Below are 115343 nucleotides of genomic sequence, written 5' to 3' on the forward strand. Positions count from 1 at the left end.
AACGCGTTGACCCATGGACGTAGCAACGGCGACACCGGCGCTTCGGTACGCATAACAGTGCGCCATCACACGGTCACGATTGAAGATGATGGCGCCGGCTTTCGGATGGATCAGTTGGCGAGTGCGCGGGAGGCTTTTCGCAAGGCACCGGGGAGCCCGGGTTACGGTCTTGGCTTATCCATCGTGCAACACATTGCCGAACTTCATGGTGGCCAGCTAATTCTCGAGAACCTCGCGCCGCACGGCGCCAGAGTGCGCCTGCAGATCAACTGAAGGCTGGGCTGGAAGCCCCCCACAAATATTCATTGTTCGTCTTGCCTGCCCTTCCTGAGAAGGGCGCTGGATGCAGGGCGGGTCAGCTATTGGCGATGCCACATGAGGTGGCCCGCTGTGCCGGAAAGCAAAGCCGAGGTGTCAGCTCGATATCAGGTTGGCCTCGTATGGTGCCAGCCGAACCCTTTATGCGCCCTGCGCGCACCCCGAGGTCACGCCATGTCACATCGCGATACGAAACGCCTTGCCACCCGCCGCCCGGCTTTGCTTCTGGCCGCCATTGCACTTCTCAGCACCGCTTGTGCTGGTGCCCAAACCACGATGCCGCACGAGAATGTGCGCCATGAAGGCACGTGGCTGCAGTGGCCGCATTCCTATACCTATGGGTCCACCTACAGGGACCGCATCGAGTCGACCTGGATCGAAATGACGCGCTCCCTGGTGAGCGGCGAAAAGGTCCACATTGTCGCCTACAGCGCCAGTGAGCAGGAGCGCATTCAAAATCTGCTGGCTGAAGCCGACATCCCGCTCACCAACGTGACCTTCGTGGTTCAGCCAACAGACGACGTGTGGGTTCGCGACAATGGCCCGGTTTTCGTTTATGGCCCTGACCATGCCATGGCTATTCAAAGCTGGGGCTTCAATGGCTGGGGCGGGAAACAGCCGTACCACTTGAGCGCGGAAGTCCCTGCTGTGGTCGCAAGAGAGCTCAATATGTCGAAGGTCGACCTCAGCAACTATGTTGTTGAAGGCGGTGCCGTGGAAACCGATGGGCGCGGCACTTTTCTGGCCACGCGCAGTTCTATTCTCAACCCCAACCGTAATCCGGATGTGACCGAAGATCAGATGGATGCGGTGCTTGCCGCCAACCTGGGTGTTTCAAACTTCATCTGGTTGGACGGTGTTCGGAATGCCGACATCACGGATATGCATATCGACGGCTTTGCGCGATTTGCAACCAGCGACACCATTGCCACGATGAGTCCGGCCGACCTCAATGACTGGGGCCTTTCTTCCACCGACATCCAGCGACTTTACGCCGCTAAAGATGCCAATGGTACGCCGTACAAATTCGTTCAATTTCCGCTCACGGAAAACAACGTGGTGACGAGCTACGGTAAGGACCTCGGATACAAGGGCTCGTATGTCAACTTCTATGTCGGCAATTCGGTCGTGCTGATGCCAACGTATAACGACGCGAACGACGCCGTCGCCAAAGCGGCGCTTCAGCGGGTTTTCCCGGATCGCGTGGTGGTTGGAATCGATGTGCGAAATCTCTACGCCAATGGCGGCATGATCCATTGCGTCACTCAGCAGCAGCCTGAGGGCAGCTTCTGACGAGGCTTTCGTGTTTCGGTCGTACGCCCTATGGGCTGGCCAACCCTTCTTGATGCGTTCGTGCATCGATTACCTTGATCGCGTCAGCGGACTTACGCATAGCCATGTCGACTGCGTAGTCCGCTAACGCTTTACCTAATGCAACGATCATGAAATTGACGAGACGTAAGTTTATTGAGGCATCGATGACAGCCGGTGCTTTTCTCTTGGTCGCTCCCTTGTCAGGGTGCGGCGGGGATGGCGGCGGTGGCGAAGACGCCGCCGCGAGCGGCAACACGCCTGTGAATCCGGGGGTGCCTACTTCCGTGACCCTCAAAGTCCCCAGCGAAGGTGCGGAGCACGCGGCGACATGGATGGCGTTTGGCGCCACGGTGTCCGCCTGGGGTGACGATGCCACCATGGTGGCGGCCAACCGGAACGGGTCGACAGACCTGCCTCTAACCCGAGCCATGGCGCGCGAAGACCTTATTCGTATCGCGGCGCAACTGTCGCGCTTCGAGTGGGTCAACATGCTTGTCGACACGTCCAGGAGCGTGAACCTCAACCGCGGCGATCAGGACCTGGTCGATGCGAACGCGCACGTGGCCCGCATGGTTGCCGGCGTCGGCGAAAAGAACATTATCCAGTTCACTTCAACGCCGATCAGCGCTTTGACAACGCAGTCGCCCTATCAGACAACTGCCAACGGAGTGCCTGGTGGACGAATCCTGGTCGCCTCCCCTACGACCGGCCCGGATGCCGGTAAGCCGTTGCCTGCCATTCGATCTGATCGGGTCAGCTTTGCACGGCAGCCGATCAATGACCTGTGGGTTCGGGATACCGCGCCCGTCTTCGCCAAGGGCTCGGATGGCCGGACCTACGGTATCAACTTCAATTTCAACGGATGGGGCCAGGGCTTTGGCCCGAACAATGACGGGCTGGCACCGTCGGCCAACAATCTCAACGGTCTTCGTCAGGCCACCGGCCTGGCTTCGCTCTTTCGATACGACACCGTCAAGATGGGACCCTTCAATACAACCAACGGCCTGGGTGGCGTTGAGTTCCAGGTCATTGATGGCGACATGGACGTTGCGCGCTCGATCATCGAGCGCACCGGGGCAGCCCCGATGTCCACGTGGCTTACGATGGAGGGAGGCGGCGTAGAGTTGAGCGGCAACGGGCTGGCCATCGTTGCCAAGAGCTGCGTGATAAACAACAACCGCAACCCATCCAAGACGGTTACAGAGATAGAGGGCGAATTCAATCGACTGCTCGGCGTTCGCAAGGTCTATTGGGTTCCCGGTGTCAGGGGGTCCGAAATTACCGATGGCCACGCCGACTTTTACATGCGGTTCCCGGCAGCCGAAGCATCAGCCTTTGCGACGGTGATCCTGGCCACATGGGATGGCGGCAAGGTCAACGACAATGACCGGCAGCCTACATCGGTTGATGCCCTGAACTTGTCCGCCTTGCTGGCCAGCCTGCCGGGCGGCGCGTCCCCGCAGACGACGGCTCAAGAAAATCTGACCTATTTCGGCTCGGCCGGACCGGTGGTGAAGGTATGGCAACCGATGCCTGCGGGGGTACCCACGGCCGTAGTCACATTGGGCTCGCTGACCATCAATCAGATTCCCATCAGCGATCTCCCCGCGCTCTTGCGGCAGCGCGATCAGATCAACATCGTTCTGCTGCCGACGCCGGACCTCAGCAAGGTCAAGTCGACGGTCAATGTGCGATCAACGGGTATCAACAACGCGCTGGTGACATACAGGCAAAGCTTTGAAATCACGTTCGCCGCCGGCTACGTTGGCTACTATGAGGCGAACCGGTGCGTAGTCATGTCGCAGTTCGGCGATCCGACGAATGATCTGCTCGCGTTTCAGATCGTCCAGGCCATCTACCCTGAGCGTTACATCATTCAGATAACCACGGACGGCATTGCTAACGGCGGCGGCACAATACATTGCGCGACACAGCAGCAAATCATCTGATGTAAGGCGTGTTTGGCGGCTCTCCCGGATATCGTCCGGGAGAGCCGCCAACTTACGCGCAGCTCATCCGAAAATACGCAGATTCGATGAATTGAAACGGCCAAGATTCGGGAAGATGCTGGCGATATCGCTCACGCTTACACCGAGCCAACTCGCCAGCGTCGCCCCGTATTGATCGACCGCGGTGGTCGGAATGATCTGACCGTAACCGGTATCGTCCGGGTTGCCTGCCGCCGTAGGCAGCAGGCTGGGCATCGTGCCGTAAAAACGCTGCCCGCGAACCGCACCGCCGACTACGAAGTGATGGCCGCCCCAGCCATGGTCGGTGCCGCCGCTGTTGACCGAAAGTGAGCGGCCGAAGTCGGAGGCGGTGAAGGCCGTTACGCTCTGATCCAGGCCCAGCGCTACCGTCGAGTTATAGAACGCGGACAGCGCTTGCGAGAGTTGCGTGAGATTAGCCTGCTGCTGCGCTAATTGATTGGTGTGGGTATCGTAGCCACTGGCAGAAACGAAGAATATCTGACGGCTCGCGCCCAGCTTCGCCCGCACTTGCAATAGCTGCGCCACCATTTTGAGTTGATTGCCCAGCTCCGTATCAGGGAATGTCGTGGTAAGTGCCGGTGCCTGACCGAGGGCATTGATAAGCACGCTGTAATAGTCGACGGCGCTGCTGCTTGATGCGGCGAATGCGCGCTCAAGCGCGTTGCTCGGCGAGGGGCCTCGAATCAATGCGTTGTAGGCATTCGTGTCGTCCGTCGTGCCGCCGGCGACCCAGGATTCGGGACCATTACCGAGGTAGCTCATGGCCTGAACGCCGCCTGGGTCGACGGCGTATTGGTTCACCATCACTCCGCGCTGAAAGAGATTGGTGCCGGACAAGGTCATGCTCATCGAGAATTGCGGATTGGCATTACCGGACGACAACACATCTGCCATCCTGCCGCCCCAGCCATTGGCATTGGCGTCGTCCGGGCGCGAGGTCTGCCACTGCGCGGTCTGATCGTCGTGCGAAAACAACTGCGGTGGTGGCTGCACCCGACCTTGCTGAAACTGCTGCTGCGTGATCGGGTAGAGCAAGGAGCCGACATTGGCGACGACAGCAGCATGCCCTGCATTGAACAGACCGCGCAATTCCGGCATGGCCGGATGCAGGCCATAGGCGGCACCATCACTCGGCGGTCCACCAGGCAAGCCCCCGGCGAACGCGGCGGGAATCAGGCTATTCGTCTGGATATCGGCTTGCGCCAATGCGAGGCCGGCGCGCGAGCCCGCATAGGTGGCATAGGTTGCGTTGTCGTAAGGCACGATGGTGTTGAAACTATCGTTACCGCCATACAGATACACGCAGACCAGGGCCTTGTAATCGTTAAAGGCATAATTGCTATGCGAGGCAGCAGCCTGAAGCAGGCGAAGGTTGCCGAACCCCGAATACAGGCCGACCCCGCCCAGTGTGGTGTACATGCTACGGCGCAGAAATTCACGACGGCTTATAGGCATATCCGTATCCTCATTTCTGCACTGAATATTCGGGTGAATTGATGATCAGGTAGAGCGCGTGCTGCACACGCTGGCGACCGAGATCGCCTGCGGAGTTGTCGGCCAGTGCATTGAGTCGCGTCAGCAAAGTGTTGTGCATAAAAGATGACATCTGGCCCGACATGAACAGCAAGTTGTAGAGATCGACCAGTCCAGCGGGGTTATTGAGCGCGAGTGCCGCATCACGATCCGCATTGATCGACATGGTGTTCGGACCATTCGACGAATAGCAGCGCGTGCTGGTGGCGTAGTCGCAGAAAATGCGATGAAAGATATCGTTGGGTATGCTTACCGCTGTCGTCGCCGTGTGGATCTGGAATTCCGGACCGAACAGCCCGCGCTGGCGAAGCTCCCCCGGTTGCTGGAAATCCGGCTTGAAGAAATTGAAGACGCTGGGCGAGCGCAGCGGCGCCTGGCCGTAGTCGCTTTCCCATTCTGGATAAGGCGTATCCACCCGGCCGTTTTGCGACACGGCCGCCATCGCTCTCCATAGATGCGTAAGCTTGAGCAAGGGTTCGCGCAACTTGCCGTAAGCATCCGGATTGGGCACATAAGATGCACCTATCACTGCCTCCGGATCGAGCAGGATCGCCTGCACCACCGCTTGCAGATTGCCGCGCACATGCGCACTGCTTCCGTCGTCGGCGAAGACCTGTGCAATGTGGTGGACATAGCCTGGCGTCGGGTTACTCGTCACCAGGCGTTGAATCAGGCGTCGCGCGATAAACGGACCGACATTGGGGTGATTGAAAATATTGTCCAGCGCGGCGGTCATCTCGGCTTGTGCATTACCGCCATGTACAAGTATGCCATTGCTCAATGCCACGCCTGGGTAATTGAGCAACTGCTTGTCCGAGGTGCTGTCGTGAAAGTCGGCAACGGGCTGCAGCGGGCTCCACCATGCGGGATCGTTTGTGTCGCTCGGGCCGCAATTCGTATAGGTGTCCACAGCGCAACATGTCCATGAGCCTGTGGCACAACTTGTGTTGTTCCAGTTCCAGCCCGTGAACACCGCCGCCATGCCGCGCACGGCGGTCTGGTCGTAGGTGGGAATCGGTTGGTTGCTGGCATCCAGCTTGGGGGTGCCATCGGGATTGAGCTGCACCAGCCCGACCGAAAATAGCTGCATGACCTCGCGCGCATAGTTCTCGTCGGGATGAATGTTCTGCGTCGGATCAGCCTTCTGATTGGCGAGCATGCTGAGATACGTGGCCATCGCCGGGTGCTTGGTCACGTCTTCAAGCAGGCTGCGGTAATTACCGAACGCATCGGCGGCGAGCATGTCGTGCCAGCTCGCCAGAGCATAGGGTTCGTTGGCGAGCGTGCCATTTGCATTGGAGACGACGAAGATCTCGGAAAGCGCAAAGGCGACGCGCTGCCGTAATTGATCGGTCGCCACACGCTTGGCGCGACTGGGATCGGGCGTGCCTAATGCATTGATCCACCACGCTTCCATTCTTGTATCGTCGTTGACTGTGTTATTGCCGTCCGGCACGTTCGGCAAGCCTGCTACCCAGTCGAGATAAGGTTTTTGCGTCGACACCGGCGCGGTGAGCTGCTCGTTCAACCACGCCTGATAACCCACTTGCCGCAAGTGGACGATGTCCGTCGCGGTGGGGCCATACGTCGCTTGAGCGAGAAAGCGCGCCGCTTCGGCATCACTGTATGGGCCCGCTATCTGAGCCAGGCAGAGTGTTGGCCACAGAACTAACGCAAGCACCGAGGTGCAGAGCCAGTTCGAGGTAAAAGCCTTCATGCGTATCCCTCCCACTTCACACCAAGGTTCATCGTTCGTCATTGCGATGAGCGGCATTGCTTGAGGGCGCAAGGATTATGGAAGGCCGATATTGTCGTTGTGATGCGCCACTCGTTTATGAAATGTTGAGGCGCATTACGACTCGTATGGATCCGAGGCGCTTCGGGTAAGTGTTGCAGGGGGAGCAGGCTGCACTTGAGCGCACATTACAATCGTGTTGCTTCACGATTAACCGACGCGATACTGACCGCCATCAACGACAAGCGCCTGCCCGGTGATGAAGGCCGCATCGTCGCTCGTCAGAAACAGAACCGCGCCGGTGATGTCTTCGGGTTCGCCCAATCGCTTGATCGCTTGCTGTTCCCAGGTCGAGCGCTTTTGCTCGTCCGATTGCGATGCGGTCGCCAGCGTATTAATCAGGCCGGGCAATAACGCGTTCGCAGTGACGCCATCGCCGGCGACATCGTTAGCCAACCCGCGCATGAATCCAACAATCGCCATTTTCGAAGCGATGTAGTGACTCATGCCGGGTATGGCCAGACCCACCATGTTCGATGAGATACCGATAAAGCGGCCCCACTTCTTCTCTCTCATCGCCGGTAAGAAATACTTCACGCTCAGGAAGTGCGAATCCAGGTTCGTGGCCATCGTCTTTCGCCACGTCGGCAGGTCCAGTTCGTCAATCAGCCGGTGGGGGAAATAACCTGCGTTGTTTACGACGATATCGACGTCGCCGATCTCTCGGCTTTGAAGAAGTACCGAACGCCAATCCTCTTCCCGCGTCACATCAAGCTGCAACGCGAATGCGTTCGAACCAATCTTGCTGACGGTTGCATCTGGGGCCGCGAGATCAGTCGCGATCACCCGCGCCCCGCGTTTTGCCAATGCCATGGCGATCGCTTGACCGATGCCTTGCCCCGCGCCGGTCACCAGCGCGGTCCGTCCTTCGTGGGTTCCTGTTGAAGTGTTCATCATCAATGCCCACTGACGGGATTCGAATGGATCAGGCTGTGCATCGTCAGCGCGCCACCGAACTGTTGCAGCAAACCGCCTTCCCCAAGGCGACCCAAGGTAATGGGACTGAAGCCAAGCAAGGTCGCGAGCGATGTGACCTTCTCGTTGGCATCGGCGTGGTCGCCTGAAACGAAGATCGTGCGATGGCCTTCGCTGCGGCGCGGCTCATCTCCGAGCACCACCGCAGGCAACGTATTGAACGCCTTGACCACCTTGGCGCCCTTGAACTGCGCCGCCACAACCTGACTGGAAGGACGACCGCCAAGGTCAAGCGGCTTGAAGGCGGGAAACTCGATCGCGTTAGTGGCATCGACCACGATCTTGCCGGACCAGTCACTGCGCAACTTGGCGACCTCCTCCACCGCCCCGAACGGGACGGCGAGGATGATGACGTCCGCATCCAGCGCGTCGGTGGTTTTTGCCGCGCTTACGACAGGAGCGAAGGCTTGCAGTGCACCTTCCAGTGAAGCCGGTCCGCGACGGTTGCTAATGGCAGCCTTGATCTTGCTGCGGGCAAACTGTTTGGCGAGGGCGCCGCCAATGGCGCCCGATCCGATGATGGCGTAGCTCATGAGATATCTCCTGATGGACTATCGAAGGGATGGCTGTGAGGGATCAGCGCGACTTGCCGTCGAGGCTGATTCGGCCTGCGCCATTGACCGTCAGCAGCAGGAAGGCGCCGGCGATCGACACATTCTTCATGAACATAATCATCTGGATCTGGTCGGCCAAGTTGGCATGGAACGCGAGCGCAGTCACCAGTGAAAAACCAGCGAGCAAGAATGCCGCTACACGTGTCTTCCAGCCGAAGGCGATGGCCAGGCCGCCGAAAAGTTCGGTGGCAATCACCACCGGAAGCAAAACGCTGGGAACACCCATGGCGGACATATAGGCCATGGTCGCGGCGTACGCGCCGAGCTTGCTCAGGCCAGACAGCACGAATAACGATGAGAGAAGGATGCGGCCGCCGAGTTCAGCGGTATCGCGGAGCGTGATGTTGGAAGACGTGGTGTCCGCGTTGGTTTTCTTGGAAACAAAAGTTGCAGCGTTCATGGCGATCTCCAGTGGTTGGGTGAAACGGTGTGGATATACTAAGAATCCCGAATTGGTGGATAAATAGTCTTTCGTGGCAATATTTATCCCTATAAACAGGACAATCTAATGGACCGATTCCTCTCGATGCAGGCATTCTCGAAAGTGGTCGAGGCCGGCAGCTTCGTGCGCGGCGCCGAGAAACTCGGCCTGTCGACAAGCTCGGTATCACGGCTGATCGCCGAGCTCGAAGAGCATCTCGGCACACGCCTGCTGCAGCGAACGACGCGACGGCTTCATCTGACGGATGCCGGCCACCGCTTTATCGAACGCGCGACGCAACTGCTCAACGACCTGCAAGAAGCGGAGGCCGAGGTCGGTTCGGCCACGACAACACCGCGAGGGCGGCTGCGTATCAGCGTGCCGCTCACGTTTGGGGTTCGCCACCTGGCCGAACTGTTTCCCCGCTACCGCATGAAGTACCCCGAGGTGGAACTCGAAGTACATGCCACGGATCGTCGCGTCGACCTGATCGAGGAAGGGTTCGATCTTGCCCTGCGCCTATCGCTGGACATTCCGCCCACCTATGTAGCGCGTCCTCTGACCGTGGTGCGGCTGGTGGTTTGCGCGGCACCCGACTATCTCAAGCGCCACGGCACCCCACGCACACCGCAGGACCTGTCGGAACACAACTGCCTGACGCTGCCGAGCGGAGGGTTTGAGGGACGCTGGCCGCTCGAGGGCGCGGACGGTGTCGTTACCGTTCGCGTTCGCGGAGACTTTCGTGCCGACAGTGGGGATCTGCTCCGCAGTGCCGCGCTTGCAGCACAAGGGATCATTCTGCTGCCTACCTTTATAGTCGGCGACGATCTTGCGCGCGGCGACCTGGTGCCGCTGCTGCCGAAATGGCGACCACCGCATACCGACGCCATGATCATCTACCCGACTCGCCGATTCGTATCCGCGAAGGTCCACACGTTCACGGAGTTCCTGCAACAGGAGTTCGCCGGTGATCCCCCTTGGGATCGTTGGATGACAGTCCGGCATCACCGGGGTTAGGCGGCTGCAAGTGCGGGCGTAACTGCGTCACATCTGCCTGGATCTATCATGGACGAGCCCGACAACCGAATTGAATTCAAAGGCGCACTCAGAACGAATGGGCGACACTGATCGTCTATTCTCCCTGACAGACATGTGCAAACCAGGTGAGTGCTACAGAACGTAGCATCGCAAATCTAAGGAACGCTCTATGCATATCGGCAAGTCACTTCTTGTCCTGGCATGCCTGATTTCCCTGGCCGGTTGCGTCATTCAAAGCCGTAAGCCACCTCCCCCTACACTCATCTCAAGCGCTTTGCCTGTCGGCTTCGATGCCAACGTACGCATTGTCACGACTGATCGGTATCGCTTCTCCACGAGTTCGCCGCCTCTGATTGAGGGATTGCGTCGAGCCGCACACGGCGGCGCGGTCAACATTCTCGCGTTGTCCGGCGGCGGATCAGGGGGCGCGTATGGTGCTGGCGCCCTTGCCGGCATGACGCGAGGGAACGATCGGCCGGACTTTCAGCTCGTTACCGGGGTGAGTGCCGGAGCCTTGATCGCGCCGTTTGCGTTCCTGGGCTCCTCGTGGGACCCGGCATTACAGGATGCATTCGGAGGTGAGCGGAGTTACTTGATACATTCAGCGACGTCGAGCTTCCTGGCTCGGCTTGTCTTTCCTTCCGGCATGGACAGCCACGGGCGGCTTTACGAACTCGTGGATCACTTCGTCACACCAGAGATGGTCGCTGCCGTGGCGGCCGAAACCTTGAAGGGGCGAAGGTTAATCATCGCCACGACCGACCTCGACAAGCGCGAAACGGTGCTCTGGGATATGGGCGTCATCGCAGCACATGGCGGCTCTACGGCAAGATTGCTATTCCGGGATGTGCTCATCGCATCTGCGAGCGTGCCAGGCATGTTCCCGCCCGTCATTATCCATGTCAGCGATGGGGTTCACCCCTACGACGAACTGCATGTGGATGGAAGCGTGACTACGCCCCTGTTCATCACTCCGCTGGTCGCCGATGTCGTATCGACGAGTCTCGATCAACTGAACGGATCGAACGTTTATGTGATCGTCAACAGCCAACTCGCAAGCCCGCCTCATAAAACGTCGCTGCAGACCCTGGAGCTTCTCGGTCGAAGCTTCTCTGCGCAACTGATGTACAAAACAAAGGAAACCATTGCCTTTATCGATAGCGTGGCCAGAGAGCATCACATGCGTCTGCGCATTGCCGTGATACCCGCAGACTATCCAGATCACAGCTTTGCCGATTTCCGTCCGAAGAGCTTGCAGCGACTCTTCGATTACGGCGCCGACTGCGCCGCTCGCGGACTGTTGTGGGTAACGCCCGTACAAGGCATTCGGAGGGATCAGGTCGACGTCATGGGCGACCGTCATGCTGCCGCGTCTTGCCCAGGTTCGGACGCCACGCCATCGGACTCCGATGACACTACACAGCGACCAAGATAGTTCCTCGTATCAACATTCAGGCTGTCACGGCGAGGAATGACGTGCGCTATCGTGATGTGAAAAAGAAATAACGCTTGATGAAAAATCATTAAATGTATAAGTGCGTTATGAAACTCAATATTACAGCGGTAATACTATATACAATCACTTTATTTTAGCTTTACTTATATCAATATAGCAAAATTTACTTTCATCAGCAGTAAGCACCACGCCAATATGTAATTCTTCAATATTATTCCATAGCAACACTCGATCTCGCGCACCAGTGTCATCTTCAAAACTGGGCCGTCCTAAGATTTCCCTGAGGAAATCCGGGCCTTGCTCAAAATGCACACCAAAAGGCAACTTGCCAACATATGCCTTAAAACCGTTAATGTTCTGCGGGCCATGCAAGCGAATACCACTAAATACCATATCCCCTACCGCATTTGTTTCTCCATACAGCCTTTCGTATCCGTGCTTTGCGCGAAACTTCAAGATATAACCTCCCTCGACTTCGCTTAACCATTCTTCAGGGTCTTCTTTAAACCTTGGCCGCTCGTCTATACCTAGCATAGTCAAATAGGCATCGACTGATGGATCTTGCGGTGATAGGCCAAATAATTTCACTGCATCTTCAACAACTAACATGTGGCTATCCCATCTCAATATTTAGAAACACCTAGGCAACACGGACAACTACGAGTCGGAGCTATCATCTCGTAAATACGATAGTGATAGCCAGGCTTAGCCATTACATTTAATTGGCATGTCTGACCCAGAACAACTCGAAGCAGCGGCGACTACCCTACCTCGGGTGGGAGACCAGCGGCCTCGATATGGGACTTCCGTGCGACGAATCTGTGTGGCAAAAAGGTGATGGCTATCACAGGAATAAAATCCTGATAGCGCGCTAATGCGTAATGCCGGCCTTTCGTAACGCAATCACCACCGGACAGGCGATGGAACGCCCGCTCTCCACAAGTACTCAAGAACGTTTTCGCATGTCCGCCCACCCAGGGCGGATTTTTATATTCTGCCTACGCCCCTAAGCCGAACCACCCTCAGCAATACACGTGCAAGCCACCATAGAGGAGAAATGGTTATGAGTAATCGCGTATCCAAGAGAGGCACTCGTACCTTTTATTTACTTGGAAGAGTCATCGCCGGCATGGCGCTGGTTATGCTCTTGTCAGCAGCCTGCGTTCAACCACCGTGGTTCGCAACCTGGTATGCGGCGCCGCAGAACTACAACATTATTTTCCCTGGCGTCACCGTTCCGCCTCTCGCCATCTCGAACCAGTCCGTTCGCCAGATTGTCCACACATCGCATGGCGGCAGCCTGATCCGCGTCAAGCTGTCCAATCTCTTCGGAACCACCCCCGTCACATTCGCCGAAGCCCGGATTGCACGCAGCACGGGCAACGGCGGCATCGATCCGGCCACTGATCGCACGCTCCGATTTGGCGGCAAAGGCACCGTAACGCTCGCGTCCGGCGAAGAACGATGGAGCGACCCGGTCTACCTGCAGGTACCGACGCACTCGGATCTGGCGATCAGCCTGTACGTGCCGCTCAACACGCCCGTCGTGACAACACACACGATAGGTATGCAAACCAATTACCTCTCGCCGGGCAACCAGGCGGGCGCCACGGTGATGGGCAATGCCACGGCAACGACCGTGTACTTCTGGCTCAGCGAGGTCGATGCATCGACCGCCGATGCATCTGACAGCGTCACCGAGCAGGAGGCACATCCGTACAAGGTGGTCGTGGCGTTCGGCGACTCGATCACCGACGGATACGGCTCGACCAGCAGTGCCAACCGCCGCTGGCCCAACGACCTCGACAATCGCGTGCAGGCCGCTGCTGATGACCTGGGCCGCGCGAGTGTGGTCAATGCCGCCATCGCCGGCAACCGCTGGATCTACGACGGCGTCGGCCCTGCCGGTGTGACGCGATTCGCCCACGACGTTGCCGGTGTTTCGGGCGCGACCCACGTTCTGATTCTGCTGGGCATCAACGACATCGGCATCGGCGAGCTTATTCCGCAGCAAAACGTTTCCGCCGATCAGATCATTGCGGCCATGCAGGCTACCATCGCCCAGGCGAAAGCCAGCGGGATCAAGATTTACCTGGCCACCATAACCCCTTACAACGGCGCCTCGTATTACGACGCCGCAGGTGAAATGAAGCGCGAGGCTGTTAACGCCTTCGTGCGCTCGGCGAACGGCGCCGATGGCGTACTCGATTTCGACCAGGTCGTGCGAGACCCGTCCAATCCCACCGCCTTATTGCCAACTTACGACAGTGGCGATCATTTGCATCCCAATGACGTTGGATACCAGGCGATGGCGAACTCCATCGATCTTGGCGCGCTCGACGACTGATACTCGAAAGCAACAAACGGTTGATGATGGAGGGCGGCGCCTGTTTTGGTGGCGACCGCCCTGCTCGCCTTAGGTGTGGCCGCCAATGATATGGGGCGTACCCTTGGGCGGCATCGATCTGGCGCGACTGGGATCAGGCTATTGTTCGCATCCGATTCACCGCCTGGTTCCGGCACAGGTCAACCGGAGTGCCGTCACTGACGAAGCCATCGCGATCAAGACTTCCATTCCTCGGTGTAGGCATAGCGAGTGGGCCGTAGCGACATGTATTGCACGACTCGTGGTCGCTGTGCACGGTTTGGACTGCTGCCATGCGGCAACAGGTGATGCCAGATGATCATGTCGCCGCGCTTTGCGGCCACCGGCTTCATCGTCAAGGTGCGCCGCGCATGATTAAGCGCATTCACGCCTGCGGGAATGCTTTTTAGCCACTGCGGCAACGTGCGATGAAAGCCCGGCACGCAACTGAATGCCCCCTGGTCCTCATCGACGTCGGCGAGGTACAGGATGCCCTGCAATTCAAAGCAGTGCGGTTCGGCGAGTGTGGCGTCCCAGTGCATATGCGGTCCGGGAAACGGCCAATTTTCGCGCTCCGGCGGATTGAATCCACCTTGGTCGATGGTTACCCAAAGATCCTCGCGTCCCCACAGTTGTGCATGGGCCTTATGAATACGTGGCGCCCGACGATTGGCTACCAGTGCCGGATGCCGCAGTAGCGGCACCCAGATGGAATGGCTCAGCGATTCGCGATACCAGGACTCCGGGTCGTCACGGTCCATCCCTAAAAAATCGTAGATGGCCATCTCTGAGATTTCCGCCGCTTCCGGGCTGATCGCGTTGCGCAGGATGACGTAGCCATGCTCGTGCCAGTGTGCAAGGTCGTCGGCGGTCAGGCCTTCGACATGCTCGAGATTACCGACTTCGGCGCCGACAGCCTCGCCGGCCAGTGCACGCCGCAAGCGATTCAGCGAGACTTCTTTCAGCTCGCCGCCATTGCACTCCCGTACCCAGGCTTCGAATTGCGCGTAACTGGGCTGCTTCTGATACAAATAGCGCAGGGTTTCCAGCACGTTAAGACGCAAGCCAGCCAGCAACGTCTTCACGACATCCTGCGGTAGCGGTGCAGCAGATCCTGGCGCGCAGGCGCGAGCCCAGTAGGCATGCAATTCATCGATACCAAGACTTGTCGCCGTCTCGACCATCGTGCTCCTCACTATCTAAAGAAATCTTCCAGACTCGGGCATCTCGGCGCTGCCCAGTTACATCAATCCGCGTCGCGGGCGCCCTACCCTACCAGGGCTTTTACCGTACTCCGTCATATACATCAGATCACCCGAGGCAGGCACCCTGGGAAGGTAGGTTCCCTTTCTTACGCTTTATTCAGTGCGGCCGGGGTGCAGAGTAAACGGCGTGACGGTGCCGAAACGTCCAGCCTGGTAGTCAGCAATTATCTGTTCGATTTCCTCGTGACTGTTCATCACGAAGGGGCCTTTCTGCACGATGGGTTCGTTGATCGCGGGCCCTGCAATGGCAACGAACCGGATGGCCGGCTTTACTTCGCTTGCCGAGGCGCGCAGTTCCACGCTGCCTTCGATTTCCGCCGAAATGGCCATGGCGGCGCCGGATGGCAGCTCAACGTCGTTTTCCGGTGCGCCGGGTTCATGCACTTTCAGATGGCCGTCTCTTGCGTACAGCCAGAGATTCCATCCCGCCGGTAGCGGAAGGTTGGCGTACGCGTCGGCATCCAGCTCCCCATCCACAATGAGGATGGGTTCGGGCGTGGGCAATGGAGAGATTTTGCCGCCGAGCAAACCTGCCAGCACGCGCAGGCGCACGCCACGGCTTTCGATTACCGGCACGTCATCCGCGCGAATCAGCATGGTGGCCGGATCGATGCGCTTCAGTTGCTTTGGCAGATTGACGAACAACTGCAGGCCATCCAGCCGTGCGTTTGCACCTTCCGGCTGCTGGGTATGGACGATGCCGCGGCCAGCCAGCGTCCAGTGCAAGTCGCCGGGTTCGATCCGGTGATCGTTATGGACACTGTCGTGGCTGCTCATCCAGCCATGAGTGCTTTCGAACAGCACCGTCACCGCTGACATGCCTGCATGCGGATGCACCTCGAACGTCGGCCCCGTCATCACAAAGTGATCGGCCAGCACCAGCGGACTCATCGCATCCCCGAAGTCGGTATGGCGGAACTGGCGAATATGACAATTCGGGCCGACCGCATGCGGCTCGCGCATCACTGGCCGCGAGAAACGCAGAGCGCTGGTCATCGAAATGGAACTAGACATGCGTTTCCTTGCAAGAACAGTGTCCTCGATGGAGGTATGAGCAGGAACGTAGCGAGCCCAAGGGAGCTGACTTTGCCTTACGGCTTCCTGATCCTAGTAGAAGCAGAATCGCCTCCGCCATCGGCGACCCGATGGTCAGTACGGTCCCATGCATTGGCCGATCATAATCGATGAGCGTCGACTATTCATGTGAAGGACTCTATGCGCCTCCGGCCAGAAGACGCGCGTAGGTGACCAAAGGCAAGAAAACAATTTACTCCGCCATATCGCCAGGTTACCGGATCGCGCACGTGCCCCAATCAGGGATATTAGATCAGTACCGCGCGCAGTTTTTCCCGCCTCTGATGTTCGCAGAGCCCGATTGAATTTATGCCGATTTCATCCCGCTCCTTGAAGAATTCCATCAAGATTTGAACTGCGAGCCGGCGGATACTGATCGCGAATGCGCGTCCCCCCGGAGTCTGCTGGCGGATGGATCCATAGACTATTCCGCCCTGGGTGCAAGATCAGTTGTGATGAAAATACACCCACCGCTGAACTGCGTCGTTCCGCCACCCGCAACGATTGGTACGATTTGGGAGCTCGCTCGGAAGATCGAGCCGGATGCATTCGCGGCGATGCACTGGTACCGACACGTACCGATCACTGAACTTGGCAATCTCTCGGCTCGACAGCTCGTTGCTCAAGGCCAGGCAGAGTCAGTCGTCACCTTTCTCGAGTCCATCTATTTCGGCGACCGAGGATAACGTTCACTGAGGCGATGAACTTCTGCAAGACACGCTTCCACCGACCGACCGGGTGTTTGTGGTGGGCCATGGACGCCATCATGGCGGCCGCACACCTTTCTGGTGAAGGGCCCGACTGAGCATCAGCCAACTGACTAATGGCAGAATCCGCACGAGGGCATCCATGCAGGATGCGATCGTCGTGATGCCTTCGCGGCGATCATTGATATCCTGCGTTGAAAACGAGTGCGGTAGGACTGGAAATGCTCGATCTCAACGATCTTTACTATTTCGCTACGCTGGCCGAGCGTGGCAGCTTCACGGCGGCGGCCGATGCCATTGGCATTCCCAAAGGCACGCTGAGCCGACGACTGAAGACATTGGAAAGCCGACTTGACCTGCGATTGATCGATCGCACAACCAGGCGGTTTGCACTCACCGAGGCGGGCGAGAAGCTCCATCACTATGCACGTAGCGCGGTACAGCAGGCGAAATTCGCCGAAGCCGACTTGCTCAGTTGGAAGAGTGAGCCTGTCGGCCGCATTCGGATGACATGCCCTCAGGGCATGCTTCGTTCGCTGATAACGCCGTTGCTCGTCGAATTCATGGATCGCCATCACGGCATCAGCATCGACGTGGTCGCGAGCAGCCGCTATGTGGATCTGATCGCCGAGGGTTTCGATATGGGATTGAGGTCACACGAGAACGAACTCACAGATTCGTCGCTGGTCGCGCGCCGCCTGGCTACGCTGCAGATCGCGCTGGTCGCCAGCCCCGCCTACTTGGCAAGCAAGTCGGCAGCCAGCCTTGGCGACATCAACGGCCTTGACGGTTTGCATATGGATACGAGCAATGGCTTGGCGACTTGGACGCTGCACGGCCCGAATCATCGGCAGTCCACGGTGCACCTTCAGCACCGGCTTGGTTCGGACGATATCTTTCTGCTCAAGGCGGCCGCCATCGCTGGACAAGGCGTGGCCGTCTTACCGCTTCACGCATGCCTCGATGAGCTGGCCCAGGGCAGCCTGATCCGCGTACTTCCCGGCTGGGAAGTTTCCCGACGAACCCTCAGCCTGATCTTGCCCACCACAAAGGGGCTGATGCCGGCCGTCAGGGCATGGGCTGATTTTCTAGCGGAGCGGGTTCCCGTGATGCTCGAAGGCCTGGTCGGGCGATAGCGTGAAGCCTGCCGATTGTTTCAGCAGCGCAACGATCATTTTCACGATCCCCGCTTAATCGACCTGCCCCGGTTGCCTAAGCTGCGCGCAACTTATGGGTAGCGCATCTCGCGCTTCCTAGCCATCGAGAAACTGACCATGGGCCATCGCCCTTCCTTCAAGCAGCGGGCTATCGCGTTCGCGATGCTGTTCGCGCTCAACCAAGCCCTGGGCATCCCGGCCCTCGTCACCGCCACCACGGAAGCATTGTCATGACACAACTTACTCATCGCGTCGCCGTCGTCACGGGCGGCTCGCGCGGCATCGGTGCCGCCGTCGCGCGAAAGCTCGCGAACCTGGGAGCGACCGTGGTCATCGTGTACCGGTCGAGTGAACGGGAGGCGATGGAGGTCGTCCAGTCCATCGTGGATGCGGGCGGCACGGCGGTGGCATTCGCCGCCGATGTCGCCGATACGCAGGCCGTCAGCGCATTGATCGCCACTATCGTCGCCCGCTTCGGACACATCGACATCCTGGTGAACAACGCTGGCATCTTTGAAGCGCGCGGCTTGCTGGACATGGATGCCGATCACGTGCGCCGCTTGTTCGAGTCGAATATGGGCAGCGTCTGGCAGATGACGAAGGCCGCCGTACCCCACTTCCCGCCCACCGGCGGGCGCATCGTCAATGTGTCCAGCAACCTGATCTACTCGCCTCGGCCGGGCACCGGCATGTATGCCGCGAGCAAGGCGGCTATCTCCGTGCTGACGCATGCCTTCGCCAACGAGCTTGGTGCACGTGGCATTACCGTTAACGCAGTCGCACCGTCGATGACCCGCACGGATATGACGGCAGAGACACCCGAAGCTCGCCGCCAGGCCGTCATGGCCGCTACGCCGCTGGGGCGCATCGGCGAGCCGTCCGATATCGCTGACGTGATCGCCTTCCTGGCATCCGATGGATCTCGCTGGGTGACCGGGCGAACCCTGCTTACCGACGGTGGACTGACCGATGGCCTGTAAGCGGGGCTGGCGAAGTCAACCTGACGTTTTTTGAACTATAGAGGCACTGCGCCGCATGACTGAGTTGAATGGCATTCGAGTTTTAATCACCGGCTCGACCAGCGGCCTGCCGGCGTCGAGGCATTGTCGCAAGTCATGGCGACGGATCTGGCAGGCAGCTCGGTGACAGTAAATTGGTTGGAAAGGGTTGTTACTGTGGTGACCTAAGCGAGCTGTATTCGCTAGAGTCCGTATCGATCGGTACAACGACTGCGGCCGACAGCGCCGTCAGAGATGCTTCTCGAAGAAGCTGTCCGCGTAAGGATCATCGTTGAAACGATCGATCTCTTTCCAGCCGGTCTTGAGGTAGAGCTGCTTCGCTTCATGCAATGCACGATTGGTGTCGAGGCGGAGGGTCTTTATGGATAACTCCAGCGCGACATCCTCAACGCTCTCCATGAGACGCCTTGAAAGCCCAACGCCGCGCGCTGACGGCGCGACCCAAAGCCGTTTGATTTCCCCGACGTCATCTCCAACGCCTTTCAGCCCCACGCAACCTATAGGCATGCCGTCAGACATCGCGACAAGGAATGCACCGCGTGGGCGAATCATCTGCTCGGCAGCCGGGTTGCGCGAAAGCGATACCTCAAAACCCTGCTCGAAGCGACGCGAAAGCTCCGCATAGTACGCATCCAGGCAATACCTGGCGATGTCACCCCGAGGATCGGCCTCCTCAATCGCAATACGCTCACGTCCAAGAACTGACGCGACCAGATCCATGGCCGCCAACAAGTCTTCTGGCCGCGTATGGCTGGCGAGAATGGCCTTGGCCTGGGCATTGGAAAGTGCCTCGTAAGCTCGAAATTCTGACTTGCCGGCCTTCGTCAGTCGCACCACTCGGCGTCGCGCATCGTGAACGTTGGAGGCGGTCTCGATCAAGCCTTCGTCCTCAAGGCCGCGCAACAGGCGGCTCATCAGACTTGTTTCGAGGCCGAGGTATTCCCGCAGCATCGCAACATCCGATCGCCCTCGACCAATGGCATTGATGACGCGAGCAGGCCCCAGCGGGCGGCCGCGACCGAGAAAGGATGCATCAAGAGCCCCTACCGCTGAGGTCACAGCACGGTTGAAGCGTCGAATACGTTGAATGGCATCAGTCATAATTACCTAACTTAGGTCAGGTATTTTTTGCTGTCAAGTAGATGCACTCATCCAGTGCTATCTCTGCAAGTTCGACCTCTTCATTTTTGAAGTCGCGCACTGTCCGGGCAATACGTGCAACTGTCCGCGGACAACGTCACGGAGTTTTCTCCGATGTCGATAATGGCCTTGGAATAAGGTTTTTCGGCGGTTAACACGATTGGCACGGGCTTTGCTGAGTAACTCATCATCGCCTCTTCAAATGGAGAACCACCATGAAACTCGAAACCGCCATGCTGAGTAGTCTTTTCGTAGCCTGCCTCGTGATATGCGTATCTACGTTGGGTGCCATGCTTCTGTAGTCGACCGCGATTGTTTTAAGTCGTCACGCCATCGCGTTATCCGCGAGAACGTCTGCGAGAACGTCTGCGAGCTTACAGGCAGCACTTGCCGTCGCATTGCCTGATATAAGTTGAGGAACCCATGCTTTCAAACATACCGAAGCAACCCGAACTCGGCACACATAAGACCTTGTCGATCAGTTGCGCCCTTGCGCTGATGTGCATTGCGATAGCGTCGTCGACACACGCCGCCGATATCGTCACACCCAGCGACAATCCCCGTCGTTCTGCATTAGATAATGCTGTCGACAGAGCAGCGAACGATTTTTTTCGAAATCGCTGCCACGTAGGGCTTTCGATGGTAGTGATGGATAAGGGTCAGTCGTATTTCTACGACTACGGCTCGACCTCTCGCACCAAACTCGAACTGGCGACACCGCAGAGTATTTACGAGTTGGCTTCCGTCACCAAAACCTTTACGGCAACGCTGGCTGCACAAGCCGTGCTCGATGGCCACATGAGCGTGGACGGCGATTTTCGCAGCTCGCTTCCTGATGGCTATAGCAATCTCTCTTTACATGGAAAACCCATCACGTTGCGAACACTCGTCACCCACTATTCGGGAATGCCACGTGACATCCCCGATACGGACGTCATTTATGCGGAAAAGAACTATGCGACGCTGCCTTCCCGATTGATCGCGCTTAACCGAGGTTTCGGTCGTAATCAATTCATGATCGCGCTGCATAACATCACGCTACTTGGCGAGCCGGGTACAAAACAGGCTTATTCGAACGCAGGGTTCCAAACGATCGGAATCGGCCTGGAAAAGGTTTATGGAAAACCTTTCGCTGCGTTGCTACGGCAACGTATTACCCAGCCTTTGCATATGACATCGACCGGACTCGCGTTGGACCGCCCTGAGCAATTTCGCCTCGTCGTGGGCTACGACCGCGATGGCCAAGCCACCCCTTACCACGTGCAGAACGCCGGTGCCGCGTGGGGCCTGTATTCCTCCACCGCGGACATGGCGAAGTATCTGCGTTGGCAACTCGACACCCATGACCCTGTGATCCGTCTGTCTCATCAACGGCTGGTTGGCACTGCCGACAAGGGCGACGGGATGGCCTGGAGTCTGGAAACCGATCACGGGCAATCCGTCGTCTCGCACGGCGGTGGAAGCTTCGGTACATCCAGCGAGGTACTGCTTTACCCAGAACAGCATGAAGGATTTGTACTCTTGGCGAACGACACCTGCCAAGGAACCGAGGGTGAACTTAAGGCCATGGCTATGTCGATCCATGCGGCGGATGCTGAATAAGAGGTCGTCGGCGAACGCATCTGAAAGAACGTCAACGCAGGTCACATATAGCTACCCTCGATAACCGGGCAATGGGACCATTGATCGGCGATCACACCGCGTTGCGCGGACGTGCCGTTCCTTGCCAATTGTGGGATTTCAGTCGCATTGCCGGCACCATGCCTGCGCTAGATTCCGGTCGCGTTCGCATCCGTTCGCTCGTTGATGAGGTGGACCATGCCAACGTGGACCTGAGGCTTATCGCGTGACATGGGCTTGCAGGCATTCGACTATCTTCGGAGGCGCACCATGATTAATACCGATGATCTGAAGCACTTTTTCGGGCTATTCATCAACTGGCTATTGCCGTAAGCCTCGTAAAGAGGCTCTCTTGCGCGCCCCAAGGGGCGCGCATTTTTTATGCGCCGGATGAGTTTTGTTCTATCCGCGCGCAAGGATGCCCACACCGCCAGACCGTGTCGGCATCAGTGATCGGGCATGCCCGCAGGCGCTCCATCGGACCAGTTGGGAGCCGCGACCAAGAACACCAGAATCGGCGGCAGCCCTTTCATTTGAGGCTGTTTTTCCGAAGAGACGAACCAATAGGGGCTGGACATAACCGGCGAGCCCGCGGCATCGGAACCCCAATCTTTACCGTCCTTGACCAGGGTGTCGAACATGAGATGAGCCATGTTGTGATCCCCTTGGTCGGTCAGATACGACGATTTCGACATCATGTAATCCATCGCGCCGCTTTCAAGGTCCGGCAATTGCTTATTCTCGTACGCGGCTTTGAGTGCCGACAGCATCTCCGCCTTGGAACGACCAGCCATCACCATTTTGGCGCGCAGATAAAAGATCGGCACTATCGATCGTGCGGCCTGGGGGTTCAGACAATCGGCAGCCCTCACTTTCGGGTTCCAGAATTCGGGCCAGTCAAACGGTCCGCCCCAACTTCTACCCACCACGCAGACAAACCCGTTCTTACCTTCGGCCGCTGTTTCGTAGCCCTTGCGTCCCAGAACCAGGATCGTCGCATCACGGGAAATGGACTCCGGCGCCGCACTGCGAGCCAGGGCTATCTCCGCCGCCCTATCCGCCATGAGGTATTGGTCGATCGGGGCCATCTTCGGATAGGGGTCCGCGACATCCCGCGCCATCGCCTGGTATGCCGCCCCAAACCCGATAAGCAGGACAGTGCATTTCATTAAGAAAGCGCCCATCTTGTTTTTACGCATCGTCTTTTCCTCACCATCGGTTATCTCACGCAGCAAGATGCCGTGCGCTCAACCTTCTGCGCCGCACCTGTTCGCTGCTACCGTATCGCTCAGTTCTCCGCGGGGGCGGGAACAAAGAAAATCTCCCGCACCTCGACCACGCCTTGAAGCGCCTTGGCACCTTTGCGCAGCCACGCCAACACTTCGTCCAGATTCTCGGTTTCCAGTATCGAAAGACCGCCCACGAACTCTTTCGCCTCCAGATACGGCCCGTCGGTGACGACCACCTCACCGTTGGGCTGCGACCGCATGGTCACTGCCTTCGGGCTCAGGCCACACGCGAACTTCCTGACGCCAGCGGCGATCATTTCCTTGTTGAGCGCGTGGATGGCTTCGACGGTCGCTTCGGTTACCAGGGACGGGTCAAAGTTTTCAGGGATGTAAGTTGAGATTAGATATTGCGGCATTTTCGTCTCCGGTTATGGCCATCAGCCGGGTGGTTGTCCGACCTTCACTGTAATGACGAACGGCAAGACCGGATTTCGACAAGCTGCCCGGAAAAATGTTGGCTCTTTTCGCATTAAGTTATGAATTGACTCAAGCGATCAAAGGGGCACGTCCCCACGACTATTTCGCGGCCGGCTCGAAGAGTACGTCCGCGGTCTTGTAGGTCACGCCCTTGGCGTCGACCTGCGCGGTCATGGGCTTCCCCGTCGCGTCGCGGACACTGACCGTCGTGCCGGGCGCGTTCTTCTCGCCGCCAATGACGCTGGGCTTGAGCCCACGCTCGCTGCAGCGCTGCCCTGTCCACGTAGCGCCAGCGGCTTCCGCCTCGGTCTTGCCAGCCAGAAGCTGGCCGTTGAAGGTCTCGAGGTTGTTGGGGAGCGCGGGCCGCCATTCCGCCTGAAACGGGAGCTTGGCTCCGTTGCTTGCGTTCAGCAGCGCTTCGTGAATCTGCTGTCCGGTAATGGGTATCTTGTGCTCGCCCTGATTACCGGTGTTGATGCTCATGCGTAGCCGCCCATTCGCATCGACGTAGGCCTCGCCGACCACGTTGCCGTTGGCAATATCGACGGCGTGCCATCTCTGAGAGCCGCTCTCCATCACCGGTGGCAATACTTTCAACGCCGGGTTGCCGGTCGGCTTCGGGGCCGTGGCATCGACGACCGGTTGCTTCGTCGTCGGTTTCGCGGGAGCGCCCTCGTTCGTGGCGGTAGCAGTCCCTTCGTTCGTAGCGGTAGCGGCCCCCTCGTTCGTAGTGGTAGCTGCCCCCTCGTTCGTGGTGGTAGTAGCCCCTTCCGTCGTGGTGCCAGTGCGTGGCGCCGGCGGTTTGTTGGTCACGTCGGCATCGGTGTTGCCCTGCTGCTTGATCTGCTTGGCCTGCAGCGTTGACCGATCACCGGCCGTGAGCTGGATGGTCACATTGCCGAGGATGGTTCCGGCGAGCGAGACCGCGTACAGCGTCAGCACCAGGTTCATCTCGTCGGTGATGACCTTCCAGTTATTGTTTATCATCGCGAGAATCTGCGGCGTCGTCGCCCTGGAGAAGGCCGTTGGCACGATGAGCCCCTGGACGGCCTGGTAGTAGGCGATGCGGTCGCCGCCACCCGCCGCCGCGACCGCGGCGAGTGCCGACTCGCGGTCGGGATAGACATGGTCGCTGATGGGTGTCGCGGTGGTGGCGGCTCGATCCACGTAGTCGGTCGGTATGAGGATCGGCTTGTCGAATCCATTGATAAAGATCGTGTAGCCGCCGAACGCGACCTGCAGCGCCGAGAAGCCCAGGATACGAGTGCTGTTGTCAACGTAGTTGTTACGTTTGACCACCGGTGTGTACGTGAGCGTGGTCGCACCGGTAGCGTCGTCGGTTCCGAGGCTGAACTCCATCTCGGTCGCCGCCTTGGGCAGGTCCATCGGCGGAGAGGCATCTTTTGCTGGCGGTGGCGCCGGCTTCGGTGCGGGCGCCGGCCCAAGCCAGCTCACGCTGGCCACGCCAACCTGCCGCTGTCCTTTTCCGTCGAGCTCCTCCTCGGTGTCGCTCTTCATCACGGTGACAGTGAAGGCCAGGCCACCTCCATTCGGCGGCTCGCCCACAACCTTGAGCAGGTCACCCTTCGCGATCTGCTTGATCTTTTTCTGATTCTTCTCGCCGCCCAATTGATCCATCAGCGCAAACGCGGTGGTGGCGATCACCCGTTGATCGGGCGCGAACCGTTTGGCGGCCGCTGGTGCGGGTTGGCGCGCGATCAGCGCGGACGGGCGCGCGTGCGGAATGAATGGACCACCCGCCATCCCCTCGCGGGTGATACGACGCGCTTGCGCGTCCGCCTCAAGCTCTGCCGGTTCATCCGGCGCGCTCACGAGCTGCCGCGGCGCCCCCGCATGGTGGTACTGGACGACATGGGCGAGCTCGTGCGCAAGAAGATGTTGGCCGGACGGCGAGGCCGGCGAGTAGGCACCGGTCGCGAAGCGGATGTGCTGCCCGACGGTGTACGCCTGTGCGCCAACCAGGTTCGCAGCAGCCTCGGCCTCTGCGTCAGCGTGAATGCGCACCTTGCTGAAGTCGAAGTCGAAACGTGGTTCGAAGAACGCGCGCGTCGTGGCCGGCAGCGGTACGCCGCCCTGCTGGGCGACCTGCGGACCCACGGATGCCCGAACGGACGAAGAAGACGTCGGCATGCTTTCGCGACGGAGACCGGTATCTCTAGGCGAGGCGGACTTGAGTGTTCGCACAATGACCTCCGTCGTCGACCCTCGTTACCCCGCGCCCGAGTCTATGGGATCGGCCGCCGCCCGCACAACGTCGCAAGTTCTCGCCGAGTCGGTCAGCCCAGTCACGCCCATCCATACCCCCTGTCCTACCGCAGAGTATTGCGCGACTACCGTGCCACCAGTTGGCTGGAAGGTATATAACAGTACTTATATAGTTTTGCCGTCGAACTTGCCGATCATGATCGTGTAAGCGTGTCCTCGCGTGCCCTTAACCTACCGTCTGCGTAAGGAGTATCGGCGTGAAAGTTATCGCAACTAAGCAAGTAAGTCGGCTTCGTGGTGCACTGCACGTTGTCGCCTTCGCAGCGGCAGTCCTTGGCACCTTCATTGCGGTGAGTACGTTGCTACGAGTTTTCGGCGTGCACTTCCACAGCTCGGGGCCGGAGGAGTACCCGGTAAGCATCGTCGGCACGTTCATTCTGGCCCTCATCGTTCTGGCTGCAACCGCGTTAATGTCCCGACTCGAACATGTGTCGGTGCTCGATTATGGGCTACGCGATAGGAGCGCTTTTCGCCGGGCGGTCATGGGTGCTGCGACAGGTTTTCTTGCGATTGCTGCGCTAGTGCTGGGCCTCTGGGGTACAGGCTCGCTCACCTTGCATGTCGTGGCGCAGCCAGTGTCAAGCGCTGTCCTGTACGCCGTGATCTGGGCTGCGGGTTATGGTCTCGTCGCGCTTGCGGAGGAGATGCTTTTTCGAGGGTACCCATTAGCGACGCTGTCTCGTGTTATCGGTGCACAGGGCGCGGCGATAGTTACGTCGCTCGTGTTTGGCCTGCTGCATCTTGGCAATAGCGGTGAGTCACGCATCGCCGCTATCAACGGAGTACTGCTCGCACTCGTATTCGCAGCGAGCGTGTACCGCACCGGATCGCTCTGGTGGGCCATCGGCTTTCACGCAGCATGGAACTGGGGCGAGTCGTGGCTGTTTGGGGCGGCGGATAGCGGGATTCTCGCCGCAGGTCGTCTCCTTGAAGCGACGCCTCGGGGCAACGATTGGTTAAGCGGCGGAACGGCAGGGCCAGAGGGGAGCGTCGGGATGATCGTCGTCATAGCCATGGCGGCGCTTTCTCTATATGGCATGCGAAGGCGCTTACAAGATACTGCCAAATGATTTTCGGATTCGCGCCGATCCTCAACCCAAAGTCGCGCCATACGTAGGCTGGGGTGAGCGCAGCGAACCCCAGCGCCTTTTGCCGCAAAGCGTGCGGCCGTTGGGCCTGTGACCGTGGTCTTGTTGGGGTTCGCTGTGCTCACCCCAACCTACGCGTTGCAAACCCACCGATGCGGTCGCCGGCTATCGACACTTCCTTCACGCGCTATATACCTACTATTTCTCATTCAACAGTAGGTATGCTCGTGATGATTGACGAGAAGGATGATAAGTCTTCGCTCCACCGCCTACAGATAGGCGTATTCGGCAGCCACAGTGAATATCTTCAAGCCCATGCGATAACGACCGCTACGTTCGCATCAGGGCCGCTGGCGCGAGCAACGAAAGCGGTAGCCGCCCACCAACCATGAAAGCCATCATATTCGCCGCGGGTTCCGACGGCGATATTCACCCGCATCTCGGCATTGGCTGCGAGTTGTTGGCGCGTGGTCACCAAGTGATCTTCATCACGACTGCCGAGCATCTCGATGCCGCCCGTGCATGCGGATTTGAGGCTTTGAGTTTCCTCGGTAGCGAAGAAAAACAGGATTTCATCCGCGCAACGGAAAGTCTCGGCGTCATCGCAAAGATCAAACGCTATTGCAGGGTAGTCGCCGACAAGATCTATGAATGTTGCGAGCTGGCCGGTAGCCGTATCGATGATCGAAGCATCTTGATCGCTCCGCCGGTCTTGTTCGTGGTGGCCCGCCTCCTGCATGAGAAGTACGGCACGCCGTACCTATCGACCTTGCTGGCCCCGGCCAATCTCTATTCGATCAAAGATCCACCATCGTTCAAATCATTGCGCTGGTGTGAAAAGCTGCATTACTCAGTGCGAAAACCACTGTTTCACACGGTAGAGCACGCTGCCATAGATCCCTTTTTCCGCATGCTGCTGAAGGCGTCGGCCGAAAAGCTGGAACTCCCCCTGCCCCGTCACGTCATCAGCCAGTGGTGGCATTCGCCACAGAAAATTCTCGGCTTATTCTACGAGTGGTACTGCCAACCGCCGGCTGATTGGCCGGGTCAGGTTAGCTTGACCGGTTTTCCGCTATTTAGCCCCAAAGACACGGAAATACAGCTAACCGGGCGCCTGGAAGCATTCCTCAATGCAGGGACGCCGCCGATCGTGTTCACCCCAGGCACGGAAACGCATAAGTGCAACAATTTCTTCGACACCGCGTTGAAGGCATTACAGGCCTTGGGGCAGCGCGGCATATTCCTGACACGGGCCGCCGGCCAGCTCCCCGCATTACCAGCGACAGTAGTGCATGAAAACTATCTGCCGCTGAATCTATTGCTGCCCAGGGCAAGCGTACTTGTGCATCACGGCGGCATCGGTACGACAGCGCAAGCGATGCTTGCAGGCATACCGCAATTGATTATTCCCGGCTTCAGCGATCAATTCGACAACGGGCGGCGAGTTGAACGTCTGGGCTGCGGCATCACCCTGGAAAATCCGGTGGATATCAGCGCCATGACGGACAAGCTGCGTCAACTTCTGCAGACGGATCGCAGCCCGGCATGCCATACCGTACAAACCCTCATGCGGCCAGGCCCGATAGCTTGCGGGCGTGCCGCGGATGTCATTGAGCAGATCTTTGACGAGGCTCGCAGGATGCCCGATAAGCGAGTTCTTGCTTAAGCGGCTCGTCGTGGGGAATAACAAGCTCAACGATCCCGGATCGATACCACCACAAGCGCCGAGGGGCAGCCCCTCGGCGCTCACTTTCATCGCACTCGACAGCTAAAGCAACAGGACGCTTAATTCGATTCTGTGAACTGAATCGACGGTGTTGCTCCGCCCGCGGCGGTGCATGCGCCCAGGTTCAAATTATTGTATTCGCCAGTCGTGCCGCCGTTTGCAGGACCAACACAAGTCGGCGCGTTGGTGCTCCCGTCGCTCACTGCAAGCTTCACCGTAAGAGACGAACCGCTGTTGAAGTTTGCCGCGGGCGATTGAGAGCCGTCGCCGACGATATTGAACTCCGATTGCATCCAGGTGGATGCAATCTCAAGCGTGCTATCGCTTTGGCTGATGGCATAGGCAACGGTACCGTAGGTGAAGGTCACCGTATCCAGCCCATTGGCAGAAGCCGTGCCCGAGAGCTTCACCTTGGCAAGGTTGGCAACCGGAACATTAGGCACCGCTACCGCATCGCTATTTGTGTAGCAGCCGTAATAGCCTTGACTGAAACTCCCCCACCCACTTGGACAGCTATCGCCTGGGCCGATAAACAGCCAGTTCTGGATAAATGCCTGGGGGTTACCGCCACCATTATCCGTCGAATATATGAATTGCTGCCATGTCGAGCACGCTGCATATCCGTTATCAGCACAATAGGGTGATGTATTTCCCAGTTGCACAACGTCATCGCTGATATTGGTGTTTAGCTGCAACGTGTATTCGTTGGACCCGTAATTTCCAGACTCGGATTTCACGCCCCTCACCACCGGAAAGCTGCCGACGGCCGAGCTGGTCAGGTTCGAAGTAAGGGCGGAATAGTCGGTGCCGCTACCGGCCTGTTGCGCAGACTTGTTGCCCATCGCCCTGGTCGCGAAATTGCCCAGCACATCACGGCTCGCAATGGTCGGCGGCGTCGACCGATACGCCGAGACCTTGCCGCACACCTCTTTTTTCCACAGATGGTTGGGATACGTGGCGCTCCAACAACCTGCCGCGGGCGGCCCGAGTTTCTTGATATTTTCGTGCCAGGACTGCAACGCCTGAGCTTGCGCTTCGACAGCAATATTGTTGGTGACCTGAGCGGCGAACGTGGACGATAGCGGCACCATACTCAAAAGCCCTGCAACGACCGCGACATGGATCATGCTGCGCACACCGAACTTCAATTTCGATTGCATGTTTCATTCTCCCATGGAAGCAGACTGTTTCGGATTTGATTAAGAGTGCCGACAATCGCTGCACTCATTAATCACCAACGCGAAACAAACATTCTCCCCTACCATTTTTTATCGTCACGTTTTGAACACAAATGTGAAAATGCATTTGACATTTGTTTCAAGCTCTTTGGTTATCGACATATAATTCACGCGCCAATCACTTGACCAACCAAGCGGCCACGTAAGTATGCGACCCAGGCAATAGCCCCCTGGTTAAGGAAACTCCCTTCGGTCGTAAAGGGAAGCCAGTTACGCTACGACCTCGCCGCTCTTGCTCCTCCCCCTGCTCGCAGGGGGAGGTTGGGAGGGGGTAATGCCCTTGCGATAACGCGAGGCAAGAGCCTCACCCCTCCCCAACCCTCCCCTGCACGTAGAGGAGGGAGTAGTGAGCGCTCAGCCGAAATTCGACGCTAACAAGATCACGCAGGTTGTACGCACAACCGATGACGCCAGACGACGTATTTCCGCAACAGATCGGCCGTCATCGATGGATAGGGCATTCCTTCGCGGGACAGCTCGATCACGGCATTGCTCAGGTCGATTCGGGCAGGTGCTGCCTCGGCGGTCGAAGGCACCGAAAGCTCGGCCGGCATGACCGAGGCCAATCGGCGGGTAGCCGGATGCTCGCTGCACAGCCGCCGCCATTGTCGATAATCGATACGTTCAACGGCCGGTTCGACCGCCGCTATCTGCCGAGTCAACTCGCTCAGCATGAACGACTGCGGGTTGGCCAGATTGAGACTTTTACCGTGCATGCCCTCGCGCAGCGACAGTTCTACGATGCAGTCGCCCATATAGTCGACCGGCAGGGAATTGATGCTGGTTTCGAGCATGGGTACCCGTTCGAGAATCAGGCAGGCATCCATAAACAGGCTCCAGGTATCGCTGGCATTGCTCGCGCCGCTGCTGCTTGCGCCCCCGATATGTGTCGGCCGGTAGATGGTGAATGGAATGCCTCGCTCGCCGCCGATGCGCAGCAGGCGCTCAGCCACCCATTTGCTTTGCGCGTAGCCTGAGGCCAGGCCGGGCCAATGTTCGGTCAATTGCGCTTCGGTGGTAATTTCAGCGCCCGCCGATTCGACCGCAGGGATCGTACTCAAGGTGGAAATATGGTGGATGTGCTTGGGAGTACCCTTAGCTGCCAGGCGTAAAACTTCCTGGGTGCCAAGCACGTTGGCAGCTTTCAAGCTTGCGTAGGTATGCAGTGAATTTACCCAGGCACCGTTGTGATAGATCACCTCGATCAGATGGGCGAGATGATTGAACTGGTCTTCGCTCAAGCCAAGCAGCGGCCGGGAAAAGTCGCCCGGAATCACCGCCACGCGGGCGCGGTCATAATCAGTCAGGCCGAGCAAACGCATGTTCGCGTCGAGCTTGAACCGGCCTTCTACCGCATCGGTGCAGCGAATCAGGCAATGAACGGTCGCGCGGGTCCGCTTTAGCAAGGACGACAGTAGGAACGCACCGAGAAATCCGGTAGCGCCGGTCAGCAGGATATGCTGCGGCCGAGCGCGATACTGCACAGGCGCGGAAGCGCGAATGGCTTCGTCGAGTACGATTTCCGCGCTCAGATCGAGCGTGGGCGGCATGACGGGTTCGACCGTAGCAAGCAGCAGATTCGCCATATCTTTCAACACCGGATAGCGGAACATCTCATGTACCGCCACTGCCCTCTCGAAGATTTCGCGCATGCGCGCCGCTAATTGCACGACCAGCAACGAATGGCCGCCAAGCTCGAAGAAATGATCGTGACGACCGATGCGCTCGACACCGAGCAATTCACGCCATAACGCGGCCAGTGCGATCTCGGTTTTGCCGTACGGTGGCTCGTAGGCACGGCGGACTAAAGCTTGTTCGTCCGGCGCGGGCAAGGCTTTGCGATCCACCTTGCCATTGGCGGTCAACGGCAAACACGCCAGCGCAACGAACGCGGCCGGGATCATGTACTCGGGCAGACGCGTGCCGAGGTAATCGCGCAGCGTGGCGGCCAGATCATCATCGGCATGATCGGCGTCGGCACGGTCGGCAACCACATAGGCGACGAGCCTGGCATCGCCCGGACGATCCTCGCGAGCGAGTACGGCGTTTTCGCGCACTGCCGGATGTGTGGCCAGGTGCGCTTCGATCTCTCCCAACTCGATCCGAAATCCGCGCAACTTGACCTGGTGATCGTTGCGGCCAAGAAAAACGAGATTACCGTCGGGCAAATAGCGCGCGAGATCGCCGCTGCGGTACATGCGCGCATCGGCTCGACCGTCGAAGGGATCGGGAAGAAATCGCTCGGCGGTCAACTCGGCACGGTTTAAATAGCCACGGGAGACACCGACGCCGCCGATATATAGCTCGCCAATGCTCCCTCGGGGTACCGGCAGGCCATGCTCATCCAGCAAATACATCCGAGTATTGGCGAGCGGCCGGCCGATGGGCACGCTGAGGAGTTCACTGGGGCTATCAGGCCTGGGGTCATCAGGCCTGGGGGCATCAGGTTTGGAGTCATCGGGACAGACCCAGACACTGGCGCAAACAGTGATCTCGGTTGGGCCATAGGCGTTGGCGAGCGTGGCATGGCGTATCCATGCCTTCAGAAGGCCAGGGCTCGGCGCCTCGCCCGCGAGAATCAGCACAGGCCGATGCGTCCACTGCGGCGTCTCGGCAACGCCTTGCAGAAAAGCGGGAGGAACGGTGGCATGAGTGATCTGGCAGCGGCCGATAAACGCGATAAACGCCGACGGGCTTTGCCGCTCGACCACCGAAGGTAGATACAGCGCGGCACCCGCGGCAAACGCCATCGCACTCTCGAAAACACTGGCGTCGAAACCGAGCGAGGCAAACTGACTGACGCGGCTGCGCGCGGTGACACCGAGTCGGTCGACCAGTGACAGGGCGAGATTGATAACACCATGGTGCTCGACCATCACCCCCTTGGGCGTGCCGGTGGAGCCGGAGGTGTAGATGATATAGGCCAGATGACGAGAGCTGAGGCCGGCGATCTTGGGATCGTCAGCCGGGCTGTCGATCCAGGCACTGGCGTCGGCGAGATCCAGCACATCCACCGATGCAAGCACGGCCGCCCCGAGCGCGGCACGGCCGCTATCGTCGCAAAGCAGCAGGTTTGGCGCAGCGTCGCAAAGGATATGGTCGAGGCGGGCCGAGGCATAGGCCGGATCCAGTGGCACATAGGCAGCACCTGCTTTCAAAATGCCGAGCAGGCCGACGAACATGGCCAAGCCTTTTTCGACGCAGAGCGCGATGCGCTGGTCTGGCCGCACGCCCAGCCCGATCAGATAATGGGCCAAGCGGTTGGCTTGCGCGTTCAATTGGGCATAGGACAGTCGGCCCTCCTCGCCCACTAGCGCAGTCGCCTGCGGCGCTTCACGCGCCCAGCGCTCCACCAGCTCGTGCATGCACAGTTGATCCGAATAAGGCGTTTCGGTTCGGTTCCAATTTTCCAGCAGCATTTGCTGTTCGGCTGTGGACAACATCGGTATCTGGCTTATCGGCCGGGAGTCGTCGGCGACCATGGCTGCAAGCACATTCTGCAGATAGCCGGCGTGGCGGTTGATCGTTTCGCGATCGAACAACTCGCTGGCGTAGTTGAGGCCGCCCTGGATAGTGCCGTCCACTTCGTTGAGGATCAGCTCCAGGTCGAATTTGACCCAGTCAAACTCACCCAAGATCGGCTCGACCAGGATGCCGGGGAGTTCGAGCTTGCCTTCGTCGTGGCTTTGCCAGGCGAACAACACCTGCACCAGCGGCGTCCGATCGATGCGCCGCGGCACGCGTGCGATGTCCACTACCTGCTCGAACGGCAGCTCCTGCTGTGCCTGTGCATCCAGTGCAAGCTGCCGCACAAGCGCCAACAGCGAAGCCGTGTCGTGCCGCGCGGTCAGATCGATGCGCAAGGCGAGTGTATTGACGAAGAATCCGATCAAGGGTTCCAGCTCTTGCCGGCCACGACCTGCCGCCGGGGTGCCTATCAACACATCTTGCTGACCGGCAAGCCGCGACAACACCACCGCCCATGCGGCGAGCACCATCATGAACAGGGTGACGCCGTGCCGCTGGCCGAGTCGCTTAAGATCCCGCGTCAATGTGCGGTCGATAGTCAGCGGCAAGAAAGCCCCCACGAAGGATTGCCGCACGGGACGCGGGCGATCTGTCGGCAATTCCAACAAGGCCGGCGCGCCCGCCAATTGGCCGCGCCAATAAGCCGCCTGCCCCGCCAGATATTCACCGGTCAACCACTTGCGCTCCCAGTCGACGTAGTCGGCGTATTGAATCGGCAACGGTGGCAGCGAGTGCTCATGCGAGCGAATCGAGGCGGCATAGCAGGTACCGAGTTCGCGGGCGAGGATGCCGAGCGACCAACCGTCGGCGACGATATGGTGCAGCGTTAGCAGAAACACATGCCTGCATTCGTCCAGACGCACCAGGCTGGCCCGAATCAATGGCCCGCCGGCAAGGTCGAACGGCCGGTTCCGTTCCTCCGCGAGCAGCCGCCGCTGTGCCGCCTCCACGTCAGGTTGTCGGCTCAGGTCATGCTCGCGCAACATCAGGCCGGCATCGACGGCTAACAGTTCGGCGTGCGGCTGACCATGCTCGGCGATGAAGACAGTGCGCAAACTTTCATGGCGTGCGAACAAGCTATTGAGCGCGCTGCGCATCGCACCGACGTCCAACGCTCCGTCAAGACGCACCGTCAGTGGAATATGGTAGGTCGCACTTTCACCATCGAGCTGGGCCAGAAACCACAAGCGCTGCTGGGCATAGGAAAGCGGCAACCTCTTCTCGCGCGGCACGGGCGGGATCGTGGCATAGGCGCTCTCACTGGCCTGCGCCAATCGCTCGGCCAGCACCTTGGCGAGATCGCGCAATACCGGCTGGGCGAACAACGTGACCAGGGGCAAAACCACGCCGAAAGCGTGAGAAATGCGGCTGAGTAGACGCACGGCGATCAGCGAGTGCCCGCCGAGTTCAAAAAAATGATCGTGCCGACTGACTTGGGTCAGGCCAAGCAGGGTTTGCCATAACCCCGCCAACTCCGTCTCCACCCTGCCCTGCGGCGGTTCGTAGAGGGCGCGAGCAAAGGCCTGCTCAGTCGGGGCAGGCAAGACGTCGCGATCCAGCTTGCCGTGCGCGGTCAAGGGTATCGAGTCCAGCACCACGAACGCCGCCGGGACCATATAAGCCGGCAACACGTTGCCAAGGTGGGCGTGCAAGGTGGCGGCCAAACCATTCGAACAACCGAGCGGAACCACGTAGGCGACCAAGCTCATATCGCCTCGGGCATCGTTGCGCGCGACGACCGCGCATTCGCGCACGCTCGGATGCTCGGCAAGGCGTGCTTCGATCTCCCCAAGCTCGATACGAAAGCCCCGCACTTTGACCTGATGGTCGTTGCGCCCTACGAATACCAACCGACCATCCGGCAGATAACGCGCAAGATCGCCGGTGCGGTACATGCGCGCGCCGGAGTGCGCGGCGAATGGATCACTGAGGAAACGCTGGGCCGTAAGCCCTGGGCGGCCAAGATAGCCACGAGCGATACCGATGCCGCCGATATGCAATTCGCCAATAGCTCCCAGCGGTACATGCAAGCCATACCGATCGAGCAGATAGGCGCGGGAGTTAGCGATCGGACGGCCGATGGGCACGTGACTTGGCGACTCGGCGATCGCCTCGGGGGTGAGTGTCTGCGCGGTGACTACATGGGTTTCGGTAGGCCCATAGTGGTTATGCAGGCGACAAGCCGGCAGCCGCTTGAAGAGACGCTGGATCTGCGCAGTCAGGCGCAACTGTTCTCCGGCGACGATAACGTCGCGCAAATCAGGCAACAGGCCTACATCGTCGCCGGGTGCGTCGTCGACTGTCTCGGCCAACGTCTGCAGTGCGATGTAGGGAAGAAAAACGCGCTGCACGCGTTGCCGATGCAGAACCTCGATCAACTTGTCGAACTGCAATCGCGTTTGCCCGTCGACGAGAACCAGGGACGCCCCGATGCAAAGACTGCTGAAAATCTCCTGGAAAGCCACGTCGAATCCCAGCGCCGCGAACTGCAAGGTGCGCGGCGCAGGCACACCGGAACGTTCGGCCTCCTGTTGCTGCCAATGGACCAGATTGCTCAACGGCCGGTGTGGCATGGCTACGCCCTTGGGCGTACCGGTGGAGCCGGAGGTGTAGATGACATAGGCGAGGTCGTCCGGGCTCGGCTCATGCGGCGAAGCCAGGTCGTCTTGCGCAAGCTCACTACACCGCCGCGCAAGCGCGTCCAGTTCAAGCACACGATGTTGGGCAAGAACCTGCGCGCCGATGGCATCGCGCCCGGCAGCGTCGCCGAGTACCAACTCAGCATCGGCCTCGGCGAGAATCTGCCGCAGCCGTTCGCTGGGATAGGAAGGGTCCAGCGGTACATAACATGCACCTGCCTTGAGAATAGCGAGCAGGCCGGCCACCATGTCAAAGCCTCGCTCAGCGCATAGCGCAACGCGCTGGTCGGCACACCGATCCGCGCCGATGCCGAGCGCACGCAGATGGCGTGCCCATTGATTGGCCTGGGCATTCAATTGGGCATAGGAAAGCCGCTGCTCACCATAGATCAGGGCGATAGCCTGCGGCGAGCGCGCGACCTGCCGCTCGAACAAACGATGGACGCAGCTTTCCTGTGGATAAGCCGCACCGGTGTCTTTCCAGCGATCCAGCAAAGCCTGTTCGCCAGGCCCCGGCAAGGACACCTGTTTCAACGACAGCCGTGGATTGGCAACCATCGCGTTGAGCATAGTCATCAGATAGCCGCCATGCCGCTCGATCGACGCCTGGTCGAACAAGGCAGTGGAGTAGCCCAGCCCCCCGACCACGACGTCGTCTTTCTCGTACAGATGCAACTCCAGGTCGTAGCGGATCCAATCCAGCGACATATCGGCCTGCCTCACCTCGATGCCCGGCAGATCGAAACTGCTCTTGTCGTTGCTCTGCCAGGCAAACAGCACCTGAAACAGCGGCGAATGATCCAGCCGCCGCGAAGGACGCGCGATCTCTACCACCTGCTCGAAAGGCAGATCCTGATTTTCCTGTGCGGCCAATATCGTTTGACGAACCCGAATCAACAGCTCGCCGGTATCTGGCTCGCCAGACACATCGAGGCGCAAAGCCAGGGTACTGACGAAGAATCCGATCAGCGGTTCGATTTCGCGTTGTCCGCGGTTGGCCGAAAGCGTGCCGATCAGCACATCGTCCTGGCCCGACAAACGTGCCAGCACGCTCGCCCAGGCCGCGGTCAACAACATGAACAAGCTCACGCCAAGCTGCCTGCACAGATGCTTGAGGTTGCCGGTCAACAAGGGATCGATCCGCAGTGGAAGCACCGCCCCGGCGAACGACTGGCGTGGAGGACGTGGCCGGTCGGTCGGCAGGCCCAGCAAATCGGGTACGCCTCGAAGTGCGTCCCGCCAATAATCAACCTGGCCCTGCAACCGCTCGCTAGTCAGCGCCGAGCGCTGCCAGCCGGCATAGTCGGGATACTGCACCGGCAATGGCGGCAAGGGGTCGGCGCGCAACTGCGAATACGCCACGTACAGTGCACTGACCTCCCGCGCCAACAGGTTGATCGACCAGCCGTCGGCGACGATATGGTGCATGCTCAGCAACAGCGTATGCCGTCGATCGGACAAGCGGACCAGGCCTGCGCGAATCAACGGACCGCGTTCGAGATCGAACGGCCCATGGGCGTATTCGTCGGTATAGCGAGCCAGCAGCGCATCCGCATCGAGTACTCCGCGCAGATCGTATTCCGCGAGCGGAAACGGCGTGTTTGCCGGCAGCAAGGCCGCGCGAGGATCTCCATCGATCGAGAGAAAGACAGTGCGCAAGGCCTCGTGACGCGCCAGCAGGCGATCGAGGCTGCGGCGAAGCACGTGACTATCCAGCGCACCGTCGAGGTGCAGCACCAGCGAGATATGGTACGTCGCACTGGCGTTATCGAGCTGAGCCATGAACCATAAGCGCTGCTGCGCATACGACAGCGGCACCGTCTCGACCCGAGCGACCGGCAGAATCGGCGGTAGCTCTGGATACCGCCTGCCGTCCTTGCGTCGAGCGACGATGGCGCCAGCCAGCCCGGCGAGCGTTGGGTAATTGAACAACCTGACCAGCGGCAACGTCGTATCGAATATCTGCCCTACTCGGCCGAGCAGGCGGATGGCGATCAACGAATGCCCGCCAAGCTCGAAGAAATGATCGTGGCGACCGATCCGCTCGACGCCGAGCAATTCCCGCCATAACGCAGCCAGTGCGATTTCGATCTCGCCATGAGGGGGTTCGTAGGCGCGGTGAGCGAAAGCCTGATCGTCGGGATCCGGGAGAGCCTTGCGGTCGAGCTTGCCGTTGAGGGTGAGCGGAAAGGCGTCGAGGCGAACGAAGGCGGCGGGCACCATATACTCGGGCAGTTCGGCGGCCAGATGCGCACGCCAGGTGCCGACCAGCGACGATGGGTCGACAGCCTGCGGCTGAGCAACCACGTAGGCGACGAGTCGCTTGTCGTGGCCCTCGCCGACAGCCAGCACGACGGCCTCGCTTACAGCGGGATGATCGGCGAGGCGCGCCTCGATCTCGCCAAGTTCGATACGAAAACCGCGGATCTTGACTTGATTGTCGTTACGGCCGAGGAACTCGATGTTGCCATCGGGAAGATAGCGAGCGAGGTCGCCCGTACGGTACATGCGCGCGCCGGGGATGGACGAGAATGGATCGACCGGAAAACGCTCGGCAGTAAGCTGGGGACGGTTGAAATAACCACGAGCCACGCCGGCACCGCCGACATACAACTCGCCGACAGCCCCAAGCGGCACCGGTTGGCCGCCGCCGTCGAGCAGGTACGCTTGCGTGTTCGAGAGCGGACGGCCAATCGACGACACATGAAGCGCCTGCTCCACATGCAACAAGGTAGCGTTGACGGTCGCTTCGGTGGGGCCATACGCATTGAAAAGCTGGGGGCGATGACCTGATCGGCCTAGCCAGGCGGATATCGCCGACAAACTCATCGCATCGCCGCCGGAAATGACCTGGCGCAAGGAGAGAGGGAGTTCGAGCTCGGGTTGCGCCAGCGCCAATTGCGCCCAGAACGTGCTGGGAAGATTGAGCGACGTCAATTGGTGTTCAACGCAGAACGCGGCAAAAGCGGCGGGAGAGCTCAAGCACTGATCCGTCCGCAGCACCAGCGTGGCGCCGGTGAGCAAGGCTGAAAAGATGTCTTCCACCGACATGTCAAACGCCAGTGACGCAAACTGCAGTAAGCGATCTTCGGCATGCAGTCGGTACGCACGCTGCAACGCTGCTACTTGATGGCATATGTTGCGGTGTTCGACCATCACCCCCTTGGGCTGTCCAGTCGAACCCGAGGTGTAGATGACATAAGCGAGATGGCGCGAGGTCAGGCCGACGACTTCGGGATTATGGCTAGATGGATTGTGAATAGACGGATTGTGAATAGATCGGGCAGCCCATGGCGGGGACGCGTCATCGAGATCTAGCGTGACTAGCTCCGCAGGCCGTGCGCCCAGCACGCGTCGGCCGGACGCATCGGTCAGCACAAGCAGCGGCTGCGCGTCCTTGAGTACATAAGTCAGACGTTCGGCGGGATAGCTCGGGTCAAGCGGCACATAGGCGCCACCGGCTTTGAGGATAGCCAGCAAACCCACGATCATGGCCAGACTGCGTTCGACGCACAGTGCAACACGATCGTCGGGACGCACGCCAAAGGCAATAAGGTGATGGGCAAGGCAATTGGCCTGCGCGTTGAGCCCGGCATAAGTGAGCGATTCGCCGCCGTATACAACAGCAACGGCATGCGGCCTATGCGCTACTTGTTGCTGAAATAATTCGTGGGTGCAGATGTTGTTGGGGAAGGCAACGCTACTGGCGTTCCATGACGCAAATTGCCGCATCTCGGCGACGGTGACGATCGGCAATGAGTCAAGAGGGCTGCGCGGGTTCGACAATAGCTCATCCATGAATTGGGTGAACCGATCCTCAAGCCCGCCAACCTCTTCATCGTTGAAATACGATCGACTAAAGATCAAATGCATCGTCGTCTCTTGTCGATGCAAATTATCTCTGATGCACAGTCTTAAAGGCGTGCTCTCATGGTCATTCGTGCACTTCACGGCGAAAGCGGGGGTACTCCCGAAGAGCAATGCGTCTCCACCGTGTTCGTAGGACATGGACAAATCATAAATATGAGACCGATGGCTCTTGAATAATTCGAGAGCCTTATTCAACTCCCCGATCGGGAATCTCTGATGTCGGTAATCCTGCCTTAGCGCAGGGGTGATGGCGCCAAGCAGATCGACGAACGATCCGCCTTTGTCAAAGCGCAACCTCATCGGCATCACATTAGTGAACATTCCTGAGGTTTTTCTGGATGCCGCATCCTTTCGATTAAGCACGGACATCCCGATGACCAGCTCGTCGCGTTGTTCAAGCCTCAAGAAAAACGCATAAAACAAGCCAAGCATGACTTGAAATCGTGTCGATTGATGCTCGGCAGCCAGTGCGTTTATTTTTTCATCGAAATCACGAGAAAGATGCCAACTACGTTCGCCACTGGCTGTCTGGCTCGTGAAATGTCCTTGATGTCGCGGCGACAGCAGGGGCTCGGGAACATCGCCATATGTATTGAGCCAGTAAGCCTTGTCTTGATCGAATTGCTTTGATTTTAGATATTTTCGATCCGACTCAAGGAATCCGGCATAGGAAGGTGCATTGGGGTCAGACGCATCTTTTCTTTCCAGCGCGCTATATATATTAGCCAAAGATTGGGAAATCAAATCCACGGACCAGCCATCTGCAACCAGGTGATGCGTGCATAGAAACCAATAAAAACGGTCATCGCCCAGCTTTATAAGCGCACACCGAAAAAGAGGGCGCCCAATGAGCTGAAATGGAATATTAATATGTTCATGCATCCATGCCGTTGCATCGTCGTGCGCCGCAACGCGGCCGGAAAAATCCAGAAATGCCATAGAAACAGGTACTTCCTGCGCCATATACTGCCCAGGAACATCGTCTCCACGCTCTACGAGAATAATTCTGAGCGAGTCATGCATCTTGACGACAAGATTCAATGCTCGCTCGAAATTAACAATGTCCAATGCACCAGAAAAATCAAGATATCCACCCAGGTTATAAGTTGGGGCGTCTCCCTTCATTAATTGGTCATGGTAGATATCTAACTGTGGACTTGAAAGTAGGTGAATATCCACGGTCTGCGACAACGATTTACTCAAGTCTTCGAATAGCATGCTGCCGCTCTTTCTTGATCGTTGAGCGCATGATACAGACCCTGAAAATCGTCATCGTGACCATCTTCTCGATGCGGACTGGTCGACGAGATCCATCGAAACGATCGCTCGCATCCGCCGCAAATCAGGCAAGGAAGTACGACCAGTCGCCTCGACAGCCTCACGTCAGCTTGCTAAACGTAAAGCTCGACTAGGCATCCGGGTGCGGGGCATCCATGATTTGATACGTCGTGCATTCGCCGTCGCCCGCCACCTCCATAAAGCGCCGCGCACCGTCTATGGCCGCTTCGCGTGAGGAATAGTTGAGCATCGCGAATCCACCAATCAGTTCTTTCGACTCCAAATAAGGACCGTCGATGACGCTCGTATTGCCATCCGTGCGGCGTACGACGACCCCGGCATCGGCAAGCGGCAAGAACCCGCCACCGCTGATGTATTCGCCACGCGTGATCGAATCCTCCATGAACTTCTTCATCGTTTCCTGCTGCTCGGCTGACTGAGTCCCGTGGTTTGTCTTCGGATCGGGGATGTAAATGGCGAAATATTTCATATCAATGGCTCCTGATGTCTGCCCGAAGGCTGTTCGCGGCATGCTTCGAGCATGCCGCTCGTCGGTCGCCGAACCTGCATATTTTCGGCTCTCAATCAATGCGACGAACGGCGGAGCCGGAAATCGACATGCGGACAAAGAATATTTCGCCATGGCCGGATCTATCGTGGATCATTGATCCGGTGGAGGTAGGACACTGCTGCTGGATTCAATCAAGACCTTTCCGGGAAGCTGGTAGTGCCTGCTTACGTCAAACCTGTGTTTGTGGCATCGTGCGATCCATTCATAGCAGGATGGGCTCGCTCGTAGGCACGGATATACCATCGAGCAACCTATCTTGCGGCAACGGCGACCGTATGCGGCACAAGGAAATTTCGCCAATGACTGGCACAGCAGCAGACAGCTTCACCCTTTGGCACAGCATCCTTTCCATTGCCAGGCACGCACCGTCTCCGCATAACGTTCAGCCCTGGCGGGTCCAACTCATCTCCAGTCATCGTGCCGAACTCTTCATCGACGGCATACGCACACTGCCCAATGAAGATACGCAGGGCTCGTTTCTTATCTCCGCCATGGGCATGTTCATCGAGGCGATCGACCTGCTCGCCATCCCGCACGGCCTGCGCCTAGAGGCGAAACTCCACCGTACCCCGACCGAGTTCGCCGAACTCGTCTCCCGCCCTACTCCGCCGGGATTGATTTCTTTCGCCAGTATCGAGCTCATTCCCTCCACCGAAGTTCGAGACAGCTACCCGCCCGAACTTTTTCTCGCCCGCCGAACCTCGCGCATTTCCCTTCGTCCCATTCCGGTTCCGGCATCGACGATCGCACCACTTGCCAGGCTGGCCGAAGCTTGGGGCCATCGCTATACCCACGTTACTGATTCGAAAGACCTTGAGCTCATGCTTGCTCACAATATCGATGCGATCTTTCACGACATGAATGTCCCTCATTATCGCGACGAGATAACGGCCTGGTTCCGCTTCACCAAGCGCGCGGCCGCCGGACATAGCGACGGTCTGGACTGGCGCTGCATGAACATTTCCCGCGTCGAGTTCTGGCTTTCCGCCAAATTTTCGAAAATCCTTCTATTTGCGCCTACTCGCGGCTTTCTCAAACGACGTTACCGGCAACAGCTCGGCCACGTTCCCGCTATCGGCATCCTTAGCGGGGACTTCTTCAATCCAGAGAACGCCATTGCCTCTGGCCGTTTCCTGCTCCGCTTCTGGCTGGAGCTGACACGCCTAGGCCTCTACCTGCATCCCTACGGCAACCTTGTCACGAATCCGCAGGCTGCCGCCTGGCTCGAAAACCGCACCCAGGTCCCCAACGCCTGGCTCGTTTTCAAAGTCGGATATTCGGACGAGCCACCGCTCAGCCATCGCCGAGCGCTTTCCGACATCTTGGTCTCATCAACGCATTGAGGACCCCCATGAATACCCTTTACCGCGTTTATCTTGAGATTGTGCTCAGCACGCTTTGGTTTCTCCGCCGCATCATCAGCGTCGATGGCCGAATCTATGCCTTTCTCAACGCCCCGATGTTCCAGCCATACCTTGCAGGCGTCGGCCGCATGCGGGCTCACGCCGCCTTCCTCAAGGCCCAGGCTACTTGCCCTGCCTATGCGCAATTTCTGCAAGCGGAGGGTTACCGCCCCCAGGGCAAGTGGCGCCTTGCCGACCTGCCTGTCATGACCAAGGAAAATTACGTCAAGCGCTACTCCATCGAGCAGCGTTGCTACGGGGGCGCTATCCCGCGCGCAGGCGTCGTTATCGACGAGTCATCCGGCTCCACCGGCCAGCCCAACAATTGGATACGCAGTGCCGCGGAGCGCGACGACGTCAAACGCATCCTCCAGCTCAACTATCAGCTCGTCTTCCGTGACTCGGGCAAAATCCTTCTCAACTGCTTCGCCCTCGGTCCTTGGGCTACGGGCATGAACGTTTCCATGTCTCTCGTCGATGTCGGCATCCTCAAATCCATCGGCCCCGACAAGATCAAGCTCATCAACACCCTCAAGCTCTTTGGACCCGGCTACCAGTACCTCATCTTCGGCTACCCGCCTTTCATCAGATCATTCGTTGACGAGTCCGATCTCGATCTATCCCTTTACCACATCGATTTCATTGTCGGCGGCGAGGGACTTTCCGAGGGACTTCGCACCCATCTGCTACAGAAATCCAGTTCGGTCGTTTCCTCCTATGGTGCGTCCGATCTCGAAATCAACATCGGCGTCGAAACTCCGACCACCGTCAACCTGCGTCGACTGTTGCTCGATCGCCCGGCGCTGTGCCGCGAACTTTTTGGTCGCGATACACCGCCCATGATTTTCCAATACAACGCGCTGGACTATGTGATTGAGACGAATGCAGATGGAGAGCTATTAATCACCATTGGCCGTCAATCCGGCGCAGCCCCGAAAATTCGCTACAACATCCGTGACTCCGGCGGCACCTATACATTTCGGAATCTCGCCGCTCGCCTCGCCGCGCACAAGGTCGACCTTGCCGCGCTCGCCGGCCGCACTAGCCGTTTTCCGATTCTTTTCGTCTATGGCCGCAACGACTCAAGCGTCCCCTTCTACGGCGCCAAAGTCTTTCCTTCGGATATCGAACAGATTCTCTCTTTCACTCCGGCTTTGCAGAGCGCCGTAAGTACATTTCAGCTGGCCGTGTCCGAAGACCAACACCTTACCAGCCACCTTCACCTTCACCTTGAGCGTAGCCTCAACAGCCAGCACACACTCCCCGACGCCATCCAACTCCATAGCGAAATTTTCGAGGGCCTCAAGCGTGTCAATCAAGATTTTCGCGAAGTCTCTCGACTCTTCGAGCCGAATCAGCTGATGATTCAACTCCACGAGCACGACACGGGACCTTTCCACGGCCGCGATATTCGTATCAAGAACAAATATATCGCTTGAATGGTCTGGTTCATCGCACTGAAACCTCTGTGGCGGCTCCAACGAACAAGAAACTACCGGTTACAGTTCGCGCTGAGGTACTGCCGCACCTCAGCCGAGCCCTCATCGATCTGCGCCTCAAGCTCGGCCTGCGACATGCCACTTATCGACGGGTCGGTTCGCATCTGGTTCGGGAGATTTTCTTTTCGCTGCTGGAGCCTGGTTAATAGCACCCGCTTCTGGTCGCACTCTTGTGCTTTTAGAGCCTGTAGGCGCTTCGCGTCGCCGGCAGCCGCCTCACGCTGTTCACGCAGGAGCTTTTGCATCTCGGGCGTGGCGTTTTCGCGCTGCATATTGTCGATGTCGCGCTTGAGGGAGGCGCTGTATCTGGCGCACTGTTCGGCGGTCAGCTTGGGCGAGCAGTTGGATGCGATGTCTTCGCGCGTGGGTAAGCCGATCGGCAGTTGTTTAGCGCCAGGCGGCGGCGGGGTATCCGTGTAGTGGGTGGCTCCGCTGGCATCTTTCCAGCGATAAAAGGTTTGGCCGGCTTCGCTAGTGCATGACAGCGCCAGCAGCATGGTCAAAGCAACAAAGGCGATCGCGCGTGTAGCAGGCATGGTGTCGTTCCCTGGTGGTTGACTTGGGGAGACCGCTGTTTCACCCGATTCTGATCGTTCTGCGTAAACAACTCTGTGCTTTCGGCCAGCTTTTTAAACCGAACTCTGGCAAGTACCCTACCCCGCTTTCACCAACGACGGCACCCGGCGCTGCCGGATAGCGTCTGACCACAGTAAAAAACCACCGCCGGAACCTCTTGCTTATGGCCTAGCTGCCGGCCGATGACTTTCGCGCTAGGCTCGGCCTGCCGGTGCGCTTGGCGCCCTACGGAAACGCAACGATGAGTGCGGGATCGGACTCCTTGGTGGCACGCTTGTGGCGGCGCACATCGCTGAAGCAGCGGCTCGCCTTTATCGCGCTGGTTCCCACCTTGGTTACCGCCCTGCTGCTGGTCATCATGCTGACCCGGCATCAAGTGCTTAGCCTGCGCAGCATGGCGCAGAGTACCGCCGATGCCATCGCCACCCAGGCCGCCTCGATAGCCGCCGATCCGCTGCGCCATACACAGCGCCGGGAACTGCTGCGGATCGTGCAGTCGGTCGCCAAACTGCCGCATGTCGCGCAGGTGCAGATCCGCGCCGTCGATGGCGAGATTCTCGCCGATAGCCAGGCCCGCACCGAGTTATCAGGCGACACTCTCACCGTGGTGCGCGACGTCATCGATGCCGATGAAGCGCCGCATCCGCTGCTGGGTTCGGTGCTGGTGCAGGTAAGCCTGAGCGAAGCTATCGCCGCGCAGCGCTCAAGCCTTCGCAGCGCGCTGATCGCCATGGCCATCAGCCTGCTCATTGCAGCGGTGATTAGCTGGCAGGCCGCCCACTGGATCAGCGCGCCACTGCGCCGCCTGGTTGAAGCGGTGCATCAGCTCGGACGAGGCGACCGCCGGGTCGAAGTCGCGGTTACCGATCAAACCGAGATTGGTGAATTGCAGCGCGGCTTCAACAGTGCCGCAGCGGGCCTGTTCGATACGCAGCGCAGCATGGAGCAGGAGATCGAGCGCGCCACGCTCGAATTGGCGCGCAAGAATGCGGCGCTGGAAACGGCCAGCATAGCCAAGACCCGGTTCCTGGCTGCCGCTTCGCATGATCTGCGCCAACCGTTGTATGCGCTTACCTTGTTTTCCTCCGCGCTGGCGGTGGACGAACGCGATCCGGTGCGCCTGGATCGCATCACGCACATCAAGGAATGCGTAGGGGCGTTGGATCACTTGTTCAGCGAACTGCTCGATCTGTCTCGTCTCGAAACCGGCGCGATGCAGCTTGACGTCAGCGAATTTCCGCTCGACAGCGTGTTCGAGGGGGTCAGCCGCAATTTTCGCCTGATCGCCGAGCAACACGACCTGCGCCTGGTGATGCGCGCGACCCCCGTATGGGTGCGCAGCGACCGCACGATGCTTGCGCGCATTTTGAACAACCTGGTCAGCAATGCATTGCGCTATACCCGCCAAGGCGGGGTCCTGGTCGGTGCACGGCGGCGTAGCGACGGCACCGTGCGGGTGGATGTGTGGGATACCGGTAGCGGCATTGCCGCCGAGCATCAGAGCCGCGTCTTCGATGAGTTCTACCGGGTCGATCATCATGATGTGGGCGAGAACGAATCCGGTCCGCGTCGCGGTCTCGGCCTGGGCCTGGCTACGGTGCAACGGCTGGCCGAGTTGCTGGACACGCGGGTGCAACTGAATTCTCATCCAGGTCGCGGCAGCGTATTCAGCTTTCACGTGCCGGAGGTGCCGCCGCAACAAATCATGCACGCGTCGCCGGAAGAAACACCATTGAACGTCACCGGCATGCGCGTGCTGGTGATTGATGACGAGCCGGCGATCCTGTCGGGCATTCGCTACCTGCTACGGAGCTGGGGCTGCGAAGTAGCCATCGCCGAGGACCGCACGCAGGCACTGGAGGTCGCCAGGGCCTGGCCGATCCCGCCGGATATCGTGATTTCCGATCTTCGCCTGCGCGATGGCGAAAGCGGCCTGGATGCGCTGGCAGCGCTCGACCATCACTATCGCGACCATGGCGCGATGCCCTATGCCCGCCTGCTAATCACCGGTGAAACACGCAGCGACCGGCTGCGCGAAATCATGGCTGCGAAGATTCCCGTGCTGTACAAACCCGTGTCGCCGGAACACCTGCGCGAAGCGATGATGTCGGCATGGACCTCGGCCCATGCCGCTACATGACGAGGTTCGCGGACGCCCATCGTCCACCGGGCCATCGTCCACCAAGCCGTTTCACAAGCCGTTTCAGCCGATTCGATAAGACTGGGTACTGAGCTGCAATACGGCATCGAACTGTACCTTTTCGCGCTCGGGCCCCAGGTTAATCAACGCATCGATGCGAAAGCGCAAGGCACGCTCATAGGTTCCCTGCGACTCCAACTGCACCCGTACCCGCGTCAGACGGGGCTCGTGCAATGCGATGGCCTGCTCCAGCGCACGCCGGATGCGATCGCGGTCGCGCGGGCTGAGCAGACTGAAGGAGGAGAAATCGGGAATGCCGTAAGTCAGCGACGACTTGCGGCACTCCTTGAAGGCTTCGGGGATCAGCCGCGCGCCCTCCGAACGCGTATTGAGCAGATCTTCCAGATCGCGGGATATCTCGACGCGCAGACTATGCAAGCTGCCGCGCGCCGAGGCATGTTCCTGGGACAGCGTCAGGCGATCGATCAGCGAGTAAGCCATGTCGCTTAAAGGGTCATGATGGAGAACAGTGGTCCGCCACCGATGATGATGGTGGCACCGAACTGATCCGATTTTTCCTTGACGCTGTACTGGAAAAAGTCCCTTGCCACCTTGTGTATCCCCGACCAGACCGTGCCGTAAGAACGCATCGCCGTGCCCTTGTAGCCGGCAACCGCCACACCCCCGCCCAACTGCTCGAACATGCAGCTACTCCAGTCCAGATCGTTGGCCGAAAAAGCATTTTGCACGTCGAGATCTTCAAATCCGGCACTCGCTGTTTCGACGGCATCCACCGCGCCCTCGAACAGGCTCTCGGCATCCTCCATCATCGCCTTTGCCGCTTCGCCGGCGGCTTTCAGGATGGAGAAGCTGAGGCCAGCGCCCACACCCAGAATAAGGTGACCGAAAAGGAAGATATCGTTGGTCACGTTATTGCGGAATTTGTACAAATTGATGGCACCACCGGCGATCGCGGCGACCTGCACCGAGGGGCCCAGGCAGATCGACCAATCGTTGGCACGCGTTCTGAACGTCATGCGAGCTCTCCCGATCAGACTTTCTTGTTGGCCTTGAGATCCCATCCAGCCGAGGCATTGCCAGCCGCCTTACCGTCGATGTCGATCTTGGTATAGGTCAACTCGACTTTGCCGAAAGCCAACGTCACCGATTCGACCGGTACATCGTCGCCACCCTTTGCATCGCCGCCCTTGCCCACCGCGGTGATAATCACGTCGGTCAGCACATATTCCATGTATTTGGCCTTGCTGCCGCCGGCGCGATTGAGCTGCAAAGTGACCTTGGGAATAGTCTGGCCGGTGCAGCAGTATTCAAACAATTTGGGGCTGCTGATATCCAGGTGCTTGGTGAATGAAATGCCCTGGATGTTCACTCGCGCCGAACCCAGATTACCGGCAGACGATGACGTGCCGGACTGCGGCTGGGCCGCGCCGAAGCCGTAGTTCAAAATCTCGATCCAGCCCTTGTGCTTGTCGTCGTTGGATTCGCCCTTGATACCGTCGAGCTGGATAAATGCATCAAATGCCATGGTAGTAACTCCTAGGTTGACACTGCGTCAGTAGTTCAGCGCGCTGATTTGGGAAGCTCCGCCACCAGGCGCAGGGAAACGCTTAATTCGTCGAGCTGATAGTGCGGCCGCAGAAAGGCAACGGCCTTGTAGGCGCCTGGCTTGCCGGGCACATCGACCACTTCGATGCTGGCCTCGCGCAGCGGAAACTGCGCTTTGCGCTCCTGCGAAGCGTTGTCGTCCAGCAGCACGTATTGGGCGATCCAGTTGTTGAGATATTGCTCGACACTGATTCGCGAGGCGAAGCTGCCGATCTTGTCGCGCATCATCGACTTCAAGTAGTGCGCGACACGGCTCACCGCAAAGATGTACTGCAGTTGCGAGGCGAGTCTTGCGTTCGCGTTGGCGGCGTCGGTGTTGTACTCCTTGGCCTTCTGCGCCGATTGCGTGGAGAAGAACGCGGCGTAGTCGGTACCCTTGCAGTGCACCAGCGGGATCGTGCCGAGATCGGCCAGCTCCTTCTCGCGGCGATCGGTGATGGCGATTTCGGTCGGGCATTTCAACGCCACTTCACCATCGTCGGTACCAAAGGTATGCGTGGGCAAACCTTCGACCAGGCCGCCGCCCTCGACACCGCGGATCGCGGCGCACCAGCCGAACTTGGCGAACGCATCGGTGAGCTTGGTGCCCAGCGCGTAGGCGGCATTGGTCCACAAATAGCGGTTGTGTTCCGTGCCGGAAACGTCTTCGACAAAGTTGAAGCTTTCCACCGGCGTGGTTTCCGGCCCGTAGGGCAGTCGCCCCAGCACGTGCGGCATCGCCAGCCCGACATAACGCGAATCCTCGGAGCTGCGGAACGACTTCCACTTCGCGTACTCGACCGTGTCGAAGATCTTCGCCAAATCGCGCGGGCCGGCGAGGTCGGTGAAACTGTCGAAGCCGAACAGCTCCGGCGAGGCTGCCGACAACAAGGGCGCATGGGCTGCTGCCGCCACGTGCGACATTTCCTCCAGCAGGTACATGTCTTCAGGGCTGCGGCTGAACTCGAAGTCGCCGACCATCGTGGCGAACGGCGCGCCGCCGAAGGTGCCGTACTCTTCTTCGTAGATTTTCTTGAACAACGTGGACTGATCGAAGTCCGAGGCGTTCTTGAAATCCTTGACCAGCTCTTTCTTGCTGCAATTGAGCACCTTGATCTTCAGCGTGGTGCTGGTTTCGCTGTTATCGACCAGATACTTCAACCCACGCCACGAGCCTTCCAGTTTCTGGAACTCGGGCGCATGCATCACGGCCGACAACTGATCGGAAAGCAGCTTGTCGATATCGGCGATGCGCGCATCCAGCGAAGCGATGGCGTCGGTGGAGAGGGTCAACTGGCCCTGCGTGACCTGGTTCACCAGTTCGGCGATCAGGTCGCGGGCACGGTCGCGCTCGCTGTCGTTCTTGGCGATACGGCTCTGATTGAGAATGCTGTCGAGCAGGCTGCCTGCCTGTGCTTCGGCGGTGTTTTGCGTGACGTCTTGAGTCTGAGTGTTGGCCATGTGTTACCCCTTTGGTACGTATCCCCAATGGAAATCGGCCCAATGGAAACCGGTGTGATGAAGTCGGCCGCGCTTATTCGCGCCCGTCGGACTTGCCGTCCGAAGCCGTTTCCTGGCCCATTTCCTTGGTCAAGCGGGTGATCTGATCGGTGTTCTGCAGAACTTCGTTCAGCAGTTCATCGAACTTGTCGTTACCAGCCATCTTGTTGCGCAGGTCGGCCAATTTTTGGCGCGCTTCGAGCAACTTGCGCAGGGGATCGATCTGTTGCACCACCTGCTCGGGACCGAAATCCTCCAGACTCCTGAAGTTCAGCTCCACGCCGACTTTGGAGCCGTCGCCTTTGAGCCGGTTGTCCACCTGCATCTGCACTCGCGGCTTCATGCCCTTGAGCACATCGTCGAAATTGTCTTTATCCAGATTGACGAACTTGCGCTCTTTCAACTTGGCCAGCGGCTCGGCCGGCTGTCCGCTGAAGTCTCCGATCACACCGGCGACAAAAGGCAGCTCCTTCTTTTCGATCGCGTCGCCCACCTCCACGTCGTAGGTGAGCTGCACGCGCGGTGCGCGGACGCGGTCGAGCTTGTGCTGCGTACTTTCTTTCTTGGCCATGAGGGCTCCCCGACAGGTTGACGGACAGCGCAAAGTCTAGGAACCGTCACCACGAGAAAGAATTAGCCGGACGGCCAGTTGGCGGCCTATGACTTTGGCAGAGGACGTACCCGTGCCGGCCGCCGATGGCGCAGGCATGCACTTCGGGCATAGGGCGAATTGCCTATCGAAAGGTCGCGGCCCTTTCAAACACACTGATACCACTTCGCGCCGGAGATCCTTATGCCTACGTTTTCTTCCTGCTCAGCCGCCCTGCTCCTGTTGCTGGCCGCATCCCAGGTAATCGCCGCGGATCTGCCGGCCAATCTGCCCAAGCACAAGCCCGGCCTGTGGACGATGGCATCGCAGGTCGGCGACCGGAAGTCGCCGGCTAGCCAGATCTGCCTGGACCCGAGCATCGAAGCGACGATGTACAAAATGTCCAGTGCGATGGGCAGCAGCCTTTGCCAGAAAATGGACATCCAGGTACACGGCAACAAAGTCGTCAGCGACTCGGTCTGCACCATGCCGGCCATGTTGGGCGGCAAAGCAACCAACATCAGCGGGCATGCCGAAACCACCTTCGACGGCGACACCGCCTTTCACACCGAATCGGTCGCGCACTATGAACCCGCGTTCATGGGCAAGACCGAAAGAGTCACCGTACAGAACGGTCATTGGGTCAGTGCATGCACGGCCGGAATGAAGCCGGGAGATCTGATCTCGCCTAACGGCAAGATCGTCAACCTCAGCCAGTTGATGCCGCACTGATAAGGGGCGGCACTTCAGTTGCTGGCGGCACGCTTCGCCAACGAGCCAGACAATCCGGTTGAGGCGGGGCAAGCGGTATCGAGCGCAGTCAGCTCCAGCAGTCGTCCATGCGGACCATGGCGATCGAAGTAAAGCGCGGTGCTGGGTGTCGGGCCTTGCACCAGTGCGCCCCTGATCGGCTCGAAGAATGCCCGACGCTCGCTCTCGGTCAGGCTTGGTACTTCGCGCTTGAACGCACAAGGATCGAAGTAGCGAAAGCATTTGGCCTGGCCATCGGGCGTGACCAGGCGCAAAAAGCGGCGCAGATGCTCGCGCAACTCGTGCAATGGCAGATTCTCTTGCGTGTGCAGCAAGATGCCCCAGCGTCGCCGCCAGCCCTCTCGCAACACGCTGGCTGCGAAACGGCCGTGCGGACTCAGGCGCACGATATAGGGAGCGGACGCTTCAAGCACCGGAACCAGCTTGCCGGAAAACAGGCAGGCGTACTCCGCATCGGAAGCGTATAACCGCTCGGAAAGTTTCTCGACCTTGTTACCGTCGAGTACGGCATAAACCGTGCGTTGGCGATCGAATACGGCCAGACGCAGCGCGTCGAGCTGAGGCCTTCTGAGCATCAAATGCGATCCTTGACGAGCTTGATGGATGCCACCGCTGCATCCGCGCGTCCTGAACTGCCCCCCGGCCCGGCATCGAAATTAACCGCAGGCCAAGCCAGGCGCTATCGCATGATCATGTGACGGCCGGCAGGATCAGGCCAGGCCGTGACGCAAGGCGTAACCCACGGCTTCGGCGACACTGTGCACCTGCAAGGCGGAGTAGATCTGCCGGATATGGCTGCGCACGGTATCGAGCGAGATCTCCAGTCGCTCGCCGATTTCCCGATAGGAAAGGCCTTCGACCAGCCCACGCAACACATGGAGCTGACGCGCCGTCAGGCCCAGATCCCGCGGCAACAGCCGGGTACCGAATGGCGCGCTTTGGCTCTCTCGTACGATGCGCATCAGCGTGCCGGCCAGCGCGGCGCTCAACGGCGCGCTGTGATGAAGAATCAGATCGAGCTGATTGAGCAGTTCGTCGTTCGATGCGCTCTTCAACAAGTAACCGTCGGCACCGGCGCAAATCGCGGCAAGCACGGTCGCCGGCTCTTCAAAGGCGGTCAACGCCACCACGCGCAGGGCGGGAAACAAACTCTTCAGTTCGCGCGTCGCAGCCACGCCATCCACACCCGGCAAGCCGATGTCGGTCAGCACCACGTCCCAGGGGGCCGCCGGATCAAGCGAACGCGCCTTGCGCGCGGCCTCAAGCAAGGGCACCGCCGACGAATAACTCGCCGCAAGATGAAAGCCGCCAAGACTGCGAATCAGCAAAGTCAGGCTTTGCCGATAGCGCGGATCGTCTTCGACCGTAACCAGTCGCAGAGGGGGCGTAGCGGGTGCGTTGGCAACATTCATTTCGCCACGCTGCCGTAGATCGCCTGCCATGACAAGCACATCATCATGCGGTTGCCTTCGTGTGACGAACGTAGTCGAGCCGGATGCGCGAACCACGGCCCGGTGCGCTGTCGATATCCAGCCGCGCGCCGATGGCGGCGGCTCGACGCCGCATGCTTTCCAGCCCCGTCCCGGAGACATCCGCAGCCGGATCGAAACCGTGGCCGTCGTCTTCGATCGTCAACTGCAGGCCACCTTCTTCAAGCTCGCGCAGCTCAAGCTCGACATGGGCGGCGTCGGCATGCCGGGCGATATTGTGCAGCGCCTCCAAAGCCAGCAGCAGCACGTGGCGCCGCACCTCTGCCACCAAGGTGACCGCACTGGGTTCGACCGGCAAACGTACCTGCAACGAAGGATGCTCGCCGGGAAACAGTCGCCGGGCATGATCGGCAAGCTGCTGCCCCAGCTCGGCAAGGCCAGCCCGGCCACTGCGCAGCGTCCACACCAGCGAACGTAATCCGCCGCCAAGCAGCTCGGCCACGGTGGCGATCTGCCCGGCAAGGCGCCGTCGCTCTTCGGTTTCCACCCCCGCTCGCGCGGCAATGCTCGCCAGCATGCCGATACTGCCAAGCCCGGAACCCAGCTCGTCGTGCAAATCCATGGCGATGCGCGTGCGCTCCCGCTCCACCCGCAGCAAGGCAGTGACGCGCATCCGATACATCAGGATGGCCAGCGCCACTGCCGCAAGTACGAACAAGGCCCTGGCCCAATAGGTGCGATACCACGGCGGCAATACGCGAAAGCGGATATCGGCGGGCGCCTCGGACCAATGCTGTCCGTCCAGGCTTGCACTCATTTCCGCCTGATAATCACCGGGCTCAAGCGCGGCGAACTGCAGCACCGGCACCCGTGTCGGCACCGACCAGTCGCCCTGCCCCAGCAAGCGCGAACGGAAGCTCAACAACGAGCGATCGCGGAAACTCAACGCGGCAAACTCAAGATCGAGTCGATGCGCGGCAGGGGCCAGCTCGACGGCGCGATCCGCCGGCTGCTCCTGACCATCGATCCGCGCACGCACAGGCACCATGCGCGGCACCGGCAAAGTGCCTGCGCGTACGGCGCGCGGCACGCGCCAGACACCTCGATTGCCGGCAATCCAAAGATCGCCGTTGGCAACCTCCAGCGCCTCGACCGTGCTGTTTCCCGGCAGACCTTGCCAGATGCCGACGGTTTCGCGGACATCCCATTGGGCCGCGCAACTTTCACACGGCACGACCCGCAACAACGCACCCACCCCCGCGGCCCACCAGCCGCCGCTGGGAGCCTGGGTCAAATTCTCCAGCACGCCGCTGATCGCTTCGCTTCCAGGCAAGAGCGCAACACTTTTCCCGTCGTAGGCGTACAAGCCATTGGACGCAGCCAACCAGACACTGTGCGGGGTCACCACGGTTGCCGAGTTGAAGTGATCGCCGCCTGGGTTGGCGATGCAGTTCTCGCGCCGGGCGCTGGTGTCGCTGTCCATCCGCAAACGACATAGTGTGGACGCATCGGCCACCTGCAACGCACCATCGGGTGCCACCCAGACCACGTCCGGCGCACCCGCGGGCGAAAGCGTCACAGGCACCAACTTTTTCGCCGTCTGGTCAAGTCGCAGCAAGCCCTGGTCGGTGGCGAACCAAAGCCTGCCGTCGGCTGCGGTCGTACATTGCCCGAGCATCGCGGCATCCCGGCTTGGAAACGCATAGACCTCACGCAGATTGTTTCCGCGCCAGGTCAGCAGATGGTGCCCGCCCGAAATCCAGATATCGTGCTTGGCATCGACACAAACGCGCCCATAGGCGCCGCGATAGGTTGGAGTCAAATGCTCAGGCACCTGCGGGATATCGAAATGTGCCAGCCCCAACCACGTCGCCACCCAAAACTGCCCATCGGCTTCTGCCAGATCGTAGGCATGCATGGACGGCAAGCCTTCTTCCTCGCCCCATTGCCAGGTGTCCGGCTCGGGGAACTGCAACAGACCGACGAACGTACCCAGCCATAGGCTATGTTCGCGGTCTTCCAGCAAGGGGCCACCACTTGGCAGGCCCTCATGCACACCGATATAGCGGGTGCGGCCATCCGGCTCGATCGCCATCAGCAGGCGGTCCAGCGCCAACCAGACCGTGCGTCCGCGCTCCAACATATCCATCGCCCGGCCTTGCGGGCGACTCACCTTATGAGCCCCGGCACCGTCGACCATCCATAGTCCGTCGTCGAAATGACTGGCCACCCATAGCGGCCGTCCGTCGCCACCGGCACTGAGCCACAGACCGGGAGCGTGCAATAGTTCGCGCGCCGTATCGGGTGTGCGCAAGCACCACAAACCCTGATCCGTAAACAAATCGACGCAATCCCCACGCGCATGCACGCGCAAGGGCGACTGTCCGCCAAATGCCGTCGCGGGATACCGGTGCCAGCTTTGATCGCGATCGCGCCACCACACCTCGTTACGTCGGATCAGCCACAGCCGGCCCCGGCTGTCGAAGTCGAGCGAAATAACCGTGGTCAAGTCGGCGGCATCGGGCCCTTTCAGCGCAACCAGGTCGTTTCCAGAGCGCAGCAGCACACGGCCATTTTCCGCTCGCACCAGTAGCTCGTCATGCGGGCCATGCGCCAAGCCCTTGACCAATTCATCGAGGCGATGCGGCGCCCAGCTCAGAAATTCGCGACCGTCGAACCGCACCAGCCCGCGAGAAGTACCGAGCCAGAGAAACCCCTGATCGTCCTGCGCCAGCGCCTGCACTTCACCCGAATTCAGACCGAAACTCTGGTCGTAGATGCGGAAATTGCTGCGTTGGGCGAATGCGGAAAACGACAGCATCAGCCATACGAAAACGCAGGCGACCCACCGGGCGGCGAACGTTGCGGGTACGCATGTTTTGCACGACGGTTTTAGCACTCTGCGATTCTAGTCGGGGGCGCAATAGCATGAGGTGACGATACCTGCTCCTCTCCCGTAAGCAGTGGAGGGGCCTGGTTGCTCCTCCCCCTACTTGTAGGGGGAGGTTGGGAGGGGGCGAGGCTCTTGCGATAGCGCGAGGCAAGAGCCTCACCCCACCCCAACCCTCCCCTGCACAGGGGAGGGAGCCTGATTGCCCCTCCCCTGCGCGCAGGGGAGGGAGTTGTTCGTCCCTGGCTGCCCATCAACCCGGTATACCCACCCTGTCGCGAATCGACGAAAGCACCGTGTCGTCGCGCACTACTTCGGACAGCCACACGTCGAGCGGGGTATTTGCCCAGATCACCGCCTTGTCCAGCATGAAGGACACTGGATTGTGCGGCTCGGTGCGCCGGAAAAACTCCGCAATCTGACTGAGTGCAAGCAAGGCTTTCCGCTTGCTTGTCGTGGTATTTGCAGACAGATCGAGCATGCCAAGGGCCGTCTCCGTTGAGGTTGTAGAAGACGTTTGCGCAACAGATTCTGTCGCCGCCGCTGCGCCAGCGATGCCTTTGGCCTGCGCCGTCTTGGCGATCACCTGACGCAGTCGCATCAGCGCATCTTCCAACGCAGCCAGCGAGGGCGCTGCGCGTCCCAGTCGCGTATCGACCATCTGCTTTAAAGGTTCGAAGGCAGAAAGCGCAGCGCTCGCCTGGTCCAGCCATGCCGATACCTGGTCGGCGCGGCTTTCCAGCATGGCTTTGTCGAAAGCCTCGCCGGTCATGCGCCCCTCATCAAGGGCGGCCTGGTATGCCTCTCTGCTCTGCCGGCCCAAATTATCGACCTCGCGCGAGTCCTGCCAATCCATCAAGGTGACCGACCTGACACCGCTGGAAATCGGTAGCTTTCGCAACGCATCGCCGGCGTAAATATTGAACCAGGCGAGTTTGGCCGCGCGCTCCTCGGCATCGTCGCCGTCCAGTTCGGGAAACAACCCCTCCCAGCGTTCATCCAGCAGTCGATGCAGCAACTCGAATGCTTGCGCGGCACCAGCCAGGCCATCGGTTGAAATAAGCGCCTCGCCCAACCAGACGGCCATTTGCAGATCCTTGCTCTGGGTTGCCAGCACATCGCCGGCGAGCTTGATGACCTGGCGCCAGTCGGCCGCCTTCAACTCCGTCTGCCACTCGCCCTGGCGCAGACTTGGATCATCGGCGCGGCGCGCTTCGCGCACGCGGTCGTAGACCGGGTTAAAGCTCACGTCCTCGCCGCAAGGACGATCGGGCGAGATCGGAGCGAGTAGTTCGGCAAGATCAAGGCTCATGGCAAACTCCGTACGTACCGCGTGGTTTACTCGATGATGGCGCCGGGCAGACTGACCGGCGTGCTGCGTGCGTTGAGGTATTGCTTCATCGGATCGGACAGCTCGATGGTGAGAAACACCTGCGCCTGACTGAAGCCGGCGTCGCGCAGACGACCCGTGATATCGGCCCATTGCAAGGCGTTGTACGAGTCGTGGAAATCGGCCAGCACGAAGCCGTGCGAGCCGCTGGCGAAATCTTTCAGCAACTGCTGAAAACCATCCGGGCCGCTATACAAGCGGGTCAGTACCAGCGGTTCGGGCGGTGGTACCAGCGGTGGCGCGGCACTGGACGATGTGGCCGGCACCAGACTGGCCTCCACCGGCGCTGGCGGTTCCATGCTGATACGCAAACTCGCTTGGGTGCAGGTGGCCGGCGACCAGAACACCGCGACTTTCGCCTCGGCCAGTGAAGCCGCCTTGCTGCTGGCATTGAAATTGCGATCCTTGCAATCGATCTGCAGCACCGTGCCGTGCGCGCCTTCTACCAAGGTGCCGAGCTGGCTGGGTCCGCTGAACATGAAGCTGCCGGCGAGGAAGGCTTGCTCGGTGTTGATCGATGGCTGCATCTGGCCCTGGGTGGCGAGCATGGACTGAAAGCCGGCGGTGAGCGGCAAGCTCACACCACCGACACGGATCGGTGTGCGCTCGCGCTCGCTGACGAAAGGCGCCAATGAGTCGCTGACGAAGGCATTGAGCTTGCCTTGCGGGCCATAGAGCGCAGCGAGCTGCTGCTCGGGCGGCAGCGGCTTGAGCGGCGCCACCACACCGTCGCTCCAGCGTTGCTGTAAATAACCCGCCGCCCGTTGCACCGTCAGAAACAGCAACAGCCGTGACGGCCCTTGCACGATCGACCAGGCGCCAAGGTCGTCACCTTTGAATTGCGATGCGTAGTTGTCGGCGGGCCGGTCCACCGATTGCAGCAGGGTCGCGTATTCGGAGGCCGGCGGTTGCGCGGCGATGCCCTTGCCACGATAGATGTCCGCAACGATTTGATAGAGGTTCTGATCGCCGCCCTCGGCCTGCAGTCGCAAGTAGCCATTGGCAAATAACGCGCGCTGCGTATCCAGCACCTGACGACGGGTATCGAGCACCGCCAGCAGCCATGTCGGCGCATCGGCCTGGGTCGATCGAAAGCTGCCCGCTACCCATTGCCAAAAGGGTCGCCACGCTCCTGTCCATCCCGCGGCGCGCGCGTGTTGCCAGGCAAGATGCCAACGCACGGAGAACGGCAACCCCAGCGGCAGCCCGAGCAAGTGGTGTTGCTGGCTTTCAAAAAAAAAGCGGTAGGGATTGTCGTCGCCGGCGGCGCGCTTGGCCAGTTCGCTGGTGCGCCCTTTCCACAAGCTCACCCCATCGAAAAAACGCGATTGAAACAATGCCCATGCGCGGAAATAGCCGGCGAAATAGGCACTACGAAATCCATCGGCCAGGCTTTTTTTTTCCGTCAGGGTATCGCCGATGGTGCTGACCAGCGGAGCTACGACGCCCTTCCATATATCCACCGTATAGGCGGCTGAAATGGTCGGCATGCTGCCGGCTTCCACACCGACCACGCGGTCGGACGGCAACCAGAAATCCTGCAGGCGCGGCCCGCTCATGCGCTTGTCGGCCCAGGCTTCGAGATCTTGCGGGCGTGGCGTATAGACCGCCAGCAGGCGCTGCAATTCAGCCTGCAGCCGATGCTGCTCGTCGTCCAGCACGTCGCTCTTTTGCCAGCGCAGATAGCCGAGGTAGGTGGCGAGCAAGGCATCCGCGTTATCGCGGTCGCGGCGGGTATCGGCATTGGCGGTGAAGAACGGCGAAAACAGCCGGGAGCGCGGATCGAACACCACGTTGTACGGCGCCTCGTGTTCCATGCACGAGGCGCCCCGCCCGCGACAGTGCTGCAACATGCGCAAGCGCTGCGCCACCGCCAGCACCTGTTCGATGCCGATGCGGCCGTTGGCCAGGTCCGCATCGATCATCTGGTCATAAGGTGCCAGGATCAGGCTGGAAAAATCGCTCACCACCACCTGTTTGAGCTGCTCGATATCGCGATCGGAACGGCGCAACCCGAAGCCCAACTGACGCTGCTCGGCACTGGCTTCCAACTGTTCGATAGTACGGCCGCAACCGGCCACCCAGGCGATACGGCCACTGGCACCGGCATTCTCACGGCCCTGGCAGGCAGCACGCGTCTGCGCCAGCAATTGGGCATCGTCGAAGCGCGCCTGGCTCAATCCGAAAGTGAGATAACCGGACAGGCCAAGCAGCGCCGCCACGCCCAGGGCCGCGACCCCGATACGCCCTGCACTGCCCTTCAGGCTGGGTGCGGCCAGCGGCTGATCGGCGGGCAAGAAGCGGGTGAACAGATCACCGACAAAAGCGCCGGCAGAAGCTTCCGCCGTCGGTCCACCGGCGAGGTAGAAACCGCGCCAGCGAGGGGTGCGCTGAAACGGGTTGTCCTCCAGCAACAGACCGACGAAGCTGCGCAGGCCACTTTGCAAACGGGTCAGCGCCTGTACGAACTCGAATACGCCACGGCGCCCACGCACCTCGTACTGCGCTGCCAGCGCGGTTAGCCGCAGTGCGTGCAGGCGCTCGGCGAGCGGTGCGAACAAACCGTCGAACGTGCTGCTAGTGCCGGCGCTGACCGCCTCGTTTTCCGGCAGCCGATGGCCCATCGCCTGACTGAACGCTTCCGCCGGCAACGCGGCGCGGAAAACGCCATACCCAGGCAACAGCTCCAGCCCGGTCACCACGAAGTACACCGGCAAGCGGATCTGCAGATGCTCCATGCTCTCGTCGACCAACCGGCGCAAACGCATGCTGGTGGCTTTGAGTTCGTCCGCCTTGCCGAGCAGGCTGCGTGCCGCGATGCACACCACAATGCCGTTCAAGGGCAGCCGGTCGCGCTCGCTGGCAAGCTGCATCAGCGCCTGGTACCACAGGCCACGCTCGGTGCGCGCGTCGGCGTCGCAAACGATGCGCGGGCTGGTCTCGATGGCGAGCATCGACTTGAAGAACCACCAGCGCCACACCGAGCCGGCGTCGTCGCCGCTGGGCGCGGGGAACGGCGACACCGCACTGGCGGCGCGCAGCAGGCCGTGCACGTTGGCCTCGGTGTCGCCGAGGAATAGCATCCACGGCACCCGATACAACGGCTGGCGGCCACCGGCCATCTCGGGCGAACGCTGGATAGTGCGCTTGGCCTCCTGGATCGCCGCCTGCATTTTCGCCAACGGCTCGCGTTCGTCGTCGGGATTGCCCGGCCCCAGATCGCCGATGCGTTGGCGCGTGCGACCTGCGCGCGAATAGCGTTTAGCGCCTGCGGTGAACCACCACAGCACCGCCATCGCGGCGAGGCTCAGACCGAGCAATTGCCAGAAACGCGGTGGAATGGCCGGCACCAGCGACGGCGCCACAAAAACGATCAGGGCCAGCAGCACGATGCCGCTCAGCACCAGCAAAGTGGATTTCAGCCAAGCTTGCGATACGACGTTCATGGTCCAGGCTTCCTCAGCGCGTCGGTTCGGTCTGGATGGTCATGAAGTCGGCCACGAATTTGTCATCGCCACGACTCGCCTCCACAGCCTGCTTGAGCAAGGGCAGGTAGACGTTGGCCGCTTCCGAATCGGGACGCAGCCCCTGGTACAACGGCTTGGCGCTGGAGACCACGGATATCAGCTCCTGCCCGAACGGCGCGTCCACCGTGATCCAGCCGCCGCCCTGCACACCGGACTGGCCTACGTCGAGCTGCCCGCTGGCGGCAATCACCTGTCCGCTATGCGGTTCGCGCTGGTTCGGAAACAGATGGATCACCTGCCCTTCGACGGTGTAGTAATCGACATACAGGTAACCGTCGTGATTGGCCTGGATCAATTTCACGATCACTTGCTCGTCTTTGACGAAGCGGTCGGAATGGCCTGTCGTCGGCGTTACCGCCAGACCGTCGTGGCGGTCGAGATTGCGTTGGCGATAAGGTGTGAGCAACTTCACCACTTCGCAATGCGGCCAGATCAGCACCTTGACCTGATAGCTCGGCGTCTTCACGCCGGGGATGCCGGCCACATCGGTGCGCAAGCGCTCCAGGTCGATCGGCTTGGACACATAGCCGCCTATCGAAGTGACACCGTCTTTGTCCACGTTCGCCGACAAGTCCGCGCAGACGTAGCCGGCGATCTCCTGCGCCACCAACTGCTGCACGCTCGGCCCGGCCAGCTTTGCCGGTGATACGAAAAACCACACCAGGTAGGCGATTGGAATCAGCAGGGCCACAGTCACGCCAAGCTTGAGCACCAACGCGTCCCATGACTTGGGATAGCGTGGCCCCGAGGGGTCTTTCATGAGGTAAGGCTGCGGCGTGACCTGTTCTTCACGCAAGGTATGCAAGGGCGCCGGCGCCACCGGAAGCTGGCGGCTGTTCAACTCCTTGATCTTGCCCAGCTCGCCGTGGTCGCCCGTCTCGTAGTAGTACTGGCCGACGAAACCGAGCAGCAGCGCGTGGTAGTACACCTCGCGTACTTCCTCGTCGCCGCCCTTGAGATTGGACAGGTGCTCGAAGAACTCGTTGCCGGCGTTATTGGTGTTGAACAAGCTCACCTGCATCGGACTGGCGTGGCTCCACCACGTCGGGTTGCGGGTGATGATTTCGTCGAACCAGGCGACCACGGCGAACGCAGCGGCTTCGACCGCCGCAGTTGGCTTGCCTGCCGCCAGCGCACTTCTGCGCGCCTGCTCGACCAAGGCGCGTGCGCGCGCATAGACCTCATCCACACTGTCCTGCGCTGCGCTATCGATAATCTGCTCGTCGATCGCCAGCCCGAAGGAAAACAGCGGCACGAAGAATTCCAGCAGGCGTGCCATCGCCGTCACTCCTGCGCGCTCACGGGGTACAGCTTAATGACGGTCTGCTCCGGTGGCAGGTCGCAATACACCGCCATGTTTCGCGCATTGCGAATGCCCTGCCAGAACGGATGCCTGGTATCGACCAGAAAATACGTGGTGTTAGGCGTTTTCTGCGGCAGCTCTTCCGGCGGCACCGGCAGCAGGTCGATCTTCAGGCCGAACAACGCCGCCTGCAGCAGGCGCGGCATTTCGTCCACCGAACAGATTTTGCCGGTGCGCGACAAGCGGTCGAACAGATCTTGCCCGCGCAGCTCGGATTCAAAGGCCAGATAAAAGCGCGTCTTGTCTGACTCGAACAAGCTGGCCGCAAGCTCTGCCTTGTACAGCCGGCTGTCGAAAGTCAAGGTAATACCTACCTCCGCCCCCACCGTGAGTGCCTTTATCAACGCCTCCGCGCGCTGAAAAGCGATGCGGAAACACGCGCGCAGATTGTCGTGATCGTATGGCGGCAGTTCGGTTTCCGCCGGATTGTCGCGCAGGCCGCCGGCGAACCCGATTTCCTCGGAGAACACCGAAAATTCAGCGACCAGTTCGCGCAACTGCTGATACAGCGGATACGGACCGATGATGCCGCCGCGGACGTGTTCCTGTAGATCGGCGATATAGCGTGCGAAGGTCTGCATCATCACCACCCGCATCACTTCCTGCGCGCTGGTGGAAGCCGCGCGGATGCCGCGCTGACGTTTCGCGCTGGAGAAATCCGCACCGCGCGAGGACAGCAGGTCACGCAAGCCGCGCGTCCATCGGATGAGATTCGCCGAGCCTTGCAGTGCGATCAACGCTGGAATGTAGTCGCTGGAAGGCTTGAAGCGTCCCGGCCCGTTCGGCACGATCTCGGCGAACTTGTAAGCCTCGCATGCCGCCAGCAACGCCTCCGCACCCTCGTCGAGGCTGCTGATGATCTGCACCTGATAGCCGAGAAAGTCGACCTCCGCGGTCGGTGCCTGCGGATCGTAGGGATCGGCGCGCGATTCGCCGTCCAGCCGATGGCGCGCGGGCAATCGACTGCCGCGCTCGTCATGGCGTCCCAGACCATCGAGCGTGCGTTCACGCTTAAGCACCAGATACAGCGCTATCGGATCATTGCCGGGCACGGCCAGTTCGAGCAGGCTGCGCTCGGGCAGGCGTGCGTTGCCGCCGCCTTCGGCGGTGGCCGCTACCCCGCCGCTGATGACCTCGCCATGACGGGTCAGCAGAACGAAGCGTTCCAGCGTGGCCATGCCGGTAGCCAAGGCATCCTCGCGCAACACCAGCGACTCGAAACCCCAGTAATACGGCGAAAACTGCCGATGCAAGCGCAAGGCATACGTCTGCTGCCAGGCATCCTGTGCCTGAAGATGTTGCGGGGTGAGGAAACCACCCTGTGCCCAATGAACTTGTCGTAGCGGCTGCATGACACGGCGTCCTTATCGAATCTCGTTACCGAGTAGGGAGTTGCAGAAGTGCGAGTTCCAGAAGTGCAGCGGGCCACTCATCGACTTATCCATGTCATTCACCATGGCTGCGTCGTCACGCTGAAACCGCGGCGGGCAAGCCCGGCCAGCAAGCCATCCTTGCCAGTGAGATGAATCGCACCGACGGCAACGAAGCAGCCGCCTTGGCGCAGCAGCGGATCGAGTTCTTCCAGCCAGCGCGCATTGCGGTGTTCCAGCAGGCACTCGCGGGCATGTCGTTCGGCCTTTTGCGCGTGTTCGTCCAAGCCGTGCATGGCATCGATATCGGCGAGCCAAGCGGGCAGATTGCCATCGCGATAAAAAGCTAACGAACGTTCGGTTTCCTCGCGCAGCGCCTTGGGATCGGCCAAGCGCTGCCGCAGCACCACGGCGTAGTCGGCGGCTGGCGTGCAATCGAGTGCGGCGAGCTGATCCTCCAAGGTTTCCAGATGCACCAAGCGAAGGCTGTGGAGGCGCGCCATGTCCTCCACGATGCGATCGATGCTGCGCGGCGGTGCCTGCTCGGCGCCTTCCTCCAGCAAGGTCATGGCGACCCAGGGCTTGAAGCGATTGAGTTGGCTGCCGTTGTACTCGGGCAACAAAGTAATCAGTTCGATAAATTCGGTTCCGCCGATCAACGTTGCCAGATGCTGCCCTTCGGCGAGAAAACGATAACGGTCATAACGGGGCTCCCACGAAGTTTGGCCGTCCACTTCGTTGACCAGCACCCGCTGGGTCTCGATCGCGCTGCGTACGCGCTGCAGATCCAGCCCCAGCTCAGCGGAGGTACCTATATGAATAGTGCCGAACAGCAAGCTGTCCTTCCGCCCCGGCAGCGGCGAATGAATGCGAAACAGCACTCCGTGCGCCGCGCCCCAGTCGGCGCCGCCCTCCTGCGCCCGCAACGGCAACCACGCCAGCAGCCCGCAACCTATGGCGAGCAGAAAACGCAAGCTTTGCGATGGCCTTGCCGGCAGCATGGCTCGATTCCCGGTCATGAACGTCTGCGATTCTCACGACGCGCCCGCGCAACAGCCATATCACGTAGAGCCTAGGCCATTCGGAAAACACCTGGCCGATTGTCCCCGGCCGTGCATACGGCTATGTTGCTGATGCGCAGACATGCCGTAAAAGGAAGCATTGCTATGCGCTATGGGGAATTAAATGCACATACTTATTGCGGATGACCATCGACTGATCGTCGAGGGCGTCAAACTCAAGCTCGCCGAGCTGGACCCGGACACTGAGTTCTCGGTCGCCATGGACATGGACGAGTTGCGCCAGGCGATCCATCACGAGAGTCCGCCCGATCTCGCGCTGATCGATATCACCATGCCGGGCGTGCGCGGCAACCAGCACCTGGCTGAATTCATCGGGACCTTGCCCAACGTGCCGGTGATCGTGCTGTCCGGCTCCGAAGATCCTGCCTTGATGAAAGAAGTGCTGGCCATGGGCGTCCAGGGCTTTATTCCCAAGGCTTATTCGCCCGATGTGATGCTGTCCGCGATACGGCTGGTCTTGTCCGGTGGCGTCTACGTGCCGCCGATGATGCTGCAGGAAGCCAGTGGCCTCACCTTCCCGGTGGACGCCCACGAGGCATCCGATAGCTCACTCGAAGCCACACTCGAAGAACGGCTGCGCAAGCTGCTTACCGAACGGCAGGTCGACGTATTGCGCCTGCTTTCACAAGGTAAGCCGAACAAGGTGATCGCGCGCGACCTGGGCATCAGTGAAGGAACCGTGAAAATTCATCTTGCTGCGATCTTTCGCGCGCTCAGTGTGCGCAACCGAGTCGAAGCCGTAGTCGCATCGCGGCGTATCAGCAGCTTATAGGCATCGACCGCTGTCCGAGTGTCACCCATCGATCTTTTGTGCGGCGTATGCTGCTGCGATTGGAGCTTGCGAACGCTCCGTACCCATACCGGAAGAGCATCCGGTCGGTACTACCGGAGATGCCACCTTGCGCCAGGAGGAAGCCCCGCACCTTCGACACCGCCGTGCGCGTCCTGGCACGGTCTGGCCGTTACGTGGCTTGATGGCTTTGCTCGGCATGCTGTTCCCCGCGTTGGCGAGTGTGCAAACGGTTATCGCCGACAAACCGCTTGCGTTCGGCATTCTGCCGCTCGGCGGTCCGTCCGAGTCGGTGAATGCGTGGCGGCCCATGCTCGACGACATGAGCACCGCCCTGCAACGCCCTGTCAGCAGCGTCTCGGTAAGCACCTACGAAGGACTCGCCCAAGCCCTGGCCGAGAAACGCATCGATCTCGCTTTCGTTTCCGGGCTGTTGGCCCTGGATGCCGTCACCAAGGACCGCATGCAGGTCATCGCACAGCTCGCCAACGACAACCATTCGCGCAGCTATTACTCCGTGCTGATCGTCGGCAAAGACTCACCCATCCATAATCTGGACGACCTTTTTCACCATCCTGGCCATTGGCGCTATGCCCATGGCGAGGTGCTGTCGGTTTCCGGCTACCTGGTGCCGGAAACCCAGCTCTTCGCCGAACGCAAACTGGATTCGGACACCTATTTCGCCACCGTGACCGTGGACAACCACCAGAACAACGCATTAGCCGTGGCCAATGGCGAAGCTGACGTAGCCAGCAACAATACGGCAGACCTGGAACGCTTCGCCAAGCGCTTCCCGGAACAATACGCACGGCTGCGCATACTGTGGAAATCCAGCCCGATTCCGCATGCGGTGATTATCATCCGCAGCGACTTACCACCCGCCTTGCGCGATCAGGTCATCGGCTTTGTAACCCACTACGCCAGGCACGGGCGCAATGCCGCGGCAGAATTGGCCAAGCTCAAACTGATCCACGACATCAGCGGCTTCAGCCCGGCTGGTAATGACGCATTGATTCCCTTTGCCAATATCCAGTACACCCTCGACCGTCGGCATGCACTCAGCGCGCAATGGATCAACACGGCGGCTATGCAAGCGCGCCTGCAAAAAATCGAGACCGATCACAACGAACTCTTGCGACGACTGCAGCCGCCAGCAAGACCTTGAGTGAATGCTACGGCCTTGCAGCTCTCGCTCCTCCCCCTGCATGCAGGGAAGGGAGTACGGACATCCCGCAGTCGCCATAGCGCGTCGGAGATATGGCGGCCCTTCCCTTCGACGCCAATCATGATCGGCGTTCTCGCGCAAGGGAGACCATCATGTCGCTGCGACGTCGCATCCATATCGATCACGCGCTCACCGGCTGCGTCCGCATACTGCTGCTCTGCGGCAGTATCGCCGCCTCTGCACAAACAGTTCCGTCGCCGGCATCGTCATCCGCTCCACTGGCCGGCGCTGCGGACCTGGGCCAGCCTTTCGCCACCAAGTACGCACGCTTTCAACCGGTGCCGTTCGAGAGCATTCCGGGATGGCATACGGACACGGTGCGCGAAAGCCTCGACGTATTCAGCCGTAGCTGCGGGGTACTGGCGCGCAAGGATGCCTGGAGCGCCGCGTGTACCGAGCTGACCCAGACCGATGGCAGCAGCGACGATGCGGCACGGCACTTTTTCGAGGCCCATTTTCAGGTCTATCAGGTAATGAACCCGGACACGTCCGTGGACGGCCGCATCACCGGCTACTACGAGCCGCAACTGGATGGCAGTACCGAACGCAGCGATCATTTTCGCTACCCGGTCTACGCCCAGCCTCGCGACCTCTATCAGTTGGATGCGCGCTCACTGAGCGGCGCCCGTCGGCAAGCCTTTCGCATCGACGGCAACCGACTGCTCGCGGCCGCCCCTGGCAGCGGTGATGCTCACGACTATGAACTGGCGCTTGAAGACAACAGCCCAGGCGTCGCCGACAAACGCTATCGCGTACGCATCGACGGCGAGCGCATCGTGCCCTACTACAACCGCCAGCAGATCGAAACGCAGGGAGTCGACGCCGACGTGATCGCCTGGGTGGATGACGCTTACGCGCTGTACTCCATGCAAGTGCAGGGCTCGGGCAAGATTCGCCTGCAGAACGGCAATTTGATCCGCGTAGCCTATGCCGAGCAGAACGGGCAGCCGTTTCTGCCGAATGCCTCGCCCAGTGACACGGCGCTGGCCGGCAGCGCGATCAAGACTCGCGGTCTGCGTCTTGGGGCGGCGGCGGCCGCAGGCACGGCGGCGACCGCGAACGACGATGTGAGCGCGATCATTGCCCAGCTCAAACGCAGTGGCGATCACTCGACAGGCAACGTATCCCAAGCCACGGTGCCGACACCCGCTAACAATGCGCAGATCCCATCAAGGATCGCCCCATCAAAGATCGTCCAATCAAGGACCGTCCAATCCATGATCGACCGGCTGGGACGAAACGGCGACAGTCCACACCCCGCCACTGCACCGGTGCTTGCCGATCCACCGGCGCCCGATGCTCGCGATCCACGCGTGCAAGCCATGATCGCTCAACTGCTGGGCAAGGCACCCGCCAGCTCGACCAGCAAGCCAGTGGTCGCCACCACCGGTAGCGAGGCGGCGCGATTGACTGTCGATCCGGCACACAAGAAAACCAAGCCCAATGGAATCGGTGTCGGCAGTGGCATCGGCGACCCCAGCTATGTGTTCTTCCGCGTGATCGCGGATGGCCCGCAGGGACCATTGGGCGCATTGGGCGTGCCGCTCACCGCCGGTCGCTCATTGGCCGTCGACCCGCGTACCACGCCGCTTGGCGCACCGGTGTTCGTCACTACGGCGGCGCCGCGCGGCGCGGGCACGATCGATCGGCTGATGTTCGCCCAGGATACCGGCGGTGCGATCCGCGGCAGCGTGCGTGGCGACTTCTTCTGGGGTTTCGGCGACGACGCCGGCAACATGGCCGCGGCGATGAACGCCAACGGCCGCATGTGGCTGCTGCTGCCCAAGGGGCTGACGCTGGGCGCGCTCAATCCGCGAGTACGCACGCGCAGCCTGGGTAGCTCGGCCACGGCTCCCGACTGTGTGATTCCAGACAACGAAAGCTGCGTAGAGAACTAAACGGACACGCTGCGGTGCTACCCACCGCCATAGGTTCTAGACCCTCCGGTGAATATCGCCCGGTGCCTCATCGTTCGAGACTTCGATAGAACGCGGCAAGGGCCGCGACCATCGCCGTGGCCATGCTCGACGAACTGCTTCCTTACTACGAAAACGAGTTGACCAGCCTGCGCTCGCTGTCGAAAGAGTTCGCCGCGCGCTACCCGAAAATCGCCGCGCGGCTGGCGCTGGAAGGCGATGTCTGCGAAGACCCGCATGTCGAGCGGCTGATCGAATCCTTCGCCTTCATCGCCTCGCGCATCCACAAGAAACTGGACGATGACTTTCCGCAGATCACCGAAGCCCTGCTGTCGGTGTTGTACCCGCACTATCTGCGGCCGATACCGTCGATGTCGATCGCCCAGCTCGCCGCTACCGCCGACGCGCAACTGAGCGGCGTCCAATCGCTGCCGCGCGGCACGCCTTTGTTGACCCGTGCCGTGCAGGGCATGCCGGTGCGTTATCGCACGGCCTACCCGGTGGACGTGTGGCCGGTGCAGGTGAGCGAAGCAGCCTTCGAACCGGTCGAGCGCTCGGCCTTTGCCTTGCGAGGCGCTCATGTGGCGGCCACGGTGCGCATTCGTCTGGAAGTCGTCGGCAAAACCAACTTTGCCGCGCTGGACATCCGACGCCTGCGCTTTTATCTCGACGGCGAGAGCCCGCTGGTGCATGCGCTGCACGAGCTGCTGCTCAACAACGTCGAGGCGGTGTCGGTGGTGGCGCCGGATGGTGAAGCTCAGGTGGCCGGGCAGACGCTGGGCGCCGAAAGCATCAAGGCCGTCGGCTTCGATACCGACGATGGACTGCTCGACTACGATCCACGCAGTTTTCTCGGCTACCGTCTGCTGCAGGAATATTTCACGCTGCCGGAAAAATTTCTGTTCGTCGATATCGATGGACTCGATCTCAAACGCTTCAACCGCGCGATAGAACTGCGCATCGCCCTGCGCACGTTCGGCCGGCCGGAGCGTGCGGCGCGCATGGAGCAGACCGTCAACCGGGACAGCTTTCGCCTGCACTGCACACCGATCGTCAACCTGTTCACCCAGCAGGCCGAGCCGATCCGCGTGAGCCAGGAGCTGAGCCAGTATCCGGTGATTCCCGACGTGCGCAGACCCTTGGGTTTAGAGGTCTATTCCATCGATCGCGTGCAACGCCTGACCCGCAGTGGCGAGACCGCCGTCGGCACCGAGTTCCTGCCGTTCTTCTCCACCCGCCACGGCCTCGGCAGCGAGGACAAGGGTTGCTACTGGTACGCACAACGCCTGCCATCGGCACGCCCCAACGACGATGGCACCGAGATCGCGATCGCCCTGGTCGATCGCGCCATGGACCCGTGCGTCCCCGCCGTGGAAACACTGTCGCTGTCGATCACCTGCACCAATCGCGACCTGCCGTCACTGCTGCCGTTCGGTGGTGAAGAGAGCGCCCTGCAAGTGGAGGACGGCGGCATCATCGGCCATGCACGCTTGTTGAAGAAGCCCACGCCGACCTGGCGTGCGCCGATGCGCTTGGCCAATCAATGGCGGCTGATCTCGCACCTTTCGCTCAATCATCTGTCGATCGTCGAGGGTGGCCGCGACGCCCTGCTGGAGATCCTGAGCCTCTACAACTTCGCCGACTCGGCCACCTTGCGCAAGCAGATCGCCGGCATCGTCGAGGTCAAGAGCCGGCCTTCGCTGGGACGGATCGGCAAGGCGCCGCGGCAATCGTTCGTACGCGGCACCGAGATCGAACTGAGCTTCGATGAGGAACAATACGTCGGCTCCGGGGCCTATCTGCTGGCGCGCGTACTGGAGCTGTTTTTCGGGCTGTATTGCACCGCCAACTCGTATACGCGCCTGACCGCGCACAGCCTGCAACGCGAAGAGCCGCTGGCGACCTTTGCGCCGCGCACCGGCGCGCAGCCGTTGGTCTGACATGGAAGACCGCCAGGCTCCCGCCGAATCCACGGTCATCATGGCGCCGCTGCCGGTTGGTTCGCCCGGCCTGCCCGGCCTGGCTGCGCGCGCCCCGCTGGACGGCCTGCTGAGCGAACCTCATCGCTACGGTTTCTTTCAGGCGGTGCGCCTGCTTTATCACGTGCACGGCGTGCCGCCTCGTTCGGGCGCTGCCGGTCTTCGTGAACCGTTGCGCTTTACGGTGCCGGCGAGCCTGAGCTTTCCGCCGAGCGAACTGCACTCGCTGGTGCATGATGCCGGCGCGGCGGAACACGCCGCGCGCTACAGCATGAGCGTGAACTTCGTCGGACTCACCGGCCCTTCCGGCGTGCTTCCCAGGCACTACACCGAATGGCTGATCGCGCTGCATAAAGCGCGCGATCCCGCCGCCCGCGACTTTCTGGATATCTTCAACCATCGTCTGATCGGTCTGTTCTGGCGCGCCTGGGCCAAGCATCGCACCGAGCTGAGCGAGGAGTTCGGCGCGCACCGCATCAATGGCGGCCACCACATACTGCGGCATGTCTACGATCTGATCGGCCTGGGCACGCCTGCCCTGCATGCATTGGCGCGACCTCATCGCAGCGATACGCACAAGCACAAGCTGCCGGGTACCGCGCTGGGTTACTACAGCGGCTTGGTGGCACAGCGGCCGCATGGCGTAGGCGCGTTGACTCAGGTCGTCGGCGACGTCGTCGGGGCCGCGGTCGATCTGATCGGCTGTCACGGCACCTGGCAGAGCATCCCCCGCGCCGACCGCACCCGCCTAGGGCGAAGCAACCAGCGCTTCGGCGACGGCTGCGTGCTGGGCCATCGCTATTGGGATCGACAAACCACGGTGCGCCTGCGCATCGGACCGCTGAGCCTGCGCCGTTTCGATGCGTTGCTGCCACATCGCGAGCTGCTTGGCGCGGTGGTCGAACTGCTGCGCTTTCTCACCGGGCTAGCGCTTGATTTGGACATCCAATTGCTATTGCGCGCCGAGGCGGTGCCGGCGGCACGCATCGGCGGCCGCCAACCTGCGCGCATTGGCTGGAACTGCTGGCTTGGCGGGCGTCGCAGCGAGCAACCGGCCGACGAGTGTCGTTTCGTATTCATGGGTTTGTGAGGAGATAGGTCATGGCGGTAAACCTGCGCGCGCTGGTGGCGCGACTGAACACCACTTGCCGAGGCGCGATGGAGGGGGCCGCCGGCCTGTGCCTGTCGCGCACGCACCACGATGTAGACATCGAACATGTGCTGATGAAGTTGCTGGAGGTCGATAACAGCGACATCCGCCGCATTCTGCGCCAGTTCGATATCGCCCCCGAAAAGCTGGAACGAGAACTCAGCCAGATCCTCGACGGCTTCAAGACCGGCAATACCCGCACGCCGGCATTGTCTGCGCATATCCCCGAGTTGCTGGAACAGGCCTGGACTTACGCCTCCATCGAGTTCGGCGAAACGCGAATACGCAGCGGTCACCTGCTGGTAGCACTGATCGCGGTACCCGCACTGCGCCGGCTGGTACCGGCCAAATCGCTGGCGGACATCCATATCGAAACCCTGCGCCAGCATTTTCATGCACTGGTCGAAGCCTCGGTGGAAGCCCGCGAAGCGCGCAGCTTCGGCGATGGCGATAGCGATGGCCGTTCCCAAGCGAGCCCTATCGAGGGAGGCAAGCCCAGCGCCACGCCTCATCTCGACAAATACTGCAGCAACCTCACGCAGCGCGCGCGCGAAGGCAAGCTCGACAGCGTGCTTGGACGCGATGAGGAAATTCGCCAAATGGTCGACGTGCTTACCCGCCGCCGGCAGAACAGCCCGATCCTTACCGGCGAACCCGGCGTAGGCAAAACCGCCGTGGTCGAAGGGCTTGCCGCGCGCATCGCCATCGGTGACGTGCCGCCGATCCTGAAGAACGTCGAGCTGCTTTCGCTGGATCTGGGAATGCTGCAGGCCGGCGCCAGCGTCAAGGGCGAGTTCGAGAACCGCCTGAAGGGCGTGATCGATGAGGTCAAGGCCAGCAGCAAACCGATCATCATGTTCATCGACGAGGCGCACACTCTGATCGGCGCGGGCGGCCAGGCCGGCCAGAACGACGCGGCCAACCTGCTCAAGCCGGCCTTGGCCCGCGGCGAACTGCGCACCATCGCCGCTACCACCTGGGGCGAGTACAAGAAGTATTTCGAGAAAGATGCCGCTCTGACCCGCCGCTTCCAGGTGGTGAAAGTGGAAGAACCCGACGAGGCCAAGGCCGTGACCATGTTGCGCGGCGTAGCCAAGGCCATGGCGCAGCATCACAAGGTACGGGTACTCGACGAGGCGGTGACCGAGGCGGTGAAGTTGTCCGCGCGCTACATCGTCGGCCGCCAGTTGCCCGACAAGGCGGTAAGCGTGCTCGATACCGCATGCGCCAGGATCGGCATCGGCCTGAATGCCATTCCGGCGCCGGTCGAAGATGCGCGCAAGCGATGGGAGGCCCTGTCCACCGAGCGGGAACAACTGCTCAAAGAGGCCACTGGCGGCAGCGACCACGGCAAGCGCGTCGCCGAGATCGACGCTGAAATAGCCGCACTCAAGAACAACCTCGAAACACTGGAGGCGCGCTGGAAGCAGGAGCTGGATCTGGTCAGCCAGATCCATGCCAGGCTCGATGCCGTCGAGGCGTTGGCAGCCGAGGCACCGGAGCACGCAGCGGCCGTGGACGAACTCAATCAGCTTCGCGCACAGCTCAAAGCCGTGCAGGGCCCGTCGCCCATGGTCCACGCCTTGGTCGATGCCAACAGCGCCGCGCAGATCATCGCCGCCTGGACCGGCATCCCGGTCGGCAAGATGGTGGCGGACGAGATCCAGACCATTCTCAAGCTGCGTGAGCAATTGGAAGAACGCGTCATCGGCCAAAGCCACGCGCTCGAAGCCATCGCCCAGCGCGTACGTACATCACGCGCCAATCTTGAAGATCCGCACAAGCCCAAGGGCGTATTTCTGCTGGTCGGCACGTCGGGCGTCGGCAAGACCGAAACAGCGATTGCGCTGGCCGACATTCTCTACGGCGGCGAACGCAACATGATTACCATCAACATGAGCGAGTACCAGGAGGCGCACACCGTCTCCAGCCTCAAGGGCTCCCCACCCGGCTATGTGGGCTACGGCGAAGGCGGCGTGCTGACCGAAGCGGTGCGTCGGCGCCCCTACTCCGTAGTGTTGCTGGATGAAATCGAGAAAGCCCACCCGGATGTGCTGGAGCTGTTCTTTCAGGTCTTCGACAAGGGCGTGATGGAAGACGGCGAAGGACGCGAAATCGACTTCAAGAACACCATCATCATCCTCACCTCCAATGCCGGCACCGGGCTAATCATGCAGGCGTGTTCGATCCAGGGCGTGGTTCCCACCACCGAACAACTCAACGAACTGCTGCGCCCCGAACTGCAGGAGTACTTCAAGCCCGCCTTTATCGGCCGCACCACGGTGATACCGTTCTATCCGTTGCGCGACGAAAACATGAAAAAGATCGTGCGCCTGAAACTGAGCAAGATCGCCCGCCGTATCGCCAGCAATCACGGCGCCCACTTCGCCTATGACGATGCCCTGGTCGACACCATCGCCGCCCGCTGCACCGAGGTAGATTCCGGCGCCCGCAACATCGACAACATTCTCAGCGGCAGCTTGCTCCCCGAGATCGCCGGCGAAGTGCTGGAGCGAATGGGACGCGGCGAGGCGGTGCGGCATATCCAGGCGAGCGTGGTGGAGGACGGCAGCTTCACCTACACCTTGTCAGGAGCCTGAGCTGAGGAGCGCTGGCGAACGATCGGTATAACCATAGCCACTCGGCCTAGGCCTTCCCGCGAATAGGCGCGGCGCGGGCGAATCCGCACGATAGGCACAATCTCGCCAAGTACCCGCCGCCATGCCGTTCACCACTCGCGAACGCACCTTCACCCTGGGTACGCCGCTGGGTGAGGATGAATTGCTGATCCAGACATTCGAAGGCAGCGAGCAGCTATCGCGCCCCTTCCATTTCAAGCTGACCCTGCTGTCCGAGCGCGACGACATCACCCCGGACAAGCTGATCGGCAAACGCGTGACCTTACGCATCGAGACCGCCGACGCGGAACGTCATTGGACCGGCCTGGTGTCCAGTTTCACCCGGCTGGGTACGCGCCAGGCTCCCGGCGCCACGGACGAAACGCTTACTACCTACCACTGCGAAGTCGTGCCCTGGCTGTGGTTGATGACGCTGCACGAAGACTGCCGCATCTTCCAGAATCAGAGCGTTCCCGACATCGTCGAAGCGATCTTCGCCGAGTTCCGGTTCAGCGACTACGAGCTGCAGCTCACCGGGACTCATGAGCCGCTGGTGTATTGCACCCAGTACCGCGAGAGCAACTTCAACTTCATCGCCCGCCTGTTGGAGCGCGCGGGTATTTACTACTACTTCCGGCACGAAGAAAAAACCGAAACACTGGTGCTGACCGATAACAACGATCGCAATCCGCCGCTCGATCCGGCGCAGGTGCGTTTCGGCCTGCATGGAAGCTTTCAGGAAGGCGATACGATTTCCAGCCTGAACCGGCAAGAGCGCATCCGCAGCGGCCGCTTCGTCACCCACGACTACAACTTCGAGAAGCCAGCCGCCGACTTGATCGGCAGTGCCGATTCGTTGGTGCGGATAGGCGATAACGGCGACTTCGAGCGTTTCGTCACGCCCGCAGGCCATACCCAGCACAACGAAGGGGAAGCGATCGCGCGCCTGCTGATGGAGGCCGAAGAAGCCGAGCACGAAACCTTGTCCGGGGAAAGCGACGTCCGCCTGCTTACCGCCGGCTATATGTTCGATGTGGAAGAACATCCCGACGAGGATTTCAACCGGCGCTACCTGGTCGTCAAGGTGGAACACCATGGCAGCAATAACCTCGATGGCGATGGTGGCAGCAGTTATCGAAACGACTTCTCGGCCATTCCCAACGATGTGCCCTATCGCTCGCCGCTACTGACCCCCAGGACACGCATGCCGGGGCCGCAGACCGCCGTGGTCACCGGCCCGCCCAAAGAGGAGATTTATACCGACCAGTACGGCCGGATCAAACTGCACTTTCATTGGGATCGCCACAGCAAGAACGACGATAAAAGCTCGTGTTTCGTCCGCGTGGCACAGGGCTGGGCCGGGCGCGGTTGGGGCGCATTCTTTCTGCCCCGCGTGGGCATGGAAGTGGTGGTGGATTTTATTGAAGGCGACCCGGACCGGCCGCTGGTCACCGGATGCGTCTACAACGGCGACAACCACACCCCTTACGGGCTGCCTGCGCACGCCACGATATCGACCCTCAAGAGCAACTCCAGCAAAGGCCCCCACGGCTTCAATGAGTTTCGCTTTGAAGATAAAAAGGGCCACGAGCAGCTAATGATGCACGCCCAGAACCGCATGGACGTGTGTGTGAACGACGTCTTCTGCGAGAGAAACGGCGGCGAACGCGATCTGCGTGTCGGTAAAGACTTCGACCTTTCCATCGGCAAGGATCTGAACTTCATCACCAAAGAGCGCTGGTACCAAAGTATCGGCAGCGATATGGATCTGGCCGTCGGCGGAGACGTCCGCCAGGACTTCAAAGGCTCGCTGACCCAACGGGTCGCGCAACTGATCGACATCAACGCCAAAAACTACTCACTGGTCGTCGAATCGGGCATCAACATCAAGAGCGATACATTGGTGATGGAGGTCGCCTCCGATCTGAAAGTACGCGGCGGCAGCATCGTGCTGGAAGCTTCGGACGGAGGCATCACCCTCAAGTGCGGCGGCAGCTTCATCACCATCAAGCCCGACGGCATCGATATCGAAGGGCCGATGGTCAAAATCAACTGCGGTGGCAGCGCCCAGGGCGCGGAGCCGGCCAAGCCGGCCGGCGCGCTTGTCATGCAAGATCCGGTCGAGCCGAACGCCTGCAGTTGCGGTACGCCGGGCGAGTCGGGACATGGTGGTGGCGCGGCCCACCATGGGCACACCAGCCACACCGTCGATCCGGCCAATCCACCGACATGGACGCCACCCAAACCGCCCAAGCTTCCGGTAATTCCACCCGTGCCCGTGGTTCCACCGGTGCCGGAGAAGAACTGCAGTATCAAGACACTCGATCTGAGCTGCGCGCACGGGGCACGGCACCCGGACCCGGCTAGCCGCATTCTGCAAGTCGTGCCCAACACCGGTGCGCTGGAGACCTCGGTTTCCTACAAGGTCGATTCGATCAAAGTGACCTTTAGCGGCAAAAAGAAAAGCGGTGGCAAGGACACTATCAAGCTCAACGGCACCGCCGTCGATGGATCGACAGGCCCGATCCACACAGCCATCCTCCGTTCTCCCTCCGCGCCGACAGCGGCCGATTTCAGCGGCGGCGCAAGCCAGTCATTCGACGTGCCTGCACCTATCTGCGATAGCTGGTGGCCGTATCCATTCAAGCCCGACATCTACTACGTCTACGGCAAAGGCTGCGACGACAACCAGCTTTCATGGACGGTGGAGGCCTACCCGAGCATCGAGTACTCCGGCACGATCGACGTGCTGATGTTCGAGGATCTAATCAAGAAGCTCTTCGGCAACGACAACCTGTCCACGCAGCAGAAGTACGGATTGAAGGCCAGCATAAGCTTCAAGGGACCCAGCGGAAGTTTCAGCCTGGTCTGGGGCTGGAGTGAAAACAGCGACTGGCGCGCCTATTTTTTCGTACAGGCCAAGGCGGGCATCACCTTTGTCTCGGCCGATGGCGTGGGAACGGCCAACCTGCGCGATCTGCTGCTGGCGGCGGGCCTTACGTTCGCCGGCATTCCGTTCAACGCCAGCATGGAAGTCTTCGATTTTCTGGACGATCTGAAGATCGGCAAAGACTCGATACTCGATATTCTCGCGGCGCTGACGCTTTCGCTGGGGCTAAAGCTCAGCATCGGTCTGGACTGCGACATCAAGAAGAAATTCTTTCCCAGTGGCGGCGAAGAGATCGCGCCGTCGGCCAAGCTCAAGGGCACCGCGACCATACACGCCGATCTGATCTATCGCGTCGGCCCTCCCGATGTCGTCAATGTCGTCCTCAGCGGCAAGGGCGAAGCACCGTTCGAAATCTCGGGCGATTTCTCCATCAAAGCCGACGGGCTGCACATGGCCCCGGCCATCGATTTCAAGGGACTGACTATCAAGATCGATATTGAATTCAATCTCATGCGCTTGAAGGTCAAGAAAGGGCTGCTCAACTGGCAGGTACTTGACCCATACCGCATCTGGCCCGATCCATCCGACCCGTCGCCGCCCGACTGGCGCCTGCTACCCCCATGACTCGCCAACGCGCATCCCGACCAGGAGTACCCGCATGAGCAACCCCCGCTACGTACTTCATGCGCGCAGCTACGGCATCGCAGTGTCCTGTGGCATCAATGGATCGACCACGTTGCATGACGATACCGGCGAAGGCCGCAGCTTCTACCGGCCGATCAACGAATGGATCATGCCGGAAGGCAATCTGATTACCGGCCTGATCTTTCAACCGCCCGGCGGCGTGCTTCCCGACGGCAGCCCCGCCGGCGGTGCGGATGCCTTTGTCCATCTGGAACTTATCACCGCCGATGAAAGCGGCTCGATCGTGCTCGACCAGCCACCGCTCGCTACGTACCGCTGGCCCAATCCGTCAAGGCCGGCGGTGCTTCCGTTGCCGGTGATGGCCCCCATCCCTGCCCTGCAGCCGGTGGCAACCAAGCTATGGCTCGAAGCCGAGCGCGTCGAACGGATTCAAGCGCAAGACCGGATTCACATCGCCGCCCTGGTCAATGCGCTGATCGACGCGCTTGCCAGCCAAGACCGCGCCAAAGTGCTGCAGCTACTCGACTACCGGCTCGAAGACGAGGCGAGAGCACGAATGCAGGCCCCCGAGGCCGTGAAAACTTCCGCCGGCAATCTCGTCGCGAGTTTCACCAAGTCACCAAAAGCTCCACCGCACCTGCAACCCGAACAAGCCATGTTCGTCCCCGTAGCCGCCGGCAAGGCCTGGCATGTGCAGCGTGGATGGATGCAGCCAGCCGTTCTTTTCGATGGTGACGATGTCGAGTTGTCCATCGAAGTCTATGCATCCAAGGTCAAAGGCGCATGGATTATTTCGCGCGGCTGATCGAAATCTTGCGATTATTTCAGCGTCGATAAACTCGGCGTCGATAAACCACGCATCAATCAGCGCTGAATGCTTCTTGCTGCGGTGCGTCCGCCGGTCAACTATGCCGACACGCTGACGTTCTCCGACTTGTACCGTCGAGACCATAGGGACATTGAGTTTGCATGCGTCCTGGTCCGAAGCCCCGGCAAGGCACTTCAATCGAGGAACAAAGTCGATGCTAGCGCGCATGAACAAACTCACTCCTGCCCTACTGACTGTGTGCGTTTGCACCGCCTTGCTCAGTGGCTGTCCCAACTCGGGCGACAACGCACAAGCACCCTCACCCGCCTCGACTACTCCTACACCGCCGCCTGCCACCGCCCCGCAAAGCACTTATGTACCGCCGACGGCTGAGCAACTACGGCAGCTAGTAGCGCCGATCGCGATCTTTCCCGACAAGTTGGTAGCGCAGGTACTTGCCGGCGCCACCTATCCCGATCAGATCAGCGCCGCCTATGACTGGCAGTCGCAAAACCCCGGCCTTAAAGGTTCGGCCCTGCAGAACGCGGTCGATCCGCAACCCTGGGACCCCAGCGTCAAGTCGCTCACCACCTTCCCCGAAGTGCTGCACCAGATGGCCGGCAACCTGCCTTGGACCACGGCTCTGGGCGATGCCTACGTCAACGACCCGACCGATGTGATGAACGCGATCCAGGCCTTGCGCGAGCAAGCCGCTGCCGCCGGTCACCTGAAGTCGAATGCGTACTTGAACGTGGTAAGCATGCCCAGTCACGCCGATAATGCGGCGCCCGAGCCGGTAGTGACAGACGATCCACCGGTCTATGCCGGGCCTGCCGTGGTGCCTGCGCCATCACGGGTAATCGAAATCGTTCCGTCGAATCCCGATGTGGTTTATGTACCCACCTACGATCCTGCCGTGATCTACGGTGAACCCATCGCGCTGTATCCCGGCTACGCCTACGCCTGGCCTCGACCCATCTACTACGGTCCGTACTATGGCGGCCTCGGCTTCGGTCTCGGCATTGCCATCGGCTTCAGCTTCGGACACCCCTGGGGCTGGGGCGCGTGGGGTATCCACTGGGGACCGCGTTTTCACGGCTGGGGTTATCGAGGCTGGGGTGATCGGGGCTGGGGTTATCGCGGCCCCGCGGTGGTCTATAACAACCAGACGTACATCTCGCATTCGACTACGGTCATCAATCACTTCGGTAGCGGTAATCACTTCGGCAATACCGTCCAACGCATGCCACCCGGTGTTGGCGGCGGCGCAGCGTTTGCGCATACTCCGCATACGCCGTTCGCACCCGGTGCTTCGATGACGAGTAGCGCCTTCCACCCAGCCACGGCTGCCGCCCATATGCCAACCCCAATGGCGCAGCATATGGCTACGCGGCCCAACTTCAACACGATGAGCATGCCTAGCTTCTCCCATGCCATGACTGCACCGGGATTTCGCCAGCGCGCCATGACGGCGAATCTCCATGCTCCAGCCGTGAACACCGCGAACGCCGCTTCACCACCTGCCTCCCTGCACAATGCAGCCTCATTGGGACAGATGCACCCGGCATCGCCCGCGCATACAACAGCAGGCGCGACCCGCTTCAACCCGCAGTCGTTTGCCGCGCAACAACATGCCAGCGTCAATCATCCCCTCGCTGCAGCACCGGGTTCGGCAGTGCATGCACCAGTATCAGCGCCTACCCAGTCTTTCAATCAGAGCGCGCGGGCGCCGTCTTATCGTCCGGCTGAAAACAACCGGCCATACCAGGCACCGCATGCGTATATGCCGCCTCGCCCGAACTATGCCAACGTCAACCATGCCAGTGCACCGGCCTACCGTCCGATGGCGAGTGCGGCACACTCGTCTTCGCCGCATAACCGTCCATCCGGTGGCGGTGGGCATACCGCACCCCCTCGCGCGACCAACAACCATCACGCTCGTTGAACGACTGATGCGTTGAGCGAGTGGCAAGAGGTGCTGCGCTCAGGGGATCTGCTCAGTCATCTGACCGGGGCTGGTCACGTTGATAACACCTGCCCACTGGCACTGACAGGTGCAGGTGTTGTCCAGGCAAGGCTGGTTTCCCAGCAAGACGGTCGGCGCGCCGGGCACCCACGGCGAAGGCGTGTTCGGAATGCACGGTTGCGGTGTCAGCACACCCAGCGCTGCCGCTGTTGCCGCCGCCACCAGCGGATTGGCCAGGGACATGCACATGCCGAACGGCATGATATTGGTCATCGGCACGTGGTCTTGAATCGTCGCTGCCGGTTGATGGCCCGACAGCATCCTGTTGAGCGGCAATACCACCAGCGACGAGGGCGCCACGCCGAAGCTGCACATCAGGCTAGCTCCGTTGACGACATGGAATGGCATGGCCGCTCAACCGCCGCTGGCGACAATCTCGACGCGGCGATTCTCGGCCGCTGCGGGATCGGCCTTGTTGAGCAGTTCGCCTGCACCTTTGCCTTCGGACTTGAGGCGATCGGCCGCCACACCATGACCGACCAGGTAATTTTTCACGGCGACGGCGCGCATCTGCGATAGCCGCAAGTTGTATAGCGCCGAACCGACGCCGTCGGTGTAGCCGACTACTTGAAAACGGCGTCCCTTCAGCTCGTCCGAAGATAAGGCCGCGGCGAGATTGCTCATCGTGGTCGCCGACACGCCCTCGATGCGATCCGAATTGAAGGCGAACTGGATCTGCATCGAAATCGACGCGGACGGTGGCTGCTCCGCTGCGGTCGTCGCTGCAGCCGCCGAGCCCAGCCGCAGGGAACGGGTCGCCCCCGTGTTGATCGAATCGTCCTTGTTCACCTTGAGTTGGTCGACGATCGATTTCACCGATGGCGCAAGGGAAGATGGCACCGGGGAAGACGGCACCGGGGAAGATGGGATGGCCTGCCCGGCATCCTGCGCCGCCGCGGCCGTAGCGAACGCGAGCACCAGGACAGCAGCAAAACGGGACAGTGCGCGAATGGCTTTCATGAAATCCTCCTGGGCACCGCGCGACATGCGCCGTGCCGAAACAAACGTGCCTGAACATCAAAAGGGACGTAGCGGAGTCTGTCGTTCAGCCCCATGGTTTTCGATATGCAATTCGCTCTATGTCTCATGTCGTTAGACCGAACTTCGTATCGAACCGCGGCCGATTCACCTTTAGATTGATGGCAGCGCTGCACGAAAATCTTGTCGCACCGTGTCCACCTGTGAGCCGATGACATGCTGCCCACGCCAGCCGCCTTGCCCCGCCCGGCGGACCACGCCGATGACACCGCCGCCGCGCGGCCCGTCAAACACCTGCACGACCTCGGGCTGCTGCCGCGACTCTTCATCGATGTCGCGCTTCCCTGCACGATTGCCGTGGGCGCCGTCGTGGCCATCCTCAGCTTGCAAGAGCACAGCGAATGGTTCGCAGCCATCTGCGGCAGCAGCATCGTGTTGCTGGCGTTGTTATCCCGTTGGAGCTTGCAGCACCGCGTGCTGGCCCCGCTGAAGCAACTGCAGACGGCGCTTACCGGCCTGCTTGAGGGGCGCGAGGCGCTGCCCTCGAAGAGCCATGGAAGCGCCGAATTCGACCAGCTCGATGCATTGGCGCAGCGCCTGTCCGCGCGGTTGACCGAGCATCGCCGCGACTGGGCCTCGATTCAGCGCAGCAGCGCGATCGACGCACTGGATCAGCTACGGCAAAGCCAGGCCGCGATGCGTGGCAAGGCACAGTTCATGGCCCAGGTCGGACACCATTTCCGCCAGCCGCTGCAAGCCTTGCAACTGTTCGCCGCAAGCATGCATCCGGGCATCGACGAGCAGCAGGCGGTACTGAAGCAGATGCGCGCCAGCATCTCCACCATGACCCGGCTGCTTGATGCCTTACTGGAAATATCCAGGCTCGATGCGGGCATCGTCGCGACCCATCCGGCACGTTTTTTCGCTGCCGACCTTTTCCTGCGCGATCGATCCTGGTTATCCAGGGAAGCCGCGCGACGCGGCGTGACCCTGGTTTGGCGAGGCGGCCATCATGGCCTGCACGGCGACCTGGCACTGACCACGCATTTGTTGCTTCTGCTCGCCACTAACGCGATTACCTACACGCAAGGCCGGGTGATGATTGCGGCGCGGCGACGTGCTTCATCCGTACGCATCGAGGTACGCGACAACGGTCCGGGTATCGCGGCCATCCACCAGCAGCGCATCTTCGAAGAGTTCGTGCAATTGCATGGCAGCGACGCTGATCGCGGTGAGGGCTACGGCCTGGGCCTGGCCATCGCCGAACGTGTGGCTCGGGTGCTTGGCACACGCATCGGACTGCGCTCCGAACCGGGTCGCGGCAGTCTGTTCTGGTTTGAACTGCCCGGCGTGGCGAGCACACAACGCACCGGTATCGGCCGTCGTCGTCGCGTGCCGCACGCACAGCGATAGCCGGCGTGTCCGCCGAACGGGCTATGTCCTACTGCAAATAGGCCGCGGTCTTCGTGCTGGCTAGCCTGCAACTCTCGAATGGCCCGGCAACCATGCCGGCCGCCGAGCGCCCCCTGGAGGGAGACCACGTGCGATCTCATATCTTGTTGACCCGGTTCGCCGCCGTCGCCATCGCTTATGCGAGCGCAAGCGCGGCGCAGGATTTACCGGCCCTGCGCTCGCACGATCCGATGGCGGTCGACACCTCGGCGGCGCGCAACGCACAGGCGCGCATGGAAGACGCCGATACGGCGCTTGCACTGAGTGCCGACGGCGCACTGCTGTACGGCGCGCAACCCTTGAAGATGGATGGCTACCAATATTGCAGCCAGGCTGTCGCCCTGGCCGAGACGGGCGACTTTCGCCGCAGCGCGCGTGCCGCCAGCCAGGCGCTTTATCTGGCGCAGCAAGGCAAGGACGGTGAGCTGCAGGCTCGCGCTTATCGCGACCTGGCGATCGTCTATGGCTACGCCGGCGACGACGAGCGGGCTTCGGCATTCGCGAACGAGGCGCTGAAAATTCCGTTGAAGGACCCGGCCAAGGTCGCCGGTCCCTCGCGCAAGGTGCTGGGCGATATCGCCGCGCGCCAGGGCCGATATGCCGATGCGGTCGCCGCTTACCGGCAAGCCATGGAAGCCAGCTCGGACCAATACCGATCGCTGGTGCAGCTATCGCTTGCCAACGTGCTGATCGATCAGGGCGATACCGCCGCTGCGCGCGAGCAACTGCAAGCGCTTAAGACCGCGCAGACCGACGATACCCTGGTCAGCCAGGCGCAGCGCATCGAAGCTCGGTTGCTGCTGGCCGAAAAGAAACCCGCCGATGCGCTGGCGCTGTATCAGCGCATCGAACGCCATGCCGACGGCAGCGACGCCGGCTATCAGCGCTTCTGGGCGCAAGACGGTATCGCCCGCAGCCAGCTTGCGCTCGGCGACAAGGCTCAGGCCGCTGCCACCTGGGCGAACGCCTTGCAGCATCTGGACGATGTGCGCGCTCAGTTTCGTAGCGAAGAATTCAAGATCGGGCTGTTCTCCAACGTGCAGAACGCGTTCGAACAGGCGATCGATCTGTACTCGCAGAATGGCGAGGCGGCGAAGGCTTTCGATCTCTCCGAGCGCAGCCGTGCACGCGCCCTGCTGGACGAGGTGCGCGATCGCGCCAAACTTCACAGTGATCTCGCCGGGACGATCGAGGTCGCCGAGTTGCAAAAGCGCCTGCGTCCCGATGAACGGGTGGTGGAATTCCATGCGCTGCCCGGCCGCCTGCTGGTGTGGGTGGTTGCCAGCGACGGCATTCGCGAACAGAGCTATCCGATTTCACGCGCGGACCTGGTCCGCCTGGTCGATGCCTTCCGCAACGCGGTCATCGCCGGCAAGCGCAGCGCGGTCGGCGCCGCCGACCAACTCGGCGAACTGCTGATAAAACCATTGAACCTGCCGGCGGGAGTCCGCCTGACTATCGTCCCTCACGGCCCCCTGCACTATCTGCCGTTTCAGGCATTGCGCGTGGACGGCCATTATCTGATCGAGACCCATCCGATCGCGTTCACGCCATCGATCAGCATCGCCTTGCAGTTGATCCAGCACGGCACTGTCGCACACGGCACGCTGGCTGCCTTCGGCAATCCAGATGTAGCACCGCAGTATGCCTTGCCCGGCTCGGAGGCCGAGGTGAAGGCGCTGGCCGCAGTCTATCCGGGCAGCGAACTGTATCTGCACGGCGACGCCACCAAGCGTCGGTTCGAGCAGATCGCCGGCTCGACTTCGTTGATCCATGTCGCGGCGCACGCGCAGGCGGACACCCTCGATCCGCTTTACTCGCGCATTCTGCTCGCCAGCGAAAACGGCCAGGTGCATTTTCTCGAAGCACGCGAGGTATTGGAGCTGGACCTGTCCAAGGTGTCGCTGGTGACCTTGTCGGCCTGTGAATCCGGTTTGGGTCGGGTCGCCGATGGCGACGAAGTACTCGGTTTCACTCGCTCGTTCCTGTCCGCCGGCAGCTCCGGCTTGATCGTCTCGCTGTGGCCGGTGTCGGACGACGCCACCACGTTGTTGATGTCCACCCTCTACGGCGAGCTGGCCCGTGGCACTGATGTGCAGCTAGCCATGCAGCGCGCGCAGATCGCCGTACTGAAGGCGCCGGGCATGGACCACCCGTTCTTCTGGGCGCCGTTCGATGTGATCGGCGATTGGCGCCTCACCGTGGGAGCCAAATCATGATGCTTGTAAGGAACGCGTCGCTGCGTCGCCGCCTGCCGCTGTCGATCGCGCTGAGTGCGATGGCCCTGCCCGTCTTCGGGCAATCGACCACGCAGAGCCCGCAAGCCCTGGCCGCACCTTCCCTGCCGCAGGACAACCAGGTGCCGGCCATGCAGCAACCGCAAAACCTGCCCGCATCGCCCTCTGTCACCGACGCTCAGGCGAGCTTCGTATTGCGTGATGTGGTGTTCAACGGTGCAAGCGTCTTCTCGGCACAACAGCTACGCGCCGCAGCCGCCGATAACCTGGGCAAGCCGGTCACCCTGGCCGATCTGGACCGCGTCGCCGACCGCATCACCCTGATGTATCGCCAACACGGCTATGTCTTTGCCACCGCCGTGGTTCCCGTGCAGCAAGTGAAGGACGGCGTGGTGCAACTGAGCATCATCGAAGGACGGCTCGGGCAGATCCACCTGCAAGTATTGGCCGGCGCTCCGATCGGCGAGCAGCGCGTTCGCGCCATGCTGGCGCCGCTGGTGCCGGGACAGCCGCTCAATGGCAAAACCTATGAGCGGACCATGCTGTTGCTCTCTGACATTCCCGGCATCAAGGCGGAATCCGCGCTGTCGTCCGGTGCGGAGCCGGGCACCACCGATCTCACCGTCAAAATCTCGCAAGGTCATCCGTTCAATGTCTCGCTGGGCATCGACGATTACGGCACCCGCGAAGCCGGCACCCTGCGCGGAGGTGGTTCATTGCGCTGGAACAGCCCCTTGGGCTACGGCGACAATCTCGACCTGCGCGCATTGGTATCCGAACACGGCGGCACGGCATTCGGACGTCTCTCTTATGAAGCACCGATAGGTCACGAGGGCATCCGTGCCGGTGTCGGCGCTACCCAGGCGGACTACAGCCTGGGCGGCAAATTCGAGCCGCTGGATGCGATCGGCCGGGCACGCATTTACGATGGCTCGCTGACCTTCCCCCTGGTTCGCCAGCGCAGCCAGAATTTTTTTCTGCGGCTGGCGGTGGACCGTAAAGAGTTGACCGACGAGTTGCGCGCGGTGCATTACCAATCGCACAAGCGAGTACAAGGCATCAGCGCCGGCTGGGCGTGGGAGCGTCGCGACAATTTGCTCGGCGGCGGCTACTTCAGCAGTAACGGCGTGCTTTATCTGGGCAACTTGCGTATTGCCGACCCCAACCTTCGCGCGCTGGACCAGGGGCCCTACGGCAATCACACCAGCGGCGACTTCGCCAAGCTTACTTTTCAGTTCTCGCGACTGCAGGCGCTGAGTCCGAAACAGACCTTGTTCCTGGGCATCGGCGCGCAGCTCAGCAATCACGACCTCGATGCATCCGAAAAACTCTCGCTAGGCGGGCATGACACCGTTCGCGCTTACGCGCAAGGCGAGGTGCTGGCGGACCAGGGCTTTATTGCGAATCTCGAATACCGCTACGCGCTGCGCAAGGATCTGACCACCTATGCCTTCTACGACGTCTCGCGCGGCTGGCTCAACCGCTCGCACCAATCCCCGGATGGACGTCCCATTCGCAGTCTGCGTGGCCCCGGCGTGGGTTTGAACTGGGCCAGGCCGGGCGATTTCGCGGTCGACTTCACCGTGGCCTGGCGCGACTCGCGCGCGGGTGTGACCAGCGGTGGCGACAAGAAACCTCGCGTGTTCTTCCAGATCCAGAAATTTTTCTGACTACGGCACCGGCCATTGCTCACGATGGCGGTACGGAGACCCGTTATGAAGGCGCAATACTCGCATCGCTCCTCGCTTATATGGCGCTCGCTGCGGCGTCCGCTGACGCTGGCTATTGCCTTGGCGCTCGCACCGGCTGGCTGGGCGCAGAACCTGCCGGGCGGTTTTGCCCTGAAGTCCGGCCAGGTCGACCTGCCCAGTACTGTGGGCAACACCATGACGGTCACGCAGCACAGCAAGGGTGGCATCGTCGAATGGAACAATTTCGATATCGCCAACGGTTACCACGTGGATTTCAAGCAACCCGGCACCGACAGCGTGACCTTGAATCGCGTGACCGGCGGTACCGCCTCGCAGATCGACGGCATGCTCAGCGCCAACGGACGTGTGTTCGTGGTCAACACGGCCGGGGTGCTATTCAATAGCAACGCTCAGGTCAATGTCGGTGGCCTGGTGGCCTCGGTATTGGATATCAGCAACGCCGACTTCAATAGCGGCCTGGCCAGCGGCAAGTTTGTCTTCAGCGGCAGCGAAAACCATGTCGACAACTTAGGGAAGATCACGGCCGCACCCAACGGTACGGTGGCTTTGCTTGGCAACATCTATAACAACGGCACCATCACCGCGCCCGGCGGAACGATAGCCATGGGCGGCGGCAACCAGGTCACGCTCGACATCGGCGGAGATGGCCTCACGCAGTTGGTCATCAACGTGCCGTACAACTTCGGCAACGGTGTCAACAACGACGGCAAGCTCTACGCCGATGGCGGCAGGATCGCCCTGATTAGCGAAAGCGCGAACCCAGGCAACGACCTCGGCGTCGTCAATCAGAGTGGTCTCGCCCAGGCGCGCTCGCTGGAAAGCCGCAACGGCCAGATCATTCTCTCCGGCGGCAACAACGGCTCGGTCATTGTGCAGGGGATGGTCGACGTCGGCGGCACGAGCACGGTGTCGGGCGGATCTGTCACCGTCAGCGGTTACAACGTAAGCACCGACGGATCGGCACAAATAGTAACCGACGGCCTCAACGCCGGCCCCATCAGCATGCATGCCACGAATGTGTTGGGCATGGCCTCTAGTACGATTCTGTCGGCCAATGCTCTGGGCAATGGCAACGGCGGCACTATCGCTGTGATCGGTGACCAGACCCTGTATGCCTTCGGCAGTGCCAGCGCTCGCGGCGGTGCAAGCGGCGGCCATGGCGGCAGCATCGAAACCTTTACGTCCAACGGCATGGATACCTCCGGGTTCCACGCCGACGCCGGCGCCGCCAACGGCACGCCCGGTCAATGGCTAATCAACGCAGCAACCAATCTGCAGGTCGTCAACGGCAACGTCACCGGCCAGATCCCGGACTTTCCGTACTTGGTCATCACCGGCGCCACCGTTCAGGACAGCGATGTCAATCGCGCGCTCAACAACGGCACCCATGTAAGCATCGGCACCTCGGCCACCAGCGCCGGCGGCAGCAGTGGCATCGTTTTCAATGGCGGTGTGCAGATTCAGCGGGACAAGGGCACTACCCCGCTGGACCTACGTTTCAATGCGGACACCACGATCAGCGGCAACGCCAACGTCAGCATCGTCTCCAACGCTGGCCCGCTGAACATGTACTTCAACAGCATGTCGCAGACATACAACGGCGGCGATGCCATCAGCTTCTACAACGCCACGCTTAAGAGTAACGGTGGCGACATCCTGATGTATGGGCAAAGCGATCCGAACCAGGGTTATGCGCGCGGCATCAACTTGGGTGGCAATGGTGGCCTGATGATCGATACCCGTAGCGGCGGCAGCGACACGGCCCCCGCTGGCCAGTTAACGCTGCGCGGCTGGGGCTTGAGCAGCGACAGCCAGCCGCGAACTGGCGTATTCATCGAGGGTGGTTTCGGCCAAGGAGCTACCATCAACACGGGCACCGGCAATATCGCCATCACCGGCCATGGCGACCAGGGCGGCTCCGGTATCGCCATGGACATCTCCAATGTGCAGTCGATCCAGTTGCTGACCAGTAGCGGCAATATTCGCATGAGCGGATTCGGCAGCGACCGACCCAACGGCGGCGCGGGCGACGGCATCTCCACCGCGTACCCCGGCTATGGCAGCGGCAGCATTATCCTGAAGACCGGCAGCGGCACCATCGACTTGCATGGCTACGGCGCCGCCGACCAATTCGTTGCGAACAATCAACCCAGCTATAGCAACGGTATCGACCTGACCACCCACACCAGCCTGCAAAGCACTAGCGGCGACATCTTGCTGACCGGATCATCGCTGGGACAAGGTCGCGGCATCATGCTCGAAGGTGCCGGTACCGGCGTCAACGGCTCGCCCAGTTCCATCGATGCGGGCAGCGGCAACATTGTGCTGCGCGCCCATAACCTGCTCGGCGATGCCAGTAATCCGCTTCAGCTCGACGGCACCGTGCATAGCAGTGGCACGGTAAATATCCGTGGGGGTAGCGTGGACACCAACGGCAATGTGGTCGAGGACACCGCCGACCCGATCGAGATCGGCGCCGTCAGCACATATGCCGGCGGCATCAACCTGCTGCAGGGCGATCTCAATCACATCCAAACCGGCACGCTGGTGCTCGGCAGCGCCGCGCAAACGGGCAACGTCACCGTGTCTGCCGAAGCCGGCAATATCGGCTATAGCGGCAACCTTGTACTGCAAGCCGGCAGCGGTGGCGTGGCGCGCAACGACAGCGCGGGTGTGCTGGATGTCGGCAACCACACGCTTGCGCTTATCGGCAGTGCCGGCGTCGGTCAGGTCGGCGCGATCACCGCAGGGGCCTTGCTGGCGATTTCCAATGGCGGCAGCGTGCAATTGGACAACGACGCCAACCATGTCTCGGCCGACACCGTGGCCGGCTCCGCGCTGGGCGACTTCATTTTTCACAATGCGGGCGATGTCGGCATCGGTGCGGTCAACGCGATCGGCATGGGCAGCGCGGCGAATACACCCACGGCGCTGGTCGGCAACGGCATTTCCGCAGGCGGCCATGTGCTTGCACAAAGCGTCAACGGCAACCTGCTGCTCAACGCTCCGGTATCCGGCAACGCGGTTGACCTGATCGCCAATAGCGCTACCGGCACCCTGCAGAATCCAGCCGGCGCCAGCATCAACGCACCAGGCTATTGGCATGTGTGGACGTCCACCTGGACCGGGGAAAACCGTGGCGGCCTCGCAGGCAACGGCGCGCAACCGAATCTGTTCGGTTGCGCGTATGGCGCCACGTGCTCGGTATCGCCGTCGGCCCAGGCCAGCCAGTTCATTTATACGACCCGGCCAACGGCGACCATCAGCATCGACAGCTTCAGTCGGCAGTATGGCCTCGCCAACCCGGTACTGACCTACACCGTCAACGGACTGCTATTCGGCGATCAGCTCAACAGCGCCATTAATGGAGCACCTGTCACTACGGCCACTCAAGCCAGCCATGTCGGCAACTACGCGATCAACAGCAGTTTTGTTTCTCCGACAGGCTATCAATTGACCGTTGTACCGGGAGCGCTGACAGTAACCCCGGCAACCTTGTTCTATGTCGCCGATGGCTACCGCCGCCCATACGGCGACCCTAACGGCATCTTGGGTGGCAGCGTTACGGGCTTCCGCAATAGCGACACGCTGGCTACCGCGACCACCGGCAACCTCAGTTTCACCACCACTGCCAACCAAGGTTCCAACGTGGGCAGCTATGCCGTCGCCGGTGGCGGACTCCAGGCTGGGGACTACTTGCTGATGCAAGCGCCCGGCAACGCTACCGCCTTGCAAGTCACTCCGGCGAACCTGCTATATACCGCCGATGCATCGCAGCGCAGCTTAGGCGCACCTAACGGTTTGTTTAACGGAACCGTCAGCGGTTTCCGCAATGGCGACACGCTGACCAGCGCCACGACCGGCACGCTGTCGTTCCAATCGCCAGCCACGCCAAACTCGCCGACTGGCAACTACGCCATCGACGGTAGCGGCCTCAGCGCAGCAAACTACGTACTTATCCAGGCGGGCAGCAACGCGACAGCATTGACCATCACCGCACCGCGGCAGATCTATACCCTCGACCTGGTCCGCGATACACCATCCACTTACGTATACGACCGCAACTTCGGCATCGTGGGATTGTGCCCGGCTATCGACTTGACGAGCGGTAGCCGTGGCCAGGATGGCGATACCCTGACGCGGGAGTGGGCGCGCGTGCGCTCGCGGCCCAATCTCGCCAATTGCGTATCCACCCGGCAAAAGAATAGCTGCGGCGATTTCTAAGCGACGCAAACCTACTCAACGCCCTCCGGCCAGCGGCACGCCGATGCGTGCCAGCATGGCCGGATCGGCGCGATACACCATCGACCCCATATGCTCCAGCACGATCCACGGGCACAGCCAGATATGTCCGCCGACCGCGCGCAACCGCTGGCAGAACCAGTAGTCCTCGGACAGATAGCGACGGGTTGCGGGGTCGATGCCGCAGTCGAAATACATCACGCGCTCGCGCTGCTCCTCGGCTATCGAAGGATCGTCGCTGCGATAGCGCTGCTCCGGGTAGTGCCGCTCGAATAACGCGAAACTGACGCGCCGGATCAGCATGAAGCCGCAGCCGACCTCGGCCACCTCCAGCGGTTCGCCCAGCGGCACCCGGCCGCGCGCTTCCGGCAACGGGTTGAACACCAATGGCGAGGCCAGTTGGCTTAGCGTATCGGCATCCGTAATGCCCATCGCCACCGCGCGGCTTAATTGATCCCACGCAATCTGCTTGCGCGGATAGGCGCCGGCGATGACGTCGTAGGGACTGTTCTCGTCGGCGAGCCATAAAAGACTCAGTGCATCGTGCGCCTTGAAGCCAATATCGGCGTCGATGAAAAGCAGATGCGTACTGTCCGAATGCAGAAAGTTCGCGGCAATCTCGGCTCGTGCGCGCGGAATCAACGACTCATTCAGCACAAACCGCGTATCCAGCGCCACGCCAAGGCTGGCGCACAACTGGGTGAGCTCGCAGAGCGAGTGCAAGAAAGGCCCGGTGGCCTGCCCGCCATACATGGGCGTACCAACCATCAATCGCCGCCCTTGCAGGGTTTGTGACGATATCGCGATCTCCATTACCCGCCTCCGTCTGTGCGTAGTAAACGGGCTTTGTCATACCCATAAAACCTAGCTTACTGAACCGCCGAATCTGCTTCGTGAAGATCACTCATCCGCGCCTCGCCGAAGCGCGTCGCGTCATTGATCGCATCGTCCAGGCTTTCCCGTTCATTAGGACATTGACCTTGTTCTATGGGATCAGTGGCGCTAATGGTCAGGTCGTAAATGGCCCAATGACCATGCACGTGCACTGCGCCAGGCCCCTGCCCGCCAACGACGGTGACATCGAGTTGAAACTTTCCAAGGAATGCTTTCGACATACGCGAACTCCTCCCCTTTCTCCGCCACCACGGTGGATACCGTCATGGATGGTATCAAAGCAGTCAAACGACGGGCGACTCGCTGCGCCCCCTGGATATTCGCACGCCATCTGTAAAGGTATTTTCTACTACCACCCCAGCCTCCAAGCTTAATCACAAAACAATCATTAACCACGATTTAAATCCAACCATGATATGGAAAAATTAATATTTTATTTCCGCGCAAGTCATTCACGACGATTACACGCACCGCCATACAAGCTAAAAAAGCAGCACAACGGAAAAGGCCAACTCCACACAGGCTAATAACGTATTGCAGCAAATGAAACAACGACTGCCCGAAGGGGCACTTTCATATCACCTTAAATAGCACTTCCATATCATGAGGAGACGGTAATGAAAAAGTTGCTTTCCGCTACTGCCCTGCTTTTTGCTATTGGAATGACGAGTTCGGCCTACGCCGATATCGCCAATACCGGCACGCAACAAAACTGCACTCAGACTGGTAGCGATAGCGCGCCGGTCGGCCCCAATGGCAATGCCACCTGGGCGGCAGGTGGGTTGAACAGGAACTTGGACAGGCAAGTCTATGGAAGGCAAATCGTGGCTTATAAACTGCAGTGGTTCAGCGGTGGCTGGAGCGACTGGTATGTCAAAGGGGTCAATGATTTATATCCCTTTGCGACCAATGATTCTTCCGGCAATGCCATCGCCCGCCTGGCGTGGATATATTTCTACGACCACTCGTACCAGTATATTTCGTGCTCCTGATTAGTCGTTATTGAATCAAATTACGCAGCCGGGATCCGGGTATCGCACCCGGATCCCGGCTTTTGCGCGCGTGTTTCGGGCAACCCCCGACCAGTCAATGCGAATGACGTCTTTTCGGGATTGCTTGATACCGCCGCCTGCGCAATGCTGTCTCCCTTGAATTCAGGGGAAAACATATGTCATCCAGCACATGGGCCGCCGAGGCTTCGCTTCGCCGTTCCTACAATCCGTTCCGTCTACTCGCCCGATGGCTAGGCAATGTCCCGATCGCCGACCCGGTGGATCGGCGCAACGCACCGATGACACAGGTTCTTCTGCTGATTTTCTGTATCGGCACGCCGCTTTTGTCGATACCGCGCTGGGTCATGCTGATGCATGGCGTTATGCCCATCGACTATCTCATCGAAGGGATCACTCTGGTGAGCACGCTGGTGCCGCTGACCAGTCTCGTGCTGTTGCGCCGAGGCCGCTTCAAGCTCGCCATCGGCCTGTTCCTTGCCATGTCGCTGGCCTTGATGGGCTTGTCTTATGGGCTTACCGGCCTCGACGAAGAACTGCATGTGCAAGTCACACATGTATTTCCCATCGTGCTGGGCGGCTTGCTGCTGAATCGCCGCGCCCTCTGGCTCATTCTGCTCGCACTGCTCGGCATCCTCGGCCTCGGGGCCGCTGTCGATATCATGCACGACGCATCGGGCAGTCATGGCCCTCATATAGTCACCTTTCTGCGCAGCGGCATCGGCTTCGCGGTGGTCGCCGTCATTCTGGATCGCGCCGTATCCGCGTTGCGCGAAACGCTTAGCCTGGCTAACCGGCGCGGTGAGGAACTGCAGCACATGCGGCATGCGCTGGAGCAGGAAATCATCGAGAAAGAGCGCTCGCAATCCATGCTGGTACAGTCCCAGAAGATCGAAGCGGTCGGCCGCGTGTCCAGCGGTCTTGCACACGACTTCAATAATATTCTGGGCGTCATCATGGGCTATGCCAGTCGCCCCGACGCCATCGACAAGCACAAGGTCGCGGTTGACTCGCTCGACGGCATCAAGCTGGCCGCCCAGCGTGGCGCACTGGCGGTGCGTCGCATCCTGAGCCTGGGCCGCATCGAGCAAAACGCGTCCGAAGTATTCAACATCCATGCCGCTATTGAAGACATGTTGCCGCTGATTCAACAGATTTTCGGCAAGCGCATTGAACTGCGCGCACAGATCAGCGAGCAGGCACTGCTCGTCCGCCTCAATCGAGTCGAGTTTGAACTGGCGCTATTGAACATCGCCACCAATGCGCGCGACGCCATGCCTGATGGTGGCGTCTTCAGCTTGAAAACGGATGCCAGAGATGGCCAGGTCGTACTCACACTTGCCGACAACGGCACAGGTATGGCGGCGGAAACGCTCGACCGATTGTTCGAGCCGTTCTACACCACCAAGCCCAACTATCTCGGCTCCGGCATCGGCCTGGCCGTGGTCAAACGTTTCGTCGACGAAGCTGCCGGTCACATTGAAGTGACGAGCGAGCCAGGTCACGGCACGACGCTCAATCTCGTGCTGCCACTGGCTAACGAAGCGCAGCAGCTTGTCGCTCCCGCCTCGGTACTCGGCCTCAACCTGCTTTTGGTCGAAGACGACGAGACGTTGCGTACCCTGCTTGCCGATGCGCTGCGCTCCGCAGGCGCGCACGTGTTGGCCGCAGGAAACCGTCAGGACGCTATCCGCCTCGCACAGCGTGCCGAAACATTGGATCTGCTGATAAGCGACTTCCATCTTCCTGACGGCACCGGCGGCGATGTGCTGGAGCAAGTCGGCAAACTGCATCCCAAGATGCGATTCTTGCTGATCTCAACCAATGAGACTCTCAAAACAACCTTCTCCGCTGCTCATCCTGCGATACAGGTACTCGCCAAGCCATTTGCCCCGTTGAAATTGGTCGCGACCGTAGCCAGCATGGCGGGTATCAAACCAACCTGACTAGGGCCTGTTCACGCTATTCGCGTAGCCCGCGCCGATGATGGCGTCAGACCCAACGTGCCAAGTGACAGCTCCGAGATCTCTTAGCAGTTCATTCCGCACATCATGGCTTGATCCCAGTGACCAGACTGTAGTGGCCGGCACTGGGAATCACCTGCGTCTGCCGGAAGCCGACCTGCTCCAGCAGGGATCGCAGTTCCAGCCCCGAATATTGCTCGCCCTCGGTCCAGCCAAGCATGACCACGCTGAAAGCGGCGGCGGCGAAAGGCCCGGTCTTATCGTCGTCGTAAAGTACCTCGTGCAAGACGATGCGCCCGCCCGACGGAAGCGCATCGAAGCTCTTGGCGGCGAGGAACTTGCATTTCTCGGGGGTCCAGTCATGAAAAATATTCGAATAAAAATGCAGGTCCGCCGAAGGAAATGGATCCATCCACATATCGCCGGCATGGCTGGTGATCCGCGCCCCTAAACCGTACGGCACGACAAACTCGCCGCTCATTTCGCAAATGGCCGGCAAGTCGTAGATCACCGCCCGCAATGTCTCCCATGCCGATACCGCACCGATGGCATGAGCCCCCGAGCCGCCGCCCACATCGAGAAAAACACGATGATTGGAAAGATCGATCAATCGCGGCCAGGCGCTGGCATGTCCCATGCTCAGACTATGCATGGCACGGGTGAAGCGACGTCCCTGCTCTAGCTGCTGCTCATGCGAGCGAAAAATATCCTGCTCGCCGTAGGCTTGCGATGAATTATTGCGCACAGCCCTCTCAAGCTGCGGTGCCGCGTAGGTATCCCCGTTATCGAGCATAAGATCCCAGAAGTACCCGAAATACGCCGGACCGGTATCCAACAGATAATCCTCCGCCAGCGTCGTAAGGCTGAATACGCCATTCGCCCGCGCGACAAAACCCAAAGCCGCCGCCGTATTAAGCAAGGCCTCCAGCGGTCGGCGCGCCAATTGCATCGTCTCGATCAATGCCTGCAACGAGCGCGGACCTTGCGCCAACTGCCGGAACAACCCTAAGCGATGAGCCACCAGCATGGCCGGATAGGCGAACAAGTTCAGGGTGACATCGAGTACGGCGGCATCCTCGACCCGCGGACGTGACAGTTTCATACAAACCTCGCCGAATAAGCGATCGGAGCAGTGATTGCCGGGGGAATAAATAACTTATCGGCGGAAGCTCGGCGGATATGATCGGCAGCCTCATACGTCCATGCGGTGAAGGCCTCGAACACTTGATCCACCAGCGTCAGACAACGCAGCCTGAGATCTTCGCTCAACGAAATACGTGCCAATTCGGCGTGATCGCCGTTCTGCGCATGACCCGATTCCAATGCAAGATGAAAGTCACCGCAATAGCGCAGATCCGTGCCGGTACGGCCGTGTATCGCATGGGCCAGACGAGCGGTCAGGCTGAACAACACGTGGCCGGTCTCTTCGATGGCCTCGATGATGGCCAGCCGCTCGGTGCCGTTGGCGCCATCGACCATGGCGCACATTCGATACATCAGCAGGCGCGCCTGCCGATGCTCGTCACTCCATAAGTCACGCAATGACTCCACCATCGTGGTGGGGCGGTCGTAGCCGAGCTTTTGTAGATCCTCCAGATACCATGGCCAATGGTGATCGTCCTCCAGCGTATGCATATTCACTTGTTCCTGACATGCATCCAGCGGGTTATCTGTACGAAGCACGTATTTATTTAGATCACCGAACGCCATGATGAAAAATGCAAAACCGGGCATAAAGCCCAGTCGCTGCTCGGGCGAAATCGAATCGTCCCGCAAGATGTCGAATAATGGCAGCAATGCATATTCACGCTTTTTCCGCATGATATGAGCGAGCACACTTTTCATTGGCGCCCCCCCGGCCCCGGCCACGACAAGATGAGGGTTACTGAAATCCCGCCACCGAAGACCATACGGCGGCAGGCATAAGACATGTGAAATACGCTTATTTTTTAAAACGTTAATCAGTAGAAAAATCTACCTGTCCAGTACCACACAATTACTACGACAGAATCCTTCGCAACGTGAAGCAATTAGCACTTCCATACGCAAATAATTAAGGAGCGCCCTAACAAGTCGGCCGAACTCCTCGCCCAATCGTTGCGCAGCGCTGCGCGTGCCCTGCCATTGAATACGGCTGGCGAAAGCCTGTACGGCGTTCGTCGAGTATTTAAATGCGGATATCGAACAGAATAATCGGCCAAAACTCGATGCGTCGCCTTACCGGGAGGACGCCAGGCAATGCATATAGCTGAATAAGCCGAGGCGATCTCAAAGCTCGACCATGATCTTGAAGCCCCCAAAGATCAGGCGCTTGCCATCGAAAGGCAGGGTCTTCGAATTAATCATGCCGGCCAAACGCGGGTCGCTCATGACCTTCGCATTGATGCGGTCGCGGGCCGCGCGCGATTTATAGACAATCCATGAAAACACGACCGTCTCACCCTTCTTGAGCTTGACCGCCTGCGGGAACGAAGTGTGTATGCCAATCTTCACGTCGTCACCGACGCATTCATAGAACTCCAATGCACCGTGTTCGCGCCAGACTTTTCCCGCTATGCGCGCGATGCGGCGATAGGCCGCCAGGTTTTTCTTGGGTACGGGCACGACGAAGCCGTCAACGTAGTTCATGGATTGCTCCTGAGTTATTGAATCCCGGCTATGCAGGTCGGTTTACCAAGGCGCCATTCGGCGGCACCGACACTGCATGACTAAGCCTGGTATCGGTCAGTGCGTGGTGCAACCCGTTTGGCAATTGCAAGTCGTGACATTCTTGCCATCCGTGCACATGACGCCACCACCAGGGTTATCGGCTGATGCCGCCGCTCGCTTGCAGGTCGACTTGGGTCCGTGCGCCGAGCAGGCGAAAGCCGGCGGAGAGGTGGTTGCCGGCGGCACCGTGCATGTCGCGGAGCAGTCGGTAATGCTGGCGTCGGCACCCGGCGGCGGAACCGGCGGGTTGCCACCCCGCACGATGGCAAAGCCCTTGTTGCACGCGGCCCCGACAACGCCGGGTCCGTCGCAGGATCGGGCATTCTGCGACCACATATCCGCCTGTGAATCGATCACCGTATAAGTGCCGGCAGGCAATTGCTGGCCCCCAACGGACGCGATCCAATTTTCGAAGCCCGGCGAGGCCGGCTGGGTGGTGACCGGGAAAGGTCCCGCCACCATGCTGCCGCTTGCATCTCGGAGACCGATCGACTTGCCGGCAGGAGCCGCACCTGCCCGATGGTAGGTCTGGATCTCATCAATCGTCGCCGGTGCGCTCAGTAAAAATCTGGGCGAGCAATTGACTACGGGCTGCTGGCAGTTATTCACCTGCGCCCGGTTCGTGTTGTTAAATAGATCGGCAGCCTTGCTTGTATTCGGCATCCCGATAAACATGAGAAGCGCGTAGATCAACGCCACGGCCCAACTTCTATAGTGCTGCATGACAACACCCCTGAAGCTCACAATGTGGGCGGTAATCTATCCCCGATCGCGGCAAGCAGCAAACTTTCATGCCATTTATACAATCGCCAGATAATCCAGCGGTTGTGAGTAATAAAACTTTATCCAGGCCGTATCTACCTGGTAAGGCCCACGGAACCCGACTTATGCTCCGTGAGCCGACGGGTAGCTATCGCGCATCTCGCCGCCACAGCCCATTCCCGCATTAGGCACCACCGCCAACGGTATCCATGGCGACCGATTTCAACCCAGTTGTCGCGGCCCGATGCATCACTTTTGCCAGCACGGCATCAATGGCGCCCGCGATCTTGTACTCATCCTGATGAAGAAAGAAATGGCCGCCAGGGAATAGTTGCACCTCGCAACTGCCCTTGGTATGGCCGGACCATGCATAAAGCGATTCGGACTCCACGGTATTGTCGGCGTCGCCACCGAAAACGCTGAGGTCGCAAGCCACCGGCGCGGTGTTCTTATGCAGATACTTTTCGGCCATCTTGAAGTCCGAACGCAGCATCGGTATCAACAGGTCCAGCAGATCATCGTCGGCGAGAACGGATTCGGGTGTGCTGCCGTAATTGTGCAGCTCACGGATGAGTTCGCTCTTGGGCAGATCGTGCGTCATCGGTTTCAGGCGCGGCAAATGGGGCGCTCGCGAACCGGAAATAATCAGGTGTGCCGGAACCACGGCGCCCGCGCGTTCAAGCCGCTGGGTCACGGCAAAGGCAAGCTTGGCGCCGACACTATGTCCGAAGAAGACCAGACTGTGCGTCGGTACAGCCACTCTTTCGCGCAGGAGGGCTTGCTCTATTTCGTCGGCGGCGTGATCCAGGTCGTCGATCAAGGGCTCATTGAAACGCTTGCCGCGACCCGGCAGATCGATCGCCACGATGCGCACGTCGCTGGCGATGAGTTTGCTCAACTCACGATAGAAGCCGGAGTTTCCGCCGGCGTGATGAAAGAACACGAGCGTGAGCCTGGATGCGCTGGCTTGCTTCAGCGTAGTAAACCAATGTCCGGTGTGCATGAAGATCCTTGAGGCATGTCCTGATGACTGTCAATGAGAGTTTGATCTGGGCGAATACGCAATGGCCTTGATCTCGATCACCAATCCAGGCCTGGCGAGGCCGGCGACCTCCAGCGCGGTCCAGGCCGGAAAAGGCGCACGGAGATAGCGCCCTTTGATCTCCACGAACTTCTGCAGGTGTCGTTGCATATGTACGTGATAGCTGACCAGTTCGACGGCTTCGTCGAGCGACGATCCGGCGGCCTCAAGCACGATCTTCAAACGATCGAAAGCATTGACCATCTGCATATCGTCCTGCTCGGGCTGCGAGCCGTCGGGGTTCAGGCCGATCTGGCCCGCAGCGTAGACGAAATCTCCCGCCCGCACCGCGGCCGAATAACCGAACTTGTCGAAGATGGAGGTGCCGTCGGCCGCCATAAATGCCGAGCCGACGGGATTTATACCTTCTCTTTTCATTTACCGCTTCCTTCAATGTGAAAACCGCGTGAATATAATTATGTGAAAGTCATGTGAATACATGCGTGAAAATCACGTGAAGACTTCTAAAAATAATCTGCAAGTGGGTCATTGTGATGACCCTTTCACAGCTTCAAAATATAGGATCTTTTCCTACTTGTCCCAAGTTTGAGCAGCATGCTAGGCTCTCGAAGAGCTTGTGAGAAAAGGAGTTTTTATATAGATCCGCTTAATACTGGAAACGTGTAAACAGGACACCTGCGACGTTGCCACTAACTATCTTCGCCCTTGAAAGTGAAATCAGCGTAACGGCTGACATCAACCGGAAATGCGCCGATGGTAATTAATGGATAACGACAGCAAAGGCTTTCCAGGTTTATGGCCGGCATGATTAGGCCGAGAAGCAGATCGCAATGGAGCTATTCTGCAGACTGACGATTGAAGGATGATGAGCGGCGCCGTTGACGCCGACCCTCAGAACTCAATTCATGTGCCAGCGGGTGTCAGGGGTGGCATCGGCGAGATGGGGGAAAACAATGCATTGCTCTTGCCTGCTGACTGTTTCAGCAGATGTTTTTTTGTTTAAAACATTGCAATCATCATTTTGAAATAGTCTTTTGATAATCAGAGGATCGAAAGATCCGTCCAGGCCAACACAGCGCATTGCAGCATGCGGTGTTTTACGATCATAAACGGGGATGGGCAACTGTGACTAATCCATTTGAAGATAAAGACGCTTCGTATCTTGTTCTGGTCAATGACGAACTGCAGCATTCATTATGGCCCGCATTTGCCGAAGTGCCTGACGGATGGACTATTGCGCACCCCATAGATAATCGCCAGGCCTGCCTCGATTATATTGAGGCGAATTGGACCGACATGCGCCCCAAAAGCCTCATTGTCGCCATGGGCGGCTAAACCAATCCATTCCGTTCGATGTTCGGCTGATGCCACAGGCATCGGCATGGGTATTTATTGCCCGAAATCACGGATACGGCTGATGATCCTATTTCGCCCGTTCGCGGGTGCAGGGATGCACGCATGAAAGACCGCACATATTCCTTTATAAATAGCGAAGCCATCGCCGCGAGCGAGCAGTCCCGCCTTTTGTTGGCAGTTTCGCTGGTTTTCATGGCGCGCTACTTTCGCGCGCCGGGGGATGCTGACGGGATATCAGTTACGCAATACCTGCCGACCGGGCAAGAGCAAGAACTGGCGCTGTTGCCGCGTTCCTCCTTCGATGGCCCAGAGAGCTTTACCGCGCTGCTGGAAAAACTTCACTCCGGGCCTGACGTCGCCACGCTGCGGCCCTGCCTGCAGGCACTGAGTATCGACCTTGAAGCGTACCGTCATGGTGTCGATGACGGGCTCGATGCCGCCAGCGATGTGTTCTATCGATGCTTCGCCGGTTCGCGGGAGCCCTGGCAGCTCATCTGCAATCAAGTGAATGGCCGGCTGCATGGACGGTTACGCCCTCCTGCCGGAGCGATGCCGCTCTCGCAGCAAGCGCTGGAGCTGGCACGCGGCCAACTCCAGCGCCTGCCTGCCCTGCTCGCTTCGCAGACACAGCGCGCCATGGCCGAGCTCGACCTGCTTGGCGACGACCTGCGAAAAAGCATTCTGTACGATTGGAATGCCACTGCGCAGGCCGTGCCGGAGGCTACGCTGCCGATATGGTTTGAACGACAGGCGGCGCTTACGCCCGATGCCATTGCGCTGGTCTCGGGTGAAAACCAACTGAGCTACGCCGACCTCAACGCGCGCGCCAACTGCCTGGCGCACCGCCTGATAGCCAAGGGCATAGGCGCCGAGCAGATTGTCGCCGTCGCCCTGCCCCGTTCATTGGATGCGCTGGTCGCGATTCTGGCGGTGCTCAAGAGCGGCGCCGCATATCTGCCGCTGGATCTGCATTACCCTGCCGACCGCCTGCGGCTCATGCTGGAGGATGCGCGGCCCTCGCTCGTCATCGTCGACGAAGAGCGGCGTGCCGAGCATGCCGGGCGCTACGAGATACTCCTGTCTGGGCATGATGAGGATGGTCATGCACAGCCCAATCCAGACAACGGCTCGCGCCTGCGACCGCTGTTGCCGCAGCATCCGGCTTATGTGATCTACACCTCCGGCTCTACTGGCAGGCCTAAGGGCGTTGTTGTTTCGCATGGCAACTTGAACCACTTCATAGCCTGGTCCGTCGGACATTTCGGCGAGCGGCTGGCACGCGTGTGGTTGACAACGTCGCTGTGCTTTGATGTATCGGTATTCGAACTGTTCGCACCGCTGTGTTCGGGCGGGCGTGTGCAGCTCGCGCGTGACTTGCTGGCCCTGGCCGAGCAGCCGCGAGAGTACTTCGACGGGAGCCTTATCAGCGGGTCGCCCTCGGCCCTCGCCGGCCTGCTGGAGCAACCGCAGCTACCGTTGCAAGGTGTACACAGCATCGTGCTGGCCGGTGAGTCCATGCCCATGGCACTGGCCGAACGGCTGGCCCGCGAATGGCCGGACTGCCGATTGGCCGACCTCTATGGTCCGACCGAAACCACGGTCTACGCCACCGGCTGGGACATGGGCAGCCGGCAACTCGACGCGGCGCCTGCACCGGCGGGCATAGGCCGCCCCTTGGCGAACACCCAGGCCTATGTACTCGACCATGCCCTGCGACCGTTGCCTCCCGGCGTAGCGGGCGAGCTATATCTCGCCGGCGAAGGACTTAGCCGTGGTTACTGGAGGCGTCCGGCGTTGACCGCCGAACGCTTCGTCGCCCATCCATTTGCACCAGGCCGACGCATGTATCGCACCGGCGATCTGGCGATCTGGCGCGCAGATGGCCAACTGGAGTATCTGGGTCGCACCGATCACCAGGTAAAGCTACGCGGGTTTCGCATTGAACTGGGGGAGATCGAGGCGGCGCTGAGCCGCGAGCCCAACGTGGCGCGAAGCGTGGTGATCGCGCGAGAAGATTCGCATGGCCAACAACAGTTGGTCGGCTATGTGGTCGCCGCCAAAGACGTCCGGCTCGATCCCGTCGCACTGCGCAGAGCGCTGGCCGCGCGGCTGCCGGACCATATGGTGCCGGCGGCGGTCGTGCCACTCGATGCGCTGCCGTTGACGCCCAACGGCAAGCTCGATCGCCATGCGCTGCCCGCGCCGACCTTTCTGCAGGGGGAATACCGCGCGCCACGGACACCGCAGGAAACCGCTCTTGCCACCCTGTTTGCCGGGGTGCTCAGTCTGCCGCGCGTCGGTATCGATGACAGTTTTTTCGATCTGGGCGGCCATTCGCTGCTCGCCATGCGACTGATGAGCCGCATTCGCACCGACCTCGGCGCGGAGCTGGCCTTCCGCTCCTTGTTCGAGCATCCGACCGTTGCCATGTTGGCGCCGCAACTGGCAGAAACCCGGCGCGCGCGCGCGCCGTTGCGCCGAATGCCGCGTCCCAGGCACCCGCCCCTGTCGTTTGCACAACAGGGGCTATGGTTTATTCAACAACTGGAGGATCTCGGCGGCACTTACAACATTCCCGTGGCGCTGCGCTTGTACGGCACGCTGAATCGCGACGCGCTATATCAGGCGCTGCACGACCTGCTGGTGCGGCATGAAATCCTGCGCACGCTGTTCGTCGAAACGGAAGGCATGCCCTATCAGCACATCATGCTGGCCGATCAAGCCATTCCGGTATTCATCGAGCACGTCGTAGATGAAACCGCACTGCCGCAAGCATTGGCGGCAGCCGCCGCGCAGAGTTTCGACCTGAGCGGGCAAAGCCCGTTGCACGTGCACCTGTTCCGACTGGGCAAACAACAGCACGTGCTGCTATTGGTTTTGCATCATATTGCCGGCGACGGTCACTCGCTGACGCCTTTGCTGCACGACCTGAGCCGCGCCTACGGCGCGCGCCTTGCCAATCGCTCGCCGTCGTGGGCGCCGTTACCCGTGCAGTACGCCGACTACGGCCTGTGGCAACGCGAGCTACTGGGCAACGAAACTGATCCCGACAGCGTCATCGTCAACCAGGGCGCGTTCTGGCAACGCGCCCTGGCCGGCTTGCCTGAAAACTTGCCGCTGCCAACCGATCGGCCGCGTCCCTTGCGCGCCAGCCATCGAGGCGACGTGGTGCGTTTTCGCATGAACGCTGAGCTGCATCGCCGATTGCTCGCGCTGGCACGTGAATGCCACGTCACCTTGTTCATGCTGGTACATGCCGCACTGGGTGTGCTGCTCAACCGCTACGGCGCAGGTACCGACCTGCCGATCGGCGCTCCGGTCGCCGGCCGTGGCGATGAAGCCATGCACGATCTGGTCGGCTTTTTCGTCAACCTGGTGGTGCTGCGCACCGACACTTCGGGCAATCCCACTTTTCGCGAACTGATCGAGCGCGCGCGCGTCACCGACCTGGCCGCTTTCAGCCACCAGGATCTGCCGTTCGAACGCGTGGTGGAGATCGTCAAGCCCACGCGCAGTACCGCGCAGCATCCGTTATTCCAGGTCGCGCTGACCCAGATTCAGCATACGGCGAGCTTCGACTTCGCCGGCCAGAAGGTGCAAGCCGAAACGGTCGATGCCGCTCTCGCCAAGTACGACCTGGCCTTTGGCTTTGCCGAAGCGCGCGACGACGATGGTCAGCCGGCTGAATTACTCGGCGAAATCGAATATGCCTGCGACCTGTTCGACCGCAGCACCGCCCAGCGCATGGCCGGGCATTTCCAGCGGCTGCTGCAGATGGCGGTCGCTGCGCCAGATCGGCCGATCGGCGCTTTCGAGTTGCGTGGCGATGACGAGCGCCAACTGCAGCAGGCATGGAACGCTACGGCGCAACCGATGCCGGAAGCCTCGCTGGCCGAGCTGTTTTCGGCACAGGCGGCACGCACCCCCGATGCCATTGCCGCGAGCTGCGGCGAAACGCAGTTGAGTTATGGCGAACTGGAGCGGCGCGCCAATCGTCTCGCGCATCATTTGCAAACGCTGGGCGTGGGTCTGGACATGCTGGTAGGCGTCTGCCTGGAGCGTTCGCTGGATCTGCTGGTGGCGACCCTGGGCATTCTCAAAGCCGGCGCGGCCTACCTGCCACTGGATCCCGAATACCCGGCCGAGCGTCTGACGTACATGCTCAACGACACCATGACGCCGGTGTTGATAACTCATTCGACCCTGCTCGAACGATTGCCGTCGCACAGTAGCTGCCTGATCGCGCTCGACGAGCAGGCAGAGGTCATTGCGCAGCAGCCGGACAGCGCACCCGCGCTCGATATACGGCCTGGTCATCTCGCCTATGTGATGTACACCTCCGGGTCTACCGGCCAGCCCAAGGGCATTGCCGTTACGCAAGGCAATGTGGCCGGCCTGGCCCTGGACCGCCGCTGGCAGGACGCCAGCCAACAACGCGTGCTGCTACATTCGCCGCAGCTATTCGATGCGGCCACCTATGAAACCTGGGCCCCATTACTGAGCGGTCGGCAAATCGTGATTGTCCCGCCGGGCAAGACCGATATTCGCGTATTGGAACAGACCATCGTGCAGCACGGCGTGACAGGCCTATGGCTGACCGCCGGCTTGTTCCACCTGATGGTCGACGAATGCCCGGACGCTTTCGCCAAGGTGCGGCAACTGATCGCCGGTGGCGATGTGCTTTCGTCCGCCCATGTGCAACGGTTGCTGGAACGCCATCCGCAACTGCGCGTAGTCAATGGCTACGGCCCGACCGAAACCACCACCTTCGCCACCAACCACCGCATGGATGCCGGCGCAGTACAGAATGCGAACGTGCCGATTGGCGCGCCGCTGGATAACACCCAGGCCTATGTGCTGGATCACCGACTGCAAGCGGTACCCGTCGGAGTGACGGGCGAGCTGTACATCGGCGGCAACGGTCTGGCGCGCGGTTATCTGCATCGTCCCGCATTGACTGCCGAACGCTTTGTGGCCAGCCCATTCACACCCGGCGAGCGTCTGTATCGCAGCGGCGATCTGGTGCGTTGGCTGCCCGACGGCAGCCTCGCTTTCAACGGTCGCGCCGATTACCAAGTGAAGATCCGCGGCTTCCGCATCGAGCTGGGCGAGATCGAGGTCGCCCTGCGCCAACAGGGCACGGTGCAGTCGGCGGCAGTCATTGTGCGCGAAGACCAACCGGGCCATAAGCAGTTGGTCGGTTATGCCGTGGCAGCTCCAGGCAAGATCATCGATGCCGCCGCATTGCGTCAGGCACTGTCCGCGCGCCTGCCCGACTACATGGTGCCGACAGCCATCGTGACGTTGCAGACCCTGCCGCTCACCATTAACGGCAAGCTCGATACACGGGCCTTGCCGAGGCCCGATTTCGCCACCGTAGCCATGCGTGATCCGCGCACACCGCAGGAGACGGTATTGGCGAACTTGTTCGCCGACGTATTGAAGCTGCCGCACGTCGGCATCGACGACAGCTTTTTCGATCTCGGCGGCGACTCGATCCGGGCGATCCAACTCAAAGCGCGTGCGCAGAAAGCAGGCCTCAGCTTCGAGCTGGGGGCGTTGTTCGATCACCAGTCCGTCGCCGCCCTGGCCGCGATTATCGGCGACAGCGAAACCGAAACCACACGTGCCATCGGTCCGTACACACTGATCGAGGCGGGCGATCGCGAGCGGCTTCCTGCTGATATCGAGGCTGCTTACCCACTGAGCCAGTTGCAGGCCGGCATGCTGTTTCACAGCGACTACAGCGTCGACTCCACCCTGTACCACGACGTGGTAAGCACAGCGGCTCTGCCAACCTTCGATGAGGCCACATTGCGCGCGGCACTCGGCGAACTCAGCGAGCGTCACGAGATCCTGCGCACCAGTTTCGATGTCGACCATTACAGCCAACCGCTACAACTGGTTCATCGCCATGCGGCGACTCCGTTGAGCGTGCTGGAGCTTAATGGAGTGACAGACGACGAACGCCATGCTGAATTGAGCGCGTGGCTCGACCGGGAGTCGCGCCGTCCGTTCGACAAGACGCAGGCTCCCCTGCTGCGTGTATTCGTGCACCGCACCGAGGCGGTGTTCTATCTCACCTTGAGTTTCCACCATGCGATCCTTGATGGGTGGAGCCACGCCAGCCTTGTTACCGAGCTGATACATCGCTACCAGGCAAAGCTGCAAGGCCACGCGCTCGTCTTCGAGCCGCTGTCAGGCCACTACCGCGACTACATCGCGTTGGAACAGAACGCGCTGCATGCCGCAGATAGCCGAGCGTTCTGGCAGACGTTCCTGAAAGGCGCGCAAAGCACCGAACCGCAGGCCCCCGCTATCGTCGACAACGGCAGCGGTACGATGGCCATCCATCTCCCGATAACCATCGCGCCGGCCACCAGCGACGCCTTGCTGGCGCTGGCGCATCGGCTCAAAACGCCGATGAAGAGCGTGCTGCTGGCCGTGCACATGGCCGTACTTGGCATGCTGAGCGGCTGTCGCGATGTCACCACCGCACTGGTAACCCATGGCCGCCCCGAGACCACCGACGGCGACAAGTTGCTCGGCCTGTTTCTCAATTCGGTGCCGTTCCGCCTTGCCTTGCAGTATGAGTCCTGGGAGCGTCTGATCGGCCAAGTACTGGCAGCGGAGCGACAGTTGTTGCCGCACCGGCGCTATCCGCTGTCGCAGATATTGGAAGACCTCGGCCAGCGAAGCCTGTCGAAGGTGCTGTTCAACTACACGCACTTCCATATCTACGAGCAATTGGGTGAGCTTGGTCAGCGACTGGGCACGCATGACGATCGCACCGACAACAGCTTTGCCCTCGATGTGAATTTCCAGCACGACGCCCATGGACTGAAAGGCTGGGTAGCCGGTCATCGCACGGTCTATGACCGCGACACGCTTGAACGTTATGCGCGCTGCTATTACCAGGCACTCCAGGCGCTGGCCGCCGATGCCAAACAGCCGGTGCGTCGTTTTGATTTGCTCGACGATATCGAACGCCAGCGCTTGGTGCATGACATCAACGCCACCGCGCGTACGCTGCCGGCGCAAAGCTTTCCCGTGCTGTTTGAACAACAAGTGTCGCGTGCGCCCGATGCCGTGGCAGCGATGTTTGAACAAGAGTGCCTGACCTACGCCGAACTCAACGCGCGCGCCAATCGCCTCGCGCGTGCGCTGGTGGCCCAGGGCATCGGCCCCGAACAAGCGGTCGCCGTCGCCCTGCCGCGCTCGCTCGATATGCTGGTCGCGCTGCTCGCCGTGCTTAAAAGCGGTGCCGCCTACCTACCGCTGGATCTGGATTATCCGGCCGAACGGCTGGCCTATATGCTCGACGATGCGCAGCCCGCGCTCGTCCTCGCTCGCAGCGATGCCGCGGTGGCGCTACCGGCGCACCAGGCGATCTGGTGGCTCGATCAGCACAACGTCGCGGATCAAGCAGCAAGCGATCTGGACGACCGCGAGCGCACTCGCCCGCTGCATGCCGACCATCCCGCCTATGTGATCTACACCTCCGGCTCCACCGGACGGCCCAAGGGCGTATCCGTCCGCCATGCCGGCTTGAGCAACTTCCTGCACAGCATGCGCGAACAACCCGGCATCGCCGCCGGTGAAACGCTGTTGGCCTGCACGCCGATCTCCTTCGACATCGCCGCGCTGGAGCTGTACCTGCCGCTGCTGCAGGGCGCCTGCGTGCAGATCGTGCCGCGTGCGGTGAGTACCGATGGCCTGCGCCTGCGCGCCCTGCTCGATGCGGTCGCACCGCAGGCGATGCAGGCCACCCCGGCCACCTGGCAGATGCTGCGCGAGGCTGGCTGGCAACCCGCTGCGTCCTTGCGCGTGCTGTGCGGCGGCGAAGCGTTGCCGCCCGAGCTGGCGAGCTTTCTGCGCCAGGGCGCCGCCTTGTGGAATCTCTACGGCCCCACCGAAACCACCGTGTGGTCGCTGGCCGAACACGTCGGCGACGGTCCGGTGCGGATCGGCCGACCCATCGCCAATACCCAGGTCTACCTGCTCGATGCGTCCTTGCAGCCGGTGCCGCCGGGCGTGCCCGGCGAGCTGTATCTGGCTGGCGACGGCCTGGCCCGTGGCTACCTGAAACGTCCCGCGCTTACCGCCGAGCGCTTTGTCGCCCATCCATTCAACGCCGGCCAGCGCATGTATCGCACCGGCGATCTGGCGCGCTGGCTGGCGGATGGCGAGCTGGATTTCCTCGGCCGTATCGATCATCAGGTGAAGATTCGCGGCTTTCGTATCGAGCTGGGCGAGATCGAGGCGGCGCTGGCACGCCTGCCCGGTGTCGCGCAAAGCGTGGTGATCGCGCGCGAAGACCAGCCCGGCCACAAGCAACTGGTCGGCTATGTGGTGGCTGCCGAAGACAACGCACTCGATCCGATGACATTGCGCCAGGCGCTGGCCGAACCACTGCCCGACTATATGGTGCCCGCCGCCATCGTCGTGCTTGAAGCGCTGCCGCTCACACCCAACGGCAAGGTCGATCGCAAGGCCCTGCCCGCGCCGGACTACGCGCGCGCCGAAAGCCGCGCGCCGCGCACCCCGCAGGAAGCACTGCTCGCCGGTTTGTTCGCCGAAGTACTCGGGCTGAAAAAAGTCGGTATCGACGACAGCTTCTTCGACCTGGGCGGCCAATCATTGCTCGTCATGCGCTTGATAAGCCGCATTCGTTCCACCTTGAATGTCGAGCTGTCGATCGGCGATCTGTTTGAAACGCCGACCGTAGTCGGCATGACGCAACAGTTGGCATCCGCCTCGGCGGCGCGGCAGCGACTGCTGCCTTACGAGCGCAGCGAGCAGGACGCGGTACCGCTGTCCTATGCGCAGCAACGCCTATGGTTCATTCAGCAATTGGAGGGGCCGAGCAGCACCTATAACCTCCCCTTGGCGCTGCACCTGGGCGGAGACCTGGATCATCAAGCTTTGCGGCTGGCGCTGTCCGACGTGGTTGCGCGCCATGAAATACTGCGCACCTTGCTGGTCGAATTCGACGGCGTGCCGTACCAGCATGTCGGAGCCACCGCGCCGCTCGCCTTGATCGAACACTCAGTAGACGAGCCGGCCCTGCAGCGCGCGCTGATCGACACCGCGGCGCACGGATTCGACCTGGCGACGCAAAGCCCGCTACGCGCCCACCTGTTCCGTCTCGACGAGCAGCAGCACGTGTTGCTGCTGGTGCTGCACCATATTGCCGGCGACGGCTGGTCGCTGGTGCCGCTGGCGCGCGACCTCGCCTTTGCCTATGCCGCACGACGCGCGCACCAGGCACCCGCCTGGGCGCCGCTGCCGGTGCAGTACGCCGACTATGCGCTGTGGCAGCGCGAGGTGCTGGGCGAGGAGTCCGACCCCACCAGCGCCATGGCCGTGCAAAGCACCTATTGGCGACATGCGCTGGCCGGCCTGCCCGAGCAGATCAACCTGCCCACCGACCGGCCGCGTCCGGCCATCGCCAGCCATCGCGGCGACGTCGTCTCCTTCCACCTCGATGCCGATCTGCATCGCCGCCTGCTGACGATGGTCCGCGAACGGCACGCCACCTTGTTCATGGTCTTGCACGCCGCACTCGCCCTGCTGCTGGGCAAGCTCGGCGCCGGCGACGACATCGTCATCGGCAGCCCCATCGCCGGACGCACCGACGATGCGCTGGACGATCTGGTCGGCTTCTTCGTCAACACCCTGGTGCTGCGCACCGACCTGTCCGGTCAGCCCAGCTTCGACGCCTTGCTCGAACGCGTGCGCCGTACCGATCTGGCCGCCTATGCGCATCAGGACTTGCCGTTCGAGCGGCTGGTGGAAATGCTCAACCCGGCGCGCTCGCTCAATCACCATCCGCTGTTCCAGGCGATACTGGCTGTGCAGAACAACGCCACCGTGCCGTTCGAACTGCCCGGCCTCACCGTCAGCACCGCCGCCGTCGATGTCCTCGCGGCCAAGTTCGATCTGAGCCTGAGCTTCACCGAACACTACGCCACCGACGCCAGCCCCAACGGACTGGACGGCGTACTCGAATACGCCACCGACCTGTTCGACCGCGATAGCGCCGAACGCTTCGTGCGCTATCTGTGCCATCTGCTCGATACGCTGGTGCGCGATCCGGCGCTCACCCTGGCCCAGGTGTCTTTGCTGGCGCCGGACGAGCGGCAGCACATCCTGCAGGATTGGAACAATACCGTGCGGCCGCTGCCGCGGACTTCGCTGGCTGCGCTGTTTGCCGAACAGGCCATGCGCACGCCCGATGCCATCGCGGCGAGCTGCGGCGAATCACAACTGAGCTACCGCGAGCTGGATCTTCGCGCCAATCGCCTGGCCCATCATCTGCAAGTACTTGGCGTGGGCCAGGACATGCTGGTGGGCTTGTGCATCGAGCGTTCGCCGGATCTGTTGATCTCCATCCTGGGCATCCTCAAAGCCGGCGCAGCCTATCTTCCCCTGGACCCCGAATACCCGGCCGAGCGCCTTGCCTACATGCTCGACGACACCCGTGCGGCAGTGGTTATCACCCGCTCCGGGCTGCTCGACCGGCTACCCATACACGATATTCACCGCGTACTGCTGGACAGCGAGGCACCTGCCATCGCGCAATGGCCTGCGCATGCCCCCGCGCAGAACGCCCAGCCAGACGGTCTGGCCTATGTGATGTACACCTCCGGCTCCACCGGCCGACCCAAGGGCATTGCGATCACGCAAAGCAATATCGTCGCGCTGGCCCTTGACCATCGCTGGCAGGACACTAGCCAGCAACGGGTGTTGCTGCATTCGCCACCGGCATTCGATGCGTCTACTTACGAAATCTGGGTACCGCTGCTGAGCGGCCGGCAGATCGTGATCGCGCCATCGGGCAAAACCGACATCCGTGCGCTGGCTGCCGTTATCGAACAGCAGAAAATCACCGCACTGTTTCTCACCACGGCGCTTTTCCGCCTGATCGTCGAAGAATATGTGCAGTGCTTTGCGCATGTACGTACCGTGTGGAGCGGCGGCGAAGCAGCCACGCCGCAAGTTTTTCAGCGGGTGCTCGACCATTGCCCGCATACCGAGGTGGTGCATGTCTATGGCCCTACCGAGACAACCACTTTTGTGACCTGCCATCGGATGCGTGCGCCGCTCCGCCCAGGTGCCGGCGCTCCCATTGGCACGCCCATGGACAATACGCAGGCTTATGTCCTGGATGCCGCCCTGCAGCCGGTCCCCGCCGGAGTCGTCGGCGAGTTGTACATCGGCGGCAGCGGTCTTGCTCGCGGCTATCTCCATCGGCCGGCCCTCACCGCCGAACGCTTCATCGCCGCGCCGTTCGGCTTACCGGGCCAGCGCATGTATCGCACCGGCGATCTGGTGCGCTGGCTGCCCGACGGCAATATCGACTACGTCGGACGTACCGATCATCAGGTCAAAATTCGCGGCTTTCGGATTGAACTGGGCGAGATCGACGCCGCCTTGTCGCTGCAGCCGGGCGTGGCCCAGGCCATCGTTATCGCGCGCGAGGATCATCCCGGACAGAAACAACTGGTCGGCTATGTCGTACCGACGGCGGGACACAGCATAGATCCGCTGGCCTTGCGCCGCAGCCTGGCCGAGCACTTACCCGATTACATGGTGCCCGCCGCCATCGTTGAGCTGGACAGCTTGCCGCTGACCAGCAACGGCAAATTGGATCGCCACGCACTGCCCATACCGAATTTCGCTGGCGCGGACCGGGAAAGACGCGCACCGCGTACGTCACAAGAGCAAATCCTGGAAACCCTGTTCGCCGAAGCCCTAGGGCTGCCGAGCATCAGCATCGACGACAATTTCTTTGAACTGGGTGGGCATTCGTTGCTAGCCGCGCAATTAATCAGCCGCATTCGCACTGTGCTGGATGTCGAACTGTCGATACGAGCCCTGTTCGACGCGCCGACCGTGGCTCAGTTTGCCGACCGACTGCTGGCCAATACCGCGCTGGAAACCTCCACCGTGACCCTGCTGCCGTTGCGCGCCACAGGCAACCGGCCAGCCATATTCTGCTTCCATCCGGCTAGCGGCCTGAGTTGGTCGTACACCAGGCTGATCCACTTCATCGACCAGCGGCACGCGGTCTTCGGCTTACAGGCACGTGGTTTCGGCGACGCCGAGCAGCCGTCTGAAAATCTTGACCAGATGGTGGCCGACTATGTCGCACTGATGCGTGAAGTGCAGCCCACTGGTCCCTATCATCTGTTGGGCTGGTCGTTTGGCGGGCTTCTCGCCTTCGAGATCGGCTGCGCACTGCAGCGACAAGGTGAACAGGTCGGCCTGCTATCGATCCTGGATACCCAGTTTCTTACCGCCCCCCTCGATCATCAATCCAATGACGGTTTGCTGGCCGAAATCCTTGCCATGGAAGGCGTCAAGCTAGCGCCGCAGGCACCGCCCCCCGATATGCACGAGTCCTACGAATTGCTACGTACGCGTAACAGCCCGTTCACCAGCCTGGGCGAGGCACTGTTCGAAAAATCGGTGGACGTCTATCGCAACAATATCCGCCTGTTCAAGCAGTCGCCGCCACGCAAGACCTTTCATGGCGAACTGCTGCTGATCTCCACCACTCGGAACGCCGACGGCTCGCCCGTCGCACAGCTACTTACCGAGGGTTGGAGTGACCGGTTCGATGGACCGGTGGAGAGCCTCAACATCGATTGCTGCCACTACGAGCTATTGGATTCCAGGCATGCCCCACGCTTAGGCGCTGCCATTGGCGCAAAGCTCGCCCTCTATGAGCGCGTCGATGCCGCTGACCGCCCCTACTCCGAAGCGGAGGCGAGCTGACAGGCAATCGAACGAATTCGATTCAGCCAATCAAAGATGGATGCATCTGTCATTTTGTTCGTTTTAAAAGCATACCAATCCAAGACGGGAGTAAGTTGTTTGCGAGTTTTATTCATACCGAATGTTGGCGCAGTTATTCCGCACTTATTGCCGCTGATGGCGCTTGACTCTCAACTCGAAGCAGGCCGTCACGAGACGGCTTTTCTCGTTCCTGGTGCTTTTCATAAATCTCTTAAAAATTTGCAACGGAATGTACTCGACATCGACTATCGCCCAGAGCAGCTATTTCGAGATGAGATGGCCGCCTGTGGGCGCTTTCGTCCCGACGTTATCGTGGATGACTTCAGCATGGCTGCGCTTCTGACATCGAAGGTTGCCAAAAAGCCGCGCGTTACGATCCTGCGGACCGGCGCCTTTCCGGGAAGCGTGCCCAGAGACGACTCGCACCGTCATAGCTGCGAGTCTCACAGCTCCGACAAGTTTGATTTCGACGCCTACTTTCAAAACAGCGAGCTGCTGTGCGGCATACCCGCGCCGAAGAATTTCGCCGAGGCATGCGCCGCCGACATCAGCATTGTCCCTGGAATCAGAAGCATCGAAGCCCTGCCGGCCAGCGTGGGCGACGACCCGAACTATGCTTTTGCCGGCGCCCTGACCGTTTCCGATTCGGCCATCCCTACCCCGGTTGCCCGCAGTACGGATACTACGGATGCGATCTTGGCGTTCCTGGAAAGAAACCAGCAGCGAAAGATCGTCTACCTGACGCTGGGATCGGTACTTAAGGCAGGCGAAGCCATTCGCGAAGCCATCAAATACATGCTCGATACCGGCGTTGCAATAATTTCAACCGTAGACTTGCCTGACGTAAAGACGTCTCGCAAAGAATTATTCTTCTACGCGCCATTTGTACCGATGCATGCCGTCTGCTCCAAGGTGCATCTTATGATCCACCACTGCGGCAGCGGCACGTATCAGTACGCCATCACGCACCAGGTTCCATCGATATGCATTGGATCCCGATCCTACGATCGAGACGATGTGGCATATCGTCTTGAACAACTGGGGGTAGCGAAGTACATCCCATTCATTGATAGCGTTGCCGTCTTTATTGAAAGGTTCGTAAAAGAATTCGATCAGTGCATGGATAACCTGGGCCAGTGGTACCAAGCGGCAAAACAACGACTGAATCTACTCTGGAACGAAAATGATCGAACAGCCGCCATTTTCAATTTTGAAGAAGTGTTAAAAAAGGCAATCTTGTTACATGGTGCGAACCTGAAATGACCAT

At 60.4% G+C, this 115343-nt stretch carries 73 protein-coding genes (1 of these 73 only partly in view); 33 read left to right on the forward strand and 40 right to left on the reverse strand.

The annotated features are described in order from the left end of the window. The 3 genes from DVJ77_RS18565 to DVJ77_RS18575 all read left to right on the forward strand — a co-directional run. Positions 1 to 273, forward strand: partial view of a sensor histidine kinase gene (locus DVJ77_RS18565; protein WP_162791569.1) — the 3' portion only. 969 nt of this gene lie to the left of the window's left edge; the window shows 273 of its 1242 coding nt (coding positions 970-1242); its start codon lies beyond the left edge, outside the window; its stop codon occupies positions 271 to 273. A gap of 219 nt (positions 274 to 492) precedes the next feature. After that, positions 493 to 1611 (forward strand): agmatine deiminase family protein, encoded by a 1119-nt coding sequence (locus DVJ77_RS18570; RefSeq protein ID WP_114847026.1) that lies wholly within the window; start codon positions 493 to 495, stop codon positions 1609 to 1611. A 149-nt stretch (positions 1612 to 1760) separates the two neighbouring features. Beyond that, positions 1761 to 3581, forward strand: coding sequence for an agmatine deiminase family protein (locus DVJ77_RS18575; protein WP_114847027.1), 1821 nt, complete (start codon positions 1761 to 1763; stop codon positions 3579 to 3581). A gap of 63 nt (positions 3582 to 3644) precedes the next feature. On the opposite strand, the gene DVJ77_RS18580 is transcribed toward DVJ77_RS18575, so the two are convergent. From DVJ77_RS18580 to DVJ77_RS18600, 5 genes are all read right to left on the reverse strand, one after another. Next, positions 3645 to 5078: a DUF1501 domain-containing protein gene (locus DVJ77_RS18580; RefSeq protein ID WP_114847028.1), complete on the reverse strand. Its 1434-nt coding sequence runs from the start codon at positions 5076 to 5078 to the stop codon at positions 3645 to 3647. A 10-nt stretch (positions 5079 to 5088) separates the two neighbouring features. Next, positions 5089 to 6873: a DUF1800 domain-containing protein gene (locus DVJ77_RS18585; protein WP_162791570.1), complete on the reverse strand. Its 1785-nt coding sequence runs from the start codon at positions 6871 to 6873 to the stop codon at positions 5089 to 5091. 228 nt (positions 6874 to 7101) lie between these two features. Continuing rightward, positions 7102 to 7845 (reverse strand): SDR family NAD(P)-dependent oxidoreductase, encoded by a 744-nt coding sequence (locus DVJ77_RS18590; protein WP_114847030.1) that lies wholly within the window; start codon positions 7843 to 7845, stop codon positions 7102 to 7104. A gap of 2 nt (positions 7846 to 7847) precedes the next feature. Beyond that, positions 7848 to 8459 carry an NADPH-dependent F420 reductase gene (locus DVJ77_RS18595; RefSeq protein WP_114847031.1) on the reverse strand — a complete coding sequence of 204 codons (612 nt, stop codon included), beginning with the start codon at positions 8457 to 8459 and terminating at the stop codon, positions 7848 to 7850. 43 nt (positions 8460 to 8502) lie between these two features. After that, on the reverse strand, positions 8503 to 8940 hold the full coding sequence (locus tag DVJ77_RS18600) for a DoxX family protein (RefSeq protein WP_114847032.1): 438 nt from the start codon (positions 8938 to 8940) through the stop codon (positions 8503 to 8505). A gap of 108 nt (positions 8941 to 9048) precedes the next feature. On the opposite strand from DVJ77_RS18600, the gene DVJ77_RS18605 reads away from it, so the two are divergent. Continuing rightward, positions 9049 to 9978 (forward strand): LysR family transcriptional regulator, encoded by a 930-nt coding sequence (locus DVJ77_RS18605; RefSeq protein WP_114847033.1) that lies wholly within the window; start codon positions 9049 to 9051, stop codon positions 9976 to 9978. 190 nt (positions 9979 to 10168) lie between these two features. After that, positions 10169 to 11434: a patatin-like phospholipase family protein gene (locus DVJ77_RS18610; protein ID WP_114847034.1), complete on the forward strand. Its 1266-nt coding sequence runs from the start codon at positions 10169 to 10171 to the stop codon at positions 11432 to 11434. 144 nt (positions 11435 to 11578) lie between these two features. On the opposite strand, the gene DVJ77_RS18615 is transcribed toward DVJ77_RS18610, so the two are convergent. Further along, the gene (locus DVJ77_RS18615; RefSeq protein WP_114847035.1) at positions 11579 to 12064 is read right to left on the reverse strand and encodes a hypothetical protein; all 486 of its coding nucleotides are present in this window, start codon (positions 12062 to 12064) and stop codon (positions 11579 to 11581) included. A gap of 532 nt (positions 12065 to 12596) precedes the next feature. Here DVJ77_RS18615 and DVJ77_RS18620 point away from each other — a divergent pair. Further along, a complete protein-coding gene (locus tag DVJ77_RS18620) occupies positions 12597 to 13802 on the forward strand; it encodes an SGNH/GDSL hydrolase family protein (protein WP_162791571.1) in 1206 nt (401 codons plus the stop codon). 215 nt (positions 13803 to 14017) lie between these two features. On the opposite strand, the gene DVJ77_RS18625 is transcribed toward DVJ77_RS18620, so the two are convergent. Beyond that, entirely contained in the window at positions 14018 to 15004 is a 987-nt protein-coding gene (locus DVJ77_RS18625) for a phytanoyl-CoA dioxygenase family protein (protein ID WP_114847037.1), read from the reverse strand. Between the two features lie 174 nt (positions 15005 to 15178). Continuing rightward, entirely contained in the window at positions 15179 to 16099 is a 921-nt protein-coding gene (locus tag DVJ77_RS18630; protein ID WP_225428083.1) for a pirin family protein, read from the reverse strand. Positions 16100 to 17087: 988 nt separating this feature from the next. Between DVJ77_RS18630 and DVJ77_RS18640 the strand changes: the two genes are divergently transcribed. Together DVJ77_RS18640 and DVJ77_RS18645 are read left to right on the forward strand one after the other, a co-directional pair. After that, positions 17088 to 18002, forward strand: a complete 915-nt coding sequence (locus tag DVJ77_RS18640; protein ID WP_114847039.1) for a LysR substrate-binding domain-containing protein — start codon at positions 17088 to 17090, stop codon at positions 18000 to 18002. Positions 18003 to 18253: 251 nt separating this feature from the next. Further along, entirely contained in the window at positions 18254 to 19003 is a 750-nt protein-coding gene (locus DVJ77_RS18645) for an SDR family NAD(P)-dependent oxidoreductase (protein WP_114847040.1), read from the forward strand. A 267-nt stretch (positions 19004 to 19270) separates the two neighbouring features. Here the strand turns inward: DVJ77_RS18645 and DVJ77_RS18650 are convergent, their stop codons facing one another. Beyond that, on the reverse strand, positions 19271 to 20143 hold the full coding sequence (locus tag DVJ77_RS18650) for a helix-turn-helix domain-containing GNAT family N-acetyltransferase (protein ID WP_114847041.1): 873 nt from the start codon (positions 20141 to 20143) through the stop codon (positions 19271 to 19273). A gap of 462 nt (positions 20144 to 20605) precedes the next feature. Between DVJ77_RS18650 and DVJ77_RS18655 the strand changes: the two genes are divergently transcribed. Further along, positions 20606 to 21784 carry a serine hydrolase domain-containing protein gene (locus DVJ77_RS18655; protein ID WP_114847042.1) on the forward strand — a complete coding sequence of 393 codons (1179 nt, stop codon included), beginning with the start codon at positions 20606 to 20608 and terminating at the stop codon, positions 21782 to 21784. A gap of 464 nt (positions 21785 to 22248) precedes the next feature. On the opposite strand, the gene DVJ77_RS18660 is transcribed toward DVJ77_RS18655, so the two are convergent. From DVJ77_RS18660 to DVJ77_RS21530, 3 genes are all read right to left on the reverse strand, one after another. After that, positions 22249 to 23001 carry a hypothetical protein gene (locus tag DVJ77_RS18660; RefSeq protein WP_225428084.1) on the reverse strand — a complete coding sequence of 251 codons (753 nt, stop codon included), beginning with the start codon at positions 22999 to 23001 and terminating at the stop codon, positions 22249 to 22251. Positions 23002 to 23090: 89 nt separating this feature from the next. Continuing rightward, the gene (locus DVJ77_RS18665) at positions 23091 to 23447 is read right to left on the reverse strand and encodes a YciI family protein (protein WP_114847043.1); all 357 of its coding nucleotides are present in this window, start codon (positions 23445 to 23447) and stop codon (positions 23091 to 23093) included. 160 nt (positions 23448 to 23607) lie between these two features. Further along, a complete protein-coding gene (locus DVJ77_RS21530; RefSeq protein ID WP_225428085.1) occupies positions 23608 to 25626 on the reverse strand; it encodes an eCIS core domain-containing protein in 2019 nt (672 codons plus the stop codon). Positions 25627 to 25991: 365 nt separating this feature from the next. Here DVJ77_RS21530 and DVJ77_RS18675 point away from each other — a divergent pair, with 365 nt between their 5' ends. Together DVJ77_RS18675 and DVJ77_RS18680 are read left to right on the forward strand one after the other, a co-directional pair. Continuing rightward, entirely contained in the window at positions 25992 to 26864 is an 873-nt protein-coding gene (locus DVJ77_RS18675; protein ID WP_114847045.1) for a CPBP family intramembrane glutamic endopeptidase, read from the forward strand. Between the two features lie 406 nt (positions 26865 to 27270). Beyond that, positions 27271 to 28548 (forward strand): glycosyltransferase, encoded by a 1278-nt coding sequence (locus tag DVJ77_RS18680; protein ID WP_114847046.1) that lies wholly within the window; start codon positions 27271 to 27273, stop codon positions 28546 to 28548. 119 nt (positions 28549 to 28667) lie between these two features. Here DVJ77_RS18680 and DVJ77_RS18685 read toward each other — a convergent pair whose 3' ends face one another. From DVJ77_RS18685 to DVJ77_RS18695, 3 genes are all read right to left on the reverse strand, one after another. Then, entirely contained in the window at positions 28668 to 29768 is a 1101-nt protein-coding gene (locus DVJ77_RS18685) for a hypothetical protein (RefSeq protein ID WP_191983724.1), read from the reverse strand. A gap of 458 nt (positions 29769 to 30226) precedes the next feature. Further along, positions 30227 to 41101, reverse strand: coding sequence for a non-ribosomal peptide synthetase (locus DVJ77_RS18690; protein WP_114847047.1), 10875 nt, complete (start codon positions 41099 to 41101; stop codon positions 30227 to 30229). Between the two features lie 190 nt (positions 41102 to 41291). Next, complete coding sequence (locus tag DVJ77_RS18695; RefSeq protein ID WP_114847048.1) at positions 41292 to 41804, reverse strand: YciI family protein; 513 nt, start codon at positions 41802 to 41804, stop codon at positions 41292 to 41294. A 227-nt stretch (positions 41805 to 42031) separates the two neighbouring features. Here DVJ77_RS18695 and DVJ77_RS18700 point away from each other — a divergent pair, with 227 nt between their 5' ends. Continuing rightward, entirely contained in the window at positions 42032 to 43075 is a 1044-nt protein-coding gene (locus tag DVJ77_RS18700; RefSeq protein WP_114847049.1) for a nitroreductase family protein, read from the forward strand. Between the two features lie 8 nt (positions 43076 to 43083). Continuing rightward, on the forward strand, positions 43084 to 44574 hold the full coding sequence (locus tag DVJ77_RS18705) for a phenylacetate--CoA ligase family protein (protein ID WP_114847050.1): 1491 nt from the start codon (positions 43084 to 43086) through the stop codon (positions 44572 to 44574). Positions 44575 to 44627: 53 nt separating this feature from the next. Here DVJ77_RS18705 and DVJ77_RS21610 read toward each other — a convergent pair whose 3' ends face one another. Next, positions 44628 to 45170, reverse strand: coding sequence for a DUF4124 domain-containing protein (locus DVJ77_RS21610; RefSeq protein ID WP_114847051.1), 543 nt, complete (start codon positions 45168 to 45170; stop codon positions 44628 to 44630). A gap of 281 nt (positions 45171 to 45451) precedes the next feature. Here DVJ77_RS21610 and DVJ77_RS18715 point away from each other — a divergent pair, with 281 nt between their 5' ends. Continuing rightward, complete coding sequence (locus DVJ77_RS18715) at positions 45452 to 47350, forward strand: ATP-binding response regulator (RefSeq protein WP_114847052.1); 1899 nt, start codon at positions 45452 to 45454, stop codon at positions 47348 to 47350. A gap of 63 nt (positions 47351 to 47413) precedes the next feature. Here the strand turns inward: DVJ77_RS18715 and tssE are convergent, their stop codons facing one another. The 5 genes from tssE to tssB all read right to left on the reverse strand — a co-directional run bounded on the left by tssE (position 47414) and on the right by tssB (position 51026). Then, positions 47414 to 47851, reverse strand: coding sequence for a type VI secretion system baseplate subunit TssE (gene tssE, locus DVJ77_RS18720; RefSeq protein ID WP_114847053.1), 438 nt, complete (start codon positions 47849 to 47851; stop codon positions 47414 to 47416). A gap of 5 nt (positions 47852 to 47856) precedes the next feature. Then, positions 47857 to 48387, reverse strand: coding sequence for a hypothetical protein (locus DVJ77_RS18725; RefSeq protein WP_114847054.1), 531 nt, complete (start codon positions 48385 to 48387; stop codon positions 47857 to 47859). A 14-nt stretch (positions 48388 to 48401) separates the two neighbouring features. Next, a complete protein-coding gene (locus DVJ77_RS18730; protein ID WP_114847055.1) occupies positions 48402 to 48896 on the reverse strand; it encodes an Hcp family type VI secretion system effector in 495 nt (164 codons plus the stop codon). 35 nt (positions 48897 to 48931) lie between these two features. Beyond that, complete coding sequence (tssC, locus tag DVJ77_RS18735; RefSeq protein ID WP_114847056.1) at positions 48932 to 50416, reverse strand: type VI secretion system contractile sheath large subunit; 1485 nt, start codon at positions 50414 to 50416, stop codon at positions 48932 to 48934. A 73-nt stretch (positions 50417 to 50489) separates the two neighbouring features. Continuing rightward, positions 50490 to 51026, reverse strand: a complete 537-nt coding sequence (gene tssB, locus DVJ77_RS18740; protein WP_114847057.1) for a type VI secretion system contractile sheath small subunit — start codon at positions 51024 to 51026, stop codon at positions 50490 to 50492. A 222-nt stretch (positions 51027 to 51248) separates the two neighbouring features. Between tssB and DVJ77_RS18745 the strand changes: the two genes are divergently transcribed. Then, positions 51249 to 51776, forward strand: a complete 528-nt coding sequence (locus DVJ77_RS18745; protein ID WP_114847058.1) for a DUF3617 domain-containing protein — start codon at positions 51249 to 51251, stop codon at positions 51774 to 51776. Positions 51777 to 51790: 14 nt separating this feature from the next. Here DVJ77_RS18745 and DVJ77_RS18750 read toward each other — a convergent pair whose 3' ends face one another. The 8 genes from DVJ77_RS18750 to DVJ77_RS18785 form a co-directional block, all read right to left on the reverse strand. After that, the gene (locus tag DVJ77_RS18750; RefSeq protein WP_114847059.1) at positions 51791 to 52390 is read right to left on the reverse strand and encodes a DUF4123 domain-containing protein; all 600 of its coding nucleotides are present in this window, start codon (positions 52388 to 52390) and stop codon (positions 51791 to 51793) included. Positions 52391 to 52525: 135 nt separating this feature from the next. Then, positions 52526 to 53257: a response regulator transcription factor gene (locus DVJ77_RS18755; protein ID WP_162791572.1), complete on the reverse strand. Its 732-nt coding sequence runs from the start codon at positions 53255 to 53257 to the stop codon at positions 52526 to 52528. A 13-nt stretch (positions 53258 to 53270) separates the two neighbouring features. Next, positions 53271 to 56066, reverse strand: a complete 2796-nt coding sequence (locus DVJ77_RS18760; protein WP_114847061.1) for a sensor histidine kinase — start codon at positions 56064 to 56066, stop codon at positions 53271 to 53273. Positions 56067 to 56388: 322 nt separating this feature from the next. Continuing rightward, entirely contained in the window at positions 56389 to 57447 is a 1059-nt protein-coding gene (gene tssA, locus DVJ77_RS18765) for a type VI secretion system protein TssA (protein WP_162791573.1), read from the reverse strand. A 26-nt stretch (positions 57448 to 57473) separates the two neighbouring features. Then, positions 57474 to 60971 (reverse strand): type VI secretion protein IcmF/TssM N-terminal domain-containing protein, encoded by a 3498-nt coding sequence (locus DVJ77_RS18770; protein ID WP_114847063.1) that lies wholly within the window; start codon positions 60969 to 60971, stop codon positions 57474 to 57476. A gap of 13 nt (positions 60972 to 60984) precedes the next feature. Continuing rightward, entirely contained in the window at positions 60985 to 62331 is a 1347-nt protein-coding gene (locus DVJ77_RS18775; protein WP_114847064.1) for a DotU family type IV/VI secretion system protein, read from the reverse strand. A gap of 5 nt (positions 62332 to 62336) precedes the next feature. Continuing rightward, entirely contained in the window at positions 62337 to 63767 is a 1431-nt protein-coding gene (gene tssK, locus DVJ77_RS18780; protein ID WP_114847065.1) for a type VI secretion system baseplate subunit TssK, read from the reverse strand. A 98-nt stretch (positions 63768 to 63865) separates the two neighbouring features. Continuing rightward, positions 63866 to 64804 carry a TraB/GumN family protein gene (locus DVJ77_RS18785; protein WP_114847066.1) on the reverse strand — a complete coding sequence of 313 codons (939 nt, stop codon included), beginning with the start codon at positions 64802 to 64804 and terminating at the stop codon, positions 63866 to 63868. Positions 64805 to 64970: 166 nt separating this feature from the next. Here DVJ77_RS18785 and DVJ77_RS18790 point away from each other — a divergent pair, with 166 nt between their 5' ends. The 9 genes from DVJ77_RS18790 to DVJ77_RS18830 all read left to right on the forward strand — a co-directional run bounded on the left by DVJ77_RS18790 (position 64971) and on the right by DVJ77_RS18830 (position 80833). Next, positions 64971 to 65639 carry a LuxR C-terminal-related transcriptional regulator gene (locus tag DVJ77_RS18790; protein WP_114847067.1) on the forward strand — a complete coding sequence of 223 codons (669 nt, stop codon included), beginning with the start codon at positions 64971 to 64973 and terminating at the stop codon, positions 65637 to 65639. A gap of 127 nt (positions 65640 to 65766) precedes the next feature. Beyond that, positions 65767 to 66822, forward strand: a complete 1056-nt coding sequence (locus tag DVJ77_RS18795) for a phosphate/phosphite/phosphonate ABC transporter substrate-binding protein (protein WP_225428086.1) — start codon at positions 65767 to 65769, stop codon at positions 66820 to 66822. Positions 66823 to 66974: 152 nt separating this feature from the next. Further along, complete coding sequence (locus tag DVJ77_RS21540; RefSeq protein WP_225428087.1) at positions 66975 to 68780, forward strand: MltA domain-containing protein; 1806 nt, start codon at positions 66975 to 66977, stop codon at positions 68778 to 68780. Between the two features lie 122 nt (positions 68781 to 68902). After that, positions 68903 to 70738, forward strand: coding sequence for a type VI secretion system baseplate subunit TssF (gene tssF, locus DVJ77_RS18805; protein WP_114847070.1), 1836 nt, complete (start codon positions 68903 to 68905; stop codon positions 70736 to 70738). Position 70739: 1 nt separating this feature from the next. Then, positions 70740 to 71867 carry a type VI secretion system baseplate subunit TssG gene (gene tssG, locus DVJ77_RS18810; RefSeq protein WP_114847071.1) on the forward strand — a complete coding sequence of 376 codons (1128 nt, stop codon included), beginning with the start codon at positions 70740 to 70742 and terminating at the stop codon, positions 71865 to 71867. 11 nt (positions 71868 to 71878) lie between these two features. Continuing rightward, positions 71879 to 74527 carry a type VI secretion system ATPase TssH gene (gene tssH, locus DVJ77_RS18815; RefSeq protein ID WP_114847072.1) on the forward strand — a complete coding sequence of 883 codons (2649 nt, stop codon included), beginning with the start codon at positions 71879 to 71881 and terminating at the stop codon, positions 74525 to 74527. Between the two features lie 121 nt (positions 74528 to 74648). Further along, the gene (locus DVJ77_RS18820; RefSeq protein ID WP_114847073.1) at positions 74649 to 78059 is read left to right on the forward strand and encodes a type VI secretion system Vgr family protein; all 3411 of its coding nucleotides are present in this window, start codon (positions 74649 to 74651) and stop codon (positions 78057 to 78059) included. Between the two features lie 34 nt (positions 78060 to 78093). Then, a complete protein-coding gene (locus DVJ77_RS18825) occupies positions 78094 to 78885 on the forward strand; it encodes a hypothetical protein (protein WP_114847074.1) in 792 nt (263 codons plus the stop codon). Between the two features lie 229 nt (positions 78886 to 79114). Continuing rightward, entirely contained in the window at positions 79115 to 80833 is a 1719-nt protein-coding gene (locus tag DVJ77_RS18830) for a DUF3300 domain-containing protein (protein ID WP_225428088.1), read from the forward strand. A 39-nt stretch (positions 80834 to 80872) separates the two neighbouring features. Here DVJ77_RS18830 and DVJ77_RS18835 read toward each other — a convergent pair whose 3' ends face one another. Together DVJ77_RS18835 and DVJ77_RS18840 are read right to left on the reverse strand one after the other, a co-directional pair. Further along, a complete protein-coding gene (locus DVJ77_RS18835) occupies positions 80873 to 81262 on the reverse strand; it encodes a DUF4280 domain-containing protein (RefSeq protein ID WP_114847076.1) in 390 nt (129 codons plus the stop codon). Between the two features lie 6 nt (positions 81263 to 81268). Then, a complete protein-coding gene (locus tag DVJ77_RS18840; RefSeq protein WP_162791574.1) occupies positions 81269 to 81874 on the reverse strand; it encodes an OmpA family protein in 606 nt (201 codons plus the stop codon). Between the two features lie 234 nt (positions 81875 to 82108). On the opposite strand from DVJ77_RS18840, the gene DVJ77_RS18845 reads away from it, so the two are divergent. The 4 genes from DVJ77_RS18845 to DVJ77_RS18860 all read left to right on the forward strand — a co-directional run bounded on the left by DVJ77_RS18845 (position 82109) and on the right by DVJ77_RS18860 (position 91517). After that, the gene (locus tag DVJ77_RS18845) at positions 82109 to 83305 is read left to right on the forward strand and encodes a sensor histidine kinase (RefSeq protein ID WP_114847078.1); all 1197 of its coding nucleotides are present in this window, start codon (positions 82109 to 82111) and stop codon (positions 83303 to 83305) included. Positions 83306 to 83433: 128 nt separating this feature from the next. Beyond that, positions 83434 to 85563, forward strand: a complete 2130-nt coding sequence (locus DVJ77_RS18850) for a CHAT domain-containing protein (protein ID WP_225428089.1) — start codon at positions 83434 to 83436, stop codon at positions 85561 to 85563. Continuing rightward, positions 85560 to 87251, forward strand: a complete 1692-nt coding sequence (locus tag DVJ77_RS18855; RefSeq protein WP_114847079.1) for a ShlB/FhaC/HecB family hemolysin secretion/activation protein — start codon at positions 85560 to 85562, stop codon at positions 87249 to 87251. The genes DVJ77_RS18850 and DVJ77_RS18855 overlap by 4 nt, the downstream gene beginning before the upstream one ends. Positions 87252 to 87296: 45 nt before the next feature. Beyond that, the gene (locus DVJ77_RS18860; protein ID WP_162791575.1) at positions 87297 to 91517 is read left to right on the forward strand and encodes a beta strand repeat-containing protein; all 4221 of its coding nucleotides are present in this window, start codon (positions 87297 to 87299) and stop codon (positions 91515 to 91517) included. Between the two features lie 15 nt (positions 91518 to 91532). Here DVJ77_RS18860 and DVJ77_RS18865 read toward each other — a convergent pair whose 3' ends face one another. Together DVJ77_RS18865 and DVJ77_RS18870 are read right to left on the reverse strand one after the other, a co-directional pair. Continuing rightward, the gene (locus DVJ77_RS18865) at positions 91533 to 92348 is read right to left on the reverse strand and encodes a BTB/POZ domain-containing protein (protein WP_114847081.1); all 816 of its coding nucleotides are present in this window, start codon (positions 92346 to 92348) and stop codon (positions 91533 to 91535) included. A gap of 56 nt (positions 92349 to 92404) precedes the next feature. Further along, positions 92405 to 92650, reverse strand: coding sequence for a hypothetical protein (locus DVJ77_RS18870; protein ID WP_114847082.1), 246 nt, complete (start codon positions 92648 to 92650; stop codon positions 92405 to 92407). A gap of 396 nt (positions 92651 to 93046) precedes the next feature. Between DVJ77_RS18870 and DVJ77_RS18875 the strand changes: the two genes are divergently transcribed. Together DVJ77_RS18875 and DVJ77_RS18880 are read left to right on the forward strand one after the other, a co-directional pair. Then, complete coding sequence (locus tag DVJ77_RS18875) at positions 93047 to 93421, forward strand: hypothetical protein (protein WP_114847083.1); 375 nt, start codon at positions 93047 to 93049, stop codon at positions 93419 to 93421. Positions 93422 to 93597: 176 nt separating this feature from the next. Continuing rightward, the gene (locus DVJ77_RS18880; RefSeq protein WP_114847084.1) at positions 93598 to 95385 is read left to right on the forward strand and encodes a hybrid sensor histidine kinase/response regulator; all 1788 of its coding nucleotides are present in this window, start codon (positions 93598 to 93600) and stop codon (positions 95383 to 95385) included. 103 nt (positions 95386 to 95488) lie between these two features. Here DVJ77_RS18880 and DVJ77_RS18885 read toward each other — a convergent pair whose 3' ends face one another. From DVJ77_RS18885 to DVJ77_RS21215, 7 genes are all read right to left on the reverse strand, one after another. Further along, positions 95489 to 96505 carry a methyltransferase gene (locus DVJ77_RS18885; protein WP_114847085.1) on the reverse strand — a complete coding sequence of 339 codons (1017 nt, stop codon included), beginning with the start codon at positions 96503 to 96505 and terminating at the stop codon, positions 95489 to 95491. Continuing rightward, positions 96502 to 97224, reverse strand: coding sequence for a hypothetical protein (locus tag DVJ77_RS18890; protein WP_225428090.1), 723 nt, complete (start codon positions 97222 to 97224; stop codon positions 96502 to 96504). The genes DVJ77_RS18885 and DVJ77_RS18890 overlap by 4 nt, the downstream gene beginning before the upstream one ends. 447 nt (positions 97225 to 97671) lie before the next feature. After that, positions 97672 to 98031 carry a DUF1428 domain-containing protein gene (locus tag DVJ77_RS18895; RefSeq protein ID WP_114847086.1) on the reverse strand — a complete coding sequence of 120 codons (360 nt, stop codon included), beginning with the start codon at positions 98029 to 98031 and terminating at the stop codon, positions 97672 to 97674. Between the two features lie 96 nt (positions 98032 to 98127). After that, on the reverse strand, positions 98128 to 98811 hold the full coding sequence (locus DVJ77_RS18900; protein WP_162791576.1) for a hypothetical protein: 684 nt from the start codon (positions 98809 to 98811) through the stop codon (positions 98128 to 98130). A gap of 247 nt (positions 98812 to 99058) precedes the next feature. Next, positions 99059 to 99877, reverse strand: coding sequence for a thioesterase II family protein (locus DVJ77_RS18905; RefSeq protein WP_114847088.1), 819 nt, complete (start codon positions 99875 to 99877; stop codon positions 99059 to 99061). A 30-nt stretch (positions 99878 to 99907) separates the two neighbouring features. Continuing rightward, positions 99908 to 100333, reverse strand: a complete 426-nt coding sequence (locus DVJ77_RS18910) for a RidA family protein (protein ID WP_114847089.1) — start codon at positions 100331 to 100333, stop codon at positions 99908 to 99910. 481 nt (positions 100334 to 100814) lie between these two features. After that, a complete protein-coding gene (locus DVJ77_RS21215) occupies positions 100815 to 101039 on the reverse strand; it encodes a hypothetical protein (protein ID WP_162791577.1) in 225 nt (74 codons plus the stop codon). A 2-nt stretch (positions 101040 to 101041) separates the two neighbouring features. Here DVJ77_RS21215 and DVJ77_RS18915 point away from each other — a divergent pair, with 2 nt between their 5' ends. The 3 genes from DVJ77_RS18915 (at position 101042) to DVJ77_RS18925 (ending at position 115339) form a co-directional block, all read left to right on the forward strand. Next, positions 101042 to 101251, forward strand: a complete 210-nt coding sequence (locus DVJ77_RS18915) for an MbtH family protein (RefSeq protein ID WP_114847098.1) — start codon at positions 101042 to 101044, stop codon at positions 101249 to 101251. Between the two features lie 123 nt (positions 101252 to 101374). Continuing rightward, positions 101375 to 114055: a non-ribosomal peptide synthetase gene (locus tag DVJ77_RS18920; protein ID WP_114847090.1), complete on the forward strand. Its 12681-nt coding sequence runs from the start codon at positions 101375 to 101377 to the stop codon at positions 114053 to 114055. A gap of 36 nt (positions 114056 to 114091) precedes the next feature. After that, positions 114092 to 115339, forward strand: coding sequence for a glycosyltransferase (locus DVJ77_RS18925; RefSeq protein WP_162791578.1), 1248 nt, complete (start codon positions 114092 to 114094; stop codon positions 115337 to 115339). Positions 115340 to 115343: the final 4 nt, after the last annotated feature.

The organism is Dyella tabacisoli (genome assembly GCF_003350925.1).
GTDB classification, from domain to species: domain Bacteria; phylum Pseudomonadota; class Gammaproteobacteria; order Xanthomonadales; family Rhodanobacteraceae; genus Dyella_C; species Dyella_C tabacisoli.

What these genes read in the sequence shown, in the direction of transcription:
- DVJ77_RS18570 (WP_114847026.1), top strand. Translation starts at nt 493, where the DNA reads ATGTCACATCGCGATACGAAACGCCTTGCCACCCGCCGCCCGGCTTTG.
- DVJ77_RS18575 (WP_114847027.1), top strand. Translation starts at nt 1,761, where the DNA reads ATGAAATTGACGAGACGTAAGTTTATTGAGGCATCGATGACAGCCGGT.
- DVJ77_RS18580 (WP_114847028.1), bottom strand. Translation starts at nt 5,078, where the DNA reads ATGCCTATAAGCCGTCGTGAATTTCTGCGCCGTAGCATGTACACCACA.
- DVJ77_RS18585 (WP_162791570.1), bottom strand. Translation starts at nt 6,873, where the DNA reads ATGAAGGCTTTTACCTCGAACTGGCTCTGCACCTCGGTGCTTGCGTTA.
- DVJ77_RS18590 (WP_114847030.1), bottom strand. Translation starts at nt 7,845, where the DNA reads ATGAACACTTCAACAGGAACCCACGAAGGACGGACCGCGCTGGTGACC.
- DVJ77_RS18595 (WP_114847031.1), bottom strand. Translation starts at nt 8,459, where the DNA reads ATGAGCTACGCCATCATCGGATCGGGCGCCATTGGCGGCGCCCTCGCC.
- DVJ77_RS18600 (WP_114847032.1), bottom strand. Translation starts at nt 8,940, where the DNA reads ATGAACGCTGCAACTTTTGTTTCCAAGAAAACCAACGCGGACACCACG.
- DVJ77_RS18605 (WP_114847033.1), top strand. Translation starts at nt 9,049, where the DNA reads ATGGACCGATTCCTCTCGATGCAGGCATTCTCGAAAGTGGTCGAGGCC.
- DVJ77_RS18610 (WP_114847034.1), top strand. Translation starts at nt 10,169, where the DNA reads ATGCATATCGGCAAGTCACTTCTTGTCCTGGCATGCCTGATTTCCCTG.
- DVJ77_RS18615 (WP_114847035.1), bottom strand. Translation starts at nt 12,064, where the DNA reads ATGTTAGTTGTTGAAGATGCAGTGAAATTATTTGGCCTATCACCGCAA.
- DVJ77_RS18620 (WP_162791571.1), top strand. Translation starts at nt 12,597, where the DNA reads ATGCTCTTGTCAGCAGCCTGCGTTCAACCACCGTGGTTCGCAACCTGG.
- DVJ77_RS18625 (WP_114847037.1), bottom strand. Translation starts at nt 15,004, where the DNA reads ATGGTCGAGACGGCGACAAGTCTTGGTATCGATGAATTGCATGCCTAC.
- DVJ77_RS18630 (WP_225428083.1), bottom strand. Translation starts at nt 16,099, where the DNA reads ATGTCTAGTTCCATTTCGATGACCAGCGCTCTGCGTTTCTCGCGGCCA.
- DVJ77_RS18640 (WP_114847039.1), top strand. Translation starts at nt 17,088, where the DNA reads ATGCTCGATCTCAACGATCTTTACTATTTCGCTACGCTGGCCGAGCGT.
- DVJ77_RS18645 (WP_114847040.1), top strand. Translation starts at nt 18,254, where the DNA reads ATGACACAACTTACTCATCGCGTCGCCGTCGTCACGGGCGGCTCGCGC.
- DVJ77_RS18650 (WP_114847041.1), bottom strand. Translation starts at nt 20,143, where the DNA reads ATGACTGATGCCATTCAACGTATTCGACGCTTCAACCGTGCTGTGACC.
- DVJ77_RS18655 (WP_114847042.1), top strand. Translation starts at nt 20,606, where the DNA reads ATGCTTTCAAACATACCGAAGCAACCCGAACTCGGCACACATAAGACC.
- DVJ77_RS18660 (WP_225428084.1), bottom strand. Translation starts at nt 23,001, where the DNA reads ATGCGTAAAAACAAGATGGGCGCTTTCTTAATGAAATGCACTGTCCTG.
- DVJ77_RS18665 (WP_114847043.1), bottom strand. Translation starts at nt 23,447, where the DNA reads ATGCCGCAATATCTAATCTCAACTTACATCCCTGAAAACTTTGACCCG.
- DVJ77_RS18680 (WP_114847046.1), top strand. Translation starts at nt 27,271, where the DNA reads ATGAAAGCCATCATATTCGCCGCGGGTTCCGACGGCGATATTCACCCG.
- DVJ77_RS18685 (WP_191983724.1), bottom strand. Translation starts at nt 29,768, where the DNA reads ATGCAATCGAAATTGAAGTTCGGTGTGCGCAGCATGATCCATGTCGCG.
- DVJ77_RS18690 (WP_114847047.1), bottom strand. Translation starts at nt 41,101, where the DNA reads ATGCTATTCGAAGACTTGAGTAAATCGTTGTCGCAGACCGTGGATATT.
- DVJ77_RS18695 (WP_114847048.1), bottom strand. Translation starts at nt 41,804, where the DNA reads ATGGCGAAATATTCTTTGTCCGCATGTCGATTTCCGGCTCCGCCGTTC.
- DVJ77_RS18700 (WP_114847049.1), top strand. Translation starts at nt 42,032, where the DNA reads ATGACTGGCACAGCAGCAGACAGCTTCACCCTTTGGCACAGCATCCTT.
- DVJ77_RS18705 (WP_114847050.1), top strand. Translation starts at nt 43,084, where the DNA reads ATGAATACCCTTTACCGCGTTTATCTTGAGATTGTGCTCAGCACGCTT.
- DVJ77_RS21610 (WP_114847051.1), bottom strand. Translation starts at nt 45,170, where the DNA reads ATGCCTGCTACACGCGCGATCGCCTTTGTTGCTTTGACCATGCTGCTG.
- DVJ77_RS18715 (WP_114847052.1), top strand. Translation starts at nt 45,452, where the DNA reads ATGAGTGCGGGATCGGACTCCTTGGTGGCACGCTTGTGGCGGCGCACA.
- tssE (WP_114847053.1), bottom strand. Translation starts at nt 47,851, where the DNA reads ATGGCTTACTCGCTGATCGATCGCCTGACGCTGTCCCAGGAACATGCC.
- DVJ77_RS18725 (WP_114847054.1), bottom strand. Translation starts at nt 48,387, where the DNA reads ATGACGTTCAGAACGCGTGCCAACGATTGGTCGATCTGCCTGGGCCCC.
- DVJ77_RS18730 (WP_114847055.1), bottom strand. Translation starts at nt 48,896, where the DNA reads ATGGCATTTGATGCATTTATCCAGCTCGACGGTATCAAGGGCGAATCC.
- tssC (WP_114847056.1), bottom strand. Translation starts at nt 50,416, where the DNA reads ATGGCCAACACTCAGACTCAAGACGTCACGCAAAACACCGCCGAAGCA.
- tssB (WP_114847057.1), bottom strand. Translation starts at nt 51,026, where the DNA reads ATGGCCAAGAAAGAAAGTACGCAGCACAAGCTCGACCGCGTCCGCGCA.
- DVJ77_RS18745 (WP_114847058.1), top strand. Translation starts at nt 51,249, where the DNA reads ATGCCTACGTTTTCTTCCTGCTCAGCCGCCCTGCTCCTGTTGCTGGCC.
- DVJ77_RS18750 (WP_114847059.1), bottom strand. Translation starts at nt 52,390, where the DNA reads ATGCTCAGAAGGCCTCAGCTCGACGCGCTGCGTCTGGCCGTATTCGAT.
- DVJ77_RS18755 (WP_162791572.1), bottom strand. Translation starts at nt 53,257, where the DNA reads ATGGCAGGCGATCTACGGCAGCGTGGCGAAATGAATGTTGCCAACGCA.
- DVJ77_RS18760 (WP_114847061.1), bottom strand. Translation starts at nt 56,066, where the DNA reads ATGCTGTCGTTTTCCGCATTCGCCCAACGCAGCAATTTCCGCATCTAC.
- tssA (WP_162791573.1), bottom strand. Translation starts at nt 57,447, where the DNA reads ATGAGCCTTGATCTTGCCGAACTACTCGCTCCGATCTCGCCCGATCGT.
- DVJ77_RS18770 (WP_114847063.1), bottom strand. Translation starts at nt 60,971, where the DNA reads ATGAACGTCGTATCGCAAGCTTGGCTGAAATCCACTTTGCTGGTGCTG.
- DVJ77_RS18775 (WP_114847064.1), bottom strand. Translation starts at nt 62,331, where the DNA reads ATGGCACGCCTGCTGGAATTCTTCGTGCCGCTGTTTTCCTTCGGGCTG.
- tssK (WP_114847065.1), bottom strand. Translation starts at nt 63,767, where the DNA reads ATGCAGCCGCTACGACAAGTTCATTGGGCACAGGGTGGTTTCCTCACC.
- DVJ77_RS18785 (WP_114847066.1), bottom strand. Translation starts at nt 64,804, where the DNA reads ATGACCGGGAATCGAGCCATGCTGCCGGCAAGGCCATCGCAAAGCTTG.
- DVJ77_RS18790 (WP_114847067.1), top strand. Translation starts at nt 64,971, where the DNA reads ATGCACATACTTATTGCGGATGACCATCGACTGATCGTCGAGGGCGTC.
- DVJ77_RS21540 (WP_225428087.1), top strand. Translation starts at nt 66,975, where the DNA reads ATGTCGCTGCGACGTCGCATCCATATCGATCACGCGCTCACCGGCTGC.
- tssF (WP_114847070.1), top strand. Translation starts at nt 68,903, where the DNA reads ATGCTCGACGAACTGCTTCCTTACTACGAAAACGAGTTGACCAGCCTG.
- tssG (WP_114847071.1), top strand. Translation starts at nt 70,740, where the DNA reads ATGGAAGACCGCCAGGCTCCCGCCGAATCCACGGTCATCATGGCGCCG.
- tssH (WP_114847072.1), top strand. Translation starts at nt 71,879, where the DNA reads ATGGCGGTAAACCTGCGCGCGCTGGTGGCGCGACTGAACACCACTTGC.
- DVJ77_RS18820 (WP_114847073.1), top strand. Translation starts at nt 74,649, where the DNA reads ATGCCGTTCACCACTCGCGAACGCACCTTCACCCTGGGTACGCCGCTG.
- DVJ77_RS18825 (WP_114847074.1), top strand. Translation starts at nt 78,094, where the DNA reads ATGAGCAACCCCCGCTACGTACTTCATGCGCGCAGCTACGGCATCGCA.
- DVJ77_RS18830 (WP_225428088.1), top strand. Translation starts at nt 79,115, where the DNA reads ATGAACAAACTCACTCCTGCCCTACTGACTGTGTGCGTTTGCACCGCC.
- DVJ77_RS18835 (WP_114847076.1), bottom strand. Translation starts at nt 81,262, where the DNA reads ATGCCATTCCATGTCGTCAACGGAGCTAGCCTGATGTGCAGCTTCGGC.
- DVJ77_RS18840 (WP_162791574.1), bottom strand. Translation starts at nt 81,874, where the DNA reads ATGAAAGCCATTCGCGCACTGTCCCGTTTTGCTGCTGTCCTGGTGCTC.
- DVJ77_RS18845 (WP_114847078.1), top strand. Translation starts at nt 82,109, where the DNA reads ATGCTGCCCACGCCAGCCGCCTTGCCCCGCCCGGCGGACCACGCCGAT.
- DVJ77_RS18855 (WP_114847079.1), top strand. Translation starts at nt 85,560, where the DNA reads ATGATGCTTGTAAGGAACGCGTCGCTGCGTCGCCGCCTGCCGCTGTCG.
- DVJ77_RS18860 (WP_162791575.1), top strand. Translation starts at nt 87,297, where the DNA reads ATGAAGGCGCAATACTCGCATCGCTCCTCGCTTATATGGCGCTCGCTG.
- DVJ77_RS18865 (WP_114847081.1), bottom strand. Translation starts at nt 92,348, where the DNA reads ATGGAGATCGCGATATCGTCACAAACCCTGCAAGGGCGGCGATTGATG.
- DVJ77_RS18870 (WP_114847082.1), bottom strand. Translation starts at nt 92,650, where the DNA reads ATGTCGAAAGCATTCCTTGGAAAGTTTCAACTCGATGTCACCGTCGTT.
- DVJ77_RS18875 (WP_114847083.1), top strand. Translation starts at nt 93,047, where the DNA reads ATGAAAAAGTTGCTTTCCGCTACTGCCCTGCTTTTTGCTATTGGAATG.
- DVJ77_RS18880 (WP_114847084.1), top strand. Translation starts at nt 93,598, where the DNA reads ATGTCATCCAGCACATGGGCCGCCGAGGCTTCGCTTCGCCGTTCCTAC.
- DVJ77_RS18885 (WP_114847085.1), bottom strand. Translation starts at nt 96,505, where the DNA reads ATGAAACTGTCACGTCCGCGGGTCGAGGATGCCGCCGTACTCGATGTC.
- DVJ77_RS18890 (WP_225428090.1), bottom strand. Translation starts at nt 97,224, where the DNA reads ATGCGGAAAAAGCGTGAATATGCATTGCTGCCATTATTCGACATCTTG.
- DVJ77_RS18895 (WP_114847086.1), bottom strand. Translation starts at nt 98,031, where the DNA reads ATGAACTACGTTGACGGCTTCGTCGTGCCCGTACCCAAGAAAAACCTG.
- DVJ77_RS18905 (WP_114847088.1), bottom strand. Translation starts at nt 99,877, where the DNA reads ATGCACACCGGACATTGGTTTACTACGCTGAAGCAAGCCAGCGCATCC.
- DVJ77_RS18910 (WP_114847089.1), bottom strand. Translation starts at nt 100,333, where the DNA reads ATGAAAAGAGAAGGTATAAATCCCGTCGGCTCGGCATTTATGGCGGCC.
- DVJ77_RS18920 (WP_114847090.1), top strand. Translation starts at nt 101,375, where the DNA reads ATGAAAGACCGCACATATTCCTTTATAAATAGCGAAGCCATCGCCGCG.
- DVJ77_RS18925 (WP_162791578.1), top strand. Translation starts at nt 114,092, where the DNA reads ATGGATGCATCTGTCATTTTGTTCGTTTTAAAAGCATACCAATCCAAG.